At 40.6% G+C, this 115,343-nt stretch carries 105 protein-coding genes, 2 rRNA genes and 2 pseudogenes (2 of these 109 only partly in view); 44 read left to right on the top strand and 65 right to left on the bottom strand.

The annotated features are described in order from the left end of the window. Positions 1-1,514: the start of a response regulator gene (locus tag L3Q70_RS03075; protein WP_062570217.1), read on the bottom strand. 1,939 nt of this gene lie to the left of the window's left edge; only the first 1,514 of its 3,453 coding nucleotides appear in the window; its start codon is at positions 1,512-1,514; the stop codon falls past the left edge of the window. A gap of 62 nt (positions 1,515-1,576) precedes the next feature. Next, a pseudogene (locus tag L3Q70_RS03070) lies at positions 1,577-1,834 on the bottom strand (PhoH family protein); the annotation flags it as partial. A gap of 85 nt (positions 1,835-1,919) precedes the next feature. Here L3Q70_RS03070 and L3Q70_RS03065 point away from each other — a divergent pair. The 7 genes from L3Q70_RS03065 (at position 1,920) to L3Q70_RS03035 (ending at position 9,963) form a co-directional block, all read left to right on the top strand. Next, positions 1,920-3,410: a site-specific integrase gene (locus L3Q70_RS03065; protein WP_016708217.1), complete on the top strand. Its 1,491-nt coding sequence runs from the start codon at positions 1,920-1,922 to the stop codon at positions 3,408-3,410. After that, on the top strand, positions 3,394-6,165 hold the full coding sequence (locus L3Q70_RS03060; protein ID WP_074988938.1) for a hypothetical protein: 2,772 nt from the start codon (positions 3,394-3,396) through the stop codon (positions 6,163-6,165). Before L3Q70_RS03065 ends, L3Q70_RS03060 begins: the two co-directional genes overlap by 17 nt. After that, entirely contained in the window at positions 6,162-8,246 is a 2,085-nt protein-coding gene (locus tag L3Q70_RS03055; protein ID WP_016708219.1) for a hypothetical protein, read from the top strand. Before L3Q70_RS03060 ends, L3Q70_RS03055 begins: the two co-directional genes overlap by 4 nt. Continuing rightward, positions 8,243-8,707 (top strand): hypothetical protein, encoded by a 465-nt coding sequence (locus L3Q70_RS03050; protein WP_016708220.1) that lies wholly within the window; start codon positions 8,243-8,245, stop codon positions 8,705-8,707. The genes L3Q70_RS03055 and L3Q70_RS03050 overlap by 4 nt, the downstream gene beginning before the upstream one ends. Positions 8,708-8,929: 222 nt before the next feature. Further along, a complete protein-coding gene (locus L3Q70_RS03045) occupies positions 8,930-9,307 on the top strand; it encodes a MerR family transcriptional regulator (RefSeq protein ID WP_016708221.1) in 378 nt (125 codons plus the stop codon). Between the two features lie 60 nt (positions 9,308-9,367). Then, positions 9,368-9,757 carry an organomercurial transporter MerC gene (merC, locus tag L3Q70_RS03040; protein WP_016708222.1) on the top strand — a complete coding sequence of 130 codons (390 nt, stop codon included), beginning with the start codon at positions 9,368-9,370 and terminating at the stop codon, positions 9,755-9,757. Next, positions 9,745-9,963 (top strand): GDCCVxC domain-containing (seleno)protein, encoded by a 219-nt coding sequence (locus tag L3Q70_RS03035; RefSeq protein WP_062566147.1) that lies wholly within the window; start codon positions 9,745-9,747, stop codon positions 9,961-9,963. The genes merC and L3Q70_RS03035 overlap by 13 nt, the downstream gene beginning before the upstream one ends. A gap of 1 nt (position 9,964) precedes the next feature. Here L3Q70_RS03035 and L3Q70_RS03030 read toward each other — a convergent pair. From L3Q70_RS03030 to cadR, 7 genes and pseudogenes are all read right to left on the bottom strand, one after another. Beyond that, positions 9,965-10,526 (bottom strand): annotated as a pseudogene (locus L3Q70_RS03030) (manganese efflux pump MntP family protein). 51 nt (positions 10,527-10,577) lie between these two features. Then, positions 10,578-11,309, bottom strand: a complete 732-nt coding sequence (gene qatD, locus L3Q70_RS03025; protein ID WP_016708224.1) for a Qat anti-phage system TatD family nuclease QatD — start codon at positions 11,307-11,309, stop codon at positions 10,578-10,580. Continuing rightward, positions 11,306-12,640 carry a Qat anti-phage system QueC-like protein QatC gene (qatC, locus tag L3Q70_RS03020; protein WP_016708225.1) on the bottom strand — a complete coding sequence of 445 codons (1,335 nt, stop codon included), beginning with the start codon at positions 12,638-12,640 and terminating at the stop codon, positions 11,306-11,308. Before qatC ends, qatD begins: the two co-directional genes overlap by 4 nt. Beyond that, a complete protein-coding gene (locus tag L3Q70_RS03015; protein WP_237114827.1) occupies positions 12,633-13,520 on the bottom strand; it encodes a hypothetical protein in 888 nt (295 codons plus the stop codon). The genes qatC and L3Q70_RS03015 overlap by 8 nt, the downstream gene beginning before the upstream one ends. 1 nt (position 13,521) lies before the next feature. Then, entirely contained in the window at positions 13,522-15,282 is a 1,761-nt protein-coding gene (locus L3Q70_RS03010; RefSeq protein WP_016708227.1) for a P-loop NTPase fold protein, read from the bottom strand. After that, positions 15,246-15,869 carry a recombinase family protein gene (locus L3Q70_RS03005; protein ID WP_016708228.1) on the bottom strand — a complete coding sequence of 208 codons (624 nt, stop codon included), beginning with the start codon at positions 15,867-15,869 and terminating at the stop codon, positions 15,246-15,248. Before L3Q70_RS03005 ends, L3Q70_RS03010 begins: the two co-directional genes overlap by 37 nt. Positions 15,870-16,000: 131 nt before the next feature. Next, entirely contained in the window at positions 16,001-16,390 is a 390-nt protein-coding gene (gene cadR / locus L3Q70_RS03000) for a Cd(II)/Pb(II)-responsive transcriptional regulator (RefSeq protein ID WP_016708229.1), read from the bottom strand. An 82-nt stretch (positions 16,391-16,472) separates the two neighbouring features. Between cadR and L3Q70_RS02995 the strand changes: the two genes are divergently transcribed. The 7 genes from L3Q70_RS02995 to L3Q70_RS02965 all read left to right on the top strand — a co-directional run bounded on the left by L3Q70_RS02995 (position 16,473) and on the right by L3Q70_RS02965 (position 24,647). Then, on the top strand, positions 16,473-17,126 hold the full coding sequence (locus L3Q70_RS02995) for a cation transporter (RefSeq protein WP_016708230.1): 654 nt from the start codon (positions 16,473-16,475) through the stop codon (positions 17,124-17,126). A 12-nt stretch (positions 17,127-17,138) separates the two neighbouring features. After that, positions 17,139-17,867 carry a transglutaminase family protein gene (locus tag L3Q70_RS02990; protein WP_016708231.1) on the top strand — a complete coding sequence of 243 codons (729 nt, stop codon included), beginning with the start codon at positions 17,139-17,141 and terminating at the stop codon, positions 17,865-17,867. Then, positions 17,860-18,759, top strand: a complete 900-nt coding sequence (locus L3Q70_RS02985; protein ID WP_016708232.1) for a cation diffusion facilitator family transporter — start codon at positions 17,860-17,862, stop codon at positions 18,757-18,759. Before L3Q70_RS02990 ends, L3Q70_RS02985 begins: the two co-directional genes overlap by 8 nt. 45 nt (positions 18,760-18,804) lie before the next feature. Beyond that, positions 18,805-19,167, top strand: coding sequence for a hypothetical protein (locus L3Q70_RS02980; RefSeq protein WP_016708233.1), 363 nt, complete (start codon positions 18,805-18,807; stop codon positions 19,165-19,167). A gap of 75 nt (positions 19,168-19,242) precedes the next feature. Next, positions 19,243-20,565, top strand: coding sequence for a TolC family protein (locus tag L3Q70_RS02975; RefSeq protein ID WP_231387283.1), 1,323 nt, complete (start codon positions 19,243-19,245; stop codon positions 20,563-20,565). 2 nt (positions 20,566-20,567) lie between these two features. Further along, positions 20,568-21,482, top strand: a complete 915-nt coding sequence (locus L3Q70_RS02970; RefSeq protein ID WP_016708235.1) for an efflux RND transporter periplasmic adaptor subunit — start codon at positions 20,568-20,570, stop codon at positions 21,480-21,482. A gap of 54 nt (positions 21,483-21,536) precedes the next feature. Next, positions 21,537-24,647 carry a CusA/CzcA family heavy metal efflux RND transporter gene (locus L3Q70_RS02965; protein WP_016708236.1) on the top strand — a complete coding sequence of 1,037 codons (3,111 nt, stop codon included), beginning with the start codon at positions 21,537-21,539 and terminating at the stop codon, positions 24,645-24,647. A gap of 91 nt (positions 24,648-24,738) precedes the next feature. Here the strand turns inward: L3Q70_RS02965 and L3Q70_RS02960 are convergent, their stop codons facing one another. Then, entirely contained in the window at positions 24,739-24,879 is a 141-nt protein-coding gene (locus L3Q70_RS02960; protein ID WP_229677580.1) for a cupredoxin domain-containing protein, read from the bottom strand. Between the two features lie 874 nt (positions 24,880-25,753). Here L3Q70_RS02960 and L3Q70_RS02955 point away from each other — a divergent pair. Continuing rightward, positions 25,754-26,275, top strand: a complete 522-nt coding sequence (locus L3Q70_RS02955) for a DUF305 domain-containing protein (protein WP_016708237.1) — start codon at positions 25,754-25,756, stop codon at positions 26,273-26,275. 1 nt (position 26,276) lies between these two features. Further along, positions 26,277-27,008, top strand: coding sequence for a glutaredoxin (locus tag L3Q70_RS02950; protein WP_016708238.1), 732 nt, complete (start codon positions 26,277-26,279; stop codon positions 27,006-27,008). 217 nt (positions 27,009-27,225) lie between these two features. Here L3Q70_RS02950 and L3Q70_RS02945 read toward each other — a convergent pair whose 3' ends face one another. The 27 genes from L3Q70_RS02945 to L3Q70_RS02815 form a co-directional block, all read right to left on the bottom strand. Further along, a complete protein-coding gene (locus L3Q70_RS02945; RefSeq protein WP_004589646.1) occupies positions 27,226-27,576 on the bottom strand; it encodes a hypothetical protein in 351 nt (116 codons plus the stop codon). Positions 27,577-27,626: 50 nt separating this feature from the next. After that, positions 27,627-27,998, bottom strand: coding sequence for a hypothetical protein (locus tag L3Q70_RS02940; protein WP_016708239.1), 372 nt, complete (start codon positions 27,996-27,998; stop codon positions 27,627-27,629). 10 nt (positions 27,999-28,008) lie between these two features. Next, entirely contained in the window at positions 28,009-28,431 is a 423-nt protein-coding gene (locus L3Q70_RS02935; protein WP_016708240.1) for a hypothetical protein, read from the bottom strand. Then, the gene (locus L3Q70_RS02930; protein WP_016708241.1) at positions 28,415-29,080 is read right to left on the bottom strand and encodes an isoprenylcysteine carboxylmethyltransferase family protein; all 666 of its coding nucleotides are present in this window, start codon (positions 29,078-29,080) and stop codon (positions 28,415-28,417) included. The genes L3Q70_RS02935 and L3Q70_RS02930 overlap by 17 nt, the downstream gene beginning before the upstream one ends. Further along, positions 29,073-29,408, bottom strand: a complete 336-nt coding sequence (locus L3Q70_RS02925) for a DUF2933 domain-containing protein (protein WP_016708242.1) — start codon at positions 29,406-29,408, stop codon at positions 29,073-29,075. Before L3Q70_RS02925 ends, L3Q70_RS02930 begins: the two co-directional genes overlap by 8 nt. Positions 29,409-29,417: 9 nt before the next feature. Then, entirely contained in the window at positions 29,418-29,771 is a 354-nt protein-coding gene (locus L3Q70_RS02920) for a cupredoxin domain-containing protein (RefSeq protein ID WP_045979597.1), read from the bottom strand. Between the two features lie 11 nt (positions 29,772-29,782). Further along, the gene (locus tag L3Q70_RS02915) at positions 29,783-32,026 is read right to left on the bottom strand and encodes a heavy metal translocating P-type ATPase (protein ID WP_016708243.1); all 2,244 of its coding nucleotides are present in this window, start codon (positions 32,024-32,026) and stop codon (positions 29,783-29,785) included. A 101-nt stretch (positions 32,027-32,127) separates the two neighbouring features. Further along, the gene (locus tag L3Q70_RS02910; RefSeq protein WP_016708244.1) at positions 32,128-32,541 is read right to left on the bottom strand and encodes a MerR family transcriptional regulator; all 414 of its coding nucleotides are present in this window, start codon (positions 32,539-32,541) and stop codon (positions 32,128-32,130) included. Between the two features lie 296 nt (positions 32,542-32,837). Then, complete coding sequence (locus L3Q70_RS02905; protein WP_016708245.1) at positions 32,838-33,260, bottom strand: hypothetical protein; 423 nt, start codon at positions 33,258-33,260, stop codon at positions 32,838-32,840. Positions 33,261-33,869: 609 nt separating this feature from the next. After that, complete coding sequence (locus tag L3Q70_RS02900; protein ID WP_016708246.1) at positions 33,870-34,730, bottom strand: copper resistance protein B; 861 nt, start codon at positions 34,728-34,730, stop codon at positions 33,870-33,872. Then, positions 34,727-36,550, bottom strand: coding sequence for a copper resistance system multicopper oxidase (locus L3Q70_RS02895; protein WP_016708247.1), 1,824 nt, complete (start codon positions 36,548-36,550; stop codon positions 34,727-34,729). The genes L3Q70_RS02900 and L3Q70_RS02895 overlap by 4 nt, the downstream gene beginning before the upstream one ends. A gap of 27 nt (positions 36,551-36,577) precedes the next feature. Next, positions 36,578-37,048, bottom strand: coding sequence for a nuclear transport factor 2 family protein (locus L3Q70_RS02890; protein ID WP_008467847.1), 471 nt, complete (start codon positions 37,046-37,048; stop codon positions 36,578-36,580). Between the two features lie 15 nt (positions 37,049-37,063). Then, positions 37,064-37,951 carry a CopD family protein gene (locus tag L3Q70_RS02885; RefSeq protein ID WP_045979603.1) on the bottom strand — a complete coding sequence of 296 codons (888 nt, stop codon included), beginning with the start codon at positions 37,949-37,951 and terminating at the stop codon, positions 37,064-37,066. Positions 37,952-37,969: 18 nt separating this feature from the next. Then, entirely contained in the window at positions 37,970-38,317 is a 348-nt protein-coding gene (locus tag L3Q70_RS02880) for a copper resistance CopC family protein (protein ID WP_016708251.1), read from the bottom strand. A 24-nt stretch (positions 38,318-38,341) separates the two neighbouring features. Further along, on the bottom strand, positions 38,342-40,174 hold the full coding sequence (locus tag L3Q70_RS02875) for a 2Fe-2S iron-sulfur cluster-binding protein (protein ID WP_045979604.1): 1,833 nt from the start codon (positions 40,172-40,174) through the stop codon (positions 38,342-38,344). Next, positions 40,174-40,881 (bottom strand): hypothetical protein, encoded by a 708-nt coding sequence (locus L3Q70_RS02870; protein WP_008109638.1) that lies wholly within the window; start codon positions 40,879-40,881, stop codon positions 40,174-40,176. The genes L3Q70_RS02875 and L3Q70_RS02870 overlap by 1 nt, the downstream gene beginning before the upstream one ends. Further along, positions 40,874-44,038, bottom strand: a complete 3,165-nt coding sequence (locus tag L3Q70_RS02865) for an efflux RND transporter permease subunit (RefSeq protein ID WP_074988939.1) — start codon at positions 44,036-44,038, stop codon at positions 40,874-40,876. The genes L3Q70_RS02870 and L3Q70_RS02865 overlap by 8 nt, the downstream gene beginning before the upstream one ends. Before the next feature lie 15 nt (positions 44,039-44,053). Further along, positions 44,054-45,811: an efflux RND transporter periplasmic adaptor subunit gene (locus L3Q70_RS02860; protein ID WP_016708254.1), complete on the bottom strand. Its 1,758-nt coding sequence runs from the start codon at positions 45,809-45,811 to the stop codon at positions 44,054-44,056. After that, positions 45,811-47,238 carry a TolC family protein gene (locus tag L3Q70_RS02855; RefSeq protein WP_016708255.1) on the bottom strand — a complete coding sequence of 476 codons (1,428 nt, stop codon included), beginning with the start codon at positions 47,236-47,238 and terminating at the stop codon, positions 45,811-45,813. The genes L3Q70_RS02860 and L3Q70_RS02855 overlap by 1 nt, the downstream gene beginning before the upstream one ends. Beyond that, complete coding sequence (locus tag L3Q70_RS02850) at positions 47,238-47,735, bottom strand: DUF411 domain-containing protein (protein ID WP_016708256.1); 498 nt, start codon at positions 47,733-47,735, stop codon at positions 47,238-47,240. The genes L3Q70_RS02855 and L3Q70_RS02850 overlap by 1 nt, the downstream gene beginning before the upstream one ends. 107 nt (positions 47,736-47,842) lie before the next feature. Continuing rightward, positions 47,843-48,196 carry a hypothetical protein gene (locus L3Q70_RS02845; protein ID WP_074988940.1) on the bottom strand — a complete coding sequence of 118 codons (354 nt, stop codon included), beginning with the start codon at positions 48,194-48,196 and terminating at the stop codon, positions 47,843-47,845. 156 nt (positions 48,197-48,352) lie between these two features. Continuing rightward, positions 48,353-48,700, bottom strand: a complete 348-nt coding sequence (locus tag L3Q70_RS02840; RefSeq protein WP_045979609.1) for a hypothetical protein — start codon at positions 48,698-48,700, stop codon at positions 48,353-48,355. Between the two features lie 13 nt (positions 48,701-48,713). Further along, on the bottom strand, positions 48,714-49,031 hold the full coding sequence (locus L3Q70_RS02835; protein ID WP_045979610.1) for a hypothetical protein: 318 nt from the start codon (positions 49,029-49,031) through the stop codon (positions 48,714-48,716). Beyond that, positions 49,028-50,065: a hypothetical protein gene (locus L3Q70_RS02830; RefSeq protein WP_016708260.1), complete on the bottom strand. Its 1,038-nt coding sequence runs from the start codon at positions 50,063-50,065 to the stop codon at positions 49,028-49,030. Before L3Q70_RS02830 ends, L3Q70_RS02835 begins: the two co-directional genes overlap by 4 nt. Positions 50,066-50,273: 208 nt before the next feature. Then, positions 50,274-50,636, bottom strand: coding sequence for a hypothetical protein (locus tag L3Q70_RS02825; RefSeq protein WP_016708261.1), 363 nt, complete (start codon positions 50,634-50,636; stop codon positions 50,274-50,276). Between the two features lie 194 nt (positions 50,637-50,830). Continuing rightward, complete coding sequence (locus tag L3Q70_RS02820) at positions 50,831-52,213, bottom strand: PhoH family protein (RefSeq protein ID WP_016708262.1); 1,383 nt, start codon at positions 52,211-52,213, stop codon at positions 50,831-50,833. Further along, positions 52,213-53,577, bottom strand: coding sequence for a PIN domain-containing protein (locus L3Q70_RS02815; RefSeq protein WP_237114826.1), 1,365 nt, complete (start codon positions 53,575-53,577; stop codon positions 52,213-52,215). The genes L3Q70_RS02820 and L3Q70_RS02815 overlap by 1 nt, the downstream gene beginning before the upstream one ends. A gap of 299 nt (positions 53,578-53,876) precedes the next feature. Here L3Q70_RS02815 and rapA point away from each other — a divergent pair, with 299 nt between their 5' ends. From rapA to L3Q70_RS02800, 3 genes are all read left to right on the top strand, one after another. Then, entirely contained in the window at positions 53,877-56,771 is a 2,895-nt protein-coding gene (gene rapA, locus L3Q70_RS02810) for an RNA polymerase-associated protein RapA (protein WP_237114825.1), read from the top strand. A gap of 147 nt (positions 56,772-56,918) precedes the next feature. After that, positions 56,919-57,572 carry a bifunctional tRNA pseudouridine(32) synthase/23S rRNA pseudouridine(746) synthase RluA gene (rluA, locus tag L3Q70_RS02805; RefSeq protein ID WP_237114824.1) on the top strand — a complete coding sequence of 218 codons (654 nt, stop codon included), beginning with the start codon at positions 56,919-56,921 and terminating at the stop codon, positions 57,570-57,572. Positions 57,573-57,640: 68 nt separating this feature from the next. After that, positions 57,641-58,534: a DUF3530 family protein gene (locus tag L3Q70_RS02800; protein ID WP_237114823.1), complete on the top strand. Its 894-nt coding sequence runs from the start codon at positions 57,641-57,643 to the stop codon at positions 58,532-58,534. Here L3Q70_RS02800 and djlA read toward each other — a convergent pair. From djlA to L3Q70_RS02785, 3 genes are read right to left on the bottom strand one after another with little or no spacing between them, the layout of a single operon-like run. Beyond that, a complete protein-coding gene (gene djlA / locus L3Q70_RS02795; RefSeq protein WP_193988335.1) occupies positions 58,517-59,377 on the bottom strand; it encodes a co-chaperone DjlA in 861 nt (286 codons plus the stop codon). The genes L3Q70_RS02800 and djlA overlap by 18 nt on opposite strands. Positions 59,378-59,392: 15 nt before the next feature. Then, a complete protein-coding gene (gene murU / locus L3Q70_RS02790; RefSeq protein ID WP_193988334.1) occupies positions 59,393-60,058 on the bottom strand; it encodes an N-acetylmuramate alpha-1-phosphate uridylyltransferase MurU in 666 nt (221 codons plus the stop codon). Continuing rightward, positions 60,055-61,056: a phosphotransferase gene (locus L3Q70_RS02785; protein ID WP_237114822.1), complete on the bottom strand. Its 1,002-nt coding sequence runs from the start codon at positions 61,054-61,056 to the stop codon at positions 60,055-60,057. The genes murU and L3Q70_RS02785 overlap by 4 nt, the downstream gene beginning before the upstream one ends. A gap of 103 nt (positions 61,057-61,159) precedes the next feature. On the opposite strand from L3Q70_RS02785, the gene lptD reads away from it, so the two are divergent. The 7 genes from lptD (at position 61,160) to L3Q70_RS02750 (ending at position 69,889) form a co-directional block, all read left to right on the top strand. Further along, a complete protein-coding gene (gene lptD, locus L3Q70_RS02780) occupies positions 61,160-63,406 on the top strand; it encodes an LPS assembly protein LptD (protein ID WP_062570090.1) in 2,247 nt (748 codons plus the stop codon). Between the two features lie 36 nt (positions 63,407-63,442). Continuing rightward, the gene (surA, locus tag L3Q70_RS02775) at positions 63,443-64,735 is read left to right on the top strand and encodes a peptidylprolyl isomerase SurA (RefSeq protein ID WP_062570089.1); all 1,293 of its coding nucleotides are present in this window, start codon (positions 63,443-63,445) and stop codon (positions 64,733-64,735) included. A gap of 5 nt (positions 64,736-64,740) precedes the next feature. Then, positions 64,741-65,733, top strand: a complete 993-nt coding sequence (gene pdxA, locus L3Q70_RS02770; protein ID WP_237114821.1) for a 4-hydroxythreonine-4-phosphate dehydrogenase PdxA — start codon at positions 64,741-64,743, stop codon at positions 65,731-65,733. Further along, positions 65,730-66,536 carry a 16S rRNA (adenine(1518)-N(6)/adenine(1519)-N(6))-dimethyltransferase RsmA gene (rsmA, locus tag L3Q70_RS02765; RefSeq protein ID WP_237114820.1) on the top strand — a complete coding sequence of 269 codons (807 nt, stop codon included), beginning with the start codon at positions 65,730-65,732 and terminating at the stop codon, positions 66,534-66,536. The genes pdxA and rsmA overlap by 4 nt, the downstream gene beginning before the upstream one ends. Beyond that, positions 66,520-66,909: a Co2+/Mg2+ efflux protein ApaG gene (gene apaG, locus L3Q70_RS02760; RefSeq protein ID WP_036965974.1), complete on the top strand. Its 390-nt coding sequence runs from the start codon at positions 66,520-66,522 to the stop codon at positions 66,907-66,909. Before rsmA ends, apaG begins: the two co-directional genes overlap by 17 nt. A 6-nt stretch (positions 66,910-66,915) precedes the next feature. Continuing rightward, complete coding sequence (locus L3Q70_RS02755) at positions 66,916-67,731, top strand: symmetrical bis(5'-nucleosyl)-tetraphosphatase (protein ID WP_237114819.1); 816 nt, start codon at positions 66,916-66,918, stop codon at positions 67,729-67,731. A 142-nt stretch (positions 67,732-67,873) separates the two neighbouring features. Further along, the gene (locus L3Q70_RS02750; protein WP_062570085.1) at positions 67,874-69,889 is read left to right on the top strand and encodes a methyl-accepting chemotaxis protein; all 2,016 of its coding nucleotides are present in this window, start codon (positions 67,874-67,876) and stop codon (positions 69,887-69,889) included. A 383-nt stretch (positions 69,890-70,272) separates the two neighbouring features. On the opposite strand, the gene L3Q70_RS02745 is transcribed toward L3Q70_RS02750, so the two are convergent. The 5 genes from L3Q70_RS02745 to rplU all read right to left on the bottom strand — a co-directional run bounded on the left by L3Q70_RS02745 (position 70,273) and on the right by rplU (position 73,180). After that, positions 70,273-70,647: a DUF3718 domain-containing protein gene (locus L3Q70_RS02745; protein WP_062570084.1), complete on the bottom strand. Its 375-nt coding sequence runs from the start codon at positions 70,645-70,647 to the stop codon at positions 70,273-70,275. Between the two features lie 79 nt (positions 70,648-70,726). Then, positions 70,727-71,218, bottom strand: coding sequence for a type 3 dihydrofolate reductase (gene folA, locus L3Q70_RS02740; RefSeq protein ID WP_062570083.1), 492 nt, complete (start codon positions 71,216-71,218; stop codon positions 70,727-70,729). Between the two features lie 66 nt (positions 71,219-71,284). Next, positions 71,285-72,436, bottom strand: coding sequence for an Obg family GTPase CgtA (gene cgtA / locus L3Q70_RS02735; protein ID WP_237114818.1), 1,152 nt, complete (start codon positions 72,434-72,436; stop codon positions 71,285-71,287). Positions 72,437-72,593: 157 nt separating this feature from the next. Further along, complete coding sequence (gene rpmA, locus L3Q70_RS02730; RefSeq protein ID WP_054551015.1) at positions 72,594-72,851, bottom strand: 50S ribosomal protein L27; 258 nt, start codon at positions 72,849-72,851, stop codon at positions 72,594-72,596. Positions 72,852-72,868: 17 nt separating this feature from the next. Then, positions 72,869-73,180: a 50S ribosomal protein L21 gene (gene rplU, locus L3Q70_RS02725; RefSeq protein WP_036965957.1), complete on the bottom strand. Its 312-nt coding sequence runs from the start codon at positions 73,178-73,180 to the stop codon at positions 72,869-72,871. A 410-nt stretch (positions 73,181-73,590) separates the two neighbouring features. On the opposite strand from rplU, the gene ispB reads away from it, so the two are divergent. After that, on the top strand, positions 73,591-74,562 hold the full coding sequence (gene ispB, locus L3Q70_RS02720; RefSeq protein WP_237114817.1) for an octaprenyl diphosphate synthase: 972 nt from the start codon (positions 73,591-73,593) through the stop codon (positions 74,560-74,562). Between the two features lie 95 nt (positions 74,563-74,657). On the opposite strand, the gene mdh is transcribed toward ispB, so the two are convergent. After that, a complete protein-coding gene (mdh, locus tag L3Q70_RS02715; RefSeq protein ID WP_062570080.1) occupies positions 74,658-75,593 on the bottom strand; it encodes a malate dehydrogenase in 936 nt (311 codons plus the stop codon). A gap of 225 nt (positions 75,594-75,818) precedes the next feature. Here mdh and argR point away from each other — a divergent pair, with 225 nt between their 5' ends. After that, complete coding sequence (argR, locus tag L3Q70_RS02710; RefSeq protein WP_062570079.1) at positions 75,819-76,286, top strand: transcriptional regulator ArgR; 468 nt, start codon at positions 75,819-75,821, stop codon at positions 76,284-76,286. On the opposite strand, the gene L3Q70_RS02705 is transcribed toward argR, so the two are convergent. The 11 genes from L3Q70_RS02705 to ampD form a co-directional block, all read right to left on the bottom strand. Beyond that, positions 76,283-77,182: a Dyp-type peroxidase gene (locus tag L3Q70_RS02705; protein ID WP_062570078.1), complete on the bottom strand. Its 900-nt coding sequence runs from the start codon at positions 77,180-77,182 to the stop codon at positions 76,283-76,285. The genes argR and L3Q70_RS02705 overlap by 4 nt on opposite strands. Positions 77,183-77,244: 62 nt before the next feature. Next, positions 77,245-78,288 (bottom strand): ABC transporter ATP-binding protein, encoded by a 1,044-nt coding sequence (locus L3Q70_RS02700; protein ID WP_237114816.1) that lies wholly within the window; start codon positions 78,286-78,288, stop codon positions 77,245-77,247. Further along, positions 78,285-79,919 carry an iron ABC transporter permease gene (locus L3Q70_RS02695; protein WP_237114815.1) on the bottom strand — a complete coding sequence of 545 codons (1,635 nt, stop codon included), beginning with the start codon at positions 79,917-79,919 and terminating at the stop codon, positions 78,285-78,287. Before L3Q70_RS02695 ends, L3Q70_RS02700 begins: the two co-directional genes overlap by 4 nt. Positions 79,920-79,990: 71 nt before the next feature. Then, the gene (locus L3Q70_RS02690; protein ID WP_193988328.1) at positions 79,991-80,995 is read right to left on the bottom strand and encodes a Fe(3+) ABC transporter substrate-binding protein; all 1,005 of its coding nucleotides are present in this window, start codon (positions 80,993-80,995) and stop codon (positions 79,991-79,993) included. A 787-nt stretch (positions 80,996-81,782) separates the two neighbouring features. Next, positions 81,783-82,427 (bottom strand): DTW domain-containing protein, encoded by a 645-nt coding sequence (locus tag L3Q70_RS02685; RefSeq protein ID WP_276529641.1) that lies wholly within the window; start codon positions 82,425-82,427, stop codon positions 81,783-81,785. A gap of 169 nt (positions 82,428-82,596) precedes the next feature. Continuing rightward, positions 82,597-84,021 carry a dihydrolipoyl dehydrogenase gene (gene lpdA / locus L3Q70_RS02680; RefSeq protein ID WP_062570074.1) on the bottom strand — a complete coding sequence of 475 codons (1,425 nt, stop codon included), beginning with the start codon at positions 84,019-84,021 and terminating at the stop codon, positions 82,597-82,599. A 187-nt stretch (positions 84,022-84,208) separates the two neighbouring features. Beyond that, entirely contained in the window at positions 84,209-86,101 is a 1,893-nt protein-coding gene (gene aceF, locus L3Q70_RS02675) for a pyruvate dehydrogenase complex dihydrolipoyllysine-residue acetyltransferase (RefSeq protein WP_237114814.1), read from the bottom strand. Between the two features lie 9 nt (positions 86,102-86,110). Then, the gene (gene aceE, locus L3Q70_RS02670; protein ID WP_062570072.1) at positions 86,111-88,777 is read right to left on the bottom strand and encodes a pyruvate dehydrogenase (acetyl-transferring), homodimeric type; all 2,667 of its coding nucleotides are present in this window, start codon (positions 88,775-88,777) and stop codon (positions 86,111-86,113) included. An 84-nt stretch (positions 88,778-88,861) separates the two neighbouring features. Next, the gene (gene pdhR / locus L3Q70_RS02665; RefSeq protein WP_062570071.1) at positions 88,862-89,611 is read right to left on the bottom strand and encodes a pyruvate dehydrogenase complex transcriptional repressor PdhR; all 750 of its coding nucleotides are present in this window, start codon (positions 89,609-89,611) and stop codon (positions 88,862-88,864) included. A 352-nt stretch (positions 89,612-89,963) separates the two neighbouring features. Further along, positions 89,964-90,815 carry a beta-lactamase regulator AmpE gene (ampE, locus tag L3Q70_RS02660; RefSeq protein WP_237114813.1) on the bottom strand — a complete coding sequence of 284 codons (852 nt, stop codon included), beginning with the start codon at positions 90,813-90,815 and terminating at the stop codon, positions 89,964-89,966. 17 nt (positions 90,816-90,832) lie between these two features. Beyond that, positions 90,833-91,375 (bottom strand): 1,6-anhydro-N-acetylmuramyl-L-alanine amidase AmpD, encoded by a 543-nt coding sequence (gene ampD / locus L3Q70_RS02655; RefSeq protein ID WP_237114812.1) that lies wholly within the window; start codon positions 91,373-91,375, stop codon positions 90,833-90,835. 151 nt (positions 91,376-91,526) lie between these two features. Here ampD and nadC point away from each other — a divergent pair, with 151 nt between their 5' ends. The 7 genes from nadC (at position 91,527) to yacG (ending at position 98,788) form a co-directional block, all read left to right on the top strand. Continuing rightward, entirely contained in the window at positions 91,527-92,375 is an 849-nt protein-coding gene (gene nadC, locus L3Q70_RS02650) for a carboxylating nicotinate-nucleotide diphosphorylase (RefSeq protein WP_237114811.1), read from the top strand. Positions 92,376-92,868: 493 nt separating this feature from the next. Continuing rightward, positions 92,869-93,288, top strand: a complete 420-nt coding sequence (locus tag L3Q70_RS02645; RefSeq protein WP_237114810.1) for a pilin — start codon at positions 92,869-92,871, stop codon at positions 93,286-93,288. A gap of 229 nt (positions 93,289-93,517) precedes the next feature. Continuing rightward, a complete protein-coding gene (locus tag L3Q70_RS02640) occupies positions 93,518-94,747 on the top strand; it encodes a type II secretion system F family protein (protein WP_237114809.1) in 1,230 nt (409 codons plus the stop codon). 378 nt (positions 94,748-95,125) lie between these two features. After that, on the top strand, positions 95,126-96,022 hold the full coding sequence (locus L3Q70_RS02635) for an A24 family peptidase (protein WP_276574952.1): 897 nt from the start codon (positions 95,126-95,128) through the stop codon (positions 96,020-96,022). A gap of 2 nt (positions 96,023-96,024) precedes the next feature. Next, positions 96,025-96,630, top strand: a complete 606-nt coding sequence (coaE, locus tag L3Q70_RS02630) for a dephospho-CoA kinase (RefSeq protein WP_237114808.1) — start codon at positions 96,025-96,027, stop codon at positions 96,628-96,630. 174 nt (positions 96,631-96,804) lie between these two features. Next, positions 96,805-98,481, top strand: coding sequence for a type IV-A pilus assembly ATPase PilB (pilB, locus tag L3Q70_RS02625; RefSeq protein WP_062570063.1), 1,677 nt, complete (start codon positions 96,805-96,807; stop codon positions 98,479-98,481). A gap of 73 nt (positions 98,482-98,554) precedes the next feature. After that, positions 98,555-98,788 carry a DNA gyrase inhibitor YacG gene (yacG, locus tag L3Q70_RS02620; protein WP_062570062.1) on the top strand — a complete coding sequence of 78 codons (234 nt, stop codon included), beginning with the start codon at positions 98,555-98,557 and terminating at the stop codon, positions 98,786-98,788. 49 nt (positions 98,789-98,837) lie between these two features. On the opposite strand, the gene L3Q70_RS02615 is transcribed toward yacG, so the two are convergent. After that, positions 98,838-99,368 (bottom strand): Spy/CpxP family protein refolding chaperone, encoded by a 531-nt coding sequence (locus tag L3Q70_RS02615; protein ID WP_062570061.1) that lies wholly within the window; start codon positions 99,366-99,368, stop codon positions 98,838-98,840. A 171-nt stretch (positions 99,369-99,539) separates the two neighbouring features. On the opposite strand from L3Q70_RS02615, the gene L3Q70_RS02610 reads away from it, so the two are divergent. From L3Q70_RS02610 to L3Q70_RS02600, 3 genes are read left to right on the top strand one after another with little or no spacing between them, the layout of a single operon-like run. After that, positions 99,540-100,229: a response regulator transcription factor gene (locus L3Q70_RS02610; RefSeq protein ID WP_062570060.1), complete on the top strand. Its 690-nt coding sequence runs from the start codon at positions 99,540-99,542 to the stop codon at positions 100,227-100,229. Between the two features lies 1 nt (position 100,230). After that, a complete protein-coding gene (locus tag L3Q70_RS02605; protein WP_083515341.1) occupies positions 100,231-101,613 on the top strand; it encodes an ATP-binding protein in 1,383 nt (460 codons plus the stop codon). 2 nt (positions 101,614-101,615) lie between these two features. Beyond that, positions 101,616-102,557: an alpha/beta fold hydrolase gene (locus L3Q70_RS02600; protein ID WP_237114807.1), complete on the top strand. Its 942-nt coding sequence runs from the start codon at positions 101,616-101,618 to the stop codon at positions 102,555-102,557. On the opposite strand, the gene L3Q70_RS02595 is transcribed toward L3Q70_RS02600, so the two are convergent. Next, on the bottom strand, positions 102,536-103,444 hold the full coding sequence (locus tag L3Q70_RS02595; RefSeq protein WP_237114806.1) for a cation diffusion facilitator family transporter: 909 nt from the start codon (positions 103,442-103,444) through the stop codon (positions 102,536-102,538). The genes L3Q70_RS02600 and L3Q70_RS02595 overlap by 22 nt on opposite strands. Positions 103,445-103,546: 102 nt before the next feature. Between L3Q70_RS02595 and trmL the strand changes: the two genes are divergently transcribed. Both trmL and L3Q70_RS02585 read left to right on the top strand, forming a co-directional pair. Further along, the gene (trmL, locus tag L3Q70_RS02590; protein ID WP_054550977.1) at positions 103,547-104,011 is read left to right on the top strand and encodes a tRNA (uridine(34)/cytosine(34)/5-carboxymethylaminomethyluridine(34)-2'-O)-methyltransferase TrmL; all 465 of its coding nucleotides are present in this window, start codon (positions 103,547-103,549) and stop codon (positions 104,009-104,011) included. A 140-nt stretch (positions 104,012-104,151) separates the two neighbouring features. Beyond that, positions 104,152-105,984, top strand: coding sequence for a GGDEF domain-containing phosphodiesterase (locus tag L3Q70_RS02585; RefSeq protein WP_167346350.1), 1,833 nt, complete (start codon positions 104,152-104,154; stop codon positions 105,982-105,984). Between the two features lie 57 nt (positions 105,985-106,041). On the opposite strand, the gene gpsA is transcribed toward L3Q70_RS02585, so the two are convergent. Genes gpsA through L3Q70_RS02565 form a run of 4 tightly spaced genes read right to left on the bottom strand, consistent with a single transcriptional unit; the run spans position 106,042 to position 108,302 of the window. Next, positions 106,042-107,049 (bottom strand): NAD(P)H-dependent glycerol-3-phosphate dehydrogenase, encoded by a 1,008-nt coding sequence (gene gpsA, locus L3Q70_RS02580; RefSeq protein ID WP_062570057.1) that lies wholly within the window; start codon positions 107,047-107,049, stop codon positions 106,042-106,044. A gap of 3 nt (positions 107,050-107,052) precedes the next feature. After that, positions 107,053-107,541 carry a protein-export chaperone SecB gene (secB, locus tag L3Q70_RS02575; RefSeq protein ID WP_062570056.1) on the bottom strand — a complete coding sequence of 163 codons (489 nt, stop codon included), beginning with the start codon at positions 107,539-107,541 and terminating at the stop codon, positions 107,053-107,055. 37 nt (positions 107,542-107,578) lie between these two features. Further along, positions 107,579-107,836: a glutaredoxin 3 gene (gene grxC / locus L3Q70_RS02570; RefSeq protein WP_062570055.1), complete on the bottom strand. Its 258-nt coding sequence runs from the start codon at positions 107,834-107,836 to the stop codon at positions 107,579-107,581. Between the two features lie 34 nt (positions 107,837-107,870). Beyond that, a complete protein-coding gene (locus L3Q70_RS02565; RefSeq protein ID WP_062570054.1) occupies positions 107,871-108,302 on the bottom strand; it encodes a rhodanese-like domain-containing protein in 432 nt (143 codons plus the stop codon). A gap of 191 nt (positions 108,303-108,493) precedes the next feature. On the opposite strand from L3Q70_RS02565, the gene gpmM reads away from it, so the two are divergent. The 4 genes from gpmM to L3Q70_RS02545 all read left to right on the top strand — a co-directional run bounded on the left by gpmM (position 108,494) and on the right by L3Q70_RS02545 (position 113,275). Beyond that, complete coding sequence (gpmM, locus tag L3Q70_RS02560) at positions 108,494-110,038, top strand: 2,3-bisphosphoglycerate-independent phosphoglycerate mutase (RefSeq protein WP_062570053.1); 1,545 nt, start codon at positions 108,494-108,496, stop codon at positions 110,036-110,038. 3 nt (positions 110,039-110,041) lie between these two features. Then, complete coding sequence (locus tag L3Q70_RS02555; protein ID WP_237114805.1) at positions 110,042-111,181, top strand: peptidoglycan DD-metalloendopeptidase family protein; 1,140 nt, start codon at positions 110,042-110,044, stop codon at positions 111,179-111,181. Positions 111,182-111,216: 35 nt separating this feature from the next. Next, positions 111,217-112,485 carry a S41 family peptidase gene (locus L3Q70_RS02550; RefSeq protein WP_062570051.1) on the top strand — a complete coding sequence of 423 codons (1,269 nt, stop codon included), beginning with the start codon at positions 111,217-111,219 and terminating at the stop codon, positions 112,483-112,485. A gap of 76 nt (positions 112,486-112,561) precedes the next feature. After that, the gene (locus tag L3Q70_RS02545) at positions 112,562-113,275 is read left to right on the top strand and encodes a divergent polysaccharide deacetylase family protein (protein ID WP_062570050.1); all 714 of its coding nucleotides are present in this window, start codon (positions 112,562-112,564) and stop codon (positions 113,273-113,275) included. 644 nt (positions 113,276-113,919) lie between these two features. Here the strand turns inward: L3Q70_RS02545 and rrf are convergent. Together rrf and L3Q70_RS02535 are read right to left on the bottom strand one after the other, a co-directional pair. Next, a 5S ribosomal RNA gene (gene rrf / locus L3Q70_RS02540) occupies positions 113,920-114,034 on the bottom strand. Positions 114,035-114,224: 190 nt separating this feature from the next. Further along, a 23S ribosomal RNA gene (locus L3Q70_RS02535) occupies positions 114,225-115,343 on the bottom strand (it continues 1,766 nt past the right edge of the window).

The following is a 115,343-nucleotide window of genomic DNA, read 5'->3' as shown; positions in this document are numbered from 1 at the left end:
TAAAATGGCGCAATACTGAGGTTGTATGTTTTATTATTTGTAACTAAGCGTTTTTGATAGACTTGACGCTCAGTTAACACGTTCTCTTCTAATAAACTCAGCTCAATATTGTCTTGATTTGTGTTAGTAAACTTTTCACCAACGAGTTCTTCTTGTGGCATGCCTACGTAACTTTCGTAAGCTTTATTGCAACCTAAAAAAACACCGTAAGTATTTTTAAAATAAATGAGATCAGGCACATTGTTAAGCATGGTGTTTAACAAGGCTAAATGACGTTCTTTGGCATCAATACTACGTCGTAATTGCTCTGATTTTACTTGAACTTGTGAATCAAGTGCCTTGTTGGCTTCTTGTAAAGATGTAACTAGCTCTTCATTACGCTTAAAGACCTGTTTAACTCTACTAAACCACGGTTGCCAATCGGTCGGTATACGGTAATGTAAAAGCGGGCTGCTATTCTCATTATGCTGATCTAAATAGCAGATCAAGTGTGTCATGGGCTTAACAAATATACGTTGGCTCAACCAAAATACCCCACTGAACATCATTATTAAAAAGACGCACAAAAATATAAACTCTATAAGAATATCATAACTAATTGGCTCACTAAGCGCCTGTTTAGATTCATAAAACTGGGTATGAATGGGCAAATTATCGGAGGTTTGAACCAAGTAGCTATGTGACTTTTTTGCGGGCCGCTTAGTGTCAATAATCATTGGCTCAGGCCAGTAATCACCTGCACCCACTGCACTATTTAAGCGCACGTCAGAGCTGGCTATAACTTGGTTATGTTGATTTATAAAAATATACTCCCCCTGCGGGGGCGCTATTTTCTGCAACCAATTTGAAATGGCTTCTAAATCATAAATTAAAATGATGTAGTCATGGCTTGTGGCTGTACGCTTTTTACCAATTGCAAAATAAGCATGATTATTCACAGTAACGACTTGGCTTGACGAAAGTGTGTTGTCGTTTAATTGCTGTGGTTTGAGTTTATTATCGAGTATTGTCGTTAGTAACGTGCTGTCTGCGGTAGAACGCCGCTTGATGTAGGCAAAACCTTGCTCATTAACATAAGCAACCGCTTGTAAAGATTGGATAAGTGAGAGTGTGGTATTAAAAGAAGGCCCTAATGCAATAACCTGCCGCCACTGTTCAAGTGCATAAGAAGTGGAAGCAAACTTACCCTGTCCAACTATTTCGCCAATTTCATCACCAACTGGCTGATAATAGTAATGCTCAAATTGGTTGACATTTTTAGTCCAGCTTGGGTCAAAATCATATGATAAAGGCTGCTCGTACAATGTAAACATAGTATCAATCAGCCCATCGGCAGCGCTCATTGCATGGCTCAGTTGAGCTGAAATATTATTAAAGCTGCTGTGGCGATTCTCAATTGCACGCTCAAGTTTTAAGTCGTACAAATGCAAGCATAAAAAAAACGCCACTAACAATGGCACAATCAGTGCGACAGTGATAGAGCGGTAATAACGTTTAAGTGGTAAAAAGTTCACTAGCTTCAAAGTACCTTGCCTCGGAACTTTCTAGATTAACGAGGCAAGGATCTGCTGGCAAGTTATAAATTTTCTTCGGCAAAGCTTGCCAAGCGACTACGGACAACGCCGTTTAAGTTGACGGTAGCACTTCCCTCAAAGTCTTTAAAGCGTTCAACAATGTAAGTTAAGCCTGAGGTAACTGGGGTCAGGTAGTTACTATCAATTTGTGCCAAATTACCTGAACATATAAGCTTGGTTCCTTCACCGCAACGGGTAATAATGGTCTTTAGTTGTGAAGCTGTTAAGTTTTGGCTTTCATCTAAAATCACCCCCGAATTGATATAATACTATCATACCCTTAATAAACTTGAACAAAAAAGCTTTTACACACATACTCTAGCTAAGAATCAAAGGTGAACGAAAATGATACTTCGAAATACAACAAAAACTAAAATAATTAAAACATCAGTCAACTTTGGAAAAGGAATGTCTTTTCATCTCGATAAATCAGGGCAACCTATTAAGACTGAAAAAGGCATCAGAACTCACTCATATAGGCACGATAAAATAGAACCTAATTTTCCAGTGCTATATCACCCGACTCGCTTCACCGAATGCCAAGAAATGAACTTATTTTTAATGCACCGCTTTGAAGGTCATTTCAGTCTCAAAAAGAATCAAATAGACAATGAGGCTTTTAGTGACGCTTATCATGCCAGCCAACCGGGAAAGCCATTAGATGTTAAGTCTGTTTGCAGTATAGCTAAGCACTTAAAAGCTTTCTTAGATTGGTTGGATAAAGATGATGCATCCTATTTTGAAGTAATAGCTGCACCACTTTCAAAACAATCTGTAGATGATGATATTTCTAGGTTACCTGTGTGGAGATATCACAAACATTTATGTGAAAGAGTCGAAACCAAAGATAAGTCTAAACGCATAAGCTTTAACAGCGCTCAAGAACGAATTAGAGCTGTTAAAGCATTCTATATATGGAGCCATAAGCGCGGGGCTATAGATAGCCTCCCCTTCTCACTTGAATACAAACAGGTACGTATTAAATCGAAAGCTAAATCAAGTGTAAGTTCATTGTTTCAATTACCTACTAGCAACACACGTTCTGGAGGCTTATGGAAGTGGGTTAGTAATTTGAGCATTCCAAATACATTGAAACAAAAGGAAGACTCACCCGAAAAAGATCTACAACCATATTCTCCAAAAGAACTTAAACAGTTGCTGGAGACGGATACGGCTCAAAAAGAGACTTATAAGCTTTATTTGCAATGTGCTTTGCTAGGTGGACTTCGTTCTTTTGAGATTTCAGCCATCGACCAGAAAGACCTTTTTGATCCTGATGAAAAAGAAAACGAGAAACGTATTCCAAAATTGAACATTGTACGAAAAGGACATAAGCCAGTGAGATTAACAATAGCGCGAGTTCTAATGAAGCTTTTGTACAATCACACTTTGACAATTCAAAATATGAAGCGACGTACCAAACATGAGACTAATCATGGTATGGACAATAGTGAACATCCGCTTCCTTTGTTTATGAATAGTTCAGGATCGCGGATAAGCGAAGATACACCGGGGAATACTATTTCCATAGTTAGAAAAGAACAAAGGAAGCAGGGATTAGAAATACTATTACGCACATTCCATGACTTACGCGCTACCTTTGCTACTTATGTCGCTAAATACCTAATTGACAAAGGTGAATCGGAGAGTTCCATCAGACAGACACTAATGACCTTGATGAGTCACGAAAGTTTTAAAACAACCAAACGTTACATCGACTTTGCCAAAAGTGTAGCAGTGGATGCATACGGAGCAATGTCAGAGTGGGTGAAAGATATCTACGGTGATGTTGACGAATTACTGATGCGTGAGGCTGAAGATGCAGCAGCAAGTTAAAACGCGGAAGTCCAATCGTATTCCTGCTAGATTTAAACCTCATTCAATTGTTCTAGCCAAACAGTTAGACGTTTTATTTAACAGGGCATATGACAAAGAAAACAATATTAGCGCAGATGACGACACTGCTATTTCAATGAGTCGCTTGCGGAATGCTTGTGTCAGTTTACAACATACTCTTCCTCTAGCCCTTAATAAGGTTAGTACAGATACTGCGACATCAATTCAAACTTCGGGATTAAATGCTCTATCAGACTTTGAAATTTGGCAAGAACTGGAATACTTTTGCATTAATGAAATAAATGATGTCAAGCTACCTAGTTATGCTACTCGTATAGAAGAAGCCTTAGAAAACTTAGCTAAGTTTCATTTTTATGATAACGCTATCAACGCTCCTTTTAGGCTAGTAAATGGGGCTACTTCAATCGACATAACTAAATTATTCGAACTTGAATTCCATCAAGTAAAAGAGATTCGTAAATTACTAAATAAATATCTGGACTATCTCGTCCTTCCAGAATTAAGCCTCAAAGATTCTTCTATTAGGGACAATATCCTCAAAACTGCGACAGCTATTATAAATCTTTGTCTACATGATACTTTTAAGAATACTGAACGCGTCAAACTGCCATTATTGGCAACATTACAGGATAGGGAATTCGTTTCATCATTTATATGCAATCACAACTTCCGTACTTTTTTAAAATTTATACTACCCGATGTGTGGGGTAAAGCTAGAGTCAATCAATTTAAAACTGAAGCCGAAGTAATAGGGTATGCACAAAGCATATCATCCAAATTTGGCAATGAAGTTGATGCTTTTTTGAAAAATCAGATAGCAAGCGCTTCGGAAGCTAATACAACAAGAGTTAGATCCTCAACTTTATCATTTCCAAGGTGGTTGAATAGTGCTGGTAGCGTAGCATCACCAATAATTAAGCTGCTTAGTGAGCGTGGAATTCAAGGGTTTGCAGAAAATGGCCTTCAGGGATTTAAATACCTTTATAAGCATTACCAAGAAGAAACTCAAAATAACCAGCAGTTTTTACTGCTACTAAACGCTGCATTGGACCTTTACCACTTTGTTACGGGTGAAAAAATCGCAAAGGAAAGTTTATTACCCTACTCATTGGGCTATTACCTTAAAGAAAGTGACACTACCGAATGGCAGAAGCATGAGTGGGTATATGACAATGCCTATAAATTTTATCAAAACCTAGTCGAATACCATAAAGTTTTTACAAAGCGAATTGATGGCGAGAGCATAGGTATCGTCACTCTCAAAGGTTACATAGGTAGTATGGCTAGAGCATTGAAAGAAAATGCATCATCATTAACAGATGAACAAATGAAGCTTATTGCCAGTCATGGGGTTCATGCTTTTGTTGAAAATAACTGTGAGATACTAAAGGCTATAAGAGAGGCAATTCAACTAAAATCAAAACAAGGCGATTTGTCGGTTTTTGTTGGTAATCAATATCAGAGCGCTATCGACAAATTACTATCGTTTTATGGTCTAGATACTATTAAAAGCTTTCCGGTCAACACCGAATTAACTGCACAACATCAAGAGCAACTATCTCAGAATCAAGATAAACTCTACTCATATAGAGAAGTAGTAGAATTAGCATATTACATAGAAAAAGGGCTTTCTGAGACCTTACTCACAATTAAAGACAAAGTTACACTTTATGCAGCAAAAGTCATATTGAAAACTGGTTGGAATTCAACTCCTACGCTAGAGCTTGATACTGACGACTTATTTTTCTTTAACACGCCATTACATTCAAGTAAAACTCCTGCTCTTCGTTTATTTAAACGCCGAGCTAATTATCAAACTCAATGGCATAAATTTGAAATTAAAGCCGAAGATCTAGAAAAAGAAGGCGTCTTATACGGCGACGTTGTCGAACCAGTAATATTTGATATTAAGGCTGCGACTAGACTTACGTCTATTTACCGCCCTTCTATTGAGAACCTATCAAAAAGAATTTTTGTTTTTCCCAAAGTAAATAGTATTGGAGAAGTAAAGATTCAATTATTAACAGCATCACGTTTCAAGACCTCTATAGATAGGATATTGACTGAGCTTGGGTGTGATATCGTATTTAATTCGCAAAAGATCAGAAAATCAGGGCTTAACTACATTTACCGAAAAGTTGCCAAAGAATTTAAGTGGTATCAAAAAGCTGGCAAGCACTCTTATGAAACGTTCTTGCGTCATTATTTAATGCAAGATAACAAAGATGTTGCAATGACAATCAACAGAGCGACAAAAACAATGGCAGACTATTTTGTTCGCGATGTTACCGACAAAGTAATCATTTTGCAGACTCCACCAGAAGACGGTAAAAAAGTCCCGAATGGCACATGCATTAACTCAAAAGATAAATCCGCAGTAGTGGCATTCGAATCTCAAAACAGGAAATTATTAGACCAGCGAGATACAAACGAGCATGCATGTGCCGACTTTAACGCATGCTTGTGGTGTCCGTTCTATCGCTGTGTTGCTGACGCATTGCATGTTTGGAAACTTTTGTCATACCGGGATTTTGTTGTTGCTGATATGGAAAACTCAGCCGCAACATTTGACTCTGTAACAGAGCAACTGGAAAACATAGAGCAGTTGAAAAATAGAGTTAACGAAATATTAACTGATATTGCCAAGCTTAATGCTCAAGCTGTGATTGATGGAAAAGAATTATTGAGAACAGAGGGTATTCATCCTCATTGGAAAAACACAGGTTTGCTATGACCAAAGAGATAACTAAAACAAAACTACTTGATATCGCTGTTGTAAAAACACATACAGGTCAAATCACTATAAAACCTTTGGTTCAGGTGTTAGAAGATTTTAAAGTTGATGATACTAGCGCTTTTAATTCGATTGCTTTGTGGGAAAACAGAGCATTGAATATTGCTAAACATGGCACTATTCACTTTGGCGATGACACTTGGATAAGCTATGAAGAAACGCAAAGAAATGTGAATTTTAAAGGTGTTGATGAATTAGCATATCAAATTCGAATTTATTCACTAATTAAACTCACACATGGTGATGTTGTAGGCGGTAAACCTCTAAAAATCTCTACACTTCAAAATGATGTAACGTATCTAAATTTAATTGCAGCCTTCTTAAGACAAAGAGGTTATCACTCATTTCATGAGTTGGAGTTCAAATCTGACTTAGTTATTAGGAATCTCATAAAAGACTATTTATATGAAGTCGGGAAAATAGCTATTTACAGACAATCACACTCATTTACTAAACTATTTGACGTGCAACGAAGCTTTCGTCTTTTTGGCCCTAAGGTGTGTAGTGTTTTTATTGATGTGCTTAACCAACTAAACGAGTTACACCATCCGAGACCAGTCACTTATTCGCACCCTGTCATTCCTACTAAAGTAATGAAAAAAATTCTGAAGTTTGCAGAAAAAATAGTTGAAAACTCTAAGGATAAGATAGAACGATGGCTAGAATTAAATGCACGCTTAATAGATAGTTTACATGAAGGCTCCATTGAACCACCGCCCAAAATGAATACAGGTGAGCTAATAGCAAAACATGTAAGAAACTTACCCAATGAAGAGGAATTCATTCAATTATCCGAAGAATTAGAAGATTTAAAATTAGCCACATACATTAATATCTTGGCCTATACAGGTATGAGATATAACGAAGTACTTACATGCAAGGTTGGCTGTGCCAATTACAAAGATGATATTTATTACATTACGGCAATTATGACCAAAACCGACAACAGTAAGGTTGAGATGGAATGGTTTTCAAACGCTGAAGTACATGAGTGTGTTGGTATTTACGAAAAATATGTGATCGGTATGCAAGAAAGGGCAAAAGCTGTACTTTCTTCATGCAGAGCCAATATAACAAGTAGTCAAGCACACAATTTGAAAGAAGGGTTAGAAAGAAACCGTCTTTTCGGGGTTTCACATAGTAGCTGTAGTGTTAGTTTTAGCGATACTGGGCGATTCACAAAATTTGAGGTTAAAAACAGTGAAAACATTGAGCTTTTTGACTTAACTCTAGACGATGATGATATAGCAGAGCTTGAACGCCTTGAATCTAACTACAAAGAAGTTAGAGGAGAGAATAGAGGTGTCCCATACGAAGAAGGCGATACGTTTAGATTAACCGCTCACATGTTTCGACATACGTTGGCCTACTTTGTCATTGCCAATAAATTAGGTGAGCTTGATGATATTAGATATCAATTTAAACATTTAACTAGCCTAATGACGTTTGTTTATACTCGAAGAGCATTTTTGGCCTCAACAACTTTAATTAAAACTACTGAAGAGTTTAATGAGATTTTAATTGACCGTGTTGCAGAAGAGTTAATAGATGAAGCCGAGTCACAATCACTTAAAGGTGGTGCTGGTGAGCAAATTAATAAAACATCTAAAGATCTGATAATAGGTATTACTGATAGTCAAAGTAAAGATTCGACTGTGATTAAGCAGATCCATTTCAGTTCAATTGAAGAACTGAAAAAATTTCTCGTCAAAAATATTAAAAACATACGTGGCTTACCTACGGGGTACTGCACTGCGGGAGAAGCTTGCAAGATAAAAGGAGCAGGAATCCCTAGTGGCTGTGTGTATTGTGGTAGTAAAATCATTACCAAACGCCACAAGGTCAATTGGCAAATAATAAAAAAAGAAGCAACGCAGAAACTAGAGGCATATGCGGCATTAACCAAAGAAGAGCAAGAAGATTACGAGCTATTTGCTATTCACTGGAAAAATAATATAGCAGCAGCTGACTATGTATTAGATGAAGGCAAAGCGCATACAAACCAAGGAGAACAAGCATGAGTAGCGCATACGATGATATAAAACGTGCTTTTGAAGAGATGAAATCTGATGGCAGCAAGATAACCAAAAATGCAGTAGCAACGAGAGCTAAAAGAAATATTGCAAATCTATCTAAAGAAGAAGAAAAATGGGTAAAGTTACGAGAAAATATTGAAAAAGCTCAATTAACTTGGGAAGAAAAAAATAAAGATAATTTAATAAAACAACTCAGAACAAAGGTAGCCGAACTAAAAAGCAAGCTTGCTAAAGAAAAGCAAAAAAACGAGATTGACCCTAAGGAAATCGATAAGGATTTTGAAAAGCTACTGGTGCGATTACAAGAAATGTACGCTGAAATAGATAAGCTCAAACTGATTAATGCTGATTTAAAAAATCAACTTCAGCACTCAGGGCAACATACAGAAATAAGAGTGGATACGTCTACTGGTGAAATTATTGAATTAGTTTCAACGAAACAATAGATTAGATGTAGTAGCTCATATCTCATCTTACAGTTTTGTTGATTAGGTTTAGACTTCACCTGACAGGCAGCAAGAGCGAACAAGAGACGGTCAGAGTGATCTGGATATGTGAACTTAATTCTACAAAGCGGACGCTTAGCGACCCCGTTCATGCAATAAAATTGAGTTTAGGCAATCCGCATTAATTGTATAATGATGTCTCTGCTTCTAAAGAGTATGTTTATGAGAACCATTGGAAAACTGGCAAAAGATTTAGATATCAATGTTGAAACGATCCGCTTTTATGAGCGCCAAGGTTTAATAGAGCAGCCTCCAAAACCCGAATCAGGTTATCGAAAGTATGACGAGACACACGCTAATCAACTCAAATTTATTCTGAAAGCTAAAGCATTAGGGTTTACGCTGAAAGAAATTGAATCACTGATGTCACTAAGTAGCAGTTGCGCTGATATAGAATCGATGGGATTGCAAAAACTTAATCTCATCCGTAATAAAATTGCTGATTTACAGCGGTTAGAGAAAGTAATTCAAGATATGACAGATTCTTGCAAGGCCAATCAAGACCCTCAATCCTGCCCGGTAATAAATTCACTTAAATAGCTATTGACCCCGTACTTATGTACGGAGTTTATACTACCTTAAAAATTGAGGTAGATAGTTATGATCAATAAAATTCTAGATAAAGTAGGTTCTGGTGGCGTTTGGCTAGCCGCCCTTAGTTGCACAGCATGTTTTCCTGCGCTCGGCTCATTGGCATCTGCGCTTGGGTTAGGTTTTCTTTCACATTTTGAAGGGATAGCGGTGAACACCTTATTGCCATTATTTGCTTCACTAGCGTTGTTAGTTAATTTCTATAATTGGTATCAACATCGAGAGTCATTAAGAGGCATTTTAAGTGTCATTGGCCCAATTGCAGTATTGCTGACCCTTTATCCTTTATGGCAATACGACTGGAGCACTTACTTATTTTACTTTGGGATCATTTGGATGGTCGTAATGTCTATTTTAGATATTGTTAAGCCCATTAAGGAACCAGTATGCAAGGTATAGAATTAAAATCTAAGATAACTTGCCCTGAATGTGGATTTAGCAAAGTTGAAACCATGCCTACAAACGCTTGCCAATGGTATTACGAATGCGAAAGCTGTAAAGCACTACTTAAACCGTTCAAAGGTGATTGTTGCGTTTACTGCTCTTATGGAACAGTTAAGTGTCCTCCTATTCAAGAAGGCAATGCATGTTGCTCAGGTAAGTAGCCTAGTATTCGGTGGTTCTGTGCCAACCAAGTAATATCTTAAATGCGATTGCGATTAACACTAAACCACCAAATAGTTCAGCTTTAGACTCCAGCCATACGCCACTTCTTTAGCCGATATTCACACCAATCTAGCTAAAGGCAAACGTCGTGACGCCTATTATCAAGCAAGCTACGGCTATGTCTACCTCAAGCAATGTGATTGCATAACCTGCCGCCATTGCATCAATACTGGCGGCAATAGCAAGAACAAATAGCACACGATGAGTAACATTAGCAATATCTTCTTCAATTCCTTCAGATTGGGACTCATAAATCATTTTTGCCACCGATAAATAATAGCAAAATAAAAGCTATCCAAGGTGCATAATCTTCAATCCAAGATGATCATCCTTTACCGCTGTAATAGCCTAAAAGAGGTATAAAGCCTTGGAAAAATCCAAAATAAGCAACGGCTTTAATAAAGAGTTTTTCAGCATTTGCTACTTTTTTAGAACCTAAGCCTATGGATACTGCAAACACGTCCATACTGAGTGCTATAGCTAATACAAATACTTCAAACAAATCGATTAAACCTGAATAAAATTGTTATAAGATTACGTGACGTATAATTAGTTACTTGACTGATGTTAAACACCTAAGGTTTGCTGACAGTTGCTCAATTATCGAAGCCTTATTTTTACACCAAATTTCAGCCAGATATTCAGTAACAGTGCCAACACTTGAAGGAAACAGAATATTCCCCGCCACTTTGGCGAAAGGGCCATCAGTTTCGAGTAAAATCCTATCTTGAGGTATCCACGATATTACTTTTTTAGCTCTGGCTGAAGTAAGCATGGCTGGCCCAATAGAAAAGAAACAGCCTAGCTCGACGGCTTCTAGAACTTGCTTCTTAGTACCTAAAAACCAATGAAGAATAGAAGTACCAGCATTGGGGTATAACTTAAGTTGTTCAAGTACTTCACCTGTCGCATTAAGACTATGGATAGTTAGTATTTTGTTATCAAAGTCTTCACATTTTTTCAAAATATGCGTGAAAACCTCTAATTGATCATCAAAGTAATCAGCATAACCTTTTGAGCCATCCAGCCCAATTTCTCCAATATATCTAGTTCTATCAACTAGCTTATCGAATAGAGGTAGTTCATTTTTCCTTAAATGAGCAAGTTGAGGGTGAAGCCCCAAAGCCGTTTTACAGTGTTTTATGCCACTTGTTAACTGAACAGTACCTTCAAAAGCTGAAGGCACCGTAGTTACTGATAGCACGTAATAATTACTGCTTTTTATGTCGTTCAATACCTCTTTATGATCTGGATATAAATCAACATGGCAATGAAGATCCATCATGATGATTTATCCGCTTGGAGAAATAATTCAACCTCTGCTAATCCTCGCTTAATAGTTGATTCTAGTTTTTCTCGTATATCTTTATCTTGTGGTATTGGTCCTGACTTTCGAAGCCAAGAACGATAATTGTCAGTCTGTTTCAACCGGATAATGGCAGTTTGAACCGCTTGGAGATCATCGCGAGTATCTTTTTCTTTAATAAGACCTCTCAACCGCTTTGTCTTGTATGGCGCATCTTGTGTAAAACCAGCATGAAAAACTGACGCTCTTCGAATAAGGCAAGGTACACAATGCCCACACTGTTTATGCTCTCTGTGCCAATGACTACAAGAAACACTCAGAGGAACTGCTTTTCTAATTGCGTCTTGATCAACACATTCCGCTAACATTTCACCTTTAGTTTTGAATTGATAGGGGTTTACAAATTTGACATGAAACCCAGTGTCTCTAAGCAAAGATTCAAGCCTGCTTAGAAAATTAGGATGAGTAGTTCTAGTACTATGGCTACCAATCCGTCTTCTGGTAAGCGGTGGATTTATAGAAATATAGCCATTCTCAGGGACGACAATAGTTTCAATACTGCTATCGCAATTAGCATTTCTTAAGGCTGATATACCAAGTACCGCCATAGCTAGGAAGTTGAAGCTTCTTCCCCTCATGCTAATGTCAGTTTTACCTTCTAAATGCTTGATAATATGAGGAGACATTGAATAGGACAATTCGCCGAATGGCGGGGATAATAAATGCTTAATATCTTCCTGTTTTGCGCCATCACCACGATAAGCGTGACTAACCAAAAGCGGTTTTAAGGCTGACTCTCCGTTTAAAATGTCAATTGCACCAACTGCGCTGTCAAGACCTCCTGAAAAAAGGCAGACTGAGTTGAGTCCAATTAATGATTTTGCTTTTGCTTTCGCTTGCTCACTTGTTTTAGGAGTCGGCATCGGCATAGTTGTTTTTTCAAAAGTAAACTGCCATTGATCGCCCGTTAGAAAGTTGAGCAAAGAACTTAGTTCAGGCTCAACAGTATTCCACATATCCTCATCGGTAACAGGAACATGTAAATGCATTTTTCTAGCCCATGCATTTTCTGCATTATCCCTCAATTCAAATGTATCAGCGGCGGTAACGGCGGTTGCAATTGTTATCAGATCTATTGCATCAGCATCTACATGCAATCCTAAATCACGAACTGTTTGTAGTAGTTGTTTTGACACCAAGCTGTGCTTAGTGATGTCATTTTGATGCGTGTGAAACATTTGGACAGGATGACAGTCTTCAGAAAAATCAGGCAAGTTAGCTGGGTCATGGTTAAAATAAAAATTAGTCATCAAAACTCTCCCATTCATCCACTGTCATTGCAATTGCATCAGCTTGAATTTTAGTAATATTTTCCTTGCTAATAGTACTAGGGTTGCCATTAGTTACTTTGTCTAACTGCTTTTGTGTGATCACTTTTATTAATTCCCTTAATTCTACTTCCATTTGATGATGCTTACTTGCAGGCTCAACATGAAACCAAGCTCTGCCCATGCCTTCAACCACATCCTGAAAAATAAGATCTGTTAAATAACAGCCTATGGCTTCTTGAATAACTTCGTCAGTAAAACTGTTTGGGTCAAATTCTTCTGTATCGGGGAGTGCTTCTTCTAGTGCGTAATCCAACGCAACTCTTACAGCATCCGAATCGGCATTATCAGGTGCCAAATGACTAGCAATTTTGTCAATTGCTTGGTCAGTCGATAACCCAGTTAGATCACCTAATGATAAGCTTTGATTATTAACCGTTACGGTGTCGCCACGCATGACACCAAGCAATCCAGAACCAGCCGTTATACCGCTTGCTAGTCTCCGGCTTGTGCTTTTACCTCCGCCAGAGCCTTTTCTAGAGTAACTTTTTAATGAACGCCTTAGATCTGAGGTTGAGCCACCTGTTTGTGCATATTTACCAAATGCTCTTCTGGCGCTGGCAAACCTATTTGGAGGTGGCGTTGCTGTTGGCGAACCACCGATTTCTTGTTGAACCTTGTCATTGTCAATATCGTTGGTATGGTCATTCTGATCATCAGATTGATTGTTATCAGAACCAGTTTGATCATCCCCATCAGTACCTGATGCAGGCTCTATTGTGACGGGATCTCCTTGCTCTGCCCAAGATGGAATTAGCGGACTCTTGTTATTCGGTCCTGTAGACGATGCGGACGTACCCATATTACTTAATTCCCTCTAGTTCTTTTAAGATTGGATTGAGCCACCTTTGACGAGGCAAGCTTTTTAAGAATGTAAGAAGACTTAAGCAACATTTATCATCCTGCTTGGCAAGTAACACGGCTCCATAGATGCCTGTTGGTTTTTCGGTCCAATCACCAATCAACTTAAAGTTTTCAATCAAACCATCCATGACTGACATGTACTCTTCCTTCGGAGTTGTGGTAATCGCAGTAGAGTTAACGCCACTGACCCTTACCTTTTGCTTCATTAATTCTTCTACAAGTTTTTGAGCAGCTCCCGACATTACCGCATTAACAGCACCCATTGGAATGCTTTCTCGGCTAAGGTATGCCGCTGGGGTCAAATCCATCTCAGTAAACATTGGAGGTAATTTTGACCATTTATCAATAAAAGCTAGGTCGAGTTTCCACTCTTCAGGTAACTTTATTTCATCAAATTCAACTTCTGAATTTTCGAGATCCGCTAAAACTTTTGGATATCCGTTTTCCTTATCAATTAATTCATAAAGCTTGTTAGTAGCCTGAGTGCCTAAGCACCTCTCAAAAATTACCAGCTTAGTGATAGTTTTCTCGTCAAGCTGCATTCCTCGACGGTGAGCCGTTTTCTTTCTCATCTTAACTTGATTGAGTAATCGCTTAACTATGCGAGGGTTACCGTTAATGTTTGTGGATTCAGCTAATAGTGGAGCTAACTGTTCAGCAACTACAAATTTGCTTCTGAGTCCTGAATGCTTTTCGATATCGTGATCCTGAAGAAGCTCATCAACGGTAATTTGTGGTTGTTTCCAAGAAAGCCTTAATGATTCTTCAAGGGCACATCTTATCGCTTCTAACTGAGCATCTGTCACTCCGTGGTCTTGAGCGGTGAGCATCATTAAATATGCCCTTATCTCAAGAACACCGGGCCTTGGTACATGCACAGGAATTTGAATAAGCTTGTCTAAATAATCAGTTTGATGTCGTTGAGATGCACCTTTGTGATATTCAGGTACTGCCAAACGGATCATGTCTTCATCGGCGGCAATGACAAATGCGGTATTTGGTAAAAATAGAAATAATCTGATCGCCTCAAGTGTTGAAATGGCATTAAATGGAGAGCAGCGATCTAAATTATCGACATAGACAATAAGTGGCTTATCAAACTCCTTTAACAGATCAGAATATGCTTTTCGGAATTCTTTAATTTCTTTAGGAGGTGAGAATGATTTCTTATCTTTGATCAAACCTTTGTTTTTCTTCGCAACATCCTTAGCGCCATCGACAGCACCTTTTACATCATCAACATCAAGTTCACCATCGTCACCACCACTGAATAGTCCCATGATCTTCTGTATACCACCCATAGTCGGTATACCAGCTAATGCTGCACCACCATTCATTAGCAGTCCCATCAGTCTGATCTTATCTATTCGTCCAGCAAACTCTATTGCTTTTGCACTTAGATTTTTATCGTCTGCTGCTTTTTTTACTAAAGTAGATGCAATTGTTTCTAATAGCGCTGCTTTAGCGTCATCGTATCCTTGGAAAGTCCATGCATCGAAATGCACTTGGATATATTCTTGTTCATCAGTTTCCAAAGATGCTTTGGTAAGTTCAAGAATCGTGGATTTTCCAGCGCCCCAATCACCAAAGACACCTATACTAATAGGCATTAATTCCTTTTCAGTGATAAGATCTTTAATCGACTCAGCCGTTTCATTAAAGTTTAAGAAGTCAATTTTTGACTCTTTATCAGACCACATAACATCTCCTTTTGTTTATTATTTTTTTGTTCCATTCTTTCAATAGTTCGATGAACCGTCGGGCGGCTAACAGAATATTTCTTCGCTAATGCAGAGATCGATTCACCATTTAATTTATCTTTATATAATTCTTTCGCTTGTTTGTCTGATAAAGCAGGCAACCTACCCATATGTTTGCCTTTAGCCTTCGCTTCTTCGCGACCTTCTGCGGTTCTGGCTTTTATAAGATCCCGCTCAAGTTGAGCGAATACTCCACATAGGTTGATCATGGCGGTGGCAAACGGATTATCATTTTTAGTATTGAGAGAGCCGTCGATAATATTTAAACAAGCCCCCTTTTTGTGGATACTTTCAATAGCCTCAAGAATAGACTTTAATGATCGGCCTAGCCGATCAAGGCGAGTAACAATTACCTCATCACCCTCCCTGATAAAATCGATGAGTTCCTTTAGCTTTTCTTCATTTCTAATGGAAGCACCTGACTGTTTTCCTTGAAATATTTTTTCACAGCCATGAGCGTCCAACTTGGACAGTTGAATATTTAAATCTTGCTCTTTAGTTGAGACTCTTGCAAAACCAACTTTCATATGTACGAAACCTGTAACTTTCGTACATCTTAACAATCAAGTGAACGAAAGTACATTAAATAAATTTCGTACATGAACGTAATAAAATATAGTTATTCGTACACAACACGGATAGAAAATGAATGACAATTCTAACTATCAAGTGACTTAATTATTCCACACGCTTCAATGGTGTTTTCAGTTGTACACAAACTTGCCATTTGTTGAAGCTCAGCTTTTAGTGCTTTGAGTTCTCTCATTCGATTGTTAACTAAGGCCAATTGTTGAGCAATGAGCTTATTAACACTTGCACAGCTTTCTTCTGGCTTATTTTTCAGTTCCATAAGGCGTTTAACATCTGTTAGAGGGATATCCAAACTTCGGCAATGCTTTATAAACTCTAATTCTTTTAAAGCCCGTTCACCGTATAACCTGTAATTCCCTTCAGTACGTTCAGGAGTTGAAAGCAACCCTTCTTTCTCGTAATACCGAATTGTTTGTATCGAACACCCTGTCGTTTTTGAAAGTTCACCTATCTTCATAAAACTTTAGTCCTAAATCTTGACTCTATAGTCACTATAGACTTTATAGTTAAGTTATCAAGCAAATAACTAAGGCCGTGCAATGAGTGGTTGTGGTTGCGAAGTCGAACTAAAAGATGCGAAACAAAAACATGTGCTGTATTGGTTGCTAGGTATTAATGCGGTTATGTTCTGCGTTGAGATTACTGTGGGCCTATATGCAAACTCAACGGCTTTGATAGCAGATTCAATGGATATGCTGGCTGACGCAATTGTCTATGGTATTGCTCTATATGCCGTGAGCCGATCTTTAAAGCATAAAGCCAATGCAGCCCTTATCAGCGGTTACTTTCAGCTGACACTCGGAATACTGGTAATCTTTGACATAGTAAGAAGACTCGGAGAAGGTGAGCCTCACTCTTGGTTCATGATCGGCTTTGGTTTTGTAGCATTAATAGCAAACGTCATTTGTTTAGTTTTAATCAGAATGCAAAGCAATGGTGAAGTCCATATGCGTGCAAGCTGGATATTTTCAGCCAACGATGTGATCGCAAACTTGGGGGTCATTGCTGCTGGTGTTTTAGTGATGCTACTTGATTCTCGCTGGCCTGACATTGTGATTGGTAGTGTGATTGCAACCCTAATTTTAAGAGGGGCTTACCTGATTATTACTGATGCGAAGAAAGAGCTGAGCAACGCAGAGTTAACAAGCGAAAACAATAGCTGTAGTGGAAGTAAATCAAAATCATGTTCTTAAAGGAGATGGATAATGAGTGCTAATTATTTAGAGAAAACACAAATATTAGACTTAGATGATCACAGCATCCAATCTCTAATAGCAGATCGGAATTGGAATACAATGGATGAATACAACACAATAGGAGCTGCTTACACCTTTGTTAAAGATGAGATTCAGTTTGGTTACAACCGCAGCGATGATATATCTGCGAGTGAAGTTTTAGCGGATGGCTATGGACAGTGCAATACCAAGGGAAACTTGTTAATGGCTCTATTCCGAGCGCTTGGTATTCAGTGCCGATTTCATGGTTTCACGATTGACCAACAGCTTCAGAAAGGCGCTATTCCTTCTTATGTATTTTGGCTTGCCCCAAAATCCATTATCCATAGCTGGGTAGAAGTGCTCTATGAAGGTAAGTGGATCAATTTAGAAGGCTTCATTCTCGACGAAGCTTACCTAAGTTCAATTCAATCCAAATTCAGTCAAGCTAAAGATAATTTTTGTGGTTATGGAATAGCTACTACCTGCATAAGTAACCCAGAGACGAACTGGGTTGGTAAAGATACTTATATTCAAAAAGAAGGCATACACGACGACTTTGGCTTTTATGACTCACCCGATGAATTCTATGCTGAGCAGGGAACCAATCTAACGGGTATTAAACGTTGGGCGTACCAAAACTTTATCCGTCATATCATTAATTGGAATGTACAAAGGCTTAGAAGAAAAAATGTAACCGCCGAGGCTCAACATGCATAACCACTCTCACGGTCATGATCACCCTCACAATGATGAGGACGCTTCGAGACGCATTGGCTGGGCTTTTTTTCTAAACCTCACGTTTACCATCATCGAATTTATCGGAGGTTGGTTAACCAATAGTACGGCAATCATGGCAGATGCTATCCATGATTTAGGAGATAGCATCTCCATAGGCACCGCATGGGGATTAAATAAGCTCAGTAACAAGCCTGCCTCTAGCCAGTTTTCATATGGTTACAAGCGCTTTTCATTGCTTGGCGCATTGATTAACGGTTTGGTATTAACTGTTGGTTCTGTTTTTATACTAATTGAGGCCATACCAAGATTAGCTAACCCCGAAATGCCTCAAGTCGAAGGAATGCTTTTATTAGCTATTTTTGGCATGGTGGTAAACGGTTACGCTGCCTATAAGCTAAGTCATGGAAAGACCTTAAATGAACGAGTTTTAAACTGGCACTTGCTTGAAGACGTTTTAGGTTGGATAGCTATATTTATTGTATCAATCGTATTGATGTTTGTTGAATGGCCCATACTCGATCCTATTTTATCAATTGGGTTTACCCTTTTTATTTTATTTAATGTTGTAAGAACACTGAAAACGACACTTATGCTCTTCTTGCAAGCGACACCAGATATTGATCTTATTGAAAATATTAAATCGAAAATAGTTTCTAAAGCCATTGTGGGTGAAGTACATCACTTACACATCTGGTCACTTGATGGTGAACACAACGTTTTAACCGCCCATATTGTTTTAAACACTGAAATATCTAACGAAGAGCTGAAATCGTACAAGCTAGAGTTGCGACAGGAGCTTAAAGAGTTTGATTTTGCTCATACAACAATTGAAATAGAGTTCATAGACGAGCAATGTCGTGACGCAAGCTAAACGATAGTGTTAACATTGGCATAACTAAGAGATAGTTGAAACGAAATGAATATTAAACAATTCCCTGCATACATCATGATAGTGCTGATATTACTTCAGTCATTTTCTGCTGTGGCAAAAGTTGCTGATGTTCATATTGTTGATTCCGAGCATATAAAAACCGAGCATGTTCATGCTTTAGATGACCACATTTCTTCTGAAAAATTAATACAATCATCAGCAGATAATGACCAACACAACCCCGCTGATTGTCATCATTGCGGACACTGCAATGGCTCGCATGTACAGTTTGCTACGCATGTTTACATCAGTAGAGACATTGATTTCAAATCAAGTCAGGTATTTGATTATTTAAAAGTAGTCATTGAAGCTCCCCCTTCCAGATTACTTCGACCTCCCAAAAGTTAGTCCTTTTATTTAATTGGCGCGTTAGGCGGTGAAGCCAACGCTCGTTTCATAAAATAAACAGGACAAAATATGAATATGTCTTATTTTAAGGCCCCCGTACTTGCTTGGAAGAAAGTAAAACGGTTGCTTCTGTTGTCGTTTTTAGTGACAACTAATAATGTATTTGCAAATGACTTAACTGTTGATTCAGTTTCATTGTCAGAGGCAATACAACGAACACTTGCAAACAACCCACAGCTAACAGCTTTTAAATACAAACAAAAGCGTTTAGACGGCGAGTTAGCTACCGCAGGGTTAAAACCTGAATATAACGTCAGCGCTGAATTGGAAAACTTTGCAGGTACAGGTGATGTATCTGGATTCAGCGACGCTGAACTTACCTTATCAATATCTTCCGTGGTGGAATTGGGAGATAAGGTAAATAGCAGAAAGCTTTATGTTAATGCCCAACAGCAAGCAATAGCTGTTGAAAAAAGAATACAAACACTCGATATTTTGGGTGAAGTAGCAGCTCGCTATATCGATGTTTTGACGTTACAGCAAATCATGCTCGTCAATGAAAATGCAGAAAAGCTAGCACGAGAAACCTATCAAACTGTCTCCAAAAAAGTTCGTGTTGGTTCGGCACCGTCATCAGAGCAAAAACGAGCTGATGCAGCTTTAGCAACAGCTCGACTAAAGACGCTAACCATTTCCAAGCAGTTAGAGGCCAGTGTTCGTAAGTTAGCTATTATGTGGGGAGAACAATCACCGCAATTCTCTCGTGTATCAGGCGATTTATTTGCACTTCCCAAAACAATATCACTCGAATACATCATGGCTCAACTTTCTCAAAGTCCTCATATATTAGCTTATGCAGAGCAATCGAGAATTCAGCAAGCTCAATTACAATCAATCAACGCACAAAGCCACGCTAATATAACGTGGAGCGCAGGTGTGAAAAGACTTGAAGGTAGCAATGAGACTGCGTTGGTTGCAGGAATTAGCGTCCCTCTGTTTACGAGTGATAGAAATAGAGGCAGCTATCAATCTCAAAAAGCAAAACTCGATGAAGTTGAGCAGCAACGGAAAGCCAGTGAGCGAGCAATTTACAGCCAATTAGCGACATTTTATGCGGCTCAGGAAGAGGCTCGCCTTACGGTTGAAACCTTACAAACCAGTATTATTCCGCCTCAAGAAAGTGCTTTGTCATTAGTGCAAAAAGCCTATTCGGACGGGCGCTTTAGTTATTTAGAGCTAGTTTCAGTTCAAAAAGAGCTTATTGAGATGCAATATGCGCTTATTTTTGCCGCAAGTGAGGTTCACAAACAAAGCGCCTCCATTGAGTCCTTATCAGGCATTCCATTAATTTCTTCCGGCAATACAGAAAGCCAACTTTCAAGCTTTATTGAGAATTAATCATGAAAAAGAAAAATATATTAAATTCACCAATCAGCCTTTTCAAATTAATGCTTGTTGCTGTAATTGGTTTCACCTCCATCACGACCTCAGCCAGTGAAGAACACAAAGATGAAATAGTCTCTATGTCTGTTGAGATGGCTAAACAAAACAGCATTGAAACAGTAGCAGCAACTAGCGGTGTTATTCATAACGAAGAAGTTGTATATGGAAAAATCGTTGCCGATCCTGCCTCACTTGCGCACGTTAACGCTAGATTCGATGGTGTTATTAAGGAAGTAAAAGTCAATCTCGGCGAAGAGGTCAAAAAAGGTGAAACGTTGGTAGTGATTGAATCCAATGAGAGCTTAAATCAATATTCGATAAAAGCACCAATGTCTGGGCGTATAGTCGCTAGGCAAGCCAATATTGGCGAGCTTACAAATGGTGAAAACTTGCTGACAATAGCCAATTTTGACGTGGTTTGGGCACAACTATCAGTGTTTCCTACTCAGCTAAGTAAGGTTAACGCTAACCAGCAGGTGCTAATTCATAGCACTGAATTTAATCAAAGTGCGCAAATTAGCTATTTAACACCATCACTAAACGACAAGCCATACTCATTGGCATTTGTAAAATTGGATAACAAAACCAACAAGTGGCCGCTTGGCACTGTAATTAAAGGTGCGGTTACGACCAGTCAACACTCTGCTCCAGTTGTTGTGCCAAAAGGAGCCATTCAAGAGTTTGAAGGCAAAGATGTTGTTTTTATTAAAGAAGGCAATGAATACCACCCTAGCGCCGTAAAAACTGGCGCTTCAGACGCTATCAATATTGCTATCATCGACGGTTTGAACGTCGGCGAAAGTGTGGTTGTAAAGAACAGTTATCTGCTAGTTGCTGATCTAAAAAAATCGGAGGCTGGACATGAACACTAATCTCCGACCTTTTTGTCCTCTACATATTGGCTTCAGTATTATCGAGGTGAAAATATGATCGCTTGGATACTAGAATTATCTATCCGTAGACGTGGTACTATGTTGCTTATGGCCTTGTTTATCATCGCTTTAGGAATATGGAACTATCAGAAGCTACCTATTGACGCTGTGCCAGATATAACCAATGTACAGGTACAAATAAACACGCAGGCTCAAGGTTATTCACCTTTGGAAACAGAGCAACGGATTACGTTTATCGTCGAAACGGGCTTGGCGGGTTTACCTAAGCTGGATTATACCCGTTCACTTTCTCGATATGGCCTGTCGCAAGTGACTGTTGTGTTTGAAGAAGGCACAGATTTGTATTTTGCCAGAAACCTAATCAATGAGCGACTTAGCGCAATTAAGGAGCAACTACCGTTTGGCATTGAACCAGAAATGGGACCAATTGCTACGGGCCTCGGTGAAATATACATGTACAGTATAACTGCCGACGAAAGTGCAAAGCAGAATAATGGCTTACCCTATGATGCGATGGCGTTAAGGGAGATCCATGACTGGGTAGTGAAACCACAACTTGCATTGGTTAAAGGGATTACGGAAATCAATGCAATTGGTGGCTATAAAAAGCAATACCATATCAATCCCGATCCGTTAAGGATGTTGCACTTCGGTATTACCAGTGAAGCACTATCAAATGCAATAATGCGAAATAATGCAAATCAAGGGGCTGGATTCATCGAAAGAAGCGGACAGCAAATTCTTGTTCGTTCACAAGCTCAGTTGCAATCTATTCAAGACATCCAAAACGTCATTATAAAAAGCGACGACGGCACACTTGTAAAAGTTAAAGATGTCGCCGAAGTTGCGATAGGAAAAGAGCTAAGGACAGGAGCTGCATCACTGGAAGGCAAGGAAAGTGTGATTGGCACCGCAATGATGCTGGTAGGAGAAAATTCACGCTCGGTGGCATTGGCTGTTGGTGACAAGCTTAGTGAAATCCAAAACAGTTTACCTCAAGGCGTGTCCATAGTTCCCTTATATGACAGGACAACTCTGGTTGATAAAGCAATTAGCACCGTACAGAAAAATCTTATTGAAGGTGCATTACTGGTTATCTTCGTATTGTTCCTATTACTGGGTAACATACGCGCCGCTTTGATTACCGCCGCAGTAATTCCTTTGGCAATGTTGGCAACAATCACGGGCATGGTTCAAAGCAAAGTCTCTGCGAATTTAATGAGTCTGGGAGCCTTAGATTTTGGATTGATTGTCGATGGCGCGGTAATAATCGTTGAGAACTGCATTAGGCGGTTAGCAGAAAGCCAAAAACGAAATAGTTCTGTCATTTCCCTGAAAGAACGCCTAGACATTGTTTATTCTGCTACCAATGAGGTTATACGACCTAGTGTTTTTGGCGTATTGATCATAACGATTGTCTATTTACCTTTGTTTACCTTATCGGGTGTCGAGGGCAAAATGTTTCATCCGATGGCCGCAACGGTGATAATCGCTCTATTGTCTGCAATGGTATTTACCTTCACGCTAGTCCCCGCTGCGGTTGCTTTATTCTTGAAAGGCAAAATCAGCGAAAAAGAAAGTCCAGTAATTGTCGGCGCTAAGTCAGTTTATAGTCCTGTTTTGAAGTGGGCTTTAAAACTACGTTGGCTAGTTGTTTGCGGCGCTGCTTTACTTGTGACATTTAGCATATTACTTGGTAGTAAATTAGGATCTGAATTTGTTCCTCAACTTAATGAAGGTGACATTGCACTGCACGCGATGCGTATTCCGGGCACGGGTATTGACCAAGCTGTAGAAATGCAGAAGGTACTTGAACAACAAATTATGAAATATGATGAAGTTGTTACGGTGTTTTCAAAAACGGGCACAGCAGAAGTTGCGACAGACGCGATGCCGCCAAATGTGACTGATACTTTTCTGATATTAAAGCCGAGAGAGCAATGGCCCGACCCTAATTTAACGAAAGAGGATTTTGTTGAAAGGCTGGAAAAAGATCTCAGCTCTATTCCCGGCAATAATTATGAGTTTACTCAACCAATTCAGATGCGATTTAACGAATTAATTAGCGGAGTAAGAGCTGATTTAGGGATTAAGCTCTACGGTGATGATCTATCCCAACTTGTCATTTCTGCACAAGAAGTTTTGGCTACACTCAATACAATTTCAGGTGTTGCTGATGCGCGGCTCGAACAAGTTGATGACGTGCCTATCTTTACCGTTAACCCCAAGCCTGAAGCATTAGCGCTATACGGGTTGGATGCAAGCGACTTACAGTCTTGGTTAAAAACAGTCGTGTCAGGTGAAGGCGCAGGGTTAATATTCGAAGGTGATCGTCGATTTGAAATTGTAGTTAGATATCCTGAGCTGTTGAGAGCCAACCTTGATCAGCTAGGTAATTTGCCAATCGCGACAGAAAGTGGTGAGTTTGTACCTGTAAGCGAAGTTGCAGAGTTAAATTATACGACAGTTCCAAGTCAAATAAGCCGAGAAAATGGTAAGCGACGAATTGTAATTACAGCAAATGTTAGAAACCGAGATCTAGGCTCATTCGTACAAGAGGCACAGCAAAAAATTCAACAAAATGTTGAATTGCCTGCTGGTTATTGGCTTGAGTACGGCGGAACATTTGAGCAACTTGAGAGTGCAACGCAAAGATTATCCATCGTAGTACCTGCCACATTGTTTGTAATTTTGACACTGCTTGTCATAGCATTTAGTTCAATAAAAGATGCCCTGATCATATTTAGTGGTGTGCCTTTAGCACTTACAGGCGGCGTATTGGCTTTGTGGTTAAGAGACATGCCTCTTTCAATTTCTGCTGCTGTTGGATTTATCGCTCTTTCAGGGATAGCTGTATTAAATGGACTGGTGATGCTGTCATTCATTAAACAGCGATTACTTGAAACAGGAGAGCTAATAAACTCAATTATCGAAGGTGCAACTATCAGGCTTCGCCCTGTATTAATGACCGCTTTGGTTGCTAGCTTAGGTTTCATTCCTATGGCATTAAACGTCGGAACTGGGGCTGAAGTTCAGAGGCCATTAGCAACGGTGGTAATTGGAGGGATTATTTCCTCTACTTTACTTACTTTAGTTGTTTTGCCTGTTCTATATAGAATTGTTTACAGTAAATACAAATCTTAACTTTAATTTAGAGGCTTCTCGTAATGTTTTCGAGAAGCCTTTTGTTAAGTTACTTTTGCTCGTTCAGGTGTGTAAAAAGACCTATTTAAAACTAAATTACTTTTAAGACGCCGCGATACATTTGTATCTGACAATGAAACTCATGCTCTCCCTGTGACAAGTTTAATAAGGTAATTTGAGTAATTTCATTTAACTTAAGCTGTTCGCTTATATCCAATGAAGGAATAAGCATTATTTCAGCGCAGGGGGATTGCTCTTTATGACCGTTATGAACGCACGTCATTATTGCTAATTGCGCAGATTATGAATGAAACTGGTAAACGGATTATCATTTTTTGTACTGACAGAACCATTAATAATCTTTGAACAATCGCCCCGTTTGTGAGTACTTTCAATGTCCTCAAGAATAGACTTTAATGATCGGCCTAGCCGATCAAGGCGAGTAACTATTACCTCATCACCCTACCTGATGAAATCGATTAGCTTCTTTAACTTTTTTCATTTCTAACCGAAGTACCAGACACATTGCCTTATAATATTTTTTTACAACCATAATAGCCCAACTGAACAGTTGAGCATTCAAATCTTGTTCTCTAGTAGATACTCTTGCAAAACCACTTTCATGTGTAGGAAACTTTTAGCTTTCGAACATGAACGAGATAAAAGATCAATATTCGTTCATTTAAAAAGTGAAATAAATGACAACTCTAACTATCAAGATTAATTCTTCCACATGCTTTAACTGTGTCTTCACTTGTACACGAGCTTACATTTGTTGAAGCTCAGCTTGTAGTACTTTGAGTTCCCACATTAGATTGTTAACTAAAGCCAATTCCGCCTGTGTCTATCACAAGTTCAAAACTCAAACTCTAAATATAAGCTGATTTGATCTCCTTCAAAGAAGATTTTTTGCCCATAAACTCTTACACCGAAATGTGTAGATTAGTACTGATTCACAATAATTGCGCTGAAATTGAGTCAATCGTATTACAAATACTCTTATTGATACTGGCTCATTACTTGCAATTTTTCGAGAACATGACCACATGTAGAGAATAATAGGCTAACAGTGGGAAATATTTACACTATCAATGTAAGGATTACTTATGAAATACTCAAGATTTGCTGCAATGATCATCACCTCAACCATTGCTATGTTTGTCATGATGTATCTCAACACTTACGCAGTATCACATATATGGTTTAGTGAAACGCGTATCTATATGTCGTTGTATATGGGAGCAGGTATGGCAATGATCATGCTGGCCTTTATGCTTGGCATGTACAGTAACAAGAAGCTCAACATGGCTATTTTTCTATTGGCGACAATACTGTTCGCCATATGTCTTTATCTTGTTCGCTCTCAAAGCACAATTTCTGACACTGCCTACATGAAAGCGATGATTCCTCATCACTCCATTGCTATTCTTACTAGTGAGCATTCAACTTTGGAGGATGTACGCGTGCGTGAATTGGCAAATGGTATTATTAAAGCCCAACGAAAAGAAATAAAAGAAATGGAATGGCTGATTAAGGATATTTCTGAAAATGGAAAGGTCAGCTCACAAGCTCAGGCTGAGCAACGACCGCTCCCAAAGTTTGAAGGCACACTGAACAAAGGAGGCTAAGATGACTAAGACAGCTACCCTGTACAGAATGGTCACTGACGAACATATCTGCCCCTATGGTTTAAGGTCGAAAGATTTGCTGGAGAGGCAAGGGTATGATGTAGAAGATCATAAGCTCACGTCAAGACAACAAGCTGATGACTTCAAAGATAAGCATGATGTCAAAACTACGCCACAAACCTTTATTGAAGGAAAGCGTGTCGGAGGATACGATGACTTAAGAGAGTATTTTGGTAAAGATGAAGCAGGTCAAACTGGCACAACCTACACGCCAGTTGTAGCCATTTTCTCGATAGCTGCACTTCTTGCTGTCGCATCTCAACATTTTGCTTCCGGCTCATTTATCTCCATCAGAACACTGATGCTATTTATAGCTTTTTCAATGACGCTCTTAGCGGTGCAAAAACTGAAAGACCTATACAGTTTCACAAATTCGTTTATTACTTATGATTTACTAGCGATGAGATGGATAAGATATGGTTATATTTATCCCTTCATTGAAGCATATGCAGGTATTGGTATGGTTGCCCAACTACAGCCTCTCGCAGTGGCACCATTTTCATTGTTTATCGGCACAGTTGGAGCAATTTCAGTTTTCAAAGCCGTTTACATTGACAAACGCCAGTTAAAGTGTGCCTGTGTAGGCGGCGATAGCAGTGTGCCACTTGGATTTGTATCGCTATCTGAAAACTTATTTATGATCGCGGGAGCATTGATTATGCTGCTGATGTAAAGGTATAGCTCTATTCGGCGGCCCCTTAACTGTTAAGATTAGACCTAGGATGCCAGCCCACACCTTTCTAATCCATATGTAACATTTTTTTCTGTCGTACTGGCATCAAGATAACCAGAACTGAGCAAACAATCTCAAAGGTTGTACAAAATAACACTAAAGCTTTTTCATTAAGTTTTATTGTTATGCTCTTGTGGTGGCTTTCGCCACCACTTTATTAGTTTTCAAGTTCCACCATATCTTTCGCTGCAATGTCACCAGACACTAGCTTTACAGTTGCGAAATGATCATTCACAATTTTAGTAATTTGTACCGTTCCTACCTTTTCGATAGTGTAGGGATCTTCACCTTCACTCAATACTATTCTTTCATGGAATCTAATAACACTGTATTTTTGCCCAACCTCTGCGCCATGCTTAGCACCAATACAGATTAGAGTTCGATTATCAGAACTTTCTACTACCTGACCTCTCATCATGTATTTATGATAAAAAGTGGTATTGGAACAACCCACTAAATATAAACCGAATGTAAGCAATAAAAGAGCTTTTATATAGGGTGTTTTCATCACTGTTACCTCATTTGACTAACTAATTATCTATACACTTTTTTATGAATTCATTTGTTTTTCCGGCCAGCCCCCGAAGGTGCTTGATGACAACTCCAAGGCTTATGAACAGAGTTATCTTTGATGTTCTGATCAACAAATTTATAGTAACTTTCTTTAGTATGTGTCCACCAATCATCATGAACATCTGCGCCATACTTACGGATTACCTCCTCAATCCCATCAAGGCTTACGTTTGCGGCATCATAGGCAAGGTGTATTTCACCTTCTTTGATGTTGTAACTAACTTCATCTATACCAAAAAGCTGATCTATTTCTTTTACTAACTCGTCACAGCTTTCTTCTGTGACATGGCTAAGCTTTAGATTTCGAACAACTAAATTTTGCTCTCTAACGCCAACTCTATGATCTAAATCGCTCATAATTTTTCTCCTAATGTTTGTGTGAATGCTGTTGATTGCTATCTTTCATTTCTTCCATTTTCCGGTTCATCTGCGGCATCATGTTCTCCATCATTTCTAAATGATGTTCAGTCATCTTGATTTGTTGATGCATTGGCATTTCTTCCATGTTTTTGTGCATGGATTGCATCATCTTCATCATTGAACGGTGATGTTCAACCATCATCTGCTGTTGCTTGTCAGGATCTTTTTCAGTTTTAATGGCATGGACTTCCTTTTTCATTTCCATCATCTTTTTATGCATTTCTCCCATGTTCTCATGTGGTATTGTCATGCCTTGATGCATACCAGCTTTGTTCGCACCTTCATGTTTATGCTCATTGTTTTGGGCAAATAAGCTAGTGGTTATCAGTAGTGAACCAATAAATAAAATTGATTTAATTAACGTTTTCATGATTTTTACCTTCTACACTTTTATTAAAACTTGGGATCCAACTTGGTGTCGATTCCATATACCTGTGGTACTCCGAACCAAATTCAGCAATCGCCTGTGCTTCTTCGCGTTTCGCTAGCTTGACGTAAACAACGACTAAGATCGGAAACATCGCAAGTGTTGGGATTGTCGGCCACTGCAATAAAAAGCCGAACATGATTAGAATGAAAGCTACATACTGTGGGTGGCGACATCTTGCATACCATCCAGTTGTAGCCAATTGATGATGTTTTTGCGCGTGATGCAATACATTCCATGCTGAAGACAACATAAAGAAACCTGCAACAATAAACACCATACTCACTATATGAAATGGGTCCCAATGGGCATCACCTTGAAATCCAAAGAAAGTATGTAATAAATGCCCATTTTCATGCGCAAAGAAATTTACTTCTGGATAGGTCTCCGTCAGCCACCCCGACAGAAAATAGATAGTTAAAGGAAAGCCATACATTTCAGTAAATAGGGCAACAATAAAGGCAGAGAACGCGCTTAGACTTCTCCAATCAGTTGATGTTTTTGGTTTGACAAAACTAAAGGCAAAAAAGATAAAAATTGCTGAGTTCAGTATCACCATTGACCATAAGCCATAATCATATGTTTCATTCATCACTGCTCTCCTTTTTATGTGATTCCTTACGTGCCTTTTCTAAGCCTTGTATGTAGCCATCGCGATAGGCTGCATTTTTATCCGTGAGTTCTTGAAAGCTCTCTTCCTTTTTTTCATCAGGCGCATGTGAATGATCGTGACCATGTTTACCATGACTGCCATGCATAAATACGTGCATCAAGGGGCATAGCAATAAAATCAAGTAGGGAAGAAATTGCAGCGTATGTTGACCATGCTCAAGCACTAAGAAGTAGGTCACTGCGGCAATAAGTGCCAGTGCAGCCCAGCCTGTAGGTGTTGACCAAAAATTAGGGTGTTGATTTTTCATATTGCCCTCCTAAACGACTTTTAAGACACCGCGATACATTTGCATCTGACAGTGAAACTCATGCTCTCCCGGTGACAAGTTTAATAAGGTAATTTGAGTAATTTCATTTAACTTAAGCTGTTCGCTTATATCCAATGAAGGAATAAGCATTGTTTCAGCGCAGGGGGATTGATCTTTGCGTATAAACTTCAAGGTAACAGGTTGGCTAGCAGACACCTGAATTGAGGATGGGGAATACACGCCATCCCTCACTTCAATGAGTACTTCATTACCTTGAACGATTGTTTTATTGGGTTTATATAGCCAAAACCACCAAACAATCAGCGCGATTAACATTAAGCCTAATAAGTTAATTAACATCATCGCTCTTCTCCTTAATGCTCTTTTGCTTTAAAAAAGCGAAGTCGATTTGCATTTGACACCACAGTCAATGACGAAAACGCCATTGCAGCACCTGCAATTACAGGGCTAAGCAGAATGCCAAAGAAGGGATATAGAACCCCCGCAGCAAAAGGAATCCCGGCTACGTTATAGACAAACGCGCCAAACAAGTTTTGTTTGATATTTCGTAAAGTAGCTTTGCTTACCGCTATGGCATCGGCAAGGCCATGAAGTGAACCACGCATTAGGGTAATGTCAGCACTTTCGATAGCTACATCAGTCCCTGTGCCTATGGCGAATCCAACATCGGCTAACGCTAGCGCAGGAGCATCGTTGATGCCATCTCCTGTCATACCAACAATTTCGCCACTGCCTTGTAGCTCTTTCACCTTGTTGGCTTTATCTTCTGGCAGCACCTCAGCAAGAAATTCGCTAATACCTGCTTTTTTGGCAACAGCGGCAGCGGTTTCCTTGTTATCACCTGTTAACATGATGACGCGTATACCATTAGCCTGAAGCCGTTTGATAGCAGAGATTGAGTCTGACTTAATGGGATCTGCGACAGCAATGATTGCGGCAAGTTCACCATCTACAGCAAAGTACATAGGTGTTTTGGCTTCTTTGGCTAAAGACTGGGCTTTTCCAACAAAGCCTGTGAGGTCTATGCCTTTTAACTTCATTAGTTTATCGTTACCAAAAAGCAGGACTTTATTGTTACAGTTTGCTTCTACACCAAAACCCGTAATAGCATTAAACGATTCAATTTTTAGTAACTCAATATCCTTATCTAAAGCACTTTCAACAATCGCTTGCGCTAAAGGGTGCTCTGAGCCGCTTTCTAAACTTGCTGCAAGCTGTAGTACGTCTTTTTCGTCAGTAGCTTTTGCTAAAACAATATCGGTTACCTTAGGTGCCCCTTCAGTAATAGTGCCCGTTTTATCTAAAATCATGGCAGTGATTTTAGAGGCGGTTTGCAGTGCCTCACCGTTGCGAATAAGTACTCCGGCTTCTGCTGCTTTTCCTACTCCGACCATGACAGACATGGGTGTTGCCAAGCCTAAAGCACACGGGCAGGCAATAATAAGCACAGTAGTTGCTGATACGATAGCAAAAGCAATTGCTGGCTCAGGGCCAAAGTTAAGCCATGCTAACGCACTTAACACCGAGATGATCATGACTACAGGAACGAAATAGGCGGAAATAACATCGGCCAAGCGGCCAATCGGCGGTTTTGAATTTTGCGCTCGTTTCACCATATTGATGATCTGTGCAAGCGCCGTGTCTTTACCAACGCGTGTCGCTCTAAATAAAATCATGCCTGATTTGTTCAAAGTACCAGCGACAACCTCATCTTCTTCGGCTTTTTCAACAGGCATAGGTTCGCCTGTCAGCATGGACTCATCAATAGAGGTGTGTCCTTCCAATACAACGCCATCCACGGGAATTTTTTCACCCGGCTTTACTTTCACAACATCATGAAGCAAAACCTGTTCGATACCTATCTGAACCTCTTTATTATCACGAACTACAGTTGCCGTTTTGGCCTGCAAGCCGATAAGACGTTTAATGGCCTCAGAGGTTTTACCTCTGGCTTTTATTTCTAATGCTAGACCTAAATCAATTAAGCCAATGATCATGGCGGTAGCTTCAAAATAGACATGTCGTGCCATCAATGGAACGGCGTCAGGTGCAAACACGACAACCATCGAATACACCCAAGCTGTACCTGTTCCTAAAGCTATTAGAGTGTCCATATTAGCGGAGTGGTTTTTAAAGCTTTTCCATGCTCCTACATAGAAATGCTTACCTGAAAAATACATAACGCCAAAAGTTAAAATGCCTACAACTAGCCAAGACATGCGTTCAAGGTTTGTTTCAACCGTCATTTCTCCAACCACAATGCTGTAGATCATCAAAGGAACGCCGAGTGAAAGGGCAATAAACGTATCGCGCATTAGCTTTTTGTAATATGCCCAATCCGCCGCCTCTTTCTCATCAAGCGCATCTGTTGCTGAGCTATCATCAATTGGCTTCGCGTTATACCCCACTGACTCAACAGCTTTGATCAATTCTTCTGTTTTAGCTGTCCCATAAACTGTTACTGTCCTATCAGCAAAATTCATTTCCGCACTGACGACTCCAAGAGTTGCCTTCAACGCCCCTTCAATTTTGCCTACACAGCTAGCACACCCAGCGCCTTCAATGATAAGCTGTTGGTTATGTGATACTTTCTCCAACGTATTCTCCTTAGTTTTACACGAAGAGGATTGAGCTTTTGCCTGACAGCAACAGCCTGATTCAGTTTTTATATTTGTGTTAGTAGCCACCCTTTTTCCTCCTATGCTTTTTTAATTTGCTCAAAGTTTTCGATGAGATGACAAACCATGTTTGCAGTCGGTGCCTTGTCTTCCATTTCTTCCCACTGAGAAAGCGCAGAAGACATTTTTCCTCGAAGTGCCAACATTGCTTGAAACTGCTTTTCTGTTTCTTCAAGCCGCTCTTTGATCAGGCTTCTGACTAATGGGCACGCACTTTTACCATCTTCAGATTCATTAATAATTTCCTTGATATCTGCAACGGAAAAACCAAGGTTTCTGGCACTTAAAATGAATTTAAGTCTCGATACTTCTTTATTCGAGTATGACTTGTAGCCGTTCACTGACTTAGCAGGTTTTAACAATCCTAATCTGGTGTAATAGCGCACCGTATCAGCAGTCGTTCCAAGGCTTTTTGCCAGCTCCGCAACTTTCATATTCACTCCTCAGTTTTTAGCTAAGTTTGTACTCTCATCTTCAGCTTAGACCTGTGTCTAAGACACAGGTCAAGTACTAATTCTAGTGAATAAGCTAAAAACTAATTTTTTGGTAAAAGAGAAATCTCGGCCAAAATCGACAGCATTAAGTACTGTAAATGGCAATAGTTTGAGAATTTTCATAGTGCCTTCAAAATATCGTACTAATCGTTCAAAACAATTGATTATTTAAATCAATGAATAAGTCATTCTATTTTTGATGGGAGTGGCGAAAAAAAGACGCACTGATCCCGTGATTAGCCAATAATTGGTGGACGATAAAGTAAGAGATGGATACCAGATTTTGGTAGAGGTGTACGCTGTAGAAATAGCTCAGAGTAAATATTGCAAATACCTTCCTCTTGCGCTTGCACAAGATAGGCATTTAAATGAAAGCTTGAACAAAATCCCCCCTCACAACAAACACAATCACTAGCTTTGCATTTTTCACAGACTTCATCACCATGACGGTGTTTAGAGTCTTGCGAGTTTACAGTGTGATAGTGACTATTGTCATTCATTGATTGATGGTGAATATTTTTGCTTCGTTGCATAATATGCGTGTCGGAAGATCCATTTTGATGTTCTTCACAATTCATTGGCTTAGCTGTAGCAAAACTATGCTGCGTAAGCAACACAGTTATTATCACTATTTTAAACCACCTGAAAAGTCCAAACATTATCATTCCTTCTTTAGCTCCTACAATATTAGCCACTTTATAAAAATAATTTTATGATCTTGATCAACCTTTGAACTAAAACCTAAACTTTTTACTTTTTTAAACAGCTTAAACTTAACAAGTATAAAAGGGGTGTCTAATTTAGACTCATGAGATTGAAGCCAAGCATGAGCACCATTAAAAAAATAAAAACCCTACGCTCATAACTAGGTATTGAGTAAGGGATCATTTTTCCAATTGTTCAGCTTTAAGCACAGTACTTTGCAACAATCGGTTCTATCCCGAGCACACCCAATTCCCGTTCATCAAAAGTGATAAAATGGCCTATTGTACGTCTTTCAATGGCGATGTTTTTTGGCTTGACTCTTTAACCTTAAACATTCGCCAACTTTACTTCTTAGCTGATATTCCACCTTGATAGGTATACACCAGACTGGCACCGACTGAAAACAAGAAGTAGCTTACTATTACTGCTCTTAGTTCTTTCCAAAAAAACTATTAGCTAGGCCTTTTCTAACATAACTAAAATGGTTTAAATCCCAAAAAACGAAAGCTACCATCAATATAGTTGCGGTAGCTCTCATCAAGTCAATATAGTATTTCTTCACATCAGAGCCAGAACTTGATACCTGCAACAAAAGCAGTATCACGCGTACTTTGCCCATTTAACTTCGCAAAGTCGGCTGTATTACCAAATTTATTTGTCCACTCAACGCCAACATAGGGAGCAAACTGGCGGGTAAACTCATAACGAACCCGAAAACCAATAGCACTGCTAGATAAGCCACTACCAAGGTTATTTTGGACGTCATCCTTACCGTAAAGCGTCAACTCTGCTCGTGGTTGAACAATTAACTTTTGAGTAAGTAATAGCTCATACTCAGCTTCGATCGAAAATGCACTATTACCTTGCTCTCCTAAATACGCAGTCATATCAATTTCAAACCAGTAGGGGGCTAGACCTTGTAAACCAAAAGCTAGCCATTTGCGGTTTTCACCTTCGTTATTGTAATCAAGTCGAATACCGACTTGTGTATCCCAATAAGCAGATATTGCGTGGCCCCATAGAAAATCTGTTTGGTTCTCCTCTAAATTACCTTCGCTAAAATCTCCCTCAGTTTTGATGACTAATCTATCAAAAGTAGTGCCATACCATGCCTGAAAGTCAAAAACACCTGCGTTTGTTTGCTCATTATATTCAAGACGATCCCCTAGTAGCGCGTAAAATGAATGCTCATCTGCCAAAGTCAGTCGTTTGTCGCTATTGAGTGCATAAGGACCTTCAGTCAATGTTGTACCTGCGGCATAAGCATGAGGGTCTCTAGCATCTTTAGGTGCATCTCCACCTTGTGCTTGCATTTTAGAATCACCCATCTCAGTCATCTCATCTTTTGCAGATACAGATACACTTATAAGGGGCAAACCTATTAATAATAGTTTTAACGTATTGGTTAGTATTAATTTTCTCATGATACAACTACCTCTCTAAACATACCTGCATCCATGTGGAATAATAAATGGCAATGCCATGCCCAGCGACCTACGTCATGAGGTGTTGTTAAAAAACTAATTCTTTGCGCTGGTTGTACAGGGATAGTATGGCGACGAACCTGTACATCACCTTTTTCATTCTCCAAATCGCTCCACATACCATGCAGGTGCATTGGATGTGTCATCATTGTATCGTTTTGTAAAATAACTCTTAAACGTTGATTATGCTTCATGTGAACTGGCGTGCTTTTTCCAAATTCCAAACCATCAAATGACCAGCTATAACGCTCCATGTTTCCAGTTAAATGTAATTCAATTTCAGCCTCTGGCTCTTGCTGGTTTGTAATTCCCTCAAGAGAATGTAAATCTGCAAGTGTTAAAACACGGCGTCCATTTTTACGTAAACCTATACCGGGATCATCAAGGTTTGTTCTAGGCATATCAACACGCATATCAACAGAAGCTCCATACTCTGTTTTTGCATGACGCACTTTAGTGCTAGCAACAGCTAATGGGTTTTTAGTCATTCCATGTTTACTATGATCCATTGCCATCGCTCCATGACCCATTGCACTATGATCCATTTTATTAGAATTCATGCCCGACATACCTGCCGTATCAGCCATTGTAGAATGCACACTATCATGGGTCATATTGCCCATCATATCTGTCATCGTTAACCACTCAACGGGGTCTAAAGAAGGTACTGGTGCATCAACGTTAGGTGCCATTGATAAAGTACCTTTAGCATAACCTGAGCGATCCATGCTTTGTGCAAAAATCGTATATGCATCATTTTTTGGCTCGACAAGTACATCATAAGTTTCACCGGGACCAAATCTAAATTCATCTACTGTCACAGGTTCAACATTTTGTCCATCAGCTTGTACAACTGTTAACTTCAGCTCAGGTATTCTTACATCAAAAAACGTATTGCTAGAACCGTTAATAAATCTAAGCCTAACCTTTTCGCCAGCTTTAAACATTCCACGCCAATTTGTCAAAGGCGCACAACCATTCATTAAAAAAGTCATTGCAGATGCTGATAAGTCTGCAAGATCTGTAGGGTTCATTCTCATTTTATTCCACATTTCCCGGCGTTGTAGCGCATTTGAAACGCTGCTATTTGAAATGTCATCAAAAAACTCTGGAACAGTAGGTTGATTAAAGTTAAATACATCGCTCTGTACTTTTAACTTGCGAAACAAATCCATTGGGTCATCATCAGTCCAATCAGACAATTGAATGACATGCTCATTGTCAGCACTAATAATATCCTTTTCTCTTGGCTCAATAATTAATGCGCCGTACATACCTGTCATTTCTTGAAAGCCACTGTGTGAGTGATACCAATATGTGCCGCTTTGTTGCAGCTTAAATTTATAAACAAAGGTTTCACCCGGCATTATACCTTTAAAGCTAATACCCGGTACGCCATCCATTTGATACGGAAGAATGATCCCATGCCAATGAATTGAACTCGGCACTGATAATTTATTAGTTACCCTGATAGTAACGTCATCACCTTCTCTGAGGCGCAAGGTAGGAGCTGGTATTGAGCCATTGATTGTTGTAGCCATTCTTACAACACCTGTGAAGTTTACGGGTGACTCATCTATCACTAAATCTATTACTTCTCCACTTAGTTCGGGCGCAGTACCTGTTGAAGTTCCAGCAATCAAAGATGAAGCTGCATGAAGAACACTTGGAAAAGCAGCTAATACACCGCCAGCAGCTAATCCTTGTACAAAGCGTCTACGTGGCGTAGAAACTTGATGTAATGGATTGTTGTTTCTCATTTTACTCTCCGTTGTTTGACCAATAAATTAATGTGACCAATGAATGTGCTTAATCTTCCATTCACCATTTTGTTTTTCCAGCACCATCGTTTCCATGCCTTGATAATCGCGTTCAACACCTTTATGAGTACCTGTAGTTTGACTGCGCGACGCAGAGATAGCGGTATTTCCAAGTATCGTCACTTGATGTTCAAGTGTGTCGCTCTTCATCGCTGCTAAATACTTCATATCCGACAACATATGATGATGGGCATATTCATCAGCGCTCCTTTCAACGCGGCCTCCCTCGAAAATGGTGACATCATCCGCTAACTGCGCTCTAGCCTGTTTTTGATTGCCAGTTTCAAGTGCTTGATGAAATGCCAAAACAACTTTTGCGGCTGGGGTATCTATACCTTTAAACAAACCTTTGTCTTTGTTCTTATCACCATGAGCGTTTGCTGCGAAACTAAACGTCATTAATAAAACGAGTAATATATTTATTGTTTTCATTTTCATTCTCTCTTTTAGGTTTTAATTTGCAGGGCCAACAACACTAGTAAGCCCAGCCGTTACAGATAAAATGGCAAAAGCTACTACCATTTCTATCGAGATAGATTTAGATAAAGCCTCTCTGCCTTGACTATTTTTAAGTTGTGGAACGAGTATTAGTTTATGTTTAGCAGCAAGTGCCAAAATAGACACTACAAGGGCCAATTTAAACAACAGTGTTTGTCCGTAACTTGAGCTTATTAGTGCATCAAGACTTCCGACCAATTGAATCACGAGCCAGAGGCCTGCTACCAACAATAGGCTCAATGTAAAACTTGCTTGTTTGCCAAAGCTTTCCATCAGCAAATGAAGTTCTGCATAACTTAGCTGATGGCAAGCCTGTTTTAGTGGCAATAACGCCCCAAACCACCATGCCATAACGAGCACATGCAAAATAAGCAAGCCTTTTTCAATTGTGCCTAACTCAGAAATATGACCCAGTAACGTGAATGAGTATGCAAGGATTAATAAACTCAACATTAAAGCGCTTTGTTTTAAGTACGAGTTCACAGCGAGTTTGAACCTTAAAGCTAAAGCGATTATTGCGGTAACTAGCCCAAGCGCTCGAAGCAAAGCTCCAGTGCCGACAGAGGAGTCCCACATAATAGCCAATATATCAGCGTCTATCGCCCCCTGAATTCCCTCTTCTGCCATTGCACCAGTACTGGCAAAGAACCAAGTAATATTAGCGATCAAAGCCATAACTATATAAGTTCTTGTCCACGTTAAATTCGCTATTACAGCATTACTATGAGATTCATTATGCTCAAAAATTTGTCTGAAAAATGTATAGCCGGCAATACAGGCAAAGCCGACGTAAAATACAATTTTTGACAGTACAATGACTGTATTCCAGATATACATTTCCATATCAATCACACAGCCTTACTAATGAACCATAAAGCCGAAGCTATCTTTCATTTTATGTCCATCTTTACCTAAATAGGTCACATCAACGATATAGTTTGTTGGAGCTAATTTAGGTAGTTCCCATGAAAACTCTCTGGAAGCTTCTTTTGATGGTTTAAAGTCAAATTTAATATTTTCACCTTTTTTATTTTTCAACGTAACTTTAACTACACGTACCTCTTTGCTAAATCCCAATGTCAATTTTTCTGGAGTATTCATTAGCATTGCATTATCAGCAGGCACGCTTTTTTCAAGATGCACATGTGCAAATACTGCACTACTAAAAACAACACTGATTATGGTTAAAAGTTTAATTAATGTTTTCATATATACCTCTATTTATTTAATGGATTAACGACTAAATTTATCTTTGAAAATTTGATTACTTGGAATCCCAGCATCTGTAATTATTTTTTCCACTTCACTCATCATTGCTTCTGGACCGCACAAGTAAAACTCAGCCAAATGCAGTTCTGCTTTTTGGTTCATATACGGCAGAAGTACTTTTTGAACATAGCCTGAGTGCCCTTGCCATTCTTCTGAAGGATTAGAAAGAGTAGGAATATAAGAGAAGTTTTTATGCTTCTCACTCAGTGACTTCAATTCATTATGGTATAGCAAGTCATCTTCAGTTCGCGCACCATAGATAAGAGTCAAACCACTTTTATCTTTATGCTTTTTCAACTGTTCAAAAATAATAGACCTCAGTGGTGCAAGTCCTGAACCCGCACCTATAAACACGCGACTAACTTTTTTATTTGAAGTGGCATAAAAATCAGAAAAAGGGCCTCTTGCAGTTATCGTTTCACCTACTTGGAGTGAACCTAAATAACTTGAACCTATTCCTGCTTTAAAACCATTCTTTGCGGTCTGCCAACGGATATTAAACATTAACTCATCAGACTCCTCGTCAAAGTTAACTAATGAGTAGTGGCGAGTTACACCGTTATGAGAAAATTTTCCATGATAGTAGCTATCCCAGTATTTTTCATAGCACTCTGGCATATCATCTGGACGTAAGCTATTCATCCCTGCTGGCACATCAAATTGCATATATGCACCAGCTTTAAATGCCAACTGTTTGCCTGATTTCAGCTTAAATTTCACTTCCTTGATAAAAGGAGTAATGAAATTAGTCGCAACCACAACTAGCTCATGATTTTCAATATTGCGATCAGTATTAACTTCAATCGAACTAATTTCAGAGAACCTATGCTGACATCCAAGCCGATAACCTTCCTTAAGTTGCTCCTGAGATAAATGTTCCTGTTCAGATAGTGTGATAGGTAATTTAGTTGAACTTAAGAACACGCATTTGCCACAAGTACCGCCACCACCGCAACCTGAAGGAAGGTATACATGTGAACTAGCTAGCCCTTCTAATACAGTTGAGCGACCAACTGCTGAGATGTCAGTAATAGTATTTTCATTGGAAAACGTCACTGCCACTTTTTGCCTGTTAGTGCCCCAACCTAGCTTCAGTAAACCACTTCTATACTGTTGTATCAGCCAAGTAACACCAGTAATTGAAAGGAATAGCGTTGCAAAAGCAAATGCAATGATCAACCAATGGTTAAATCCTCCAGAATTGCCATAGTCCATAAAGTGAAGCTTCATCATCAGATCTTTCAATCTGAAATCATCATTGGCATGGCGAAGTACTTGACCTGTAATACTATCTAAATAAATAGTTGTATTGTTCTCATCCTCAACGGCAACTTGCCACATAGGATTTTGCTGCCTTACGTGATCAGAAAACGGAGGTTGAGATAACACTGGAGTAGTTAACTTACCCTGTCCTGAGTAGGAGTTTTTTGCCAAAGTTAGTACTTGTTCTTCAGACAAATTAAATGGCTTTCCTGTTACAGCATCAAATAGCTTTGAGTGGCGTTCTTGATAGCTATGCTGCCCCTTATCGAACACAAAATGATAGTAAGGCTGATGTAAAACCCATATAAGGTTTACTTCCTGCGGAGCATTACTAGTAATGTCTTTAATAGGGAATAGGTCAAAGCCTGTAATGCTACCTTCATGATGAGAATGAACTCTAAGTTCATTACCACTGGCTTTACTGTGATCCATCAAATTGAAGTAAAGGCCCGTTCCCAACCAAATAAGCAGTTGTAAACCAACAAATAAAGAAAGCCACTTGTGTATCGTTGTATTTAACTTAAATAGTCGCATCAAATGACTCTCTTTTTATTTGGGGAAAGCACTCGGTAATAAGTCAATACTGCGCCAGTAATTGCTCCCATTAGACCTAGAGTTGCGACCAAGAACAAAAACCAGTTAGATACGTTTTCTCCATCATAGTAATCCATAATGTGGAACCGCCACATCCAATCAAACAATCGCCAGTAATCATGACGCTTGGCAACAAGTGATCCTGTTTGTTGACTTATATAAAATGTCGGTGTGGAGAATTGCTCAAACGTCACTCTCCAAACAGGTAAATGCCTTGGGGACAACTCAGCAGGCAAGTTTGTCGCTGACTTAATCAACCTTATGCTGTCGATTTGATGATTCAGCACATAATGGTATTGTGCGATTTCTTTAGCCTTGGTTTCATCTACAAGGGCCTGAACAGCTCCAGTTTTAGCATCTATTGCTACTTTTCCATTTTCTCCATTAATAAAAGAATACAAAGGACGGCCCATACTTTGAGTAAGTGTAACTTGGCTAGCTTTAGGATAATCCGCAGCTAGCTTTACAATGGAGTAATCCATACTTGCTAAATCTATTTTGGCTTCCTCACTCTTAGCCAAGGTTTCGCCGTGTATATAGTGAATATCCATAGTCACCATATACACACCAGTAATCGACCAGAAAAGGAATTGTATCCCTACAAATGCCATTAGCCATTTATGGTACTTCCTAGCTTTTCTAAGCATTGTTTTTTAGCTCCGAGTTAGAAAGTTCCTTGTTAAAGGCGTTTACTTCGGGCTTTTTAACGATTGAATAAATCGCGGGTAAAACAATTAGAGTTAGCAGGACTGCACTTGTCATCCCACCTACCATTGGTGCAGCAATACGACTCATTACCTCAGAGCCTGTTCCTGTACCATATAAAATAGGCATTAGGCCGATAATGATTGTCGCTACTGTCATCATTACAGGACGAACACGTAATCCAGCACCGTGCAATAAGGCATCTTGATATTCATCTTCTGAGATGAGTTCTGCTCGCTCTTTCGCTTTTTCCTTAAGTTCAGCGAGCGCCTGATTGAGATATACCAACATTATTACGCCAATCTCAACAGCTACTCCAGCCAGAGCAATAAAGCCTACACCAACTGCTACAGAGAAGTTGAACCCTTCTAAATACATCAACCATAACCCACCGATCATTGCCATCGGTAAAGTCACAATGATGATCGCAACTTCGCTAAACGCTCTGAAGTTCAAATAAAGCAAAATAACAATAATGGCGAGCGTCAATGGAACAACGTAAGTAAGCTTGGCTTTGGCTCTTTCCATATATTCGTATTGACCAGCCCAAGTAATCGAATAACCTGCTGGTAATATAAGATTTTTAGCTAAATGCTCTTTTGCACTTTCAACATAAGTACCTACGTCAACGCCCTCTATATCAATGAACGTCCAACCATTAATACGTGCATTTTCACTCTTGATCCCCGGAGGGCCTACTTCTACTTTTATTTCAGCTACGTCACCTAGTGCGATGCGTTGTCCATTTGGAGTGACAACAGGCAAGCGCGACAACTGCTCTGGAGAGTCACGATAATCTTGTGGGTATCGCAAGTTGACAGGATAACGCTCTTGACCTTCTACTGTTTGAGTGACATTCATCCCACCAATAGCAGTTGAAACTACTTGTTGTACGTCATCGATGTTTAATCCAAAACGACTTGCTTTCTCACGAGAAATATCAACTTTGATATATCGTCCACCTGCAACTCGTTCAGAATAAACTGAAGCGGTTCCTGTCACCTCTGGTAACAATTGCTCTATTTGTTGCCCTATCTCTTGAATCGTATTTAAATCAGCTCCTGCTACTTTAATACCTACTGGCGTTTTAATACCTGTTGCCAACATATCAATACGAGTTTTGATTGGCATAACCCAAGCATTCGTCAAGCCCGGAAACTTAACCAACTTATCAAACTCAGCTTTTAGAGATTCTGTTGTAACTCCCTCACGCCACTCTTCTTGAGGCTTCAACTGAATGAAGGTCTCAATCATAGTTAGAGGCGCGGGATCAGTTGCAGTTTCAGCTCTTCCTACTTTACCAAATACTGTTTCAACTTCTGGCACTGTTTTAATTAGCTTGTCTGTCTGCTGTAGAATTTCTCTTGCCTTACCAATGGAAATTCCCGGATAGGTAGTCGGCATATACATAAGATCGCCTTCGTCTAAAGGAGGAATAAATTCACTACCAATTTTATCGACAGGCCAAAAACCAACAATCGTCACTAATATTGCTGCTACTATTGTCGATTTAGGAAACTTCATAACTTGCTTTAAAACAGGCATGTAGATAGCAATAAGCAGTCTGTTTAAAGGGTTTTTCTTTTCTGAAACAATTTTTCCTCGAATAAAATACCCCATTAAAACAGGAACTAATGTTATCGCTAAGCCTGCTGATGCGGCCATTGCATATGTTTTTGTGTAAGCAAGTGGAGAAAACATTCTTCCTTCTTGCGCTTCCAAAATAAATACTGGCAAGAATGAGACTGTAATGATGAGCAAACTAAAAAATAGTGCTGGACCGACTTCACTTGCAGCTTTCGAGACTATTTGCCAACGATTTTCATCCGTTAGCGGTGTCTTTTCCATATGCTTATGCATATTTTCAATCATCACTATTGCGCCATCTGTCATCGCACCAATTGCAATAGCGATACCACCTAATGACATAATATTCGCATTGATACCTTGCATATGCATGATGATAAATGAAGCTAAGATGCCAATAGGTAGAGTGACAACTGCAACAATCGAAGATCGCAAATGAAACAGAAATGCAACACATACAATCGCGACGACAGCAAGCTCTTCGAGCAATTTACTCCATAGGTTTTCTACCGCCTCTCCTATTAAGCCAGAGCGATCATAAACCGTAACTATTTCAACTCCTTCGGGTAAACCTTTTTTTAACTCTTCTAATTTGGCTTTTACTCCATCAATAGTTTTTTGTGCGTTTTCACCAAAGCGCATAACAACAACACCACCAACGACTTCTCCTTCACCATTTAGTTCAGCAATGCCTCGTCTCATTTGTGGACCTAGGTTGACTTCCGCCACATCGCCAATGGTAAGCGGGGTTCCTTGTGCGTTAACACCAAGAGGGATCAACTCTATGTCGGAAATACTTTTGATATAGCCAGTTGCGGTAACCATGTACTCTGCTTCCGCCATTTCAACAACTGAGGCACCTGTTTCTTGGTTACCACGTTTAAGTGCCATTTGAATGTGACTAAGTGGTATACCGTAGGCTCTTAATTTATCGGGATCGACTTGTATTTGATATTGTTTAACCATGCCACCAACAGCAGCAACCTCAGAAACTCCCGGTACAGTTTGCAATTCATATTTTAAGAACCAATCTTGAATACTACGCAATTGGCTAATATCTAAGCTGCCCGTTTTGTCTACAAGGGAATATAAATAAACCCAGCCAACGCCTGTGGCGTCAGGTCCTAGTTGTGGGCGTGCGGTAGCAGGTAGCGAAGGGGCTACTTGACTTAAATATTCAAGTACTCTGCTCCTTGCCCAATATAAATCGGTGTCTTCATCAAAGATGACATAAACAAAGGAGTCTCCAAAAAATGAATACCCCCGAACTGTAATAGCCCCCGGAACTGACAGCATTGCTGTTGTTAAAGGGTAAGTAACTTGATCTTGCACTACTTGTGGTGCCTGACCGGGATAATTCGTTTTAATTATCACTTGAACATCAGAAAGATCTGGTAATGCATCAACTGGTGTATTTTTAATTGAGAATAACCCACCACCAATCAAAATTAAGGTAGCTAAGATGACAAAAAAGCGATTACCTATCGACCACCTAATAATTGATTCAATCATTATTTATCTCCTAACTTAATGATTTGAATGGTCAACAGCACTTTTAGGTTCATGCTTTAGTTGCTCATTTGATTCAAGATAGATTTCAGTGATAACCAAATTATTTCTCACCTCAAAAGTGAAAGTGACGTTATCACCAACATTGAAATCAACTATTTCTATATTGTCCGCGACTATAAAATCCATCGTCGCAGCAGGTCTATCCCATTTCTCTATTGGGCCTCGGCTAATATTTAGAATACGCGTATCAACATTAATCGCATTGATTAGACCTGATACTGTTGCAAAAGATACTTCTTCACTCATATCAGCAGACTCACTCATGATATGAATTCCAGTAATTTCATATCCACCATCTTCGGTTTTACTCACCTCAAAGTGCAAAGATTGACCAGACTTTAATGAGTCAATATCAACTTTTTCAGCCACAGTAAAATCCATAACCATCTCAGGCCAATCCCAAGCTTCAGCGGGGCCGTGACTGATATTAACCATGCGATGCCCAGTCATAACACTATTAACATCTCCTTGCATCCAAACAGAGTTGGGCACTTCATCGTGAGTCATTCGTTTAAAGTCAGAGCTTTTACTTGATTCAGAATCAATCAAGAATTGAGCTGATGTCACCACAACATCATCTTCATTAAGGCCCTCTAAGATTTCGATACTATCGATATCAACACGGCCAATAGTCACTTCAATAGATTTAAACTGGCCATCCCCTAACGCAAGTACAACTCTGTCTTGTTTACCTGTTCGAATAACAGCTTCTTTAGGCACAAGTATGGTGCTATCAGCTTGATTAGCGTGAATAGAGACTTGTGCGAACATGTTTGGTTTTAATTGATAGTCAGGGTTGTCAAACTTCAACCTCACTCTGAGTGTGCGTGTTTTACTGTTCAAGGTTGGATAGACATAATCAACGACACCAGCCCAGTCCTCACCGGGTAAATAGTCAAGTGTCATTGATACAGGAAGTCCCTCTTTAATTAAGGCTGCGTCACGTTCAAACACTTCTGCTTCAACCCAAACTTGATCTAGCTGACCAATGCTTAATATGGTGTTTCCCGGCTTTACATAAAAACCCTCTCTAATCTTCAAACCATCAACAACACCTGCCTGAGGGGAGTAAAAGGTGATGTTTTGCTGAACCTTTCGTGTCTTTTCTAGCTTTTGAATAAAGTCTGCTGAAAGCTGTAACGCTTTAAGCCGATCTTTGGCCGCCGCAATTAAGGAACTATTATTGCGCTTTATAGCTATTAATAGTTCTTCTTGCGCGTTAACTAGCTGAGGAGAATATAGTGTATATAGAGGCTGCCCTTTCTCAACAGGATTACCTGCGGCTTTGACGTAGAGCTTTTCTATCCAACCATCTACACGTGGATGGATGTGAATTAGCTTATCTTCATCATATTGAACGTAACCTACGGTTGATATTTCAGTATGCATATTTTTAAGCTCAACAGGAGCAGTGCGAACCCCAAGATTATTCACTACATGAGGCGCGATTTTTACGGCTCCGGGGCCAAAGTCATCACCAGATGATCCTTCTTCATACACAGGAATTAAATCCATACCCATAGGCGACTTACCGGGCTTGTCACGACGGTAATTAGAATCCATCGGTGCAACCCAATACAGCGGTTTTTTCTCTCCTGATGTAGCTTCATTGCCATTACCGCTTGAACCTGTACCTTGATATAAACTTAATGCTCCAGCACCTAGTGCAGCACCAATGATGATGGCAATAATTGTTTTAGTATTCGTTGACATTATTTTTCTCCAAATTGCTGATTGGATAAGTGCTGATTAGTTTTGTGTGAAGTTTGCATCGACTTATGTTCAGCATTTGAATTAGATTGAGAATGCGCAAAGAAATAGTTGATACGAGCAACTGTTTTAAGTGCGTCAACATCAATTCTTAAGGCTGATATTCTGGCATTTAATTCTGCGATTCTTGCTCGAACAACTTCGGCAAAATCGCCATCATCATTTGTGTAAGCTGTCAATGACGCTTCTGCTTGGTCATGAGTTTGTTTAAGGAGTTGTTCTTGATAGATAGATTGCCTATCAGATAAACGCTTAAGCTGTCTAAGCTCCTTTTCCACCATACTGATCATTTGCTTTGTCAGTAATAGTTTCTCGGTTTTAATAGTCTCTGAATCTGCAATAGAAGCTGCAACTTGCTTATCTTGTCTGTTCTCGGTGAACAAGGGTAAATCAAACGTTACTCCAACAGAAAATAAATCAGCTCGGCTATCACCAGAGGGCATATTGTCACGATAGGCATAACTAGCATTAACACCCCATTGCGGCTCATATTGCTGTTTAGCTAACTCAACTGCTTTTTCTGAAGCTTTGCGTTTTATATCAATTGCAAGTATGGCTGGGTGATTCGAAAGCTCCTGAGCCAATAGATTTCTTGAGTAATTAGATGCTTTTAGGACTGTTGAATTGTTCAAATGAATTGTAGGCAACTTTTTAGAAACCCTAAACTCTAATGGTTGCGTATCAAAGTTGAATGATTCATTCAAGCCAGCAGCATCGTAGATATGAAGCCACTCATTAAGGCGAGCGATTGTTGTTTCTAGTTTCTGCTTTTGCGAAGTTAATCGGTCATCTAACTGCACGATTTCCAATTGAGCACGAATAACATCTTGTTGTCTGGTTTTACCAACAACATTTGAGTAGCTAGCTTTAGTAACTTCCGCCATCTGCTCAAAGAGCGCCCAATCCGCTTCAATCAATTTAATGGTTTGTTGGGCTAAGTAAGCATCTAACCATAACTGTGATACTTGGCTTATCAGTTTAGCCTTACGATCCTCTCGTAGCAGTGGAAATTTCGTTGACTCAATTTTTAATTGCTCTTGTTTAATCTTTAAACTATCACCTCTAGGAAACATTTGAGAAACACCAACCTTTAGTTGAGTCATTCCTTCCTGATCTAAGTCCCAAGTATCTGTTGGTAAATTCATTATCCCTAGTGATACTTTGGGGTCAGGCAAAGTACCTGAAGCGATACTTCTATTTTCAACCGCGCTTTGTTTTAACCGACTCCCATGAAGCCAAGGATCATTTTGCTGAGCCAAGGTGATAGCTTGTTCAAGTGACACTACTTTCTCAGCTTGAGCTGAGAATACAGACAAGCCGAGCATTAGCGAAGTTGAAAGTAGAGTAAGGCTTGAAACATTTAATCTCATTAGAATTGCTCCTCATAAGCCTTAACTTCTGCATATACTTTACTCGTTCCATCTTTAAATAAAATTAATACGTTATATGACATAAAGCGGTCGCCGACTTCCATACCCGGAGAGCCAACAGGCATTGCTGGGACAGATAATCCAATCGCATTGGGGTGCTCTTCTGACAAGAACTGCTGAATAAACTTAGCCGGTACATGACCTTCAAAGGCAAACCCATTTCTACTCACTGCCGTGTGGCATGAACGGTAATTAGGTTTGATACCATACTTAGTTTTGATGTTGCCGATGTTTCGGAAATCTTTGGAATGCGCAACGATCCCTTTGTCTTCAATATGAGTTATCCATTTTTTACAACACCCACAAGTTGGGGTTTTATAAACGATTAACTCCAAAGGTGTTACGTCGTTATTGTGTGCATGCTTATGTTCATTAGCGTTTGCAAACGCAGGTGAAAGCAGCATTACAACTGCTATTTTTAAATACTTATTGATCATTTTTGCCCCCAGACGTCGCTGGAAAATAGCTATAGCGCTACGACGCTATATTGACTAACAGAAAAATTAATTACATGTGTGCGAAATTTGGACGCACTAATCCTGTATTAGGCAAAAATTGGTGGACGATAAAGGGAAGTGGAAATTGAATGAGGTTGTTTAGATTGCATAGCAGCTACAGATTCACTCAATATTTGAATATCTGTCGAGTCAACACTGGAATTTAGGACTGTCGTAGATGAGCAAGCATTTGCAGGACAAATACATTCAACGTCACAACAATCTTCTGATTGACCATTACTGCTTTTATTCATATCACCATGATCCATGTTCATGTTCATGTGTGATTCATGAGAACCTGATGACATTTCGCAAGGCATAGCAGAATACGCAAATGCTTGCCCTACAAAGGCAAACAGCATAAGCGTTATCACTAAGACTTTTGAAAATGCTTTAGACATAAAATTCTCATAAAAATATACATGTCTATGCTAATACAAATTTTCGAATAAGTAAATTGATGTCATGTAAACATTTATGAATATTTGACTAACGTCAACTTTTTCAAAGAGGTAAGTGACAAATAATAATCTCATCAGACTTCTTATCTTCGTTATTCAATGGCTTTTATTTTGAGACTTAAGTTGCTCTCTCATTTCTAAAACTCGATCTACCGAATAAGCTCCCGCCCTCATAACAACCAGTTCAACAAACGAAATATCAATTAACTTATGGTCAGCATCAATCACATAACAACTCTCACTATGTGTGTATATTTCTAACTTATCCTCATCAGCAGATTTGCTAACAATCTTTGAAGTTACCATTTGCTCAAATGGCCGAAATCTGAATGTTTCATCGTCAATAACAACCCCTGACAAAAACTCCCCAAGAAATGATTTTTCAAAGTCTTTATAGTCATAGACCGAGAGTATGTAAGCATCCTTTAAATATGTTTTGTCCATTTGTTACTCCCTACTAATAGCCAGCAGGGAGCATTTCTCGCAACTCTAATAGCTCATTTGGAGAGTACATACACTCATGCATTAAATTGAACTCAAATACATCTACATCAAACTTTTGGGGTTCTGCATCTAAGATATAAAAGTCAGCACCAAAAGTTCTATATTCAAGACCGTTTACTTCCATGACTTTCGTGGAAAACAAAGCCTCACCTTTTTTACCGTTCTTACTATCCTCAGCAAAAGTAGCGTAAAGCACCTGTTCAACCTTATCTTCTAAGTCAGATTTAATTGAGATAAGTGTTGCGTTAGTTAGTTTTACTCTTGGTCTCATGCTTTTGCTTCCTTCTTATCTTCTAGGCAAAACGGGCGGAAAAAACTAAGGTACTTAACTCCATTAACTTTTAGTAAATTGTTGTCAGCATCAAAATGTGACAGAACGCTAGACTGATACAACGAAATATATTTTTCATAATCGATGGTGTTAAAAAAATTGGTATCGACACGTCGTGCATGGAAAACAAGAGCTTGCTGATCGATACGAACAATGAACTTTTGATCACCATCTAGATTTTTAACCTGTAGACATAAATCAGGTTTGTGCCAATCAGATACAAAGGAAGGAATCAGTGGGAAGCCATATACCAAATAGCGCATACCTTCGATTTTGAAGGTTGTTGGATTGAACTGAGCCTTATTTACTTTGCCGCTACGGAATAATTCAAGTGTCAACACCAGCCAGTGCTCATGCTTAGAAAATGTATTTCCTTCAGAAATACAGCCTTCGAACTCACTATCATGGTTTACATGATTGATGTACATGTATTTTTTAATGTCATTCAAGGAAAGCTTTTCAACCGGAAACTTTGAAGCTATGAGCCTGAAATAACAACCATGAACTTTTAAATCTGCATATTGAACTATCAACGGATCATCAAAAGCATCGAAATATGGTCGCCACTCCAGCCTAAAGTCAGCACCAGTGTTTACAATAAACTTGGCATCTTCTGGCAACCCTAATACTTGGTATATCACTGAAACTAACTCTAATGTTTCGATATCTACCAGCATCAGGCTTTCAATACGGTTTGCCATTGACTCAATTTCTTTATGAAGCGATTCAATAATTTCTTGATCATCGTATTCATTGATCATTAAGTATTTCAGGGAATCGTGCTTTAGAATTGAATCCAGTTTTTTCTGTTCAAATGCTTCAGTGAGGCTATTATGGGTATCAGAAAAATGAGGGCAGTTATAAACACCTCTAGCCCACAGGCCTTGGGCGTAAAGATCAGGAAACTCTAATAACTCAGCAAACTCTTTTGCTTGTTTATTGAGTTTATTCTTTAATTGATAAAGTGAGATCATTTAGTTCTCCAAACAACTTTCTAATAAACAATGGCCTACCAACACATTGCTTTATTTATTGTTCAAATAACCAAATTTTTACGGATGCTCCGCTTCACTGTTCACGTTTTTCAAGGCGAAAAACATGTGTAGGCGTAGGCTGTCCGTTCAGCCTTCTTATTATAATATCGCCAAAAAACAAAATGACAACTTACGTATTTGTACAACTTTAGGTAGATATTTTGAGTTTGAACTCTGAAAAGCTAAGCCCAAACAAGGATACGACCATCTCTTCATTTATATTGGAGCCGGGAAATTTTTTTTCAAAATTTCCAATAATGCTATCTAGGTGGCTAGCTAATATTTTTACTAAAAATATTTCCGAGTTTGGTGAGAGTGCAGACAGTGCTATCAATGGGTTGTCAAAGGATTCAGCTTTTATTTTTACTAGTAAATCGCTGTAACTGTCACAGCCATATAGACAAATAGCTGCCCCTTCTTGGGCTTGTCCAAGGGGAATAGTTAATAATTTAGATAATCGTTTTGCCTGCCTTTTTATATTTACTAGCAGGTCTTCTTTTTTAAAAGACATCAATACACCAAAAAACGGCAACGCTAGGCCACGCACCTATGTCACTCAGTTTTTATGTGAATATTTAATCTTTTAGTTCAGAGTAAATCCATTTCGTCCTGTTTTCGTGGGAACGGGCTTCTCTGAAAAGCCACTGCAAAAAGCAGTGGCCATTGTCGCAATATTATAAGGAAATGTGAATGGTAGTTTGATGCCTACATATTCTTTTCAGTGAATTCAGCCAAGCTACTACGCTCTACTTCATCAAAAATCAGCACTGATCCTTTTTCATAATGACGAAACACATTAACAGCCGCACTTGCACCAGAAGAAGCAGGTGTTACAAACTTATCGTCAATCTGGGCTAGGTTGCCCAATACGATTGTCCGACAATTTTTGCCACCGCGACTAAGCATTCCTTTAATTTGAGCACGGGTCATATTTTGTGCTTCATCAATTATTAAAACAGCATCGTCTATTGAACGGCCACGAAAATAAGCCATACTGGTAAATTCTATATTAGCTCTTTCGATCACATGTTCAACTGTAGCGTGAATATTTCCTTCATGATTATCATCCGAGTGCATCGAAATTAATGCGTCAGTAATACCTGCCAGAAGAGGCATTGATTTTTCAGTTAAATCCCCCGGTAAGAATCCCGGATCGTCGTCCATAAAGTCTCTGGAGCGCACCACAACGATTTTTTTGTACTTTTTCAACTCCAATACTTGATGCAGCGCCGAAGCAACTGCCAAAAAAGTTTTTCCGGAGCCAGCAGGACCAAGGATGATATTTAAATCATAGTAAGTGTCTGTTAATTGGCTTAAAGCTACCGCCTGACGCTGGTTTTTAGGCAATATGCCCCATATCTTTTCTTGCTTACGCGGCAATAATTTTGTGTATACCTCAGTATCTGTTACTTCTGAAATCCGGCCAATGTGTCCGGCTTCATCGTACCAATACATGTTTGGCTGAACTTCATCGTTGAACAAGCTTATTGGGAATGTATAAACCTCTCCTGAGACTTTGAAATCTTTATCTGATTCAATTCGATCAAAAAGATCGCCTTCAAAAGCCTGTACTCCTGTGTATAAAAGATCAATATCTGATATTTGATTATCTACGGCAACGTCCTCAGCCCTAACCCCAACTGTTCGAGCTTTCAATCGCATATTAATATCACGGCTAACAATTGTTACGTCTTTATTGAGTTCTTTTTGAAGATATAAAGCATAATTAATTATTCTGTTATCAGCATCACTTCCTATCCCGTGCTTTAACTCCTTAGCCAGATCCAATTGAGTGTCAATTCCAATGAAAAGCTTTCCTCTCTGGGCTGTTTCGGTAGATGGTAAAGGAATACCTATTTCCATTTCCTCGGCTGTATGTCCATTTATAATGTCTTCAAGCATTCTAATGCACATACGGGCATCGGCACTTACCGATTTATTAGTTCTTTCTTTCAGGTTATCAAGCTCTTCAAGGACAGTTAGACAGATGTAAATATCATCTTTGTAGCTAAAAATAGATTTTGGATCATGTACTAATGCAGATGTGTCTAGTACACGAGGATTTCGATTATCAATAGAGCTTTTCATTACGCAGCCTCCCAAAAGATTGAATCGTTGCTAGGCTTTGTGTTGTACTTTTCTTGTAAATTACAAATTTTGAGTAAAGGTTTATTGTTGAGAGACTGCTCAGAGTAGCTAAGGTAATCAATTTTTTTGGAAATTCTTTTTACTTTTTCTACAGGCCAATAAAAACAAGGGGGTAAAAACTTTAAAATACCCCCAATTCGGGGCTGTAATATCACCACGGCATTTTGAATACTGCGGCCACGCATAAAGTTCACCGATTTAAATTGCACGTTGGCCTTTTCCATAATGTAATTACGGCTCGAAATAGGATTCTCGTCACCTCTATGTAATACCTCTAAAGTGTCCGTAATAGCAGCCAGCCAAGGAGCCATCTTCTCTTCTTCTGTACCTGGTAAGAAGCCGATAGATTCAGCAATTTCTGGTGTGTTACGGGTGACGATAACTTTGTCGTAAATGCCTTTTTCAATAATCATTTCAAGGGCACTGGCAAGCGCAAGTAGTGTTTTACCACAGCCTGCGGGGCCAGTTAAAATAACCAACTCAATACTTGGGTCAAGTAAGGCATCGAGCGCCATACCTTGATAAACATTTTTTGGCTTTACTCCCCATGCCGTGTGGCTCATCAGGCGCTCAACACTGATATCTTTTAACGTGATTTGTTTATCATCATAACTTTTTACTCGCGCAGCAAAGTGATCGCTACTATCAAGAATGTATTCATTACAAAATACGTCACTGATGGTATTTTTTGCTACATGGTGATAAGTGTCCCGCCCTTGTTGCTCAGTTTCGCATTCTCCTACCTGTTGCCAAAAATCGCCTTCTATTTTTTTATAGCCACTGGTCAGTAAGGCGATGTCATCAATCAGCTGATCAGTTCTGTAATCTTCAACAAATTTAAGCCCTGCCCCTTTGGCTTTGAGTCGCATATTGATGTCTTTCGTAACCAGCACCACCTTGCTGTCACTGTGCTGTTTTTGTAGATGCACCGCACAATTGATAATACGGTGATCATTTTCGTTGCCTGGTAAACCAGAAATACTGTCTGCAAATAAGTGGTCGTTAACAATAATAAGTCGACCTCGGGACTGAACTTTCGCTTTTTTATTACTGGGTAACGCCACCCCCTGTAACATTTGCTCTGGAGAGGCATCTTTTAACACTTCATCTAAACCACGAATAGCAACACGAGCATCACGGCTGACATCATGTTTTCTATCTTTAATGTGGTCGAGCTCTTCTAATACTGTCATGGGGATAACAACATCATGTTCTTGGAAAGATAAATAAGCGAGGGGTTCGTGGAGTAATACATTGGTATCGAGCACATACATTTTACTATCAAGGTTCGAAGCTTTTTCCATAGCACTTTCCTTACGTTTTATGATTTTTATGCTATACCCAAGTAACTAAACAAGCGGGAATTGAACCTGTTATTTATTTGTTAGGTATATACTCAGTCTAGTCTATTTGTAGCAAAAGTCTTTTTTATGACAGCTAAAATTACAATTATTTAAGCGGTTAAAATACATACAAATTTCAACCAAAAAAATAACTTTAAATAATTGACTAAATTTAATTGTATAAGGCAAGTTTACTGCCTTGAAGTACCAAGACGATACAGGTAACATAGCCGCCTTTTTTCTTCATAGATGAGACATATATGAATTTTTCCTTAGGTCAACGTTGGATCAGTGATACAGAGTCAGATTTAGGATTAGGCACCGTTGTTGCCCTTGAAGGCCGTCAGGTCAGCATTTTATTTCCTGCCAGTGGAGAAAACCGTGTTTACTCTTTAACTGAAGCGCCTGTTACTCGTGTTGCATTCAATCCAGGTGATACTATTCGCAGCGTTGAAGAATGGGAACTTGAAGTTGAGTCTGTTGAAGAACAAGGTGATTTATTGTGCTACCACGGTATTCGTACTGACAACGGTGAGAAAGCACAATTAAAAGAAACCTTTTTAGATCACTTTATCAAATTTAATAAACCACAAGACCGTTTATTCGCCGGTCAAGTAGACCGCTTTGATCGTTACACTCTTCGCTACCAAACTTGGCAACACCAGTTTGAGCGCCAACAATCCCCCCTTAAGGGCTTAATTGGTCAGCGTGCCAATCTTATTCCTCACCAGCTGTATATTGCTCAAGAGGTAGGTAAGCGCTTCGCACCCCGTGTATTACTTTCAGATGAAGTTGGCCTTGGTAAAACCATTGAAGCGGGCATGATTTTACATCAGCAAATCATTACAGGCCGCGCAAGCAGAGTGTTAATTGTCGTGCCTGAAAACTTACAGCATCAATGGCTTGTTGAAATGCTACGTCGTTTTAACCTACGCTTTTCTATTTTTGATGAAGAACGCTGTGACGAAGCATTTGCAGACTCGCCAAACGTATTTGAAACCGAACAGTTAGTACTTACTAGCCTTGAGTTTTTAAGCAAGAAAAAGCGCTGGTTTGAACAAGCTACACTGGCTGACTGGGACTTACTGGTCGTTGATGAAGCTCATCACCTAAGTATTAATAATGGTAAACCAAGCACTGAATACCAACGTATGGCAGAGTTGAGCCAAGACATTCCGGGGCTTATTTTACTAACAGCGACACCCGATCAACTTGGTCACCGCAGTCACTTTGCACGTTTGCAATTACTCGATCCTGATCGTTTCTACGACTACGATGCGTTTGTTGAAGAAGAAAGTAACTACAAAGATGTTGCTGAAGCTGCTAACCAACTCCTTGCTGAAAAAGGCTTGGTTGATGTATCACGTAACGCGTTAAAAGCACTCTTAAAAGAAACAGACATCAGCGAATTACTTGCAAGTGCAGAGCAAGGTGATGAAGCTGCCCGTAACGAAATTTTATCTATGCTATTAGACCGTCACGGCACGGGACGTATTTTATTTAGAAATAGCCGTAGCGGCATCGATGGCTACCCTAGCCGTAAACTTCATGCCTACCCTATGGCCATGCCGAAGCAATATAAAACAGCTATCTCCGTTTTGGGCAATATGGGGGGTATTCAAAACGCCGAACTAACCGCATTGCGTGCACTGTTCCCGGAAAAGATTTTCCAAGAGTTTGAAGGCGAAAATGCCAGTTGGGGGGCATTTGATCCACGTGTTGATTGGCTAATCGAGACATTAAAAACACTTAAGCACGAAAAGGTCTTACTTATCTGTGCTAAAGCTGAAACCGCTATTAGCCTTGAACAAATTTTGCGTGAGCGTGAAGCAATCAAAGCGTCTGTTTTCCACGAAGGAATGTCAATCGTTGAGCGTGACCGTGCGGCAGCATTCTTTGCCGATGAGTACGACAGCGCGCAAATTCTACTGTGTTCTGAAATTGGTTCAGAGGGGCGTAACTTCCAGTTCTCGCACCATTTAGTATTATTTGATTTACCTCTTAACCCTGATTTGTTAGAGCAACGCATCGGTCGTCTTGACCGTATTGGTCAAACCCAAGACGTAAATATTCATGTGCCGTATTTCGAAAACACTGCACAAGAAGTTCTATTACGTTGGTACAATGAAGGCCTTGATGCGTTTGAAACAACCTCAACAACAGGCCAAATGCTGTATAAAGAGTTTGGTGAAGAATTACTTGAGTTTGTTGGCTCTCATAATTGTGACGAAGAAGAGCTTGAGCCACTTCTAGAGCAAGTAGCTAAGCAAAATGCTCAGCTGCGTAAACAAATGGAAAGTGGTCGTGACCGCTTATTAGAGCTGCATTCTAGTGGTCAAGGGCGTGCTGAGAGCCTAGTTGCTGATATTGAAGAACTAGATGATCAATTCACGTTGCCAAGCTATATGATTAATGTGTTCGACACCTTCGGCGTAAGCCAAGAAGACAAAGGTGAAAACACCATTATCTTAAAACCAACAGAGCACATGCTAAACCCATCTTTCCCATGTTTGAAAGATGATGGCATTACAGTGACATTTGACCGTAGTACGTCGCTTTCGCAAGAAGACGCGCATTTCATCAGTTGGGATCACCCTATGGTGCAAGGCAGCTTAGATATGATTTGTGATGATGACTTTGGTACAGCGTCTGTTGCACTACTGAAAAACAAAAAGTTACCTGCTGGTACCTTCTTTGTTGAGCTTATTTTCATTGCTGAAGCTATGGCACCTAAAGCACTACAAGTGGGGCGTTTTTTACCGCCTACACCTATTCGTATTTTGCTAGACAAAGGCAGTAATAACCTAGCTGACAATGTCGCCTTTGACGCGTTTAATCAGCAACTATCAGCGGTGGGCCGTCAAACAGCAAGTAAGTTAGCCAGTGCTTTACAAAGCGCTATTCACCCAATGATCACCAGCGCACAAGGCATGGCACAAACCAAGCTTGAGGCACTTCGTGCTGCGTCGTTAGAAAAAATGCAAACGGCACTTGCTGAGGAACAATCGCGCTTAGCCGCTCTTAAGCAAATCAATCCGAATATTCGTGATGAAGAGCTTAACTTTTTTGATAAACAGCGCAGTGAACTGACGACTTATATCGAAAAAGCCCAAGTTAAATTGGATGCCATTCGTTTGATTGTGGTTTCGCACTAAGCTTTAAGTTGACAATCATAAACGCGGTGTGCTTTCACATCGCGTTTTTTATGAGCGTGGAGTTACCTTCGAAGCACTGCCATCAACATTTGTGTAACTCTCTCAGCTCCTTTAAAATAGCGCTCTAGAAAATCATCGAGGCTGGCTGTGTTACTCAATTATAATCCCCCAATGACTCCCTACTTAAGCATTGTTTATCAAGACAATGACTTACTTATTGTTAATAAACCAAGCGGCTTACTCACTGTACCAGGGAAAGATCCAAAACACGCCGACTGCTTAATTGCACGGGTTAATCGCGTATTTCCAACAGCAAAAATTGTGCACCGCTTAGATATGGCTACCTCGGGAATTATTTGTTTAGCAATGCACAAAGAAGCGCATCGTAACTTAAGCATGCAATTTCAAGATAGAAAAACCGCTAAACGTTATATTGCACGCGTGTTTGGTAAACTCGAACAACCAACTGGCTCAGTGGATTTACCACTTATTTGTGACTGGCCTAATCGTCCAAAGCAGATGGTTGACCATGACAATGGCAAACCTTCATTAACTCATTTTAAAGTGCTTGAGCATGAAGACAATGCAACTCGTGTAGAGCTCACCCCAATTACTGGGCGCTCGCATCAATTACGTGTTCATATGCTGTCTTTAGGCCATCCTATTTTAGGGGATAGACTCTACGCCCACCCAGCAGCATTAGCGATGGCGCCAAGACTGCAACTGCATGCAGAAATGCTCAGTTTGGCTCACCCTGTCAGTGGTAAAGAAATGGTTTTTGAAGCCACGCCTGAGTTTTAACAATAATATTGCTAAATATTTAGCATGAGGTGCCGATAGTCTAATTAGACTTCAGTTAGGATATCGGCATGACTTCAAGAGCATTAAATACATTACTTTACGCCACTAGTTTTGCGTTTATAAGCAATGTAAGTGCACTCGACTTCATTCAACCAACACCTTGGTCAAGTATCGTTAGTAACGATATTCAGCGCTTTATTCCTGATGGTGAGGTGCGTACCTTGCTTGCTGGTGATGATGAGTTTATCTGTCTTTATCGTCAATCGATGGCGGCAACTCAACGAGGAGTGGTTTTAATCATTCCAGATTGGCAACACCCGCCGACCAGTAATACTGGCCTAAACTTTCTACGTAAACAGCTTAATGACTTAGGTTATGCCACTTCAGCCATGACGATGCCTGATATAGATTGGCATCCTGCTGACACTGATACACAATCAAGCGATACGCAAAGTGACACTGCGACAGCATCAACAGAGCCAAAAGAGCAAACTCCTCACTTCGCCTCTGCAACTCCAACAATTAGTGATGCTGTACTCAATGACTATAAGCTCAAACTAATTACTCGCTTTAATGCGCTCTATAATAATGCCTTAGATGAACAAGGCGCTATTATCGTCCTTGCACAAGGTGCCAGCGCAGGGCTATTAATTGAACATTACGCCAGTTTCCCTAATACCAGTGTAAACGCATTTATCAGCCTAAGTGGTTATTTACCAAATAGTGAGCGAAACCAGCACCTTAACGCAACACTATCGACAATCAGCCCACCGCTACTGGATATATTTTACAGTGAAGGTAATCAAGATATCGTACACAGTGCTCATGAGCGAAAGCGCTGGGTAAAACGCCATGCAAAGTACGATTATCGTCAAAGAGAATTGTTTGGCTTACCCACTGAGCCTGAACAACACGAGCGGCTGCTCAAAGAGGTAGACGGCTTTCTACGCCGCCTTTTTTAAGTATTCGTACGCAGCTTGAATATCCTGACTTTTCTTTACTGCGACTTCCATCATATGTTTTGGTAGACCCTGTGACACCAGCTTATCTGGGTGATGCTGCGCCATGAGCTTTCGATACGCAACTTTGATATCACGCGAAGTTGCATCATTGCTTAATCCAAGTAATGCTAAGGCTTGAGCACGGTTCATACCATTATTCGGTGGCACCCGATGACCTTGTTGCTCATTATGCGAGCTGCGTTGTTGGTTTTGCTGCTCATAAAAGCGTTGTTGCTGCTGACGAAATGCAAACTCTGCTTGATAACGTTTAAGTAAAAATGAAAACTGAGTACGAGATATTCCTAATTGTTTGCTGACCTCTTGCAATAATTGCTTTTCTTGTTCAGCTAAATGACCATCGGAAAACGCCATTTGAATTTGTATTTCTAAAAATAGTTGTAATAAGTCATGGCGGCGTGCGAAACGTTCTTTAAAATCATGAACCGTTTCTTTTAGTGAAAAGTCACTTTCTTTACCACTTCGAAACGCATCTTGTGCTTCGCGACGCTCATCACCTGACAAGTTCATCTCATCCATAAACAAACTTGCGGCGCGAATATGAGTTTCACTTACTCGACCGTTTGATTTAGCAATGTGCCCCATCACAGCAAAACAACTCGAGAAGAACAGTGCTTGGCGTTCGTTAATATCATCGCCTTTAAACAAACCTGAAAAGCCCCCCGCTTTATCAAAGTCTTGCTTTAAGCTGCGATCAAACATATGACCAAGGTATAAACCGAGTAAAGCACCTATGAATTTTCCAAACATAAAGCCAAAACAAAAACCCAGTACTTTTCCCCACATCGTCAATACATCCTCTTAAAAATCTTGAGCAGCTAAGCGCTGATTTAACTCATCGAGCCTAGCTGGTGTGCCAATATCATTCCATTGACCAATATACAGCTCAGTTGACACGCGGTGTTCAGCTAATCTTTCACGTAAAATAGGACCTAACGCAAGCACTCCAGCTTCAAGGTCTTTAAAAAAATCACTATGATATCGGCTAATTCCAGAAAACGTATACTTCTGACTCTCAGGGCTCATGTGGCTCAACGCAAAGTCTCCTGCAGGGTTATGGCTTGGGTTTTCAACCAGTACGACATGCGCCTCACCAGAGTGCAAATGTAGCTGAGTTAATGAGCTGACATCATAATCAGAAAATACATCACCATTTATCACCACAAATTGCTCCCCTAGCAAAGGAAGAGCGTGGATAATTCCCCCTGCGGTTTCAAGTCCGCCTTCGGGCTCTTGACTGTATTGAATATTCACACCAAAAGCAGCTCCATCACCAAAGTGACTTTTTATTTTATCGCCTTGCCACGCAAGATTAATGACAATATCGACAATACCTGCTTGGCGTAAATTATTAATATGGTGCTCAAGTAATGGCTTATTAGCAACCTTAAGCATTGGCTTTGGTAGGTGCTCGGTCAGTGGCATCATCCGCTTGCCACGTCCTGCAGCTAAAATCATAGCTTTCATTTTATCTCTACCGCTAACCGCTTTTCAGTTAAAGGAATAATGATTGTTTCCATCCATTCACTTAATGTTTCAAGCTCAGGGTATTCTTTACTTACGCTACTAATGTATTTAAGGGTGGGCAGTACATTATTCAAATAACCTGACTTACCATCGCGTAATTTTAAGCGGCAAAATATGCCTGCGGCTTTTAAGTGACGTTGCACACCTGTTAAATCAAACCAGCGCTTAAACGCTGAAAATGATACGTCATTGATAAGTTGCTGCGCAATAAACTCGTCATACGCATAGTGTAATAAATAGTCGAGCTCTTTTTCTGGTAACTGAAAATAGCAATCTCTTAATAAAGATACGAGATCGTAGCAAACAGGTCCTTGCACTGCGTCTTGATAATCAATAATCGCCCACTGCTGGCCGGTACGCATAATATTACGGCTGTGAAAGTCACGGTGCACTGTTACTTTAGGTTGTTCAAGGGCATTATTTATTAGTAACTCACATACTCGCTGCCACATGCTTTGCTGCTCATCCAGCATCGTGTAACCAATAAACACATCAACTAACCATTCTTTGAATATGCTTAGTTCAAACTGTAAAAATTCACTATCAAATACTTTCATATGCTGGGCTGGCGGGATTTGAGCCCATTGCGCACTTAATTTTATTAAGTGTTTATAGTGTGAGGTGCGATCATTATCACCAAGTAAATCAGCTAAGTGTGTATTACCTAAGTCACTTAATAAGAAAAACCCTTGCTTCTCGTCTGCTTGAAGAATTTTTGGTAATTTAAAGCCATGCTTAGAAAACACTTTATTAAGTTCAATGTAAGGTGTGTTATCTAATTTATTTGGGTCTGAATCCATGACGATATAGCTATGATCGCCTGTATTTACACGAAAATAGCGGCGAAAACTTGCATCACCAGTAATGGCGGCTAACTGATATTCATCCTCTTTAAAGTGAGGATTTAAAAACTGCTGTAAACTTTTATAACGATTCATTTAGTAAGATATCTATTTTTCACTAAGTCAATTACTGTATTTGCCATTGTTTTCCTTTATTATGTCTAGCTTATATCCAACCAAAGAGCATTAAGGTCATTAAATGAGCAAAACCTGGGGCATAATGATGCTAAGCGTACTTAGCGCACCATCGTTCGCCGAAACTGAACTGACACACAATTTTTGTGGCACTTCAATGCAAACCAGAGCTTGGCAACCGCTCCCAGGCCTTGAACTTAATATGATCGATATCAAATCTGATGATATTGAACTATTGGGCACCCAAAGCGCAGAATTTACCGGCAACGTAGATATTAACACCCTAACGATGAATTTGTCCGCACAAAGTGCACTGATTGACAAACAACGTGGTCTACTTAATGCAACTGGGCCTATCGTCTATCGCGATAAGGTAAGCCAAATTAACAGCTCGGGACTCAATGCTGATTTAAATAACTCAGAGTTAAGCTTACTGGGTGCAGACTATAAGCTCACCGACCAACTTGGTCATGGTGGTGCAGAAAAACTAACGGTTAATCAGTCTGGCCTAAACCTGATGAACGCAAGCTTTACTACCTGCCCTGGTGAAACACCCGTGTGGACAATCGAAGCTGATAAAATTGATCTATCAAGTGATGATGGCTGGGGCGAAACCCATAATACAGTTCTGCGTGTGTTTGATACGCCCGTTTTATACTTACCGTATTTTACGTTCCCGTTAGATGATCGCCGTAAGTCAGGTTTACTCACACCAAACTTCTCAAGCTCAGGCCGTTACGGTATTGAAACCATCACCCCTTATTACTGGAATATAGCGCCAAATTACGATGCGACTATTACCCCACGTTATATGTCCAAACGTGGTTTACAGATGATTGGTGAGTTCCGCTATCTGACTGAACATAACAATGGCTTAGTTGCCGTCGAGTACTTAGATAAAGATGACGAAGAGCCGAATGTTGACTCACGTTATTTATTCCACTGGCAACAACAAAGCTACTTTGGCGAAAATTGGCGTGGTGCAATCGATGTAACTAACGTCAGTGATGATAATTACCTAACAGATTTAAATTCAAGCTACGCAACGCGCACAGATACTCAGCTTTACCGCACAGGTTCTTTGACGCATTTAGGAGAAACGTGGCGCACCAATATCAAATTACAAAGCTTTGAGGTACTGGGAGATCATAAAGATTCATATGCCGCCTTACCGCAAATCAGCTTTTCGCAAACTGATGCCTATGATTTTTATGGTGTCGATTTGACCCTTGATGGTGAATTAAGCTACTTCACCAATGATAATGCTGTGATTGATGAAGCAAGCCGTCTTCACATTGAGCCCAAAGCAAGCTTAGGCTATCAAGAATATGCATGGTCATTCTTATCTGAGGTCAGTTTACTGCATACAGAATATAACCAGCATGGTGATTTGAGCGGAACTAATTTTGATGAAAAAGTCACGCGTACCCTGCCAAAAGTCCGTTTATACAGCCAACTAAACTTTGAACGTGAAACCGCTTTTTTCTTTAAAGACGGTATACAAACTCTAGAGCCACAGATTCAGTATTTGTATACACCAAATAAAGATCAATCAAATATTGGCCTGTACGACACCACTAAATTACAAGATGACTTTTTTGGGTTGTTTCGAGATCGTCGCTTTTCAGGTATCGATCGTATTGCAACAGCGAACCAGTTTACACTCGGTGCAACAACGCGTTTATTTAGTAACGATAATGAAGAAGTCTTTAATTTTAGTGCCGGTCAAATATTCTATTTAAGCGACGAAGCAAAACCAACATCTCAAGGATTAGGCACAGATACCAATTACAATGCCTTGTTTGCAGCGCAAACCATGTTACATTGGCACCGTCGCTGGTATTTGTCTGGTGGTATTCAATATGACACCGACGGTAAAGAAATCATCCAATCTAATGTCACCTTAGATTATAAAGGTGATGATAAACAGCTTGTACAATTGAACCATCGCTATGCAAATGATGTCTCAGGCAATACAATCGAACAAGTTGGTTTATTTACGAGTATTCCACTAACAAGAGATTGGCAATTTGTTGGTAGCTACCACCGCGATTTAGAAAGTGGTCGTAGTATTGAAGTTTTCACCGGTCTTCAGTATGAATCGTGCTGTTGGGCGTTTCAAATTACAGGCCGTCGCCAAATCGAAACTGATTTGAATCAAGCGATAGGCCAAGAACAAGCTACTTTTGATACCAGTATTGGTTTTAATATTGTATTAAAAGGACTTGGAAGTAAAAGCCGTTATGATGCGCAAAAATTATTACAACAAGGTATTTTTGGCTATCGTAGACCGTATTTTCTTAATAACTAGTACCGCAGTACTATTAGCAAGAGTATTAGAAAAAATATGAATTTTAAAAAATTATTTGCATCTGCATTATTAACAGTTGGCCTATGCCAAAGCGTTTTCGCCAAGCCTGTCGAAATTGACAAAGTGGTTGGTGTAGTTAACCAAGGCGTAATCTTACAAAGTGAAGTCGACACGATTATTAATCGTGTTAAAGCGCAAGCAGCAGAACAAGGTCAAGAGCTTCCTTCTGATGACACCCTGCGTATTCAAGCAATTGAGCGTTTAGTAAACCAAGCGCTTATGATGCAACTTGCCGAGCGTATGGGTCTTGAGATTTCTGATTCACAACTTGATCAGACCCTCGAAAACATGGCGCGTGAGCAAGGCGGTAGCATCGCTGATTTACGTCGCACGATAGAAGCGTCAGGTGAAAGTTTCCCTGCGTATCGCGAAGAAATCCGTAAAGAAATAACAACCCAGCAAGTGATGCGTGCCAATGTCGATCGCCGAATTTATATTAGCCCACAAGAAATCGATAACCTTTTAAAAATCATGGAAACTCAGGGTAAAAATGCCGAAGAGTATGACATCGGTCATATCTTGATTGATATCCCAAGTGATGCAACACCTGATGAAATTGCGAGCGCAAAAACTCGCGCAGATAAAGTCATCGAGTTCTTAGAAGATGGTAAAGAGTTCAAACGTATTGCAATTTCATCATCAAGTGGCTCAAAAGCACTTGAAGGTGGTCAACTAGGCTGGATGAGCATCAATGAAATGCCCTCTCTTTTTGCTGAGGCAGTAAAAGGCCATAAAAAAGATGATATTGTTGGCCCACTTCGCTCAGGCGCAGGCTTTCATATTATTAAAGTTCAAGACGTACGTGGACGCCAAGTTGTTGAAACAACAGAAGTACGCTCTCGCCATATTCTTATTAAGCCTTCAATCATCTTAAGTGAAGAGAAAGCCCGTGATATGCTAAAAGGCTTCGCAAAAGAGCTACGTGAAGGCAAAGCTGACTTTGCAGAGCTTGCAAAAGAATACTCTGAAGACCCAGGTTCAGCATTAAAAGGTGGCGAGTACGATTGGACTGACCCTAGTACCTATGTACCTGAGTTTAAAAACACTCTTCTTTCATTAGAAAAAGATGAAATCAGTGAACCATTTAGAACTCAGTTCGGCTGGCACATTGTACAACTTCTGGGCAAACGCGTAGCAGACAAAACAGAACTGGCAAAACGCAACCGTGCTCACCAATTACTGTTTAACCGTAAATTTAAAGAAGAAAGCTTCAACTGGCAGCAAGAAATGCGTGAACAAGCCCATGTTGATATCTTTCCGGCAGAATAAGCGTCATGACAATTAGAGTAGCAATAACCCCAGGTGAGCCTGCCGGCATAGGCCCAGATTTACTAATAAAACTAGCTCAACATCAATGGGATGCTCAACTGGTTGTGATCGCTGATGGCGCGCTATTAAAAGAGCGCGCTAAGCAACTAGGATTATCAATCGACCTGATTAAGTTTGATGAGAATCAAGCACCTACAACGACTCCTGCAGGGAGTGTTTATTTACATCAAGTTGATCTTGGTGAAGAGGTTGAAGTTGGCGTGTTAAATGATGCCAACGGACAGTATGTCTTAGACACATTACGTATTGCCAGCGAAAAAAACATGGATGGCACCTTTGCTGCTGTAGTCACTGGCCCCGTGCATAAAGGTATTATCAATAAAGCGGGTATCTCATTTAGTGGTCACACTGAGTATTTTGCTCAGCAATCAAACACCGCCGATGTTGTTATGCTATTAGCCACTGAGGGCTTACGTGTTGCGCTTGTTACCACTCATATACCACTGGCTTATGTTTCACGAGCAATTACGGTAGAACGTCTGAGCAAGGTTGCCACAATTTTAAACCATGATTTACAAACCAAGTTTGGAATCGAAAAGCCACGTATCTTAGTATGCGGTTTAAACCCGCATGCAGGTGAAGATGGCCACCTAGGCCGTGAAGAAATCGAAACGATAACACCAACACTTGAGCTTTTAAATAATCAAGGTATGAACTTAATAGGGCCATTACCCGCCGATACCCTTTTCCAAGATAAATATTTATCTCAGGCAGACGCGGTACTCGCAATGTATCACGATCAGGGATTACCTGTGCTAAAATACAAAGGTTTCGGCAATTCAGTTAACATCACCCTTGGATTGCCATTTATTCGCACATCAGTCGATCATGGTACAGCTCTCGATCTCGCTGGAACTGGTACAGCTGATGTGGGTAGTTTTGAATTAGCAATCCGCGAAGCGATTAAGCTCGCCCATGAAAAAGCACAAAATCAATGACAGATAAAGTACATTTAGGACATCGCGCCCGTAAGCGTTTTGGTCAAAACTTTTTAAATGATGACATGATCATCGACAAAATAGTCACGGCTATTGATCCTAAACCTGAAGACAATTTAGTAGAAATCGGCCCAGGCCTTGGGGCTATTACTGAGCCTGTGGCTGAGCTAAGTGGCCATTTAACTGTTGTTGAACTAGATAAAGATCTAGCCGAGCGTTTAACCAGTCATCCTTTTTTAGGACCTAAGTTAACTGTGCATCAAGGTGATGCTATGAAGTTCGACTTCAGTGCTTTGATAAAAGCAGATGAAAAGCTAAAAATATTTGGTAACTTGCCATACAACGTCTCAACACCGCTACTCTTTCATCTATTTGAATTTGCAGACAATGTTGAACATATGCACTTCATGCTACAAAAAGAAGTCGTGAAGCGCATGGTAGCAGGCCCTGGTAGCAAAGCATTTGGTCGTTTAAGTGTGATGACCCAGTACTATTGCCACGCGATGCCAGTGATTAATGTTCCGCCAGAGTGCTTTAAGCCTGCGCCTAAAGTTGACTCAGCGGTCATCCGTTTAATCCCTAAAAAGCCTGAGCAACGTAGTGCAAAAAGTACCAAACTATTAAACACGGTCTGTTTAGAAGCATTTAATCAACGCCGTAAAACATTACGTAACAGTTTATCAAACCTACTTACAGCTGAGGAGCTCACAAGTATTGGCATTGATATCACGCTTCGTGCAGAAAGCCTGTCTTTACAACAATTTATTGATATAGCTAATTGGATTTATGACAACAAGCAGTAATCTGGGTTCACCTATAAAAGTCTCTGTGGAGACCTTTTATGTTGAAGGGCAATCAGAACCTGAACAGGATAAATACGTTTTTGCCTACTCTATCACTATTAAAAATCACAGTTTGTGCAGCGCTAAGCTATTGAGCCGTTATTGGTTAATAACGGATGCTAATGGTAAAGAAGTTGAAGTACAGGGCGAAGGTGTTGTTGGTGAAACACCAACCATTGCCCCTGGCGAAAGTTACAAATACACCAGTGGTGCTGTGCTCGATACACCTGTTGGCACAATGCAAGGCTATTATACAATGCGCAATGAATTCGGCACTGAATTTGAAGCCCCCATTGACGTGTTTCGTCTAGCTCGCCCTAATATACTGCATTAAGTAACAATGGCCGACTACGCAATTGGTGATCTACAAGGCTGCTATTTTGAATTTAACAGGCTCCTCGAGCGTGTTAACTTTAATCCTAGCCAAGATCACCTCTACTTAGTCGGTGATATTGTCGCCAGAGGCCCTAATTCTCTTGCTTGCCTTGAACGGCTCTATAATATGCAAGGCAGTGTCAGTATCAGTTTAGGCAATCATGACCTGCACCTCATTGCCTGTCACTATCTAAATAAACCGGCAAACCCAAAAGATAAACTCGGCCCTGTTTTTGACAGCCCTAAACGTGCTGACTATATCCAGTTTCTTCAGCATCAACCTCTTGCAATTTGGCTTGCACAGTACGACACTTTTATCAGCCACGCTGGCTTAAATCCAAACTGGTCCATTAAAAAAGCATTAAAGCGCGCTCGCTTTGCAGAAAGTTGCTATCAAGGTAGTGATGCCAATCATTACTTCACTCATATGTACGACCCCCACCCTAATGAGTGGCAATTAACTTTAAGCAACGAAGCCAAGTTTCGCTATATTGTTAACTACTTTACACGTATGCGCTTTGTCGATATTGATGGCAAGCTTGAGTTAAATAATAAAACCAATGTTAGTGACAATAGCTCAATAATACCTTGGTTTGAACACCCAAACATTTCACAATTAAAACAACACGTTGTTTTTGGCCACTGGGCTGCTCTTGAAGGGAAAACCAATAAAGAAAATGTGCATGGACTTGATACAGGTTGCGTTTGGGGTGGGAGCATGACACTCATGGAACTCGCACAAAAGAAGCATTTTATCGAAAGTTCCCACTCTTTCATCTAAAATAAACTGAAAATTAGCTGAACATCTGTTAGATTTATAACAATTAAAGTAAATTTAAATTAAAGCTAATTAAATTTAAATACTTAACTTATTGGTAACTCTGCCGATAAATTTGGATTAGTACTCTTTTGTGGAATTATTTATGAACTTGACCGTTAGACAGCGTATTTGGGGTGGCTTCATTGTCATTACGTTACTCCTGCTATTTATTGGTGGTAACTCATTGATCAGAATTACCAGTATTGATCAATCAACACAGCGAGTGAACCAACTATCGTTGCCTGCTTTAGACAAAAGTTATGAATTACAGGTCGAGTTCATTTTAATGAGTAAATCTGCTCAAGCGAGCTTTTATTCAGCTTCTCAAGATGAGCTTGCAAGCTTACGCAAAAACTTTAATGAGCAGAAAAAGCGCTACGATAGCTCATATAAAGATTTACAAGATGTTGTTAGTAACGATCCTGAACTTAAGCAAAGCAGCCAGCAAGTTGAGCAAACCTACAAACGCTTTGTTAAATCTGTCGATAACTTATTTGCCGATAAGAAAACCCAATTAGAACTTAACAAAACCCTTCGCACTCAATTAGAAGAGATTGAGATCAGTGCTGAAGACGCCAACTCAGTCGTGCTTGATATTATTGACATCGATGGACTTGAAGAAAACAACTCACGCGCTTATCAAGCAGCCAATAGCATGGAAAATAATTTTCAGTCTGTGGTAACAAATAGTACCGATATGCTAACGGTTAAAACCCACAACACCCTCGATATCATAAAAAATGAGCAAACATACTACCTTGAAGAAGTTGAGCGTAGTTTAGGTTTAATTCGCCCTGCTATTATTGATAGCAATGCGGGTTTATTTAATGATCTGAACGGCTACTACGAAGCACTAGCTAAAAATGTAAAAGGAAATAACAGCTTATCTGCAAATAAAAAGCGTTTGATTGATGCTATTGCACAAACTCAGGCTGAGCTGGCAAATGCAGAAAAATCGACGGCAGAAGCCCTAAAGCAACTTAAAGAGCTTGTAGATCAATCGACAGTGCTTGCTTTCGACTTGCAGCAAGATGTAAGTGGTAATGTATCTACAGCAACTATTTGGACTTGGATTGCCATGGTTATCGCAACTTTACTTGCCATTGCTGTTGCAGCGATTACCGTTAGTCGTATCACTAAGCCACTTGCTGAAGTAAACCGAGTACTCGATATTGTTGCAAGTGGCGATATGACCCAACGTTTAGATGACACTGCCAAAGATGAGTTTGGTGAGTTATCGCGAAGCTGTAATACACTAATCGAAAGCTTGCGTACGCTTATTCAAGGCATTATCTCTCGTTCAACTCAGCTTGCTGCGGCATCTGAAGAGACTTCAGCAATCACTGAAGAATCTAGCCAAGCCATCCGTAACCAACAAGCTCAGGTTGAACAGGCAGCCACCGCAACCACTGAAATGAGCAGCACCTCACAAGCTGTAAGCAGCAGTGCACAGCAGGCGTTGAGTGAAATTAAAAACGCAGATAAAGAAGCGGATCGTGTTAAAGGTATCTCATCGCAAAACAAAGCAACTATTGAACAGCTTGCTCGTGAGGTGGATGATGCATCGCAAGTTATCAATAAGCTTCATAAAGACAGCGCGTCGATTGGCGGTATCTTAGATGTAATTCGTGGTATTGCAGAACAAACTAACCTGCTTGCACTGAATGCCGCTATTGAAGCAGCACGTGCTGGTGAACAAGGTCGAGGCTTTGCGGTTGTAGCAGACGAAGTACGCTCTCTAGCAAGTAAAACACAAGAGTCTACGCAAGAGATTCAAGCTATGATTGAATCGCTTCAGGTTGGCGCTGAAGCTGCTGTATCAGCTATGTCGAAAGGTAAGCAACAAGCTGAATCATGTGTTGAGCAATCAGATCAGGCCAATACAGCTCTTGATTCAATCACTGCAGCCGTTGCACAAGCACATAATGTCAGTGAGGAAATATCGACAGCGGCACACGAGCAACAGCAAGTATCACAAGAAATTAGCGAACGCTTAGAGTCAATCGTTGCAATCGCAGAGCAAACAGCAGAAGGGGCTAACCAGACCAACATCTCAAGCTCTGAAGTCGCTAAGCTTGCCGAGGAGCTTCGCTTATCTGTTGACGCGTTTAAAGTGTAGATTGCGACTGACAATTTAGATTACTAAAAACCGTGTTTGCCATAGCAAATACGGTTTTTTTATAAGTAAAATCAGGAATATTTGATAAATGTCTCGCGAACAGCAATGATACCAATTCGCTTAATTAAGTGGTTTGTTTTGAGGCAATAAAACCTCATTGATAACAAGGCAAAATTTCGTTATTAAGTTGTTTTCGGCAATTGCTCCTGCATTGCTCTACCTTCTGCATCCATGCCGTGTCGTAAATAAGAACTTTTTAACGCAGGTAGCGCAGGTTTAATCCCTCAAAATGATTGAGTATTATTGCGGATTGATATCACTCAGGCACAAAAAAACCGCAACATGTGCGGTTTTTCAAACGCTTGCTTTTAAGACTTTTGGAATTAAAGTCCTGCGCGCTCTTTAATAACTGCAATAAGAGGCGAGCCACTATGATTAGATTCAGCCCAAGCAAGGTCTGCACCGTCTTCTAAAGAGCTTTTAGAAAGGTTTTTAACAATGTATTCGCCGGTATCATTTGCACCGCTTTCAATCGCGTGGCGAAGCATATTGTTACCATTACACTTTACAGAATCAATGATGTTACGAATTTTAATACGTGAACTTTTTAATTTACCACGTAAACGGCTTTTGTCGTCCGCAGCAATATACTCACAAATAGAAACAGCTAGTTGATCATTAGCTTTAACGGGTGCAGTGTACGCAACTGAAGCCGAAACAACCGCCGCAGCTAGTAACATATTTGGTAGCTTTATCATATTTTGCCCTTATGTAATACTTTTTACTTACCAAGATTGACTATTATTGTACCAATCAATCTGATTCATCGCAATAATGTTACGAATTTTTATACAAGGTAACAAAGGTATATGAATAAGGATTTTTGTTATCTGGTTGCTTCTGCTCTTGCTCTACAATTGTCCAATCAGCAACATTTTCGTAATCTGGGAACTGTGTATCACCTTCTACATCCAAATCGATGAAGGTTAAATATAGGCGTTCAGCTTGAGCAAGAAATTGCTGATAGATATTTCCACCACCAATGATCATCACTTCATCTTCTTCTTTTACAAGGGCTAGCGCCGCTTCTGGCGAAGTCACAACCTCAATGCCTTCAGCTTTATATTGCGCATTACGGCTAATAATAATATTTTGACGCCCTGGTAAAGGTCGGCCAATAGATTCAAATGTTTTACGGCCCATAATAACAGGTTTAGCCATTGTTACTTGCTTAAAGTGTTGTAAGTCAGCAGGTAAATGCCATGGCATTTGATTATCTTGGCCAATAATACGGTTATTTGCCATTGCAGCAATCATTGAAATTTTCACATTAAATCCTAATACTTTTTTCTTAATAACAAAAAAGGAGCAAAAGCTCCTTTTTTATTTAAAATTTTAACGTTCGTAAATGACTTCAACGTCGTAGTCATCTTCGTCCCAATCATCCCAATCGTCATCATCTTTCGATGTTGCTTTTTGATGATAAGTATCCCACTTAAATTCAACTTCTTCTTTTTCTTCTTCAGCAAACTTCTCTTTTGGCATGCTATCCAATAGCGCCATAATGTCATGGCACAAGGCTTGCGTATTTTGCTTATTTGCTGCTGAAATTTGATACACGTTTGTCTCTTCGCCTATCTCCTCAGCAATTTGCTTACATAAAGCCTCAGCCTCATCTTCTGGTAGTAGATCAATCTTATTAAATACTAACCAGCGAGGTTTCTCAGCAAGCTTAGGGCTGTATTGGTGTAGCTCATTAATGATAGCAAAGGCATTATCGACAGGGTTCGAACCATCAATAGGCATCACATCAATAATATGTAAAAGTACGCGACAACGCTCTAGATGCTTTAAGAAACGAATGCCTAAACCTGCACCGTCTGATGCGCCTTCAATTAAGCCTGGGATATCAGCAATAACGAATGACTTATTAGCATCAGGACGAACCACGCCTAAGTTTGGTACCAATGTAGTAAACGGATAATCAGCCACTTTCGGTTTGGCTGCAGATACGCTGCGAATGAACGTTGACTTGCCTGCATTTGGTAAACCCAGTAAACCAACATCTGCAAGTAACATTAGCTCTAAACGTAAACTACGAACCTCACCTGGTGTGCCCAATGTTTTCTGACGAGGAGCACGGTTTGTGCTCGATTTAAAGCGTGCATTCCCTAAGCCATGGAAACCACCTTTAGCAACAACCGTTTTTTGACCGTGTTGAGTAAGGTCACCTAGTGACTCTTCAGTATCAACATCCGTAATACGTGTGCCAACCGGCACCTTTAACACAAGGTCTGCACCTTTTTTACCCGTCATATTACGGCTTTGACCATTTGTGCCACGCTCTGCTTTATGAAAACGCTCAAATTGATAATCAATAAGTGTGTTTAAGTTTTCATCAGCTTGTAGATAGACACTGCCACCATCGCCGCCATCACCGCCGTCAGGACCGCCATCCGGCACATATTTTTCACGTCGGAAAGATACGACACCGCTGCCGCCATCACCCGCGTCACAACGAATTTCTACTTCATCTACAAACTTCATGATTACTCACTTTAAGATTGGCTTATTAATAACTCTATTATACACCTAATTATATAGCTAAGCATCTTCGTACAGTGCCGAAGATGCTTAGCTATATAATCGAGTGCCTTAAAACAAAAAACCCCGCAAAGGCGGGGTTTTTCAAATATCGAGATGATTACTCAGCTACGATATTTACGTATTTACGGTTTAAAGGACCTTTCTGTTCGAATTGAACTTTACCATCTGCTTTTGCGAAGATAGTGTGGTCTTTACCGATACCTACGTTAGCGCCAGCGTGGAAACGAGTACCACGTTGACGAACAATGATGCTGCCCGCTAGAACTGATTCGCCACCAAAACGCTTAACACCTAGGCGTTTGCTTTCTGAATCGCGACCGTTACGAGTACTACCAGCTGCTTTTTTATGTGCCATTTCTCAGTACCTCTAAATTAAGCGCTAATGCCAGTGATTTTAACTTCAGTGAACCATTGACGATGGCCCATTTGCTTACGAGAATGCTTACGACGTCTAAATTTAACAATCTTCACTTTCTCACCGCGACCGTGTGAAACAACCTCAGCTGTCACTTTACCACCGTTTACGAACGGTACACCGATCTCGATTTTCTCACCATCAGCAACTAAAAGTACTGAATCAAATTCAACTGCTGCACCAGTTTCAACGTCTAATTTCTCAAGACGAATTGTTTGACCTTCAGTCACACGGTGCTGTTTACCACCACTTTGGAAAACCGCGTACATAATTAACTCCGTCTGTGCGCCCTCAAATCGACGCAACTAAAATATTCTTCAATAGGGCGCGAAGTTTACGCTAATGCGCAAAAACTAGCAAGCCTCTTTTTCGATAAAATGAATAAAAAATAGCTGCATTGAGAGCAATTCAATATTTTCCCTTATTTTATCCTAAAAACGCCTCTTGCCAAGCGCTTTTTACGATCTTGTGACAATTAAATTTCAGTCACAAAACCGAGTCACCGAGGTAGTAATACCGATTACTTATTAAACAAGGTGATAAACTTAACTCGACAAATTTAGCTCTAAATAAAAAACTTTAAGGTGTTTTTTTGGTGAATCGTCACAAAATATCGAGCAAGTGCGATTTTTGATGTACAATCAGCCCCGTATACCCATAAAAATCGGCTCGGAGATCAATGGATATAAAAGCTATCCAGACGTTAATCGAAAGTGAAATGAATGACGTCAATCAACTTATACACGCCCAAATGCGCTCAGATGTCGCATTGGTAAACCAACTTGGCTTATATATAGTAAACAGCGGCGGCAAACGTGTACGCCCTATGTTAGCTATTTTAGCGGCAAAAGCATTAGGCTATGAGGGTAAAGATCACATTACGCTTGCCACCATCATAGAGTTTATTCATACCGCAACCTTACTACATGATGATGTAGTAGATGAGTCTAACCTACGCCGAGGAACACCCACGGCTAATGCCGAGTTTGGTAATGCAGCGAGCGTATTAGTAGGCGACTTTATCTATACTCGTTCATTCCAGTTAATGGTTGGGCTAGGTAAAATGCCTATTATGCAAACACTTGCAGATGCAACGAATGTCATCGCAGAAGGTGAAGTCTTACAATTAATGAACTGTAATGACCCTGACACCACAGAACAAAGCTATATGCAGGTTATTTATAGTAAAACTGCCAAATTATTTGAGGCAGCGACCGGTTTAGCCGCCATTATCACTGAGCAAGATCAACAAACCCTTGATGCCTTAAACTTATACGGCATGCATTTAGGCACCGCCTTCCAGCTTGTTGATGATGTGCTTGATTACAATGCTGATGCCACGCAACTTGGTAAGAATATTGGTGATGATTTAGCTGAAGGTAAACCTACCCTACCGCTAATCTACGCAATGCAAAAAGGCACACCAGAGCAAGTTAAGCTAGTACGCGAAGCCATTGAGCTTGGTAATGGTATGGACCACTTAGAGAGCATTCTAACGGCATTAGCTGATACTAAAGCCCTTGAGTTTGCGATGCAAAAAGCAGAACAAGAAGCCGACAAAGCGATTGCTTGTATTGCTTTTTTACCAGATACACCGTACAAGCAAGCACTTGAGAGTTTAGCCCGCATCGCCGTTGCGCGGGATCATTAAACCCAATTTATTCGAGCCACAAAAAAGCCTGCAATTGCAGGCTTTTTTATTATTGAGGACATCGACTAGAGAATACCCCCATTTTCATCTGGGTATTAGCCGTTGATGAAATCAACACCTTCTTGGATGTCTTTGTTAAGTGTCGCTAACATATCGTTTTTAGCTTGCTCTTCGAATGCACTTAATTCACCGTAAGAAAGGATTTCTTCAACACCGTTTTTACCTAAACGTACTGGGTGTGCGAAGTATGCCGCGTCACCGTTCTCAACTGCAACGTATGCGTAATCAACAACGTCTTCACCTTGTAAGCCTTTAACTAAAGACATACAAAAACGCGCTGCGGCTGCACCCATTGAAAGCGTCGCTGAACCGCCACCCGCTTTAGCGTTAACAACTTCAGTACCTGCATTTTGGATACGTGGTGTTAATGCTGCAACTTCTTCGTCAGTGAAAGTAACACCTTCAACTTGAGAAAGAAGAGGAAGAATAGTCGTACCTGAGTGACCACCGATCACTGGAACTTTAACGTCTGTAGCGCTTAAACCTTTAAGTTCAGCAACAAATGCTTCTGAACGGATCACGTCAAGTGTTGTGATACCGAATACACGATTCGCATCGTAAGTGCCCGCTTTTTTGAATACTTCAGCAACGATTGGCACAGTGCCGTTAACTGGGTTAGTGATGATACCTACTAACGCTTTAGGGCAGTTTCTTACGATGCCTTCAGCTAATGTTTTGATGATACCTGCGTTTACGTTGAAAAGGTCCGCACGGTCCATACCCGGCTTACGTGGCATACCCGCTGGGATAAGAACGATATCACAACCAGCTAATGCTGCATCTAGGTCGTCAGCACCAAAGCCTTCAACTTTAACGTCTGTTGGGATGTGAGAAAGATCAACCGCTACACCAGGAACAACAGGGGCAACATCGTATAACGATAATTCAGAACCTGCAGGTAAACTTGTTTTTAATAATAAAGACAATGCTTGGCCGATACCGCCAGCTGCGCCTAAAACAGCAACTTTCATTGGAATTCTCCGTAATTTGAGGTAGGAAATACTTGTGGCCCTAAAGATAATGAAATTAGCGACTAAAAACAAATTTATCCTGCTTATTTCGCATATAATTTCGACCATAGTTGTAAACTATGTTGTAAAGTGCCTTCATTTAGCCGACAAATTCAAACAAATACTGCATAAGTATGCATAATTGTGTAGAATTACTTCACATTTTATGAATAAAGATACGACAGCATGCAACCTCAAGATAAACAAGAAGCACTAATCAAAGCGTTTAAATCGTTATTAAAAGAAGAAAACTTCGGCTCACAAGGTGAAATTGTAGATGCATTAAAAGAGCAAGGCTTTGATAACATCAGCCAGAGTAAAGTCTCGCGCATGTTGAGTAAATTTGGTGCGGTACGTACTCGTAACGCGAAACAAGAAATGGTGTATTGCTTACCGGCCGAAATGGGCGTACCAACGGCGAAAAGCCCGTTGCGTCAGCTTGTTATCGACATTATGCATAACGAAATGATGATCATTATTCGCACCAGTCCAGGGGCTGCGCAGCTTATTGCACGTTTACTTGATTCATTAGGTAAAGCAGACGGTGTGCTAGGAACCATTGCAGGTGACGATACTATTTTTATCGCCCCTGCAAAAGTGTCTGAAATTGATGTTACGCTTGAGCGTGTTCGCACCTTATTCGATACTGTTTAAAGTTGCTTTAGAAAATTCACTGACGGGGCGAAAAATGCCGAACCCATATCAGCTTGTGTAAAATCAAGCCAATGATCATAATGCTCGCCCTGCCCTAAACGACTTTTCAGTACGTGTTCAAATGAGTCACCTTGTGCGGCACACGACACCATGAGTATGCCCTGTTTGTGAACGTCGCCAAATGGCATACTCTGATTGAGTAATAGCGGCAGACCATGCTCATCTTTGAGCTCTGATCTCACTGCATGGCTCGTTTCAATTGCCGGCACAACTAAGGTATTATCAAGGCGAGTACGCCCCATTATTTGCTCTTGCTCTGATAAAGACAAGTACTGCCACACCGTTAGATCGTGGACAAACCGCTGCACATGAATATAACTACCTTGATCTTCAAAATGCCCTGGTTTATTGACTAGTGCCGTACTGCGTTTTTGTCTACCGTGAGGTGTGTCGCCGGCGTAGATAAAACCATTAAAATCTCGCCCATCCAAAAAGCGAAAGTTACGAACTTGCTCCACTAGCTCAACATCCGGTGTAAACAATTTTAAAATTTGCAGGGCAAATAAATGATTGACGTCTTCACGGTCAGAGCGAATTTGCACAAATAAATCGAACGGTTGTGCGCTTACAACATGTTCACTGTGTGTGACATTTGGAAAGCTTTGTAATTGACTTGGAATAAACTCAGGCAATATATGCGGCCAATATTGCGCCCCAACAGCAACAACACAAGACAGCATAGCCTCAGAGAACTGATCAGAAAATTCGTCTTGTATTACATTTACACGCTTTAGTTTTTTTCGTAATGACTCATCGTGGCCATCATAGACGTTAAAAAACAGGTGCAAACCATGTAAGTTTGCTTCAGCACAAATCCCAGATTGCGCTTGCGCCATAGTGAATCCTTAGCTATTCATTATCAGGCACACAATCAACAATTTAGGATTTCACATCATGTTTAATCTCGAAAAAAATTGACCGTGTGCGGCATTATTTTTATTTTTACTGGCTGTTCGACCGAGAAAACGTGGTCTTGCTCTGCGGCCACTTCGAGCTCCTGCCCTGCAATATTAATACGGTACACATAACGCGTGCCGATAAAACGTCTTTGCAAAATAGTTAAGCCTTGAGCATCGCCATTTTCTGCTTTACACAACTGGATATGATGAGGGCGCACATAAATTTGACCTTGTACGCAATCATGGTTACCTGCATTGGTTGACGATACAACCCCGAACACCGTCTCATATTCAGTTGCGGTTAATGCTTTTGCCGTTAAGTATATGCCCGTACCAAGAAACTCTGCAACCACCTTTGAGTTAGGTTGGCTAAATAACTGCTCAGCAGAGCCTTGTTGGGCTATTTTTCCACCATGCATAACAGCAAGTGTATCAGCAAAGGCAAACGCCTCTTCTTTTGAATGGGTAACAAATACCGCAGAAACTTTTTGCGCTTTGATAATCCGACGAATATCGGCAATTAGCTCAAACCTTACTTGGGTATCAATATTTGAAAATGGCTCATCAAGAAGTAACAAACTTGGTTTATAAGCAAGTGCACGGGCAATCGCGACTCGTTGCTGTTGGCCACCTGAGAGCTGGTGAGGATATCGCTTGGCACAACCATCAAGCTTAACTAAAGTGAGCATCTCGTTCACTCGCTGACGTTTTTGCTCTTTACTCATCGTGTTGAGACCAAACGCAATATTGTCACTCACTGTAAGATGAGGAAATAACGCATAATCTTGAAACATCATGCCGATATTGCGCTTTTGGGGTGCAACAAAAACCCCATTATCGTTCACAATATTAGAATCGATACTCATGTAGCCTTGCTCAGGCTGCAAAATTCCCGCGATTGCTTTTAGGGTTGTGGTTTTGCCACAGCCACTGGCCCCTAATAAACACACTATTTCGTCTTGCTTCACATTGAGGCTTAACCCACTCAAAACCTTAGTGCCATTGTACTGATAAGCTAAGTCTTTAATTACTAAATGGCTCATGAGTGATGTTGCTCCATCGAACGATTAACGAAATACAAAGGAATAAGCCCCACTAAAACAATCAATAACGCTGAAATTGAGGCAAGCTCCAACTGCTCATCACTAACATACTGAAACACATGGGTTGCCAGTGTTTCAAAGTTAAATGGCCTTAATAATAATGCGGCGGGCAGCTCTTTCATGCATTCAATAAAGACTAACAAACCTGCGGTAAGAATGCCGCGTTTTAACAAGGGTAAATGAACTTTACGCAAAGTTTGCAATGGCCCCTTCCCCATTGATTGGCTTGCCATATCTAACGACGGGCTTATACGTAAGAAGCTGCTTTCAAGTGCCCCATGCGCAATCGCATAAAACCGCACAACATAAGCAAATATCATCGCAAATAAAGTGCCACTCAAAAGTAACCCAGGCGATAAGCCAAAAGGCTCAAGCCAGTTATTTAATGCATCATCTAATTGAGTTAGAGGCAACAATACCGCGATGGCTAGCACGGTTCCAGGCAGAGCATAGCCAGTACTTGCTAAACGGCCTGGGATCAAAGGGTAAGCGTGTTTAGCAATCCGCTGATAAAACAAGACCAGTAAGCTCAGTAAAATGGTTACTAGGCTCACCACAATCGCTACTTTAAAACTTTGCCAAGCGTAACTAAAAAATGCTCCATTCCATGCTTCATCGGCATACACAACGGCGTATTTAACTAACACTCCAACCGGCAAGATAAAAGCCAGTACCAGTACGACTGTGCAAGCTAAGCTTGCAGCCCATGCAGTACCGCCTTTTAAGCGATAAAGTGTTGCGCTATTAACACTAGATTGGCGCTCATACACGGCTTGATTGCGACGGCTAAAGCGCTCAACCATGATAGTTAAAAATAAAATGAGCAGCATAATACCCGAAATTTTCGCTGCAGCGGTTAAAGAGTAATAACCAAGCCACGTATCGTAAACAGCGGTCGTGAGTGTGCTCACGGCAAAGTAGTTAACTGTAGCAAAGTCGGCCATCGCTTCCATACTGATCAAGGTAATACCCGCGACAATCGCACCGCGTCCAAGCGGTAAGCTCACCCTTAAAAAGCTTTGTATTGGCGAAAGCCCCATAAGCTGACTTGCTTGTACTAATTTAAACGACTGCTCTCGAAGTGCCGTTTTGAAAATCAGAAATAAATAAGGATAAAGCACCAACGCAATCATCACGATCGCCCCAGTTAAAGTGCGAATATCAAAAAACCAGTAGTCATCCGGTGATTGCCAACCAAACCACTCTCTTAAGGCTATTTGCACAGGTCCCGCATAATCAAGTAGGTCAGTGTAAACATAAGCAATTAAATAGGTGGGCATTGCTAAGGGCAGCATTAACGCCCACTCAAACTGTTTTCGCCCAGGAAAGTCACAATAAGCCGTTAACCAAGCTAGCGGCAACGCAATAACACAACTTAAAAGCCCCACTCCTAAAATGAGCAATAACGTATTACGGGTATAATCCCACAGCACCGTATCGAAAAGGTGCTGAAATACATCCGAATCCCCTTGTAGAGATTCAAATAACAAAAAACCTAAAGGTGTAACAAGCAGCAGGCCAATTAGCCAAGCTAAAAGCTGCCAACGCGACAGCGAAAACTTCACATGCATAAGTGGATTAATACCAGATAAAATAAAAGCTGTTAAAAAACAGCTTTTATAAAATACGAGGAATATCCTCGTTATAAATCAAACTTCACTTCATCAATTAGCTTCAGTGCCGCTGGACGATATTTACTAATTTCATCAAGTGGAAGGCTATCTTCTTTAAACTCACCCCATGATGCAACCATCTCAGATAATTCAACCCCATTTTTTACTGGGTATTCCATATTGACTGAGGCATACATATTTTGTGCCTTATTGTCGGTCATATACTCAATCAGTTTCAAGGCATTTTCAGGGTTTTTGGCGTATTTCGTCATTACCACACCCGATACATTAATATGTGAGCCACGATTAGTTTGGTTAGGAAAGTTAATATGAACGGCTTCTGCCCATGATTTTTGCTGTTCATCTTGCATCATTTTGCCAAAGTAGTAACTGTTACCTAAAGCGATGTCACACAAACCTTCTTTTACAGCTTTTACTTGAGCACGGTCATTACCCTGAGGCTTACGAGCAAGATTCGCCTTTACACCTTCCAGCCACTGCTTTGCTCCTGCCTCTCCATGATGAGCAATCATAGAGGCCACTAAACCTAAATTATAGGGATGTTTACCCGAACGTGTGCATAGCTTACCTTTGTATTTAGGATCAGCAAGGTCTTCATAAGTTAGCTCAGGTAATGCCCCAACACGTTCTTTAGATGAATAAACATTACGAACACGCTTTGTAAGCGCAACCCATTGTCCATCACTATCGCGAAATGTACTTGGCACATTAGCACTGACAACATCGCTTTGAATCTTTTGGGTTAAGTTAAGATCTTCTAACTGAATAAGCGCACTAAAATTTGAAGTGAGCACAAGATCAGCCTTGCTATGCTTTCCCTCACGTTTCACACGCTCGATGAGTCCTTTTTTCGCAAACACGACATTCGTTTTGATCCCTGTTTGCTTAGTAAAATCATCTAAAATAGGTTTAATCAAAAAAGGCTGACGAAACGAATATATATTTACAACATCAGCTGCAAACACAGGTGTGCTTAACAAAGCTGTTAATAATACTAAGGCTTTCTTTCTCATTTTATAGCACCTAAATAATAACGATTCTCAAGTATTTTACCTAGACTGAAGCGAAATTACACCTGTTTTACTCACAATCAAGTTATGCCTATCGCTATTTAGGAATTTACCTGTAAGACATATCTCACCTGCATGACAGTTATTGAGTAAAAAACACAGGTTAACACTGCAAATAAAAAAGCAACCATTTGAAAATAAAGGAATTTATATTTATTGCAATAAAATAACGCTCTATTTATGCATGATTTTAACCTACCAAGGCTTGGCTAACTCTCTATAATTACTTACATCAACTAAGCAAGACGCTTAATGAGTAAACGGAAGAAAATACATTACTCATAAAACCGAGGATTTAGGTTCATAAGGAAATAAAGGAAACAAGGACAGGCTCAGGAAGAGTAACGCAATGGAATGACAACCTACGGACAGCATCAGGATGATGTGGAAAGGCATAACAACAGGATGTTGTTATACAGGACGTTAAAAAGTGGAACAAAGGACAGGCTGTAAGGGCATCGCAACTGAGTTGCTAATAAAAGGATAGCGTTAGGATGACGCGTAAAGGACAGGTAAAGAATTTACCAGCAAGGATGTAAAGGACTAAAAAGGAAGCAAGGCTGGATTGCCTTAAATTGCACAGAACCAATAAGTAAAGTGCAATGGCATGGATTGGCGAAGTTTATGGAGTTGATTAGGTTCAATTGCAGGATGCAAAAAATTAAGAAGATTCCGCAAGCGCGACTAGCGATAGTACGCGCTTTTCTTTTGCCTAAAATTTAGTAAAGAGTTATTGCTCTGGGCGTCCCTTATTTCGCTTACCAAGTAAATACGCATCTCTGAACTTAATAAAATGATCTTCTAGCTTTTGCGTAGCATCCACTTCACCTGCAAGCGCAAGCACCATAATAGCAACCTCTGCTGTACCAAGCTGATGTTCATGTGGGGCAACACGCAGTCGATAATCAGAAAGCTTCTCAGGGGTAATCGAAAGCACGGGCAAATTATCTAAATAAGGACTTTTACGGATCATTTTTTTTGCTTCGCGCCAAGTACCATCTAAGAAGATAAACAATGGGCGCTTGCCATCCACAGGGGTTACTTCGGTGATCACGCGCTCTTCATCATCTACATCACTGGCAGGAAAAATAACCATAGGCTGATATTGTGAGTCTGCCAACAAGCTCAGTAAGGCTTCATCGGGGGTGGTTCTATCCCATTTAAAGGCATGATTATCTGGCACGATTTCAGCAATTAAACGGCCAGTATTTGACGGCTTAAAACTCTCATTGTGATACATAAGTAAGCAGACTGCCGCATTACACTCGGCCTGTTCAACACCTTCACAAATACAATAATGCTCAGCAAGCAGACAGCGCTCACACCGTGTTAGCTTTGCGCCACGAGCTTTAAATTCACGACGCGACTCAGCCATTTGTTTTGCGCGAAGTTCTAAAACGGAGTTATTTGAGATTGTAGCCACTGCATTTACCAGAAAGTTGAACGGCGCGTATTGTAGCTAAAAATAAGGGGAATAGAAATCAGCGATTAAAAAACAAAAACCCAGTCAAAGCTGGGTTTTTAAAGCTATTAGTCAAAAGAACTTACTTCTTTTTAACGGCTTTTTTGTTTGGAAGGTCAGTGATTGAACCTTCGAAGATTTCAGCAGCTAGACCGATTGATTCATTTAACGTTGGGTGAGCGTGAATAGTTAACGCTAGGTCTTCACCGTCTGCGCCCATTTCAACTGCTAAGCCGATTTCACCTAGCATTTCACCTGCGTTGATACCAACCATAGCACCACCGATAACACGACCTGAGTCTTTATCGAAGATTAGCTTAGTTTGACCTTCGGTACGTGCTGAAGCGATAGCACGACCAGATGCTGCCCAAGGGAATACAGCTGTTTCGATGCTTAAGCCTTGCTCTTTCGCTTCTTTCTCAGTTACACCAACCCATGCGATTTCTGGATCTGTGTATGCGATTGAAGGAATGCACTTAGGATCGAAGAAGTGTTTCTGACCAGAAATAACTTCAGCAGCAACGTGAGCTTCGTGAACCGCTTTGTGCGCAAGCATTGGTTGACCAACGATGTCACCGATAGCGAAGATGTGATCAACGTTTGTTTTAAGCTGCTTATCAACATTGATGAAGCCACGCTCATCAACATTAACACCTGCTTTGTCAGCATCAAGTAGTTTACCGTTCGGCGTACGGCCAACAGCAACAAGTACTTTATCGTAACGTACAGGTTCAGCCGGAGCATTTTTACCTTCAAATGTTACATATAAACCGTCGTCTTTTGCTTCAACGCCAGTTACTTTAGTAGATAGCATTACGTTAAACTTGTTCTTAACGTATTTCTGGTAAATCTTGATAACGTCTTTATCAGCTGCTGGAACTAATTGATCAGCAAACTCAACAACGTCGATTTCAGAACCTAGTGCACGGTATACAGTACCCATCTCAAGACCGATGATACCACCACCTAAAACAAGTAGTTTCTCAGGTACATCTTTAAGCTCAAGCGCGCCAGTTGAATCGATTACACGGTCATCTTCAGGGATGAAAGGTAAGTTAACAGGCTGAGAACCCGCTGCAATAATAGCATTATCGAATGTGATAGTTGTTGTACCGTCTTCACCTTCAACAGCAAGTGTGTTGCTACCAGTGAACTTACCGTAGCCACTTACTACTTTCACTTTACGCATTTTAGCCATGCCGTCTAGGCCGCCAGTTAACTGACCAATTACAGACTCTTTCCAATCACGGATTTTATCTAGGTCGATTTCAGGCTTACCAAAAGTAACGCCGTGAGATGACATTTCTGCCGCGTCATCAATCACTTTAGCTACGTGTAAAAGTGCTTTTGAAGGAATACAACCCACATTAAGACAAACACCACCTAATGTGTTGCGAGATTCTACCAATGTAACTTCTAAGCCCAAGTCAGCAGCGCGGAAAGCCGCAGAATAACCACCAGGACCACCGCCTAGTACAACAACTTGAGTTTTTAATTCGTTGCTCATGCTATTACCTTAAATGTTTGAACGGGACACTGCCCTAAGTTTAACTGCCATGTTTCTGCAAGGCAGAAAGGGAGAGCAGATATCTATACCAAGATTGTTCTATAGCAAAGATTGTATCATTGCCAATGGTAAAAATCCCAGCAAAAAACAACTTGCTGGGATTTGATTCTTATAATTTACGAGACGATTACATCACTAATTGACGGATATCGCTCATGTAGCTTGCTAGCGTCACAGTAAAGCGTGCTGCTAAGGCACCGTCAATTACCCTATGGTCGTATGACATTGATAATGGAACCATTAACTTAGGCTCAAATTCTTTGCCATTCCACTTAGGCTTCATCTCTGATTTAGAGACACCTAAAATTGCGACCTCAGGTGCATTCACGATAGGTGTAAATGCTGTACCACCGATACCACCAAGGCTTGAAATTGTGAAACAACCGCCTTGCATATCAGATGACGTTAGCTTGCCATCACGTGCTTTAGCCGACACCTCCATTAACTCACGAGAAAGTTCAATGATGCCTTTCTTATCAACATCTTTAAATACCGGAACAACTAGACCGTTTGGCGTATCAACGGCAACACCGATATTGATGTACTTCTTCAAGATTAAGCTTTCGCCATCTTCAGACAGTGAAGAGTTAAACGTTGGGAATTCAGCAAGTGCTTTAGCCGCCGCTTTCATCACAAATACCAGTGGCGTGATTTTAACACCTAGCTTTTTCTTCTCAGCAAGGGCGTTTTGCTCTTTACGGAATGCCTCTAAGCTTGTGATATCCGCTTCATCAAACTGTGTAACGTGCGGGATTTGTACCCAGTTACGGTGTAAGTTAGCACCTGAAAGTTTTTGAATACGAGAAAGTTTCTTCTCTTCGATTTCACCAAATTTAGCAAAATCAACTTTCGGCCAAGGGATAAGACCTAACTCACCGCCACCAGCATTGCCTTTGCCAGCATTACCTGATTCAACTTGCTTAACTAGCTCTTTCACATAGTTTTGCACGTCTTCTTTGACAACACGGTTTTTACGACCTGTGCCTTTTACGTTTGCTAGGTTAATACCAAACTCACGCGCTAAACGACGTACAACAGGCGATGCATGTGCATACGCTTTGTTATCCGCAAACTCTTCTTTGCTTGCTTTAGCCGCAGCTGGTTTTGCAGCAGGTGCAGATTCAGCTTTTGCCGCTGGTGCAGGTGCTGACTCTTTTTTAGCTTCTGGCGCTGCTTTAGCACTGCCAGCGACTTCAAATACAAAGATAAGTGAGCCAGTTGATACTTTATCGCCCGCTGCTACTTTGATTTCTTTAACTGTGCCAGCAAATGGCGCAGGTACTTCCATTGATGCTTTATCGCCTTCAACGTTTAAGATTGATTGATCTTCTTCAACCTTATCGCCAACAGCAACCATCACTTCGGTAACTTCAACTTCATCACCGCCGATATCAGGCACATTCACTTCTTTAGTGCTTGATGCGGTTTCAGCTGGCGCTTTTTCTGCTGGTGCAGACTCAGCAGCAGGGGCGTCAGAGCCACTTGATGCAGTTTCAAAAACGAAGATTAAAGAGCCAGTTTTCACTTTATCGCCAGTGGCGATTTTGATCTCTTTAACAGTACCTGCAAATGGTGCTGGTACTTCCATTGATGCTTTATCGCCTTCAACGCTCAGTAAAGATTGCTCTTCTTCAACCGTGTCACCTACCGCAACCATGATTTCAGTTACTTCAACTTCATCATCGCCGATATCTGGCACAGTCACTTCTTGTGACGCTGAACCTGAAGATTGCTTAGCAGGCTCTGCTTTAGCTTCTTCTTTTGTGTCAGAAGATGCAGAAGCTTGCTCTTCACCTTCGAAGATCATGATAAGTGAACCGGTTGTCACCGTGTCACCTTCAGCAACTTTAATTTCTTTAACCGTACCTGCTTGTGCAGCAGGTACTTCCATTGATGCTTTGTCGCCTTCAACCGTTAATAACGATTGATCAACCTCAACCTTATCGCCAACGCTAACAAGGATTTCGGTTACTTCAACTTCATCGCCACCGATATCTGGTACATTAATTTCAATACTCATTGGAACCTCTTATGCGTATAGCGGGTTTACTTTGTTTGTGTCGATGTCGAATTTCTTGATTGCTTCAACAACCACTGACTTTTCAACTTCACCACGTTTAGCAAGCTCAGATAATGTTGCAACCACAACATAGCCCGCATTAACTTCAAAGTGACGACGTAGGTTTTCACGGCTATCAGAACGACCGTAGCCATCTGTACCCAATACTTTATAGTTGCTGCTTGGTACAAATGAACGAACTTGCTCAGCATAGTTCTTCATGTAGTCTGTTGCTGCAACAGTCACAGAGTCACCTAATACATTGGTGATGTAAGCAGTTTTTTGCTCTGCTTCTGGGTTAAGCATGTTGAAACGCTCAGCGTCTTGACCGTCACGTGTTAGCTCATTGAATGAGGTTACAGAGAATACATCAGAACCAATGCCATACTCTTCGCTCAGGATCTGTGCTGCTTTACGCACTTCAATCATGATAGTACCTGAACCCAGTAACTGCACTTTTGCTTTATCACCAGCTACCGTTTCAAGTTTGTAGATACCTTTACGAATACCTTCTTCAGCGCCTTCAGGCATTGCTGGTTGATGGTAGTTTTCGTTCATTAGCGTTAGGTAGTAGAACACGTTTTCTTGGTCTTCGCCGTACATGCGACGAATACCGTCTTGCATGATGACCGCAACTTCGTATGCGAATGTCGGGTCATAAGAAATACAGTTAGGAACCGTGTTAGCAAGAATGTGGCTGTGACCATCTTCGTGCTGTAAACCTTCACCGTTTAGTGTAGTACGACCTGCCGTAGCACCAAGTAAGAAACCACGTGCTTGTTGGTCACCAGCCATCCACGCCATATCACCTACACGTTGGAAACCAAACATTGAGTAGTAGATGTAGAATGGGATCATTGGTAAATCGTTAGTGCTGTATGATGTTGCAGCAGCAACCCATGATGACATTGCACCTAATTCGTTGATACCTTCTTGTAGTACCTGACCTGATGTTGCTTCTTTATAGTAAGAAACGATGTCACGGTCTTGCGGCGTATAGTTTTGGCCATGCGGGTTATAAATACCGATTTGACGGAATAAACCTTCCATACCAAACGTACGCGCTTCATCAGCAATGATAGGAACGATGTTTTTACCAATGCCTTTGTCTTTTAGTAACACGTTAAGTGCACGTACAAAGCCCATTGTTGTAGAGATGTCACGTTTTTGCTCTTCAAGTAGTGGCTTGAACGCGTCAACTTCTGGCAATGTTAACGTTTCAGAAAACTTAGCAATACGCTTAGGTGTGTAACCTTGTAGCGCTTCACGACGCGCATGTAGGTACTTGTACTCTTCAGAGCCTTCTTCAAGTGTTAGATATGGTAAATCTTTAATTTCTTCATCAGACACTAAGTCTTGTAGACCTAAACGTGCACGTAGGTGCTCAACATGGGTCATATCCATTTTCTTAACTTGGTGCGCGATGTTTTTACCTTCAGCCGCTTCACCCATGCCGTAACCTTTTACAGTTTTAGCAAGGATAACCGTTGGACGGTCTTTGGTTTCTTCCGCTTTTTTGAATGCAGCGTAAAGTTTTGATGGCTCATGACCACCACGCTTAAGTGCGAAAATCTCTTCATCAGTCATATCAGCAACAAGCGCAGCTGTTTCTGGGTAACGACCGAAGAAGTGTTCACGAACGTATGCACCGTCTTTCGCTTTATATGTTTGGTAATCACCGTCAATGGTTTCGTTCATTAATTGTAGTAATTTACCTGTTGTATCTTTAGCAAGTAGGATATCCCAACCACTACCCCATACAACTTTAATTACGTTCCAACCTGCGCCTTTGAATAGGCCTTCAAGCTCTTGAATGATCTTACCATTACCCATTACTGGGCCGTCTAAACGCTGTAAGTTACAGTTGATTAGGTAACATAGGTTATCTAGCTTCTCACGGGCAGCGAATGAGATTGCACCACGTGATTCTGGCTCATCCATCTCACCGTCGCCTAAGAAAGCGTACACACGTTGGTTTTTAGTGTCTTTTAAGCCACGACCATCGAGGTATTTTAAGAAACGCGCTTGGTAGATAGATGCAATTGGACCAAGACCCATTGATACCGTAGGGAACTGCCAGAATTCAGGCATTAATTTAGGGTGTGGGTATGAAGGAAGACCTTTACCATCCACTTCTTGACGGAAGTTGTCAAGCTGCTCAGCCGTTAAACGACCTTCAACAAATGCACGGGCATAAATACCAGGAGAAATGTGGCCTTGATAATAAACTAAGTCACCGCCATCAACATCGTTTGGTGCTTTAAAGAAGTGGTTAAAACATACTTCATAGAATGCAGCAGAAGACTGGTAAGACGCCATATGGCCGCCTAAGTCTAGATCTTTTTTCGACGCACGTAATACGATCATGATCGCATTCCAACGGATGATTGAACGAATACGACGTTCAATGTTTACGTCACCTGGGTAAGCAGGTTCTTGATCTACCGGAATGGTATTAACGTAGTTAGTGGTTGTGCCAGTAGGCATATCAACACCGTCTAAACGGGCTTGCTCTAACACTTGCTCAAGTAAAAATTGAGCACGTTCTACACCTTCTTCACGCACAACAGATTCAAGGGCTTGTAACCACTCTTGTGTTTCTAGCGCGTCTACGTCAATTTTATTGACTTCAGACATATGGAGGTTTCCTTATGTTTAAAATACTAATTATTTTAATAAATCTTAAATTAAGTAGTTAACTAAACTTAGCTAATCACTTGCTTAATGTTGTTTGGTGCGTCTTAAACTACGTTCAATCCGCGAATGCTCTTTGCCAGCCTCAAGTAAGGCTTCTTCGATAAAGGCTAAGTGAGCATTACTAGCAAGACGTGCTTGCTCTGGGTTTCCTTCTATAACCGCATCCATCAAAAACTGTCTGTGCTCAGCAAGCTTTTGACTAATATGTGGTTTTTTTAACAATACAGTTAAATTTTGTAATACATTTTGTTCAAGCAATGCCTGCATACCGCGTACTAAATGCAGTAATACAACATTGTGTGATGCTTCAGCGACACTAAAATGAAAAGCATTAATTGCTTTCGCTTTTTGTACAATGTCATCATTCACAAGCGCAATATTGTCAAAACTCTGTTTTACTTTTTTGAAATCATTCGTCGTACCGCGCATAGCCGCATAGTAAGCAGCAATCCCCTCTAGTGCATGACGAAATTCAAGTAAATCAAATTGTGACTCGGGATGTTTACTAATCAAATCAAAGAGTGGATCAGTAAGCCCTTCTTCAAGCTGATTTTTTACAAATGTCCCACCACCCTGACGGCGCGTTACCAACCCCTTCGCCTCTAGCTTTTGAATCGCTTCGCGCAAAGAGGGACGCGACACTTCAAACTGTTTTGCTAACTCACGTTCAGGAGGCAACTTTTCGCCCGGTGCTAACGACCCCTCAAGAATCATATTCTCAAGTTGTTGTAAAATTACATCAGATAATTTTGCAGCTTTAATTTTTAAAGACATTTATCAACGTCCGCATTGTTTAATGCTAAGCCCACTAAATACAGGGTGTTTAGCCTTGCATCTTGACCAAAAGGTAAATTGGTCATACCAAATTTGATGCATACGTTATCAAAAAGCCGTATTTCTGTCAATTTCACACCCTTAGCGACTAGTTATACCCTAACTTAATTAGCCTAAAGATTAAACAGTATGGAATAAAGTGACTATTTCGGAAGAAAAAATAAATAAAAAAGAAATGGTCAGACCAGATAGCAAATTGCAAAAATACGAAATAAACCTGCTTGTAGCAGCGGGTTTACCCCGCGACACCTCGAAACAAATTTCAAAACCCAAACGCGATATAAAATCGCGACTACGCTAAGCCACCAAACAAGGTCAATGCGGCGATGATCACTAAAAAGAACAGGACGTTTCGTTTTATTAATTTCATCATACAGGTTGCTTCGTAAGTACAACCAAAATGTTGTTGTTCAATTTGTTCGGCTGCAAGGGCTGTTTGCGTCACTACTTTGCGGTTGCTTACTGAAAAATCTAAAACATACTTAAGCCAACAGCTGGTTCCTTTATTAAAGTTACCAATCACTAAGTAACCAAAGCTCGCAACACGTGCAGGTAACCAATCAAGCCAAAATAGTAATGTGTGAATAAGTTTGAAACGCTTTGCATAAATTACACGGTGGTCATCTCGTACTTTATCAGCATAAGTACGTACTAAAGCGTACAACACAGCACCTGGCACACCTAAAATGACAAACCAAAATATCACTGCGCAATAAAACCGAAAGTTAAGCCATGCTAATGTCTGGCCGAAGGTTTCGCCTTGCGGCTCATCTTCAAGCTTCTTTTGCCCGATTTGTAGTGCATATAAACTTGCCGCTTCAAGGTCACTGCGCGTTAATGCATTCAAGTACGACTTATAAAGTGCCCGCTGTTTAGCACAGCCAAAACACACTAACAACACCACAACATTAATCGCTAATTGCCAAACAATTGAATCAGACAACTGAAAAACAACGGCAATTGCAAGTACTGGTAACATCAGCCAAATTAAAAAACCGATTGGAGAGTAAAATAATCCCTTCTTAGACAGCTGCTTATTTGAAAGCGTCAGGTAACTATTTGCATAATGACTAATTTGCCAATAATCAGCACGCGCGCCCAAACGCTCTATGACTAGCGCAATAATGATTGAAATTAAGATCATCTTGTTACCTATTTCCTTTAAAACACTAAATCAAAATAATATTGCCAATCGAAGCACTCACCAGGATCCGTCTTGCGACCAGGAGCAATATCGCAATGCCCAACAATGCGTGAGCGTGTAATAGCTGGATACTTATAAATTAACGCCTTTGTTAGTGATTGTAATGCATTATATTGTGCTTGGGTATAGGGGGTTGTATCTGTTCCTTCAAGCTCAATACCCACGCTAAAATCGTTACACTGCTCTCGCCCTTCAAACATTGACACACCGGCATGCCAAGCTCGCTTTTCAAAAGGCACATATTGAATAACCTCACCTGTACGACGAATAAAACAATGAGCCGAGACTCGAAGTCCCTGTAAATCACTAAACGTTTCATGGGCATTACAATCAATACAGCCCATAAATAAATCATCAACATAAGGGGTTAAAAACTGCCCTGCTGGCAATGAAATATTATGTATAACAAGCAATGAGACTTCACCGTGTGGGCGTTCATCGCAATGGCTAGATGGGCGCTGTAATACCGTGTTTAATCGACCTAGGTCATCTATATACATATTAAAAACTAACCATGACAAGAAAGTTAAACAGTGTAATGGCTTAACAACCTTGGGTCTAGTTGCCAAAAACAAGCAAGCCTATATCTTCTAATCAAGAGTTAAACATAGTAAAATTTTGCTAACTTCTTACTACACAATGAGCTTTGACATGTCTGTTCCCCACTCTTTAATTAGCCAGTTAGTTAAACTTGCGCTAGATGAAGACCTTAATTACCAATCAGCAAATGACGGTGATATCACCGCACAGCTTATTCCAGAAAATGAACAAGCCAATGCCAAAGTTATTACCCGCGAAGACTGCGTGTTTTGTGGTAAAGACATCATTTTAGAAGTGTTTAAACAGGTCGATGAATCTGTAAAGGTGGATGTGTTAGTCAACGATGGCGACACCGTTGCAGCCAACAGTACCTTATTTACAGCCAGTGGTTCTGCCCGCGCGATTTTAACAGCCGAGCGTACAGCACTTAACTTTGTGCAAACACTCTCAGGCACAGCCACAACCACAGCACATTATGTAAAAGAACTTGTTGGCACCACAACTCAATTATTGGATACCCGAAAAACCATTCCAGGCTTACGCGCACTACAAAAATATGCAGTAAAATGCGGTGGCGGCGCCAATCATCGAATTGGATTGTTCGACGCATTCCTTATTAAAGAAAACCACATTGCGGCTTGCGGTGGCATTGATAAAGCGGTTGCTCAAGCTAAATTGAATCACCCAAGCAAACCTGTTGAAGTTGAAGTTGAATCTTTAAATGAGCTTGAGCAAGCTATTGATGCTGGCGCTGATATCATCATGCTTGATAACTTTAGCGTTGAACAAATTCAACAAGCAGTGGTAATAACTGACAAACGTGCCAAGTTAGAAGTGTCTGGCAATATGACCCTTGAAACACTGAAAACCTACTCACAAGCAGGGGTTGATTTTATATCAAGCGGTGCACTTACAAAAAATTTACAATCAATCGACTTATCAATGCGTTTTAACGCCTAATCCTTCTTTATTTGCGTATTTAATCTTTACCTAATTCGTTGACACCGTAATAAAAAAAGCATTAAATACGCAAAAAGCCTGAGCTGGTAACAAAAAATATATATTTAATTAGAACTTTGAGACTGTATAAGCCAACTCACTCTGCAGTAAAGTAAAGATTGCAATTAACTCAACAAGTTATAACAAAACAATTTTATTTACACGTTATTACAGGGATCCGCTTAAAACGTGATCCGTCTCAAACTAAAGTAGGAAAGTTCTGAAAAACCAGCTAGCTAGCGGGAAAACAGCTTCCAAAAACATTTATAAATGCTAAAGTAAATTTACATACGCTGAATAAGCAAAAATTTAGGATAGTCTGTTTACAAACAGGCTGTTTGATTGAAATTTTAAGTAAAACTGTAAGATTTATTCTGTAGATTAAGCATTAATTTTACAATGCTGAAGCAACAGCTAAACTTACAACACATCATATCCTTTAGGAGAGGAACAAATGACACAACAAAAGCAACAGGGTTTCACCCTAATTGAATTAATGATTGTAGTAGCAATCATCGGTATTTTGGCTGCAGTAGCACTGCCTGCTTACTCTGATTATCAAGCTTCTTCAAAGCTGACAGCTGGTTTAGCTGAGATTACAGGTGCTAAGACAGAATTCGAACTTAAGAAAAATAATGGCGAAACAATAAATACCGTGGCAGATCTGAAAAGCATCAAAAATGCTTCAACAAAAAACTGCACAATAACTGCCACTGATACTACACTTGTTTGCACTGTAGTAAATGCACCTTCTCAAGTAAATGGAGCAGCTATTACATGGACAAGATCAGCAACTACGGGTGAGTGGACATGCGCCACTACTGGTATTACTGGTGATAAAACTTTGGCTCCTAAAAGCTGCCCACAAGCTTAATAGAGTAAAGAGGGTGCCTCATTGGCCCCCTCTTTATCATTAAACAACTCCAAACGCCTTCAAAACATTAAATTAATTTAACTAATAACGCATATTAATTAATATGCTAATGCATTGATACGCTACCTGATATTGATAACTTTAGAATTGATAACCGAAAGCTTAGTATTGAGTCGGAATACACTGTTATTTATGACATTGAGCACTATTATAGAGTAAGGTTTTCTCGATGAAAAAAACACAAGAAAACAAAGATATTGATACCTTTCAGTGGGTTGGTGTTAATGCCAGAGGTAAAAAGCTGGAGGGTGAATTATCGGGACAAAGTGTTGCTTTAATCAAAGCTCAATTACGTAAACAAGGCATTACCCCGTCAAAAGTAAAGCGTAAGCCAAAACCTTTATTTGGTATAAAAAGCATTCAAAAAATTACCGCAAAAGATATTGCTCTTGTAACGAGACAGATAGCTACAATGTTAATGGCCGGTGTGCCACTCATTCAATCTATCGAATTAATTGCATCTGGCGCTAAGAACAAAAGTATAACAAAGCTTATGGAGGACATTGGCGACGAAGTCAAGGCTGGTGCTCCATTATCCCAAGCTCTTCGCAAACATCCCCGCTATTTTGATGATTTATATTGTGATTTAGTAGCCTCAGGTGAGCAATCGGGTGCTCTTGATAAAATATTTGACCGTGTTGCGCTTTATAAAGAAAAAGCCGAAGCGCTAAAATCAAAAATTAAAAAAGCCATGTTTTACCCTATTGCGGTGTTAGTGGTGGCTTTAATTGTCACCTCTATCCTACTTATTTTTGTGGTACCGCAATTCCAAGATATTTTTAACGGCTTTGGCGCAGAGCTTCCCGCATTTACCTTGATGGTGATCGGTATTTCAGAGTTTATGCAAGAATACTGGTGGATGATACTTATCGCGCTAGTTGCTTTTGGATATGCCTATAAAGAAGCCCTTTTAAAAAGTAAAAAACTCAGAGATGCCAACGACAGAGCGATATTAAAGCTCCCTGTTGTAGGTATGATTTTAAATAAGGCAGCGGTTGCGCGCTACGCACGGACACTCTCAACCACCTTTGCAGCTGGTGTGCCATTGGTTGATGCCTTAGATTCAGCGGCCGGTGCCTCGGGTAATGCTGTGTATCGCTACGCTATTTTAGAAATTAAAGCCGAGGTGAGCTCAGGTAATCAAATGAACTGGGCCATGCGTAACTCAAAAATATTCCCCGACATGGTTGTACAAATGGTCGCTATTGGCGAAGAGTCAGGCTCATTAGATGGGATGCTTGCCAAAGTCGCGACTATTTACGAGCAAGAAGTTGATGATGCGGTCGATGGCCTTTCAAGTTTACTTGAGCCTTTAATAATGGCTGTATTAGGTGTGCTTGTTGGCGGTTTAATTGTGGCTATGTATTTACCAATTTTCCAATTAGGTTCTGTTATCTAGTTACCATTCGGGTGTGGTTAATTAAACGCGATGTAAAATCGCGACTACGCCCTTGTAGCAGCGGGTTTATCCCGCGACAATGTATAAAGCACATTGGCCATAGCAATTTAAACGCGATATAAAATCGCGACTACGTCCATGTAGCAGCGGGTTTACCCCGCGACTATGTATAAAGCACATTGGTACTGGTAATTAAACGCGATATAAAATCGCGACTACGCCCTTGTAGCAGCGGGTTTACCCCGCAACAATTTATAAAGCGTATTGGTAATGACAATTTAAACGCGATATAAAATCGCGACTACGCCCATGTAGCAGTGGGTTTACCCCGCGATAGTTTATTGCGCTTGTGATGCACAAAAAGTTTTAGGTAGTTTAATGCAAAATTTCTTTCTTGATATTGCCACTGTAATGCAAAGCCAACCGTGGTTTTATTTTTTAACTGTTGGGCTGGTTAGCCTGTGTATTGGCAGTTTTTTAAATGTGGTAATTTATAGGTTACCACTGATGATGAAACGAGAATGGCAATCGGAATGCCGTGTTTTATTAGCTGATGAATTACCATCTCAAAATACCACAGAGCAGGCACCGTTTAATTTAGTTACACCAAATTCGACCTGTCCAAAATGCAAATCACCTATTAAGGTGTGGCAGAATATTCCTGTTATTAGTTGGTTATTACTTAAAGGTCGCTGTGACAGTTGTAAAACAGCGATTTCTGTACGCTACCCAATCATAGAAATGCTCACTGCAGGGTTAAGCCTTGTGGTGGCATCACTCTTTGGTGCGACAGAGCTTGCCTTACTTTATATTTTCATTACTTGGGTACTTATTGCTTTAACATTTATTGATATCGATCATATGTTACTCCCCGACCAACTCACTCTTCCACTGGTGTGGCTCACCCTCATTGCAGCAGTCATGGATATCACCATTGCCCCTTCTGACGCCATTATTGGCGCAGCCGTTGGTTACTTGAGTTTGTGGAGTGTTTATTGGTTATTTAAGCTAGCAACCGGTAAAGAAGGTATGGGATATGGTGACTTTAAGCTTTTAGCTGTATTTGGTGGCTTACTAGGTTGGCAATCAATCTTAACCATTGTATTGCTTTCAAGTGTGGTGGGCGCAATCATTGGTATTGCTCAAATTATTCTGCAAGGTAAAGATAAAACGACCCCGATTCCATTTGGCCCTTACCTTGCGATTGCTGGCTGGGTTACTTTACTGTGGGGTGAACAAATACAAGCTTACTACTTTAGCTATTTAGGTCACTAACTATGGCAAATTGGGTATTGGGGTTAACTGGCGGTATTGGCTCAGGTAAAAGTGCAATCAGTGAGATGTTCGAAAAGCTATCAATCACGGTGGTTGATGCAGATATTGTTGCCAGAGAAGTAGTGCTACCGGGTTCACTAGGGTTAAAGCAGATAACAGCCCATTTTGGTGAAGACATTTTAACCTCAGAAGGTACACTAGATAGAGCAAAACTTCGTGCAATTATTTTCGAAAATGAAGCCGAGAAACAGTGGTTAAATGCTTTAATGCACCCACTAATTAGGGAGTCAATGCTTACGCAATTAGCGCAGGCCACCAGCGATTATGTGATACTCGTTGCTCCTTTGTTATTTGAAAATGGTCTTGAACAGTATTGCTCACATACTTTATTAATAGATGTGCCTGTTGATGTGCAAATAGCCAGAACAACGGCCCGCGATAAAGTATCAATCGAACAAGCGAAGCAAATTATCGCATCGCAAATGTCGCGCGAAAATAAGCAACAAAAAGCAAACGATATTTTAGATAATAATCGCCCATTAACCGAGGTTGCCAATGACGTTAAAGCACTTCACCAAGGCTATTTGCAGTTAAGTGCCATGAGTTAATATGGCGTGGTTTTAACCTCAATTAAAGTTAAGAATAAATAACTAGCACAACTTATAAATAACTGACTTTATAGTGAATTTATTTGGCTATTTTGCCGAAATAGACAAGACTCATGTTACACCCTTCTTTTTTCTGATAGATTGTGACAAAAAAAGGATCAACCAAGGTGCGCAATGAATATTAACTCACCGTTACTTAGAAAATTTATTACTCTTGGCCGTATTGACGCAGAAACAGTAAAACTCAAGCAGCGTGAATATAACTCTACGGCTGAGCTTATTTCTAAAAGCTGCCAGATTGATGGCCATGAGCTTGCGGAGCAGTGCACCGATCTTTTTCGCGTTCCTTATTTTGATATTAAAGATTTTGATGTCTCGCTTATCAGTGAAGAGCTGATAAAAGAAAAGCTAATTCGCGAACATCACATTCTACCGCTCATTAAAAAGGGCCGTAAACTTTATATTGCAGCCTCTGACCCTACTGACTACGGCGCATTTGAAAACTTTGAATTTAGTACAGGGTTATCATGTGAAGTGGTAGTGGTTGATTACAACCAGTTAGAAAATAAAATAGAACAACTGCTGGATGCAACAGGTGGTCTGCACTTAAGCGAAGATGAATTTAAAGAACTGGGCGATCTAGAAACTGAAAAACCTAAAGATATTTCAGGCAGTGATGAAGACAAAGACGATGCCCCTATCATCGTCTACATCAATAAAATATTGATGGACGCCATTAAAAAAGGCGCATCCGATTTACACTTTGAACCTTATGAACACCGCTATCGAGTGCGCTTTCGTATTGATGGCATCTTACATGAAATGGCCAGTCCGCCGAATAGCTTAGCAAGTCGTTTATCAGCACGTATCAAAGTGATGTCTCGCTTAGATATTGCAGAAAAACGTAAACCTCAAGATGGTCGCATTAAACTAAAAATAACAGAGCGAAAAAGTATCGATTTTCGTGTCAGTACCTTACCAACTCTTTGGGGCGAGAAAATCGTTATGCGTATTCTCGACTCATCAAGTGCCATGCTCGGTATTGATGTACTCGGTTATGAACCAGAGCAGAAAAAACTCTACATGGATGCCCTTGAGCAACCACAAGGTATGATATTGGTAACCGGCCCAACGGGTTCTGGTAAAACCGTATCGCTTTATACTGGTTTAAATATTCTCAACCAGCCTGAGCGCAATATCAGTACCGCCGAAGATCCCGTTGAGATCAATCTTGAAGGCATTAACCAAGTGCAAATCAATCCAAAAGCAGATATGACCTTTGCCAATGCCTTGAAAGCCTTCTTACGACAAGATCCCGATGTGGTTATGGTGGGTGAGATCCGTGACCTTGAAACTGCTGAAATCTCAATCAAAGCAGCACAAACAGGCCACTTGGTTTTATCTACTTTGCATACTAACTCGGCACCAGAAACCTTAACCCGTTTATTAAATATGGGTGTGCCTGCGTATAACGTAGCAAGCTCAATTAGTCTTATCATTGCACAGCGTCTAGCGCGTCGTTTATGCCCTAAATGCAAGACCCCAGAAAAGCTCCCCGATGAAGAGCTTATTCGCCAAGGTTTTGATAAAGACACATTAAGTGAAATTCAATTATTTGCACCTAAAGGGTGCGACAGTTGTACCGAAGGCTATAAAGGCCGTGTTGGTATTTATGAAGTTATGCAGATCACACCTGAAATAGCGCAAATTATTATGCGTGGTGGTAATTCGCTTGAAATTGCAGAGGTGGCGCTTAAATCTGGCTTTAATAACTTAAGACTGTCGGGGTTAAAAAAAGCAGCAGATGGTGTTACCTCTTTGGCTGAAGTAAATCGTGTGACGAGTTTTTAACTCGTGACTCGATTCTCACGCTGAGCTTTAGTAAGATCACCTAAAATGCATAAGCTTAATTGAGAAGAAAACCATGCCAACAGTTGTAAACTGCCCAACATGTAAAGCAAAAGTCGAATGGTCAGAACACAGTCCGCACCGCCCTTTTTGTTCAAAACGCTGCCAGCTCATTGATCTAGGTGAATGGTCGTTTGAGAATAATAAAATATCGAGCCCTATTAGCAGTGCCAATGAGCTAAACCAAGATATGATTGAGGATATCGAAGCCATGCTTGCTAAAAATGATGACTCGTTTTTTAAAGAATAGTTTTCAAGCTCAAAATGTAAAAATGCGGCATTTAAGCCGCATTTTTTAATTATTTACTGTCTGAACGTTTATCTTTGCGCTCGCCATGTGGACGATGTTGACCTTTCTTGTGGGCTTTTTTACGCATATGCTTTTTAATTTCTTTGTAACTTTCACGCTGCTCAGCATTAAGAACTTGCCAAATAGCATGCTCTGATTTTAGTTTAATCAAAGCAGCTTGTTGTGTTTTTTCTTCACGCGCTTTAATCAATTCCATTGCTGCATTTTCATCAAACGCTTGAGTTGCAAGAAGCACATCCATCTTTTCTTTATAAGCCGCACGATTAGCTTTCATGGTTTCTTTATCACCATGCAGTGCTTTAAATTGCGTTTTTTGCTCAGCAAAAATAGCTTTTAGCTGCGTTTGCTGATCTTCAGTCAGTTGTAATTTATCAATGCCACGCTCAGATAATAAAAAACGCGCGTGTGGGTTCATGCCACGGTGCATATCCCCTTTTGCCATAACAGGAGTTGCAGCAACACTGGCTGCTGCTAAACCACAAACAAATACGAATTTAGAAAGCTTATTTGAAATAGTCATAATCATTACCTTTTGTTGGGTTGTGCTCAATGCTTGTTTTGAGCTGATGAGTTAACTATACAAAGTTCAATGCAAAGGAACGCAAACCAGTGTAAAGGTTATGTAAAGATTCACTTTTACACAATTTACTAAGTAGAATAACCTTATAGAAACGAATAAGTAGGTGTCAGAATGAAACTATTAATGATCGACGACGATACAGGGTTGTGCGAACTACTCAGCGAGTACTTAACCGCACAAGGGTTTGCAGTAGATTGTTTTCATGATGGTGCTGAAGGCTTAGCGCACGCTCTTAATCACAATTACGAACTTATTTTACTTGATGTCATGCTACCATCTATGGACGGCTTTGAAGTGTTAAAACAACTTCGTCAGAAAAAGCTCACGCCTGTTATTATGCTGACCGCTAAAGGCGAAGACTTCGACCGTATTTTTGGCTTAGAGCTCGGTGCTGATGACTACATCCCTAAACCCTTTAACCACAGAGAGTTACTAGCTCGCGTAAAAGCGATAACTCGTCGTATTGAACACATTAATAGCTTATCGCAGCAGCAAACAAGCTCCCTAAGTGTAAATAGCATTCATATTAACCTTGCCACTCGCGAAGCCTCTGTGAATGAAAACACATTGAGTCTGACAGGCACTGAGTACGAGATTTTGGCCATGCTAGTTCAGCATGCAGGAGAAGTCATAAGTAAAGAGCAAATAAGCGAACAAGTGCTCGGCAGACGCCTTGCTCCCTTTGATCGCTCAATCGACATGCACGTCAGCAATATTCGTAAAAAAATTGCTGAGCATGTAAATAATGAACGTATTAAAACAATGCGTGGTAGCGGCTATGTGTTGATTCAAGGCGAGTAATATGAAGACACCTGATTGGTTTAAAAAACCACGTCATTATTTATTTTTAAAGATTTTTGCTTGGTTTTGGGTAACGGTTATCGCCACAATTACCACCTTAGTATTTTTAAGCAAATTAACCAGCAACGTAGGTAATGATGAGCTTCGCGGCCCCATGCTTAAAAACTTGCAATATACGGCAAAAAGTATTGAGCGTATTGTGGCTAAACATGGCAAATCAACACAAGAAGTCATTTCACATCCCCGCCTATCGAAACACAAGTTATTGTATTTAAATGGTGAAGTGCATGGTGTAGAAATGCTCAGTGAGCCTATTTCTAAGGACATAGACTTAAGTTTATTAAACTTTACCAAGCGTATGTCACCACAAATTATCTTTACCGATGAATACCAAGCTTATGGGCCTGTAAAAATCGATGTGCCAGAAGGAACATTTTTCCTTTATGAAATAGATGAAAAACGTAAAAAGCCCTTCTTTGTTGGTCTTTGGCTTATGCCAACGTGGTTAAAAATCATTATTGCGGTAATCGCCTCACTTATGTTGAGCTTTTTCTTTAGCCGCAATCTGATAGCCCCTATCAACAGCCTTAAAGAAACAGCCAATAAGCTTGCACATGGCGACTTAACGGCACGTGCTGATATCTCTAATTCACGACAAGATGAGTTGGGCGTATTAGGGCGCGACTTTAATACAATGGCAACACAGCTTGAGCAATTAATTAGTGCGCAAAAACGTTTACTTGCAGATATTTCTCATGAGTTACGTTCTCCGTTAACGCGTCTTAAAATGGCAACAGGCCTTGCACAGATGCAAGCAGAAGATGCACAACAAGCCTATTTAGAGCGTATTGAAAAAGAGGCGAATCAGCTTGATAAAATGATTGCAGATGTTTTACAGGTATCTCGCCTTGAAGCAAAAAGTCAGACTTTATCGCTAAGTACACAGTCGATACAGGTTATTATTGATCATGTTTTAAATGATGTTCGCTTTGAGGCAAACCAGTGTAATAAGCACCTCAGCGTTGAGGGAAAAATTGAAAAAGAAGTGCCTTGTGATGAAACACTCATCGCCAGTGCACTTGAGAATGTGCTACGTAATGCAATTAAATATGCTACTCAACACATTCATCTAATACTGTCTGAATCTGATGCGATTTACATTACCATTTGTGACGACGGTAAAGGGGTTGATGAAGCCAACCTTGAAAGATTATGCGAACCTTTCTTTCGTCAAGAGCATGCTAGGGATAGAAATACAGGAGGTACAGGTTTAGGGCTTGCGATTGCCAAAAATGCAATTTCAGCCCATGATGGTACGCTCATACTCGAAAACCAAGAACAAGGCGGGCTTTGCGTTAAAATTCGCCTGCCAATAAAGAGCTAAGTATGTTTTATAGTGATGAAACCAACCTTACTAATAACACAACCAAAATAAACACGTTTTTTTCAGAGCAGTTACAACAAGACTTTTTAACGACCCGTTATGGCACTTTATATTATGGGTTTGCAATTCCACAGCAAGCAACGACAGCAATTATAATTAGCAGTGGTCGTATCGAGTCATTATTTAAATATAAAGAGCTTTTGTGGGAGTTATACCATAATGGCTATGCCGTCTTTATTGTTGACCATCAAGGCCAAGGACGCTCTTACCGCCTTTTAAAAAACACACATAAAGGCTATGTAAACCGTTTTAGCGATTACGCTGACGACTTTGCTACATTCTACGAAAAAGTGGTACAAACACACTGGCAAGGCAAACAGGTTTTACTTGGCCATTCTATGGGCTGTGCGATTGCTTATGACTTCTTGTCACGTTATCAACATACATTTTCAGGGGCATTTTTATCAGCACCTATGTTTGATATTTATACCAAAGGCACCCCAAAACCCCTTGCTAAACTTGCCGCGAAAATAGCCTCTTTAATTGGCCTTGGCCGCAGTTATGCGTTTGGACAAAACAATTATTTACCCGTCGACTTTGCCGTAAATGAGCTCACAAGCAGTGAAGTGAGGTATAAACAGTTCAGAGAGCTTTACTTAGCAGAGCCTGATTTACAATTAGGTGGCGTGACCTATGGCTGGCTAAACGCCTCTTTTGATTTCATTGCCACACTCGTAGACAGAAAAGTGTCGATCCCTCTTTTCATTGCCAGTGCAGAGCAAGACACCGTTGTTGATAACGCCGCACAATTTGCGCTCACACATAGGCAAAAAAAAGCACGCTTAAAAAGCTACCCACATGCACGCCATGAGTTGTTATTCGAGCGAGATGAGATAAGACACGCTGTGCTCACTGACTTTTATCAGTTTTGCGATTCTCTGTAAGGTGGCTTTTTAACGACAGAAAGCGGATCTAAGTGCATTAATATGTCCATTTCACAGTCGAAATAAGCCTTTATCATCGCCTCCACTTCATCTGCAACTTGGTGTGCGCGAATAAGGGGTAAGTTGTCTTCAAGCTCTAAGTGCATCTGAATAAATTTAATTTTACCACCTTGGCGTGTACGAATATCGTGAGCGCCAAACACCTCTTTATGGCTATTTACAATACTCAGAATTTCCGCTTTTTCTTCATCAGGTAGCTCTTTATCCATTAAGTGGTCGGCACTGTCACGGGCAATATCCCAACTGTTATAAAGTAAGTAAACAGCCACACCAATGGCAAAAAGGGGATCGGCATAGGTCATGCCATACTTAGCTAACAGTATCGCGATTAATACCGCGAGATTAAGAATTAAATCGCCTTTGTAGTGAATTGAATCTGCCTTAATAGCGATTGACTCAGTGTGATTAATCACCTTGGTTTGCACAAATACCACAACTAAGGTACATACTATCGCAAATAGACTCACCCAAATACCTAAACTTGAGTGCTTTAGCGTAACAGGGTTGATCAGCCTTTCTATCCCATGAAATGCTAAAAAGCAGCCTGAGCCGGCAATAAAAGCAGCTTGTGCCAGCCCCGCAAGAGCCTCTGCTTTGCCATGACCAAAACGATGATCATCATCAGCAGGACGCAGCGCATAGCCAAGTACCAAAAAGCTCATTAGGGATGCTGTGATATCCATCAATGAATCGGTTAACGAGCCCAACATAGACGCAGAGCCAGAGGCTAGCCATGCCCAGCTCTTTGCAGCAATCATCAAACTCACCATCATAATCGTAACAAGACTGGCGGTTCTGACCCAAAACTCATAACTACGATGTTTCACAACAACTTACCTTTAGATATTATCAATCTTGAGTATATCATCTTTTTATTCTAGTTCGTGTATACTCAGCTGCAGATCATATTGTTTAAAAATGAGATTCAAATGCTTGATATTGTGTTGTACCAACCTGAGATCCCACCTAATACAGGTAATATCATTCGCTTATGTGCAAATACAGGTTACGCTTTACACCTTATTGAACCACTTGGGTTTGAATGGGATGATAAACGTGTAAAACGCGCAGGGCTTGATTATCATGAATTTAGTCATGTGCAACGTCATGCCTCTTTCGAAGCCTATCTTGAGAAGTGTCAGCCTAAAAAAGTTTATGCTTGCACGACGAAAGGCAGTCAGTTTCATCACCAAGCCCAATATCAACCTGGTGATTGTTTAGTATTCGGTCCTGAAACCCGCGGCTTACCTGATGAACTAATTCAATCTTTGCCTAAAGAGCAACGAGTACGGATTCCAATGCAAAAAGACAGTCGAAGTATGAATTTATCTAATTCAGTGGCCGTATTTGTCTATGAGTCTTGGCGTCAGCTGGGTTTTGTGAATGGCCAATAAGTTATTGATAAACGTATCTAATAAAAATTCATTAATTTTTTAGCGCGACCCTTTTTTATGAACTAACCTAAATAAGTTAAGCCTGTTCCTAAAGACGAGTCTAGATGCGCTTTTTTACTGTTTTATTCAGCATAACTTTAATGATGCAACATTCTGTTAGCGTTGCATCATCAATCGCATCAAACTTATCTAACAGTATCCCTCTTCTACTCTTTCTTATCCTACTGGCCATCATTGGGCTTTTTATTGCCGTTATTCATAATCAAAAAAGTCAAAAAATGATGTTAATTGATGCGCTTCTATCACAGTCGAAAGATGCGATTTGGGTCAGTGATGAACACTTCAAAATCATTGAAGTGAATAACACGTTTTGTGAAATTTCGGGTTATCGTAAAGAAGATGTCATGGGCAAGGAGTTTAAAGCCCTCACTAAAGATGGCAGAGATCGGCAACTCGAACAAATGATCCAACAAGAGTTAGTACAAGATGGTTATTGGTCAGGTGAAATTTGGAACTTACGCAAAGATGGTCAGCCATATGCACTTGATTTGTGTATTACCAAAGTGGCAACACCTAAATTTCCAAGGCAATTTGTTCGCTATGTAGGTTTATTTGCTGATGTCACTGCACGTAAAAACCATGAGCGGACAATGCTTAGACTCACCACAAAAGACACGGTTACAGGGTTATCAAACCGCACTATTTTTATAGAGTCGTTAGATAAAGCAATCAACGCCTGCAATGACAAATACCCGAGCCTTCTCATTTTATTTATAGATCTGGACAACTTTAAAAAAATTAACGATTCACTTGGTCATACAGTAGGCGACATGCTTTTAAAGGAAGTCGCTTGTAGACTTACCAATGCACTTAACTCAGGTTTTACTATTGCTAGATTAGGCGCTGATGAGTTTGCAATTTTAGTCCCTCCCTACCTTTACTCCGATAAAACCATTTTCTTTGCAAAAAAAACCGCTGATTTAGTACTTCGACAATTTAAAACACCTTTTATGCTTGATGGTTTCGAAACATCTCTTTCCGCTTGCTGTGGAATCGCAATCTACCCTGAGAACGCGTATAACTGCGAAAATCTAATGCGCAGCGCTAACAGCGCCTTAAATCATGCAAAAAAAATAGGCCGAAATACATATCAGTTTTTTGATAAAGAGCGTCATACCCTCGACCCAACAGAGCTCACAAAAGAAAGTGCGTTATTCAAGGCTATTACTAACAATGAGTTCGAACTTTATTTCCAGCCTAAATATGATGCTCAACACAACCGTTTGTATGGTTTTGAGGCCTTAGTTCGTTGGCCCCAAGAAGATGGAAGTTTAATTAACCCTGATGAATTTATTCCTTTAGCGGAACAAAATGGCGCGATTATCCCCCTTACCCAACTACTACTCGCGCAGTTACTAAAACAACTCGCAGCTTGGCGACATCAAAATCTTGCCTTTGGAAAGGTCGCGATTAATATTTCTGCCCTACACTTTCAGCAAAGTAATCTAATCGATACATTAGTTGATAACTTAGCTAAGTTTGATGTGCCAGCATCATGCTTAGAACTTGAAATAACCGAAAGTGCTATGATGGAAAACCCACAATTTGCAGAGCAGCAAATGAGGCGTATTAAATCGCTGGGTGTGCAAATAGCGCTAGATGATTTTGGCACGGGACATTCATCGTTAAGCTATTTAAAACGTTTTCCTATCGATACGTTGAAAATTGATAAGTCATTTGTCAGAGATATTGCTAAAAATGAACAAGATAGAAATATCACAGCGACGATTGTCCGCCTAGCAAAGTATTTGAATATTAACGTTGTTGCGGAAGGAATTGAAACACAAGAGCAGGCGTACATGCTGCACATAATGGGGTGTCACTGTCAGCAAGGTTACTACTACAGTAAGCCGCTCAATGTCGAGCAAGTCAATGAATTCATCAAAAATAAATTGACTAAGCAATTAACTTAAAAACAAAAGCGCGATATAAAATCGCGCTTTTTAATGTCTATAGTTGCTCTTTATAACCTACTCAGATTTTTGTTCACGTCCGAGTAGCGCCATTGCTGCTTCTTTTACATTTTTGTTTTCGTACAACACTTTGTAAATTTGCTCAGTGATTGGCATTTCAATACCAGTACGCTCAGCTAACAAATACACTTCTTTCGTGTTTCGATAACCTTCAACCACTTGACCAATTGATTCTATGGCAGCTTCAACCCCTTCACCTTTGCCAAGTGCTAAGCCAAAGCGTCGATTACGCGACTGGTTATCTGTGCAGGTTAGAATTAAGTCACCTAACCCTGCCATCCCCATAAAGGTATCTGAGCGAGCACCCAAAGCACAGCCTAATCGACATAACTCTGCAAGACCACGAGTGATCAGCGCAGTTCTCGCATTGGCACCAAAACCAAAGCCATCCGACATACCGGCACCAATCGCAATAACATTTTTAACCGCACCACCGAGCTGAATACCAATAAAATCGTCATTGTTATACACCCTAAAAGAGCGTCCACAATGCAATAACTCGGCAAGTTGCTTTGCAAAGTCACTGGATGTTGATGACACAGAAATTGCAGTAGGTAGCCCCATCGCCATTTCTTTAGCAAAAGTAGGCCCAGACAACACTGCAAGCGGCATATCATCGCCTAATTCCTGCATCGCAACTTCTTGCAATAAGCGTCCTGTATTTGGTTCCAGTCCTTTGGTAGCCCAAGCTACTTGGGCACCCTCTTGCAACCATGGCTTTATCTGCTGTAGTGTTGTAGCAAATGCATGGCTTGGCACAACCACAAGAATAATCTTGCTGGCCTTAACCGCCGTTTCGAGATCAGATTCAAGTGAAAGGGTTTGTGGAAAATCCACATCAGGAAGATAACGTTGATTCTTTCGCTCAGCTGCAAGCGTGGCAACGTCATCGCTATTTCGCCCCCACAAAGTCACTGGGTGGCCATTTCTGGCAAAGCAAATAGCAAGGGCGGTGCCATACGACCCCGCCCCTAAAACTGTAACAGCTGATTGTGCTGTAGTCATTGCTTATGCGTCTGCTTGAGCCTGTTGCTCTTGAGCTGCACGTTGTTGCATGTACTGAGCAAACAATGCATCAAAATTAACAGGCGCTAAGTTAAGTTGTGGGAAAGTACCACGGTTAACTAAGTTTGAAACTGCTTCACGCGCATACGGGAACAATACGTTCGGGCAAAATGCGCCTAGCATATGTGCTAATTGAACTTCTTCAACTTCACCAATAGTGAAAATACCCGCTTGTTGGATCTCACATAAGAAAGCTGTTTCTTCACCGATTGATGCAGTAACAGTCAGAGCAAGAACAACCTCAAAAACACCTTCTTCTAACTTATTTGAACGAGTATCAAGGTCTAACTTAACTTCAGGCGTCCATTCTTTTTGAAAGATAGCTGGTGAGTTTGGTGTCTCAAAAGAAACATCTTTTGTATAGATACGTTGAATTGTGAATTGAGCACCTGCTTGTTGTTCTGCTGCTGCGTTCTGGTTTTCTTCGTTCATTGTAATTCCTAACTTGTATTCGTTTTTATAATAAATTTTAAGCGTTCAGCTTAGCGTCTAATAGACCTTGTGCTTCTATCGCCATCATGTCGTCGCAACCGCCAATATGTTCATCATTAATAAAAATTTGCGGCACTGTATAACCACCATTGGCTTTGTCGATCATTTCGTCACGACGTTCAGGATGCTCACCAATGTCAATGTTCGTATAACTTACACCTTTACTGTCTAGTAAAGCTAATGCGCGTTGGCAAAAAGGGCAGTACGCCTTGGTGTAAAGAACAACATTACTCATAATAAATCCTCTATTGGGCTGCTACGTGATGCTATTAGCGACCGGTTGTCGTTGGTAAACTGGCCGATTGCCAAGCACCCATACCACCCGATAATACATATACACGTTCAAATCCTGCTTTATGCATTGCAGTTGCGATACCTGAGGCGGTCATGCCCGTGGTACATACTAGTATAATGGGTTTACTCTTGAACTTTTCAAGGCTTGAAAAATCAGATTGTTTTGCCTTTTCTGAGCTTAGGTGTGTTGCTCCAGCGATATGACCTGAGTTAAATTCTTTTTGAGCTCTAATATCAACAACTTGGCCATCTTCACGGTTAATCAACAAAGTCACTTGTTGTGGATTAATTTGACGAATTGCTGAAAATTTACTTTTAAACCAGCTACTGATAAGCATTGCCACCAATGCAAGCCAGATAATGCTCAATATCGGATGATTTCCGACAAATTCAATGTATTGATCCATGCGTTTTCCACTAAGATATCTACGACCACGGCGACTTACCATGGGGTTATTAAAATATGCCACGCAAGTATACGTGCTTGAATCGAAAATACTAGAGCGTGAAATATTTTAATATGACATATTGATAGCTGATCAAAACCATAAAACACGGTATGCTAATGGTATATAAGTGCCAATCTTCAGGAGCGATAATGACAGAGCATAAAAAACCATTGGTATTAATGATCTTAGACGGTTGGGGATACCGTGAAGACACAGAAAGTAATGCAATACTTGCTGCTAATACCCCTGTACTCGATGAACTTTGGGCAACGCGTCCTCATACACTCATTTCAGGGTCTGGCCTTGATGTTGGTTTACCGCAAGGGCAAATGGGTAACTCAGAAGTGGGTCATGTTAACTTGGGTGCTGGCCGCATTGTCTACCAAGATTTTACGCGTATCACTAAAGCGATTGAAGATGGTGAGTTCGCTCACAACCCTGCTCTTGTTGAAAACATCGATAAAGCAGTCAACGCAGGTAAAGCTGTTCATATCATGGGACTTTTAAGCCCAGGTGGCGTTCATAGCCATGAAGATCATATCGTTGCTACTATCGAGCTTGCAGCGAAGCGCGGTGCCAAAGAAGTATATTTCCATGCTTTCTTGGACGGTCGTGATACGCCACCACGCAGTGCAAAAGCCTCTATTGAGCGAATTGAAGCACTATTTGCAAAACTGAACTGTGGCCGCTTAGCAACCTTAGTGGGTCGTTACTATGCAATGGATAGAGACAACCGCTGGAATCGTGTCGAAGCTGCTTATGATGTTATGGTGAGTGGTATTGCAGGTCACAGTTTTAGCGACGGAGTGAGCGCACTCGAAGCTGCCTACGAACGTGATGAAAATGATGAATTTGTCGCGGCAACAACAATTGTGCCTGATGGCCAATCAGCAGTAGAAATTAACGATGGTGACACAATTATTTTTGCCAACTTCAGAGCTGATCGCGCTCGTGAAATGACCCGCGCGTTTGTTGACGCTGACTTTGATGGTTTTGAAAAAAAGAAAGCTCCTGCTCTTAGTGGTTTTGTAATGATGACAGAGTACGCTGCCGATATTAAAGCCCCTGTTGCATTCGCACCAGAACCTCTAACGAACGTATTAGGTGAATGGCTCGAGAAGCAAGGTAAAACGCAACTGCGCATCTCTGAAACAGAAAAATATGCACACGTCACCTTTTTCTTTAGTGGCGGCCGTGAAGATGAATTTGTTGGCGAGACTCGTGAACTAATCCCATCACCACAAGTGGCAACTTACGACCTGCAACCTGAAATGAACTCAGAAATGCTAACCGATAAACTTGTTGAAGCAATTGCCAGCGGTAAATACGATGCCATTATCTGTAACTACCCTAACGGCGATATGGTTGGACACTCAGGCGTATTCGAAGCGGCTGTCAAAGCATGTGAAGCAGTTGATCACTGTATAGGCCGTGTAATTTCTGCACTTGAAGAGCACGGTGGTGAAGCGTTAATTACAGCTGACCACGGTAATGCCGAGCAAATGGCCAACCCTGCAACGGGTCAAGCACATACAGCCCATACCAGTGAACCAGTTCCCTTTATTTACGTGGGCCGTGACGCGACAGCTCACGATGGTAAAACACTGAGTGACGTTGCTCCAACAATGCTTCACTTAATGGGTCTTGAGCAGCCAAGCGAAATGACTGGCAAACCAATTATGACGCTGAAATAAACAATGAGAAAACGTATTAACCACTTCCTAAAAACTGGTTTAATACTGGCTTCATTAGCAGGAACAGGAGTTGCTGCTAATGAAGATCAAACCAAAAAAGACCTATCCGAAATTCAATCAGCTTTAGAAAAATCGCAAGCTAACCTTAAAGGACAGAGGAAGTCTATTTCTGACATGCGTAGTGCACTTCGTAGCCACGAGTTAGAAATAGCTAAAAATGCAAAAGCGCTGAATCTCGCTGCACAATCAATTAAAGAGAACGAGCAACAACAAGCTAAACTTCAAAATAAAGCCAAACAATTAAAGCAAGAGCAAGCTGAACGTCAAGCTGTGCTAGCAGCCCAACTAAAAAGTGCTTATATGTCTGGTGGCCATGATTATTCAAAAATGCTCTTAAGCCAACAAGACACGGCAAAAATTGAGCGCACACTCAGTTACTATAACTACTTAAATAAAGCACGAATAGCGCAGCTTGAAGAGCTTAAGGCGCTACAAATCAAAATTGCGGATAACCAAGCAGAACTTGAGCAAACCAAGTTGCGTCTTGTTGAATTACATAACGAGCAAAAGGCGCGACAACAAGCACTTGTCAGCGCGCAACAAGACCGTAAGAGCAACCTCAACAAATTACAATCAGCCCTAAAAGAAACAAAAAGCTCAATTGATTACCTCAAAGAAAATGAACAAACGCTTATCACCGCCATAGAAGAGTTAGAAAGAGAGCGCTCAAAAAAGGTTGAGCTACTTGGCTTGCAAAACAGTAAAGGCAAACTTGACTGGCCAACAAAAGGAAAAATTCGTTACAGCTTTGGACAGCGTAAACACGGTAATATTGACTGGAAAGGCGTTCTCATTGGCGCTAGAGAAGGTAGTGATGTCAAAAGCGTGCAAAATGGGCAAGTTGTCTATGCAGACTGGTTAAATGGTTTTGGCTGGGTGATTGCTATTGATCATGGCGATGGTTTTATGAGCTTATACGGCCACGCCCAAACTTTACTTCGTGATGTGGGCGATCTTGTCAGAGAAGGCGAAATTATAGCCTTAGTTGGCCAAAGCGGCGGACAATCAGATCCTGGTCTATACTTTGAAATACGCCATAAAGGACGCGCAGTAAATCCTGTAAAATGGTGCAGACGTATTTAATTGATTAAATAGCTGCACCCTATGAGGAGCAGCTGATGCTAAACACGACTTACCCATTTAAATTATACTCTCCTTCAGCCAAGCTATACACTTGGCTGTCATTTCTACTGCTTATAGCCTTCGTATATTTATTGCTGCAACCGTCTTTGGTCAATGCTAAACCATCACTTAAAGCGCTTCATACACAGCAGTTAAATGAAATTCTATTTAATATACATACCTATTATGTGGATGATCTCAAGTTACAGAATACCTTTATTACTCAACCCGATAATCAACAAATTGAAGCCTTATTTGAGCGCTTAGACCCCTACTCAAAATACTTAGATGAAACAGAACTAGACGCCATTTTTAGCAGTACGAGCGGCCGCTACACAGGCATTGGCATAGAAGTAAAAATAGAGCAAGGACATGTCGTTGTTGTTAATACTATTAGCAACTCCCCCGCTGCACTAGCAGGATTAAAAGAGAACGATAAAGTGATTGCTATAAATCAACAGCCTATCGCTAATAAAAGTATGAGTGAAATAACAAAGCTTATTCAACAAAGTGGTCAATCAGCGGTAGATGTTTCAGTTTTACGTGAACAAGATACCTGGCTCAGTTTTTCTATCAAACGCCAACAAATCAACTTAGAAAGCGTGCAGGGCTACCTTGCAGACACCGGTGTTGCTCTGTTAAGTATCAATACATTCAACAACCATACCCTGCACGATGTTGCGCGTGAAATAGCAAAAATGCAGATGAATAACGGATTTCCACTATCAGGACTAATTATCGACTTGCGTGATAACCCTGGAGGCACATTGCAGGGTGCCATTGAAGTATCTGATTTATTCTTGGATACCGGAGTTATCGTCTCAACCAAAGGTCGATTTAATGAAGCAAACCAACATTATCAAGCGCATGATGGCGATATCCTAAATGGCGCCCCCATTGCGGTATTGATAAATGAAAACTCAGCGTCTGCAGCGGAAATATTAGCAGCAGCCCTTAGAGATAATGAACGAGCAACACTAATCGGAGAGACAACTTACGGTAAAGGCTCGGTACAATCACTCATCCCTCTAGGTAATGGCAACACAGCACTTAAATTGACGACTGCTCGCTATTACACCCCAACGGGTCAGTCAATAGAAGGAAAGGGAGTCACACCTGATGTGAGTATAAATCAAACAATGCTTTCAGAAATTAACCAAGACGCTATAATAAAAAACATCCAAGAGTTAGCTTTATTCAGCTCACTACTTGATAGACAAGATAAAAAACAACTCACTGCCCAGCAACTCTTAATCGTGCAGTAAGTGAGTGCCTACATGGAAAAAATAATTACAACAAGTGAAGTTATTAAAAGGGTTACTACTCGCAGTATGTTTGCCAATGTTTTGCTCTGCAAAACAAATTGCTATCGTCATTGATGATATAGGCTACCACCAACGCGATCTTGATATTTTAAACTTACCGGGGCAGGTCACTTTCTCAGTCTTGCCCCATACACCCTATGCCCAAACGTTTGCTGAACGCGCCAGTAAAATAAATAAAGAACTTTTACTACACATTCCTATGCAGGCTCTCGATAATAGCAAAGCACTTGGACCTGGCGCTCTCACTGAATCGATGAGCAAGTCAGAATTACAAGCCACACTTGGGCACGCACTTGCATCGCTTCCACAGGTAAAAGGTGTAAATAATCACATGGGATCCGAGCTAACACAGTTAACAGAGCCCATGAAATGGACCATGGAAGTTTTAAAAAAACGTGGTTTGTACTTTTTAGATAGCCGAACAACAAGTCAAAGCGAAGCACAAAATGCCGCTAACTTTTACGGTGTAGCAAATGTCTCAAGGCATGTATTTCTTGATAACGTAGTGACAACACAGCAATTGACACAGCAGCTTGAAGAACTAAAAGTTAAAGCCGAACACTTTAATTATGCAATAGCGATAGCCCACCCTTACCCAGAAACCGTTGCTTTCTTACAAGAAGCCTTACCTGAGCTAGAAAAACAAGGTTATGAACTCGTTCCCTTATCTCAACTAGTTGAAACCAAATATATTCAGCTTGCCAAAGCCGAGCAGAAGCAAGGTGAATAGTACCCCCACTCCTATTGGCTGTAGTGAGCGAATTTAATACTGCTACGTTAACTACTGCGATGAAAAGTCGCGACGACACACAAAACCCGCAGCTTGTCTGCAACGGCTTCATTGTCTTGGGCGGATTTTTCCGCGTCATTAGCTGTCTATTCGCTCATAGAGCGCACGATGTAAAATCGCGACGACACACGTGTTGGGGCGAGCTTATCGCGTAGCAGCGGGTTTATTCCGCGTCATGGGGTGTTTATTCGCGGGTAGCGCGCGATGTAAAATCACGACCACATACGAAAAAACCCGTTGCATTGCTGCAACGGGTTTCTCTAATTAGGAGTCATGGTGCGCTACGCAGTAGGATGTCCTACTTTCACATGGCGAATGCCACACTACGCCTACAAGGATAGAAGTAGTAGGGTCTTGGTTGGGTGTTTTATTTTTCTACAGGCAACAAAAAACCCGACTCTTTCGAATCGGGTTTCTCTAATTAGGAGCCATGGTGCGCTACGCAGTAGGATGTCCTACTTTCACATGGCGAATGCCACACTATGCCTACAAGGATAGAAGTAGTAGGGTCTTGGTTGGGTGTTTTATTTTTCTACAGGCAACAAAAAACCCGACTCTTTCGAATCGGGTTTCTCTAATTAGGAGCCTGGCGATGTCCTACTTTCACATGGCAAATGCCACACTATCATCGGCGCTGTTTCGTTTCACTACTGAGTTCGGCATGGGGTCAGGTGGGTCCAAAACGCTATTGTCACCAAGCGTATTCTGTTTGTTAATCGCCTTAGCAATTAACTAAAATTCGGAAATCTGATAATCGTAAATCTACTTTAGTATACTAACTTCTGTCTGTTACGCTGTCATAAAAATCTGTCTGGAACAGATTTTAACGCACGCAGTGCGGCTTTAGTGATTTACATGGATGTAAATCATAAAACGCGTTTGGCGTTGTATGGTTAAGCCTCACGGGTAATTAGTACAGGTTAGCTTAATGGCTCACACCACTTCCACACCCTGCCTATCAACGTTGTAGTCTTCAACGGCCCTTCAGAGACTTTAAAAGTCTAGTGAGAACTCATCTCGAGGCCTGCTTCGCGCTTAGATGCTTTCAGCGCTTATCAGTTCCGAACGTAGCTACCGGGCAGTGCCATTGGCATGACAACCCGAACACCAGCGGTTCGTTCACTCCGGTCCTCTCGTACTAGGAGCAACCCCTCTCAATTCTCAAACGCCCACGGCAGATAGGGACCGAACTGTCTCACGACGTTCTAAACCCAGCTCGCGTACCACTTTAAATGGCGAACAGCCATACCCTTGGGACCGACTTCAGCCCCAGGATGTGATGAGCCGACATCGAGGTGCCAAACACCGCCGTCGATATGAACTCTTGGGCGGTATCAGCCTGTTATCCCCGGAGTACCTTTTATCCGTTGAGCGATGGCCCTTCCATTCAGAACCACCGGATCACTATGACCTACTTTCGTACCTGCTCGACGTGTCTGTCTCGCAGTTAAGCTGGCTTCTACCATTACACTAACCGTACGATGTCCGACCGTACTTAGCCAACCTTCGTGCTCCTCCGTTACTCTTTGGGAGGAGACCGCCCCAGTCAAACTACCCACCAGGCACTGTCCGTAATCCCGATCAGGGACCAACGTTAGAACATCAAAACTACAAGGGTGGTATTTCAAGGACGGCTCCACAAAGACTAGCGTCTCTGCTTCAAAGCCTCCCACCTATCCTACACATGTAGGTTCAATGTTCAGTGCCAAGCTGTAGTAAAGGTTCACGGGGTCTTTCCGTCTAGCCGCGGGTACACAGCATCTTCACTGCGATTTCAATTTCACTGAGTCTCGGGTGGAGACAGCGTGGCCATGGTTACACCATTCGTGCAGGTCGGAACTTACCCGACAAGGAATTTCGCTACCTTAGGACCGTTATAGTTACGGCCGCCGTTTACCGGGGCTTCGATCAAGAGCTTCGTCCGAAAACTAACCCCATCAATTAACCTTCCGGCACCGGGCAGGTGTCACACCGTATACGTCATCTTGCGATTTTGCACAGTGCTGTG

The organism is Pseudoalteromonas sp. CF6-2 (genome assembly GCF_021729425.1).
Classification (GTDB): Bacteria; Pseudomonadota; Gammaproteobacteria; order Enterobacterales; family Alteromonadaceae; genus Pseudoalteromonas; species Pseudoalteromonas arabiensis.
The sequence above is the reverse complement of the archived record's forward strand: the minus strand, read 5'-3'. Positions and strand labels throughout refer to the sequence as shown.

Bases quoted from the DNA above. Each gene is read 5' to 3' on its own strand.
- L3Q70_RS03065 (WP_016708217.1), top strand. From the start codon at position 1,920: ATGATACTTCGAAATACAACAAAAACTAAAATAATTAAAACATCAGTC.
- L3Q70_RS03060 (WP_074988938.1), top strand. From the start codon at position 3,394: ATGCAGCAGCAAGTTAAAACGCGGAAGTCCAATCGTATTCCTGCTAGA.
- L3Q70_RS03055 (WP_016708219.1), top strand. From the start codon at position 6,162: ATGACCAAAGAGATAACTAAAACAAAACTACTTGATATCGCTGTTGTA.
- L3Q70_RS03050 (WP_016708220.1), top strand. From the start codon at position 8,243: ATGAGTAGCGCATACGATGATATAAAACGTGCTTTTGAAGAGATGAAA.
- L3Q70_RS03045 (WP_016708221.1), top strand. From the start codon at position 8,930: ATGAGAACCATTGGAAAACTGGCAAAAGATTTAGATATCAATGTTGAA.
- merC (WP_016708222.1), top strand. From the start codon at position 9,368: ATGATCAATAAAATTCTAGATAAAGTAGGTTCTGGTGGCGTTTGGCTA.
- L3Q70_RS03035 (WP_062566147.1), top strand. From the start codon at position 9,745: ATGCAAGGTATAGAATTAAAATCTAAGATAACTTGCCCTGAATGTGGA.
- qatD (WP_016708224.1), bottom strand. From the start codon at position 11,309: ATGATGGATCTTCATTGCCATGTTGATTTATATCCAGATCATAAAGAG.
- qatC (WP_016708225.1), bottom strand. From the start codon at position 12,640: ATGACTAATTTTTATTTTAACCATGACCCAGCTAACTTGCCTGATTTT.
- L3Q70_RS03015 (WP_237114827.1), bottom strand. From the start codon at position 13,520: ATGGGTACGTCCGCATCGTCTACAGGACCGAATAACAAGAGTCCGCTA.
- L3Q70_RS03010 (WP_016708227.1), bottom strand. From the start codon at position 15,282: ATGTGGTCTGATAAAGAGTCAAAAATTGACTTCTTAAACTTTAATGAA.
- L3Q70_RS03005 (WP_016708228.1), bottom strand. From the start codon at position 15,869: ATGAAAGTTGGTTTTGCAAGAGTCTCAACTAAAGAGCAAGATTTAAAT.
- cadR (WP_016708229.1), bottom strand. From the start codon at position 16,390: ATGAAGATAGGTGAACTTTCAAAAACGACAGGGTGTTCGATACAAACA.
- L3Q70_RS02995 (WP_016708230.1), top strand. From the start codon at position 16,473: ATGAGTGGTTGTGGTTGCGAAGTCGAACTAAAAGATGCGAAACAAAAA.
- L3Q70_RS02990 (WP_016708231.1), top strand. From the start codon at position 17,139: ATGAGTGCTAATTATTTAGAGAAAACACAAATATTAGACTTAGATGAT.
- L3Q70_RS02985 (WP_016708232.1), top strand. From the start codon at position 17,860: ATGCATAACCACTCTCACGGTCATGATCACCCTCACAATGATGAGGAC.
- L3Q70_RS02980 (WP_016708233.1), top strand. From the start codon at position 18,805: ATGAATATTAAACAATTCCCTGCATACATCATGATAGTGCTGATATTA.
- L3Q70_RS02975 (WP_231387283.1), top strand. From the start codon at position 19,243: ATGTCTTATTTTAAGGCCCCCGTACTTGCTTGGAAGAAAGTAAAACGG.
- L3Q70_RS02970 (WP_016708235.1), top strand. From the start codon at position 20,568: ATGAAAAAGAAAAATATATTAAATTCACCAATCAGCCTTTTCAAATTA.
- L3Q70_RS02965 (WP_016708236.1), top strand. From the start codon at position 21,537: ATGATCGCTTGGATACTAGAATTATCTATCCGTAGACGTGGTACTATG.
- L3Q70_RS02960 (WP_229677580.1), bottom strand. From the start codon at position 24,879: ATGCTTATTCCTTCATTGGATATAAGCGAACAGCTTAAGTTAAATGAA.
- L3Q70_RS02955 (WP_016708237.1), top strand. From the start codon at position 25,754: ATGAAATACTCAAGATTTGCTGCAATGATCATCACCTCAACCATTGCT.
- L3Q70_RS02950 (WP_016708238.1), top strand. From the start codon at position 26,277: ATGACTAAGACAGCTACCCTGTACAGAATGGTCACTGACGAACATATC.
- L3Q70_RS02945 (WP_004589646.1), bottom strand. From the start codon at position 27,576: ATGAAAACACCCTATATAAAAGCTCTTTTATTGCTTACATTCGGTTTA.
- L3Q70_RS02940 (WP_016708239.1), bottom strand. From the start codon at position 27,998: ATGAGCGATTTAGATCATAGAGTTGGCGTTAGAGAGCAAAATTTAGTT.
- L3Q70_RS02935 (WP_016708240.1), bottom strand. From the start codon at position 28,431: ATGAAAACGTTAATTAAATCAATTTTATTTATTGGTTCACTACTGATA.
- L3Q70_RS02930 (WP_016708241.1), bottom strand. From the start codon at position 29,080: ATGAATGAAACATATGATTATGGCTTATGGTCAATGGTGATACTGAAC.
- L3Q70_RS02925 (WP_016708242.1), bottom strand. From the start codon at position 29,408: ATGAAAAATCAACACCCTAATTTTTGGTCAACACCTACAGGCTGGGCT.
- L3Q70_RS02920 (WP_045979597.1), bottom strand. From the start codon at position 29,771: ATGATGTTAATTAACTTATTAGGCTTAATGTTAATCGCGCTGATTGTT.
- L3Q70_RS02910 (WP_016708244.1), bottom strand. From the start codon at position 32,541: ATGAAAGTTGCGGAGCTGGCAAAAAGCCTTGGAACGACTGCTGATACG.
- L3Q70_RS02905 (WP_016708245.1), bottom strand. From the start codon at position 33,260: ATGTTTGGACTTTTCAGGTGGTTTAAAATAGTGATAATAACTGTGTTG.
- L3Q70_RS02900 (WP_016708246.1), bottom strand. From the start codon at position 34,730: ATGAGAAAATTAATACTAACCAATACGTTAAAACTATTATTAATAGGT.
- L3Q70_RS02895 (WP_016708247.1), bottom strand. From the start codon at position 36,550: ATGAGAAACAACAATCCATTACATCAAGTTTCTACGCCACGTAGACGC.
- L3Q70_RS02890 (WP_008467847.1), bottom strand. From the start codon at position 37,048: ATGAAAATGAAAACAATAAATATATTACTCGTTTTATTAATGACGTTT.
- L3Q70_RS02885 (WP_045979603.1), bottom strand. From the start codon at position 37,951: ATGGAAATGTATATCTGGAATACAGTCATTGTACTGTCAAAAATTGTA.
- L3Q70_RS02880 (WP_016708251.1), bottom strand. From the start codon at position 38,317: ATGAAAACATTAATTAAACTTTTAACCATAATCAGTGTTGTTTTTAGT.
- L3Q70_RS02875 (WP_045979604.1), bottom strand. From the start codon at position 40,174: ATGCGACTATTTAAGTTAAATACAACGATACACAAGTGGCTTTCTTTA.
- L3Q70_RS02870 (WP_008109638.1), bottom strand. From the start codon at position 40,881: ATGCTTAGAAAAGCTAGGAAGTACCATAAATGGCTAATGGCATTTGTA.
- L3Q70_RS02865 (WP_074988939.1), bottom strand. From the start codon at position 44,038: ATGATTGAATCAATTATTAGGTGGTCGATAGGTAATCGCTTTTTTGTC.
- L3Q70_RS02860 (WP_016708254.1), bottom strand. From the start codon at position 45,811: ATGTCAACGAATACTAAAACAATTATTGCCATCATCATTGGTGCTGCA.
- L3Q70_RS02855 (WP_016708255.1), bottom strand. From the start codon at position 47,238: ATGAGATTAAATGTTTCAAGCCTTACTCTACTTTCAACTTCGCTAATG.
- L3Q70_RS02850 (WP_016708256.1), bottom strand. From the start codon at position 47,735: ATGATCAATAAGTATTTAAAAATAGCAGTTGTAATGCTGCTTTCACCT.
- L3Q70_RS02845 (WP_074988940.1), bottom strand. From the start codon at position 48,196: ATGTCTAAAGCATTTTCAAAAGTCTTAGTGATAACGCTTATGCTGTTT.
- L3Q70_RS02840 (WP_045979609.1), bottom strand. From the start codon at position 48,700: ATGGACAAAACATATTTAAAGGATGCTTACATACTCTCGGTCTATGAC.
- L3Q70_RS02835 (WP_045979610.1), bottom strand. From the start codon at position 49,031: ATGAGACCAAGAGTAAAACTAACTAACGCAACACTTATCTCAATTAAA.
- L3Q70_RS02830 (WP_016708260.1), bottom strand. From the start codon at position 50,065: ATGATCTCACTTTATCAATTAAAGAATAAACTCAATAAACAAGCAAAA.
- L3Q70_RS02825 (WP_016708261.1), bottom strand. From the start codon at position 50,636: ATGTCTTTTAAAAAAGAAGACCTGCTAGTAAATATAAAAAGGCAGGCA.
- L3Q70_RS02820 (WP_016708262.1), bottom strand. From the start codon at position 52,213: ATGAAAAGCTCTATTGATAATCGAAATCCTCGTGTACTAGACACATCT.
- L3Q70_RS02815 (WP_237114826.1), bottom strand. From the start codon at position 53,577: ATGGAAAAAGCTTCGAACCTTGATAGTAAAATGTATGTGCTCGATACC.
- rapA (WP_237114825.1), top strand. From the start codon at position 53,877: ATGAATTTTTCCTTAGGTCAACGTTGGATCAGTGATACAGAGTCAGAT.
- L3Q70_RS02800 (WP_237114823.1), top strand. From the start codon at position 57,641: ATGACTTCAAGAGCATTAAATACATTACTTTACGCCACTAGTTTTGCG.
- djlA (WP_193988335.1), bottom strand. From the start codon at position 59,377: ATGTGGGGAAAAGTACTGGGTTTTTGTTTTGGCTTTATGTTTGGAAAA.
- murU (WP_193988334.1), bottom strand. From the start codon at position 60,058: ATGAAAGCTATGATTTTAGCTGCAGGACGTGGCAAGCGGATGATGCCA.
- L3Q70_RS02785 (WP_237114822.1), bottom strand. From the start codon at position 61,056: ATGAATCGTTATAAAAGTTTACAGCAGTTTTTAAATCCTCACTTTAAA.
- lptD (WP_062570090.1), top strand. From the start codon at position 61,160: ATGAGCAAAACCTGGGGCATAATGATGCTAAGCGTACTTAGCGCACCA.
- surA (WP_062570089.1), top strand. From the start codon at position 63,443: ATGAATTTTAAAAAATTATTTGCATCTGCATTATTAACAGTTGGCCTA.
- pdxA (WP_237114821.1), top strand. From the start codon at position 64,741: ATGACAATTAGAGTAGCAATAACCCCAGGTGAGCCTGCCGGCATAGGC.
- rsmA (WP_237114820.1), top strand. From the start codon at position 65,730: ATGACAGATAAAGTACATTTAGGACATCGCGCCCGTAAGCGTTTTGGT.
- apaG (WP_036965974.1), top strand. From the start codon at position 66,520: ATGACAACAAGCAGTAATCTGGGTTCACCTATAAAAGTCTCTGTGGAG.
- L3Q70_RS02755 (WP_237114819.1), top strand. From the start codon at position 66,916: ATGGCCGACTACGCAATTGGTGATCTACAAGGCTGCTATTTTGAATTT.
- L3Q70_RS02750 (WP_062570085.1), top strand. From the start codon at position 67,874: ATGAACTTGACCGTTAGACAGCGTATTTGGGGTGGCTTCATTGTCATT.
- L3Q70_RS02745 (WP_062570084.1), bottom strand. From the start codon at position 70,647: ATGATAAAGCTACCAAATATGTTACTAGCTGCGGCGGTTGTTTCGGCT.
- cgtA (WP_237114818.1), bottom strand. From the start codon at position 72,436: ATGAAGTTTGTAGATGAAGTAGAAATTCGTTGTGACGCGGGTGATGGC.
- rpmA (WP_054551015.1), bottom strand. From the start codon at position 72,851: ATGGCACATAAAAAAGCAGCTGGTAGTACTCGTAACGGTCGCGATTCA.
- rplU (WP_036965957.1), bottom strand. From the start codon at position 73,180: ATGTACGCGGTTTTCCAAAGTGGTGGTAAACAGCACCGTGTGACTGAA.
- ispB (WP_237114817.1), top strand. From the start codon at position 73,591: ATGGATATAAAAGCTATCCAGACGTTAATCGAAAGTGAAATGAATGAC.
- mdh (WP_062570080.1), bottom strand. From the start codon at position 75,593: ATGAAAGTTGCTGTTTTAGGCGCAGCTGGCGGTATCGGCCAAGCATTG.
- argR (WP_062570079.1), top strand. From the start codon at position 75,819: ATGCAACCTCAAGATAAACAAGAAGCACTAATCAAAGCGTTTAAATCG.
- L3Q70_RS02705 (WP_062570078.1), bottom strand. From the start codon at position 77,182: ATGGCGCAAGCGCAATCTGGGATTTGTGCTGAAGCAAACTTACATGGT.
- L3Q70_RS02700 (WP_237114816.1), bottom strand. From the start codon at position 78,288: ATGAGCCATTTAGTAATTAAAGACTTAGCTTATCAGTACAATGGCACT.
- L3Q70_RS02695 (WP_237114815.1), bottom strand. From the start codon at position 79,919: ATGCATGTGAAGTTTTCGCTGTCGCGTTGGCAGCTTTTAGCTTGGCTA.
- L3Q70_RS02690 (WP_193988328.1), bottom strand. From the start codon at position 80,995: ATGAGAAAGAAAGCCTTAGTATTATTAACAGCTTTGTTAAGCACACCT.
- L3Q70_RS02685 (WP_276529641.1), bottom strand. From the start codon at position 82,427: ATGGCTGAGTCGCGTCGTGAATTTAAAGCTCGTGGCGCAAAGCTAACA.
- lpdA (WP_062570074.1), bottom strand. From the start codon at position 84,021: ATGAGCAACGAATTAAAAACTCAAGTTGTTGTACTAGGCGGTGGTCCT.
- aceF (WP_237114814.1), bottom strand. From the start codon at position 86,101: ATGAGTATTGAAATTAATGTACCAGATATCGGTGGCGATGAAGTTGAA.
- aceE (WP_062570072.1), bottom strand. From the start codon at position 88,777: ATGTCTGAAGTCAATAAAATTGACGTAGACGCGCTAGAAACACAAGAG.
- pdhR (WP_062570071.1), bottom strand. From the start codon at position 89,611: ATGTCTTTAAAAATTAAAGCTGCAAAATTATCTGATGTAATTTTACAA.
- ampE (WP_237114813.1), bottom strand. From the start codon at position 90,815: ATGATCTTAATTTCAATCATTATTGCGCTAGTCATAGAGCGTTTGGGC.
- ampD (WP_237114812.1), bottom strand. From the start codon at position 91,375: ATGTATATAGATGACCTAGGTCGATTAAACACGGTATTACAGCGCCCA.
- nadC (WP_237114811.1), top strand. From the start codon at position 91,527: ATGTCTGTTCCCCACTCTTTAATTAGCCAGTTAGTTAAACTTGCGCTA.
- L3Q70_RS02645 (WP_237114810.1), top strand. From the start codon at position 92,869: ATGACACAACAAAAGCAACAGGGTTTCACCCTAATTGAATTAATGATT.
- L3Q70_RS02640 (WP_237114809.1), top strand. From the start codon at position 93,518: ATGAAAAAAACACAAGAAAACAAAGATATTGATACCTTTCAGTGGGTT.
- L3Q70_RS02635 (WP_276574952.1), top strand. From the start codon at position 95,126: ATGCAAAATTTCTTTCTTGATATTGCCACTGTAATGCAAAGCCAACCG.
- coaE (WP_237114808.1), top strand. From the start codon at position 96,025: ATGGCAAATTGGGTATTGGGGTTAACTGGCGGTATTGGCTCAGGTAAA.
- pilB (WP_062570063.1), top strand. From the start codon at position 96,805: ATGAATATTAACTCACCGTTACTTAGAAAATTTATTACTCTTGGCCGT.
- yacG (WP_062570062.1), top strand. From the start codon at position 98,555: ATGCCAACAGTTGTAAACTGCCCAACATGTAAAGCAAAAGTCGAATGG.
- L3Q70_RS02615 (WP_062570061.1), bottom strand. From the start codon at position 99,368: ATGACTATTTCAAATAAGCTTTCTAAATTCGTATTTGTTTGTGGTTTA.
- L3Q70_RS02610 (WP_062570060.1), top strand. From the start codon at position 99,540: ATGAAACTATTAATGATCGACGACGATACAGGGTTGTGCGAACTACTC.
- L3Q70_RS02605 (WP_083515341.1), top strand. From the start codon at position 100,231: ATGAAGACACCTGATTGGTTTAAAAAACCACGTCATTATTTATTTTTA.
- L3Q70_RS02600 (WP_237114807.1), top strand. From the start codon at position 101,616: ATGTTTTATAGTGATGAAACCAACCTTACTAATAACACAACCAAAATA.
- trmL (WP_054550977.1), top strand. From the start codon at position 103,547: ATGCTTGATATTGTGTTGTACCAACCTGAGATCCCACCTAATACAGGT.
- L3Q70_RS02585 (WP_167346350.1), top strand. From the start codon at position 104,152: ATGATGCAACATTCTGTTAGCGTTGCATCATCAATCGCATCAAACTTA.
- gpsA (WP_062570057.1), bottom strand. From the start codon at position 107,049: ATGACTACAGCACAATCAGCTGTTACAGTTTTAGGGGCGGGGTCGTAT.
- secB (WP_062570056.1), bottom strand. From the start codon at position 107,541: ATGAACGAAGAAAACCAGAACGCAGCAGCAGAACAACAAGCAGGTGCT.
- grxC (WP_062570055.1), bottom strand. From the start codon at position 107,836: ATGAGTAATGTTGTTCTTTACACCAAGGCGTACTGCCCTTTTTGCCAA.
- L3Q70_RS02565 (WP_062570054.1), bottom strand. From the start codon at position 108,302: ATGGATCAATACATTGAATTTGTCGGAAATCATCCGATATTGAGCATT.
- gpmM (WP_062570053.1), top strand. From the start codon at position 108,494: ATGACAGAGCATAAAAAACCATTGGTATTAATGATCTTAGACGGTTGG.
- L3Q70_RS02555 (WP_237114805.1), top strand. From the start codon at position 110,042: ATGAGAAAACGTATTAACCACTTCCTAAAAACTGGTTTAATACTGGCT.
- L3Q70_RS02550 (WP_062570051.1), top strand. From the start codon at position 111,217: ATGCTAAACACGACTTACCCATTTAAATTATACTCTCCTTCAGCCAAG.
- L3Q70_RS02545 (WP_062570050.1), top strand. From the start codon at position 112,562: ATGTTTTGCTCTGCAAAACAAATTGCTATCGTCATTGATGATATAGGC.